The sequence below is a fragment of the Mesotoga sp. Brook.08.YT.4.2.5.2. genome (genome assembly GCF_003351125.1).
GTDB lineage: Bacteria > Thermotogota > Thermotogae > Petrotogales > Kosmotogaceae > Mesotoga.
On record NZ_JPGZ01000032.1, the window covers coordinates 1 to 95,749 of the forward strand.

The following is a 95,749-nucleotide window of genomic DNA, read 5'->3' on the forward strand; positions in this document are numbered from 1 at the left end:
TGCGGTCTTATGCGGTATTAGCTGTCCTTTCGGTCAGTTATCCCCCTGCGTAGGGTACGTTCCCACGTGTTACTCACCCGTTCGCCACTCTATGTGTTGCCACATACCGTTCGACTTGCATGTGTCAAGCACGCCGCCAGCGTTCACCCTGAGCCAGGATCAAACCCTCCATCCATGACTCATTTTTTTCGAAACTCGCTGGATTGCTATCCATTTTTCAATGACCCTTCTTCCTTCGCTCGCTCTTACCACTAACGCTAACTTCGCGTCAGCAATTCCTATATTACCAGTACCCCTACCCACTGTCAAGTTACAGGTTCGTTTCCTTAGTCACTTCTTTGCGTGAATACATTGGGAGGAGTGCTGAAGATCAGATATAGTCGGAAAGCTCCGCTTCAATTTCCGTCAGTGTCTTGTTTTCAAGTATTGAAATTCTCATCGCGATCGGAGGATGTGTGCTCCACAAGGATGCGAAGAAGGAGGTCTTATTGTTTATCCTCCTCTTCAAAGGATCTGATATGAATAGATGAGCGGTCGCCACATTTGCTGTCTGGAGTTTCGCAGAAGTCGTTGCAATCTTTCGGAGAGCTCTCGATAGTCCTGCGGGATTTCTAGTCAATTCGACGGCTCTCGCATCAGCAAAGTATTCTCTTGTTCTCGAGACAGCAAGCAACGAGAGTCTTCCAGTAAAGGAGAAGAGTGCGCCAAGCCCTGCAACTGCCGCAAGAAAAGCGATTATAGGCAGAGCAGAGTTGTCGTTCTTCTTTGAGGAGCGTTTTGACCTTGTAGCCGCTCCAATAGCGCCAAACCGCAGGTAAGTGATCAGTGCCCTAAAGGCAAGCAATTGAACAATCACAACCGCACCAAGAAGCGCAGAGATCAGCGTCATAAGGAGAACGTCCTTATTTAGTATGTGACTAAGTTCGTGGCCGATTACGCCGGAGGTCTCCTCACGATCGAGATTCTTCAAAAGTCCGCTAGTTACGCAAACGACGGAATCATCTTGTCTCCTTCCGGTAGCGAATGCATTGATAACCGAGTCATCATCAATCACAAATACATCCGGAGGTTTCCCCATTCCAGCTGCAATTGAGAGTTCATCTACGATGTTCTTGAGCTGTCGTTCCTCTGGATCGTTCGTTTTGAGAGGGCGCGCTTTTACTGATTTTAAGACGATCTCTTTTCCTGAGGAGAGAGAAATAAGAATCTGTATTAGGGCAACGGAGAGGAAAACAAGAGTGAATATAGGTAGAATACCGAAGATCAAGTCTATTATCATGCCGAATGCAACCATCATGGCAAGAAAGACCATCACGAGAATGATGGTCTTTCTGACATTCTTCCTGCCTTCTTCGTAGAAATCTACTGTAAAAGACATAGCTCTCAGAAGGAAAGATCTACTTTGGGAGCTTCTTTTTCGGCCTCTGTCACTTCAAAGAGAGGAAACAATTCAAATTTGCCCCCAAAGAAGCCAACAATGACGTTATTCGGGAAGATCTCGATCTTTGTATTGAACTTGGTAGCAGAATCATTGTAGAACTGTCTTGCGTAAGAGATCTTGTTCTCGGTAGTGGTCAATTCTTCCATCAGCTGTGATACATTTGTGTTTGCTTTCAGATCAGGGTAGTTTTCGACTACTGCAAGCAGTCTACCGAGCGCGCCGCCAAGTTCTTGTTCTGCCTTGATCTTGTCTCCCACACCTTGAGCTGAAACAGCTTTTGCTCTCGCTTGCATTACTTTTTCCAGAGTTTCCTGTTCAAATTTCATGTAACCTTTCACAGAGCTAACAAGGTTCGGGATTAGATCATGTCTTCTCTTGAGCTGAACATCGATCTGCGACCATGCATTTTCGACCCTCTTTTTTAGGGTGACTAAATTGTTATATACCCCGATGAGCCATAGAGCTAAGACAACAATAATTCCAATTACAACGAAAAGGATGACCATTCAATCACCTCCAACTTATGGTAATTATACAGTATTATCTTTGTCAATCATCGCTGCTAGTGATCCGGTGTTCTGCACAACTCTGTAACTATGTGTAACGGGTATCATATCTTCGGTCGTTTCTCCCGATAGAACAAGGTAGGTGTCAACTCCCGCTCTCAGTCCGCACTCAATATCTGTGTAGAGCCTATCTCCAACCATAACCGTCTCTTCAGGTGAGCAACCGAAGTCTTTCATGACCATATTGAGTATCGTTGGATCCGGCTTTCCGACTATTTGATCAGGTTTACGACCCGTAGATGTCTCGAAGAGGCTAATAAGACTTCCAACATCCGGTACAGGGCCTTCTTCGGTAGGGCAGTTAATATCAGGATGACTTGCAATGTATGGAACACCTCTTCTTATGAAGAGAGCGGCCTTCCTGATCTTTTCGTAAGTAATCTCTGTGTCGTATGTCAGAACGAGAACATCAGGATTACTTTCATCGAGGACTATCCCCTTATCTAAAAACATCTTCCGGACTGAATGCGTTGACAACAGATACACCTTCTTGCCAGGAAAGCAGTTCTTGAGGAGACTTACAGTAGCCTCCCCGGATGTGTAGACCTCGAATAGTCTCCTTTCGATGCCCATTTTCACCAGTTTTCTGATATATTCTTCAGGAGTACGTGATGAATTGTTGGTTAGAAACACGAGTCTTGAATTGTGTCTGTAGATGGCCCTGGCGAAATCCAGACTGCCTGGTAAAAGATGCTCGCCCAGGTAGAACGTTCCATCCATATCTGAAACGAAGAGTCTTTTGTGTTTGAGCATCTCTTCCTCCATTTTTCCAGCTGTTTTCATATGCAGAGTATAATACAAAGGGTGAGATGAAATGAAAAGGAAATTCGAAAGAAAGTACTTCTTTATCATATTCATGATAGTCAGCGGATTTTTTATGTTCATTGCCTTAGGAAATGGCTTCTGGAGGGAATCAGCTCCCTACAAGATCGATTCGGTTGAAATCAACGCCAGACTGAATGATCAGGGGGAGCTTCTCGTAGAAGAGCTTTCAGTTTATACGCTATCTCGCAACAACAGGACAGCGACTAAGAAACTCCATTTATCATATCCCTCGGTTCTCAACTCGTATTCTATTGAGGTTTCCCAGGGAACCGGTGTTGTCAGAGAGATATCGTCATCCCCCGGCGGCTTCGATGCGAGGATCTTTCTTGAACAAGAAGTCACCCAGTTTCTGATGACAACTGAATACAGTTTATCCGGTGTTGTCGAGATAGGAACGGATATCGCCGTGTTGAGCTATAGATTCTGGGAACCAAACTCAGATGCCATGACCAGAGACATCTCTCTTTCCATAGAGTTACCCGAGGCCATAATCTCTAGGATAACAAAGGACGATATCTCTGTCAGGCCCTATAAAGAAGCCAGGGTGGAGATAGAAGGAAACTCCGTGAAGCTTCGAATGAAATCTGTTCTTTCAAATGCATCGGGCGAAATCAAGATCTCGTTTCCAAAAAACATTGCCAGTACTATGCCAAACGCGGTGAGTACAACCGTAAGCAAAAGTTCGATTCGCAAGGAACACGAGATAGCCATGTTCCAGCAGGCTTTTCTTTCGGGTTTGATCGGGTTTCAGATAGCAGTGCCTTTTTTCGTCTTATTCTTCACGTTTATCCTTTTTGGAGTCGAGCCTCAGGTTAAGTCGGAAATTGGTTATAGAATCTACGATGTACCGGGCTATATTCTTAATGCAGTAATAAGGAATCCATTCCAGGAAGTGGATCACAACGGCTTCCTTGCAACGATTCTTGAGATGCACAACAGCGGAGAGATATTTATCGGTGAGAATTCTATATCCGTGAAGGCAACTCATAATGGAATCCCAACGCAGCAGCAATGGGCGCTTCAGGCCATCAAGTCTCTAAAGAGAAATGAAGACGGTTCAATAGAGATTCCTGATGCTGAAAACAACAGCGTTTCGCTCAACGAATTCAGGGAACATTACAGTCTTTGGCAGAAGAATGCGATGCGCAGCGTGAAGTCAGGAAGATTCTATGAGTACCTCGGTTCTACGGTCATGTCGGTTTTTTCGATCTTCTACTTAATCATCTGGTCCATGATACTGAAGTTTGTCTTTGGAAACTGGCAGATTTACCTCTCCTTTCCAGATGAATCTCTCGTGCTGTCAATAGTTCTCTATGCAGACTGGTGCCTGGGATGGCTTCTTCTAGTTGTCCCGAAGAGGATTTTCGCAAGATGGACGCCTTCAGGGAGACTGTTCTATATGGAATGGAAGAAGTCAGAGAAGGATCTTCTTTCAAAGCCCTCGCTTAACAACGATGATTTGTCAAAGCTTGTAGCTATGGGGCATCTGCAGAATCTGATTGCCAACAGACAGAAGGTTAACGAACAACAGCTTTCAGTACTCCGCCAACTGCAGAAACTCGAACTGCTTCTTGATAAAGCGAAATCCTGATAACTTCTCCCGAATGAATACATGTCTCCCTAAATCGAGCAGTTGACAATTGTAGCAGAAATATTCTATAATTTACTTACTAATACCCCTAGGGGGTAAATGGAGGTGTGAATTTCATGAGCGCAAAGGTAGTTGTATATTCTACTCCCACATGTCCCTGGTGCAAGAGAGCAAAGGACTATTTCAGGGCAAACGGAATTGCTTTTAAAGACTATGATGTAAGCAAGGATAAAGCCAAAGCGGAAGAAATGGTCAAGAAGAGTGGGCAGATGGGTGTTCCGGTGATAACAATAGGAAGCCAGGTTATTGTAGGATTTGACAAGGGAAAGATAGACGGCCTTCTGGGTATCCATTAACTGAAGAAGCGATTTCACGGCGGGCATTAGCCCGCTTTGTTTTTTTGTCAACGGGGTGCTATTCTCTCAATATAGAGCAAAAAGCATATATGTACATTGCTGGAGGTGTTGAGTTGAAGAGGTACTTTGTTGCGCCTGGTAGGATTAATATCATTGGAGAGCATACTGATTACAACGAAGGGTTCGTAATGCCAGCCGCGATTGACAAATATGTTCTTCTGTCAATTGAGAAGAATGGTAACGGTCGGATTCACCTGAGCTCCATGGGAAGAAAACCGGTGTCATTCGAAGAAAGTGTTATTGAAAAGACAGGTGACTGGAGCGATTATCTAAAAGGAATAATCTGGATCTTGAAGAATAAGCTTGACGCCAAGTTCGGGGGAATGGATATTGATATTCGCTCCAGCCTTCCTGAAGGAGCAGGTCTCTCGAGCTCTGCCGCTTTAGAGGTTGCCTTGATAGTAGCACTGAACTCGGTTTTTGATCTAAAGCTCAGCGAAACTCAGTTGTACAATTATGCTCAGGAAGCAGAGAACGATTTTGTCGGAGTCAAGTGTGGAATTATGGATCAATTCACGGCGGTAATGGGACGTAGGAACAAGGCGATATTCCTTGATACTCTCAAGATGCAATATGAGTATGTCCCCCTGGAACTGGGCGACTATACGCTTCTTGTGTTCGATTCAAAGGTACATCATTCTCTTTCAAGAGGCGCGTATAATTCAAGAAGAGAGGAAGCACGAAAGGCTCTTGAGATTCTTGGCAGGAGTAGCTATCGCGAAGTTTCAATGGTTGATCTGTTTCCGAACAGAGGAAAAATGGGTGATCTCTATTATAGACGAGCTTTGCATGTTGTTTCAGAGAACATGAGGGTTCTGGAGTCAATGAAGATTCTATCAAACTCGAATTTTGAAAACCTTGGCAGGCTTCTCATACAATCTCATGAATCTCTGGCTCTTGACTATGAGGTTACTTGTGAAGAAACTGACTTCATTGTTGATACGCTTAGAGAGATGAAGGGCGTATCGGGTGCAAGAATGATTGGAGCCGGGTTCGGTGGATCGGTACTCGCCCTTTGTGAGAAAACCGAGGAGAAGAAGATAGTTGAAGTGGTGAAAACGAGATATAAAGAGAAGTTTGCGATAGATATCGATTGTTACGAAGTAAGGCCCTCGGATGGTGCAAGGGAAGTTGAAGCCTCTTTCCCTTTGTGAGAAAGAAAGTCTGACTTAAATGGACTTATCCCAGTTCTGTTGCTTTGAACGGTTTTGCGAAGGAGGATGATATGAACATTAGACTAGGCGTTGTAGGAGCGGGAATCGCCTCAAGGGAACTTCATCTTCCCGCCTTAATGGAGCTGAAAGATCTATTCACAATTACTGCTGTAAACAGCAGAACAAGAAAGAAGGCTGAGGAGTTCGCCGATCTCGTTGGAGGTAAAATCAAAGTCTTCGATTCTTATGAAGAGATTCTTTATTCCGATGATGTCGATGCGATTGTCCTTGCAGTGCCAATTGCCCTCAATCCCGAAATGATCGTAGCTGCGAGAACGGCGGAGAAACCAGTTATTTGTGAGAAACCTATTGCTGCATCGGTGAAAGAAGGACTTTCTCTGTTGAATCTTCCGGGGAATTCACCTGTCTACATCGCAGAGAATTACAGACACATAGAAGTTTACACTAAGGCTTCCGAATTTGTGAGGGAAGGAAGGATCGGCAAACCAATCATATTCAGTTGGCTCAAATGGGTAGATTTCGGACTGGATAACAAGTATGTTCAGACTAAGTGGAGGCAAGCCCCGAAACATGTGGGGGGATTCATTTCTGACGGTGGCGTTCATGACATTGCGGCCTTGCGAAAAATCCTTGGGAATGTGAGAGAAGTTAGCGGATTTTCAGAGAAGAATCTCGATTATCTTGGTGCGGAGAACTCAGTGGTCTTCAATATGACACTGGGAGAAGGAGTGATTGGGAACTACTCGGTTGTATATGGAGCTCCGGCCACTCTTAACAGACTCGAGATCGTTGGAACAGAAGGCCTGTTGCGTGTTGACAAGGATGAAGCGACAATCGAAATCGAGGCTCACGGTCGAGAGAAATTCTACGCAAATAACAGTGATGGATTCGTTGAGGAATTTACTGATTTCTACAGAGTCATTAAAGGTCAGAAGAATTCTCTCGGCTCTATTCGGGAGGCAATCCTTGATCTGGCGACCGTTGAGGCCGGATTGATTTCTGCAAATGAGAAACGAGTAGTGATTGTGGACTCATTGATAGTGGAGAGTTGATGGGAAGATGAGTGGCTTCAATACTAGAGCTATTCATAGTGGCGAAGAGCAAAAAGTTTGCGACGCCGTAACAACTCCTATTTTCCAGACTTCGAACTTCCTGGCAAATGACGACAAGTATCTCAGCGAAACCTCAGAGACCTTATATACAAGGGTCGGAAATCCGTCGATAGGAGTTTTAGAAAGGAAGCTGTCCGATCTTTTCGGAGGAAAAGGCGGAGTGTTCTTTTCATCGGGAATGGGCGCTATCACTACGGTATTTCTCACTTTTCTCAAGTCAGGGATGAACTTGGTGATTTCGAAAAACGTTTACGGAGGGACTCAGAGTCTTATCGCGGAACTACCCGGCATGGGAGTAGAGGTCAGGAGATTTGACCAGTCAAAGTTAGAAGACCTTGAGAATCTTGTCGACCACAATACCGCTATCGTGTATGTTGAGTCAATGGCAAATCCGAACCTGGTCTTATCGGAAATCGAAAACATATCAAAGATAACAAAGAAGAGCGGAGCGCTTTTGATAGTCGACAATACATTTCTGTCTCCCTACAATTTTAGGCCGCTTGAACATGGTGCCGACGTAGATATCCAGAGTCTGTCTAAGTATGTGAATGGCCATTCCGATGTCATTGCGGGCTTTGCCGCCTTCAGCGAAGGCGATTCTGAGAAGCTTGTTAGACAGAAAATGATTAGGTTGGGCACGAATGGAGCTCCATTTGATGCTTTTCTGGTCAGTCGTGGAGTGAAGACTCTTGGTCCCAGAATGGAACTGCATAATAAGAACGGGGAAGAAGTAGCGGTTTTTCTCTCGAAAAGTCCAAAAGTGCGTAGAGTCTCTTATCCTTCTTTGATGAACACTAAACCTAGCTGCTTTGCAGATTGCAAAGGCTTTGGGGGAGTCGTGTATCTTGAGCTGGAGAATCTGGAAAAAGCGAAAAGATTCATAAGAAGCAGCAAGCTCTTTCTAGAAGCAACAAGTCTGGCCGGAGTCGAATCACTTGTCACGATACCTGTTCTCACCAGTCACTCTTCATTTACAGATGAACAGCTTAGTGAAGTGGGTCTATCCAAAGGAGGGGTAAGGCTTTCGGTGGGGATCGAGGATGTTGAAGATCTTCTGGAAGATCTAGGTGCAGCTCTTGAAGCAATCTAGGAGCAACCAAGAAAATGAATGGTTCTGCTTCTTTGTACCTGTTCCGAGAAAGAAAGGAACCCGGCGTCTGAAAGAGCAAGAAAAACCGACAACCAGAATTGGAGTCATAAACGTCTTTCCTCTCAGCATCAGTAGTGAAACCGCGATTCAACTTGTTTTCTTGTTGGCCTATAATAGACAACAAGGTTGTGAGGTGATTTGAAGTGTTGAAGACAAGAATCGCGGGAATAGAGGAGCTGTTCCTTAGCAGCGAGAGAGAGTTCAAGATAGAGAGAGAAAACCTTGTCCTTATCTATGGCTTTTCAAACCTTCCAGACTCATCGGGAGTTTTGCTCAGGGTCTCAATTCGCAACGAAGATCCCTCTCCTAAGAAAGTTGGCAAGATCGATCTAATCGAAATCCAGGATGTTAGTGAGCCCGTTTACTACAACAACTGGCAGTCATGGTTCCCATTCAAGGCTTACTGGGAGCGACCATTAGTGGATTCGTTTGTTCAGTACGCAGATTCTCAAGGAATAAGTCTCTTTGCCGCCTCCCCAATACCTGAGCTCCTTAGGAAAGGGCAAAGACCTAGCGATTACTTCATTGCCACCGACGAGCTCCTTGTAGGTTTTGTCTCGAATCAATTCACTCACCAGTATTTCCTATGAGACGATGAGACCTTGAGCATCATTGGTTCAGTGGATCTCTTCGGTACTGAACTTGCATCGGGCGAGTCAATAGAACTCGAAGAGATGGTTATTCTTGGTAATAAAAGCCTCTGGACTATGCTTGAAAAGTATGCTGATCTCATAAAGCAGAGTAATGAGGTTGAGTTTAATGAGTTTGAAGGGATAGGTTGGTGTAGTTGGTACCATTACTTCACCGACATAACTTTCGATGAGTTGTCGAAGAATGTGAAGCTTCTTGCCGAAATTCGAGATCGCGAGAGAATCGATTACAGACTGGTTCAGCTTGACGATGGTTACGAAAAGGAAATAGGCGACTGGCTGACGACCAACTCCAAATTTCCGGACTTGAAAGAAATCGCTTCTGAAATTAGGGGAAAAGGCTTCAAAGCAGGACTGTGGATAGCCCCGTTTTCTGCTTCCGAATCCTCAAGGCTGTTTAACGAGCACAAAGAATGGTTTGTAAAGAACAGTGATGGCAATCCCAGAGTAGCATACAGAAATTGGAATAAGCAGGTTTTCGCTCTTGACACGACTAATCCAGAAGTTCTACTTCACCTCGAAAGGCTTATAAAGACAATAAGGAGTTATGGCTTTGACTATTTGAAAATAGATTTTCTCTTCGCTGGTGCGATTCCTGGAGGGCGCTTCAACGAATTCTTAACACCGGTTGAGGCGTATAGAAGTGGAATGCAGACAATTAGAGCTGCTGCCGGAGATGATTGCTTCATTCTTGGCTGTGGAGCTCCTCTGCTTCCCTCAGTAGGTTATGTTGATGGTATGAGAATCGGGTCCGATACTGCGCCTGAGTGGAATGGGGAAACGATGGATATAGGAGTTCCGAGCGCAAGGTACAGCTTGAGAAATGCCTACACAAGGTCCTTCATGCACCGCAGGCTGTGGCTGAATGATCCCGATACGATTGTTTTGAGGAACTGCGGACTTACCGAAGAAGAGAAGCGAGTATTTGCATTATCTGTGGGTCTACTTGATGGAATGATGCTTACCAGTGATGACATGTCTCAGGTTGGCCGCGACGGGATTTCTTTGCTCATGGAAGCGATGCAGCTTAGGGGAGGAGAACCCAGGGTCTTCCTTGACGGCATGAACGGAGTCTTCGCAACCTGTACGAGAAATGCACCCGTCTATGACGTCACCTCTTTCGTGAATCTTAACGATACACCTCGGCACTCAATTAAGCTCAAGAAGATGTATCAGGATTGGTCAGGCGTAATTCCTTCCGTTATGGAAGTTGAACTACCTCCCCGAAGCATATGGATAGAAAAGCGAGAAGCACGAGAAGGTTTAGAATGAGCCGCCTGAATCAACTACCGACAATAAACTCGGTTATGGATGAATAGTTGACGGGACTTAGAACTCGATATCAAGAGTTGTCGGCAGAAGCCAGTTCACCGCTCTCGTTCCTAACAAGAATCCAAACTGTTATAGCAGGGATCTCTACTGTGTGCTGATCAATTACCAGTATTCTTCCGGAAAGATACTCAAAGAATTCGCCACTTGTCGAAGGACTGAAGGAGACGCTTTCTCTTGATGGATTAACTACCACAATTACTTCATCCTGATCGTTCCATCTTCTGTAAGAGAGAACGGGGCCACTGGTTGTCATGACTTCATATTCTCCGGTACGAAGAGATTCGTGAGATTCTCTAAGCACTGTTAGCTTCTTGTAGAATTCGTAGATTTCCCAGTTCCATCTCTCTTCGTCCCAGATCATGGGAGCTCTGTTCTCCGGATCCTTTCCCCCCTTCATTCCGATTTCGTCTCCGTAGTAAATTACAGGGCTGCCGATGAAAGTCATCTGAATTGCCACTGCTATCTTCAGAAGATCAACCTGATTGAAGGCAAGGGTAAGAATTCTCTCGGTGTCGTGGCTGTCCAGAATGTTCCAGAGAGAATGCAGAGTCTGAGGCGGATAAGCGTTGAGATACAGATTAGTCATAGCTGCGAACTTTGCAGCAGAGTTTCCCGCTCTGAAAACATACTCCACAACCGCATCCTTAAAGGGGTAGTTCATAACCGAATCAAAAGACTTGCCTCTAAGCAGTGCTCTGGCGTCTCCCCAAAATTCCGCGACAAGCAATTTTTCTTTGTCTAACCCCTTCACAAGTGGTCTGAAGAAATCACTCCAGAAAAGAGGGTCAACTTCCGTTGCAACATCGAGACGCCAGCCACCGATTCCTTCAAGATCGTACTTGCGTACAAGTTGTTCCACGTAAGCCTGCCAGCCTTCGTTGAGGCTGTTTATCTTAGGCATATATGCGTAGCCGTTCCATCCCACATATGTCATTGCCCTATCCTGGATCTTCCTTATTGGAAAGCGTTTGACAAAATACCAGTCCTTGTAGGGGGAAGTCTCCTCTCTTTCACGGAGATCTTTGAAGGCGAAGAAGTCGTAGCCGGTATGATTGAAGACTCCATCCAGAATCAATTTGATGCCAGAATCTTCTGCCAGTGAAATGAGCTCCTCGAAAACATAGTCGTCGCCGAAATTGTCATCTATCTTCAGGTAGTCTTCAGTATCGTACTTGTGACTCGAAGGGCTTTCAAAGATCGGGTTCAGGTATATCGCATTTACTCCCAGCTCAAGAATGTGATCGAAACGATCGATGATCCCTTTGAGGTCTCCTCCGAAAAAGCCATCGCCGCCGAGGTTGGCGAAAACAGGATCAGAATTCCACGGCTGAACTCCAACAGGATCGTTTCTGGGATCTCCATTTGCGAATCTCTCAGGAAAAATCTGATAATAAACGGCTCCCTTTGACCATTCCGGAAGATCAAAATACGTTATGGGAAGCCTATCTTTCTCGAAAATGAATGGAAGACGTAACTCCTGGCACAGTCCGAGAGAATCGAGGACCACTGAGTTGTCTCCATCCTCTATCTCGAAGTAATACTCCAAGTTTTCAACTTTTATCCTGTCTGTACGATAAAAGCTATCTTTGCCGAAGTCGCGTAGATACTCTAGATTGTAGCGAGTCCCATCGACAATGAGGCTGAGCTGATAAGTAGTTCCAATAGGAAGTGAAACGGCAAAGTAGAATTCATTTTCGTTTACCGGGTTGAAGTAATCTCTGTCGCCAACACTGTGTCTGGCAAAGTCTTGCAGGTCTCCAAGGTTTTCTACTCTTAACACTGATAGTTCTGCTCCATCTTTGTACGACTTGTCAGGATTCCTTTGGTCAAGAAAAGTCGCATCTTCTGTGGAATAGTAGTAATGATAGAGACCTGGCTCAATATTAACTTCTGCTGACCACCAATTGTTATCGAGTCGAGACATATTCAGTTCCAGTGAACTCTCAATGATCACTACTGAGGGTGTTGAATCTGCAGTAGTAAGAAAGGATACTCCTCTGGCAATTGTCATTGCCAAGATGAAAACCGTAGTAACGACGCTCTTCATTTTCATCATTTCGACCCCTCCTTGATTTTCCTCTTCGACAGAGCGTTGGCCCCCCATACTCCGAAGAGAATAAGAGCTACTCCAAACATCTGAATTGGTCCGAATCTTTCTCCCCTGAAAATCACGCCGGCGAGAAGAGATACAACTGTTGAAAGGTAGACAAAGACGGTTGAGCGCGATGCTTCAAGCTTGGAAAGCATGAAGTTGATCAGGAAGAATGCTCCGACCGACGATAATGTACCGAGGTAAAGCGCAGCAATGGCGACACCAGGCTGAGCAATTCCGCCGATATAGAACAAAAACTCTCCTCTTGACAAAGACAGTATAACTGCAATTACGGTGAAAGAGATGAAGCCCATCGTCATCATATGATATGTGATCTCCCATGAACTAAACCTGACAGAGGCTTTTCGCGAGAGAATGTTATAGAAGGCTGCCGAGATTGTGCTACCTATCAAAATGATCGGCCCCAGTGGACTGCTTCCTGAGGAAATCCCCTTTCCGGCGGTTATCAAAGTTATGCCAAATAGCGCAGTCACAACTGAGATTATCTGAGGAGCGGCAAGTCTCTCCTTAAGAAATATCCTGGCGAAAATCAGTACGAATATTGGAATTGTCGAAAGGAGTATTCCAGCTTCGGATGAAGTGGACAAAGAGACCCCAACATTTTCTAAGATGAAGTACATGACCGGTTGAACAAGGCTGAGAAGAAGAAGGTCTTTAAAAACTGCTCTGTAGGGTCTGATTCTGACGATACCAAACAATCTAAACAATGAAATAGTCAGAAAGGCAACAGAAAATCTGTACGAAAGAAAGTACATGGGATTTGTATATTCAAGTGCGTTCTTCGTAAATAGAAAGGAAAGACCAAAGATAACTGAAGAACCGATTCCTGCAAAATATGCCAAGAGCCTGTCTCTTTCTATCTCTGCCATAAAGCACCTCAACCAATAATAGCACTGCGACGAAGTAACCGGCAACCTTAGGGCCTTGTCGCCTTTGCATAGTCTATAATAGTAGTGATCTCCTTTTCAAGAAGGCGGTGTTGTTTTGTTCAGAAGATATATTCCGTTTTTTGTTCTGCTGATTTCGGTCATCGTAAGCGGATATTCATTCAGAGATCTGGACTGGTTGAAGCATGAATCAGAGCACTTTGTTTATATATACCATAACGAAGTGGCCGGTTCGGTTTCCCAAATTGAAGAGATTGCAGAAAATACCTTCCTTGGCTTGAGTGAATTATTCGGGAACCCTTTCAGAGACAAGATCTCCATATTGATTGGAGGCTATGAGGATCGGTCAAACGGTCTGGCAAATCCAGTCATGGAATCAATCTACATAATGACGATCGGTCTCGACTATCCCTACAGAAATGACGGCTTCTGGTTGGAAGAAGTGATCACTCACGAACTTAGTCATCTTTTTCAGATTACCGCAACAACTCAAGTTGGAAACTTTCTGAGAAACTATTTCTCAAGACTTTACCTTCCTAACGCCCTTCAGCCCATGTGGTTCACCGAAGGCTTTGCGCAGTTAGGGAGCGAACTTATTGGAGACCTTTATGAGTACGATTACAGACGCTTACCTTTTCTTTGGGATCAACTTGACAGAGAGGACCCCTTTCTCGAGGAGACCGTAGTATCCGGTCACAGCGGCATCGGGGGAGAGGCCTATTACAATTACGGCTATGCGTTCCTGACATTTCTATATGAGACCTATGGCTTTGAAAGCATTCAGGAATTGGTCAGGATAAAGTCGGGGATTCTTGGATTTGCAGGAATTGATTTTTCTTTTGAGAGAGTATATGGTAAAAGCTATCAGGAGCTAAAGGCGGAGTTTATCGATTTTGAATCGGAAAAGTGGAAAGGAGTAGAGACTCCATCGATCCATAGACTCTCTTCGGATATCGGGGAATTTGTCAGTCACTACAGATCAAAGACCTACGCGAATAGACTGTATTATATTGGGTTTGATAGAGAGCAAAGATACTACACGCTATATAGGGAAGACACCGAAATTCTCAGAACCAGCATGGAGATCATTGATTTCGCTGTTTTTGAGAATGAAATTGCATTGTTGCTTTTTGAGAAGGAAGTCTCCGAAACAAGGCTTTACTTCTTCAGGGAAGGAAGGCTTGAGCGAACGAAATACTCCCACCTTGTCGGAATCGATTTCGCCGGAAAAGATCGTCTAGCAATTCTGAGGAATAGTTTGGGGACTATGTCTGTGGAAATCCTCTCACTTCGAAATGAAAGGGTGACGACGATTTTCGCGGCAATAGACCCGGAAATGCAGATCACTAGCGTCAGAGCATCTCAAGATGGTGCGCTCGTAGCGTTCAGAGTCAATATGCGCGGAAACAAGTATATTGCATTCTACTCATCGGGTTTCGATGCCCCTTTAATGTACAAAATCGATAAGGACTTCTCACTTGGAAGCTGGACTTCAGGCGGATTTCTTATTTCGGTAGAGAACGGATTTGGCAGCAGTGTTTATCTTGTCACATCTGAAGGCGAGATGACAAGTCTTGCCACCTTTCCCAGGTACGTCAGAGATCCTGCCAGAACAAGAGAAGGAATTGTGGCTGTCGGTCAGGTCAAGGGAAACAAGTTGTTGTACTCAGTTGAATCAAAGACCACTGAGTTCAAGCTCAAAGAAACGACTGTTGAGATGCGAGTTCCTGAGCCATTAGAAGGCGAGAAATACGAAGGTTTCACAAGTTGGAGATTTGTGTCTCCCATTCCTTACAAGGGTCTGTCTTTGCTTTTTTCCGATCTTACATTTCACAACCATCTGATTGCCGGTGGATCTTTCGACTTTGGAACAATGCTTCCGAGCCTCCACCTCGAACTGTGTAGTATTGACTACACGCCCGTTGATTTCACCCTTTCGTTCGAGTTTTCGGATCTCAATGTCGAAGCTTCTTTGGAGGCTTATCGTCAGTATGTCATTAATCCCAAACTTGCTTTCGGCTGGAAGGCCGAGCTCAATTATCCCCTGCAAGTCTCGGGATCAATTAACGTTGTTCTTCAGGATTCATCTGTGCTTTACGGGGGTCAGGCATCACTGAAGACGAATATCGCCGTTAGGGATACGCAGACGGCAACTTCAAATCTTGTGGACGTGGGGATAAGAGTCGATTTTGACTGGAAGAAAAACGGATTTGCATTAGATTCAGCTATCTTTTCTAGGGTAACTTTCGGAGAAGATCCATCTCTAGTACCGGTTGAGCTATGGGATTTCAGGGACGATTCCAACATAGTCGTTGGCCTTTCAATCTCGTCTGACTACACTATTTCGAGGAGAGGGTTCAATCTTATTAATCTTGTTCACCTTTCTGAGGAAGGAATTGGAGCGAAGATCGATACGTTGATAGGAAGGAGCTTTTCCTGGAGACTGGCTATATATAAGTTTGAGACGGTCTACCTTTACGCAGCTTACCCAATTGAAATAAAAGCAGGAATCATGCTTGAAAGCATGAGACTCCTGCCCTACATAGATTTCGCACTACTTTACTAAAACTTCACAACCCTCAGGAGAATCCTGCACGCTCACAGCGTACAGCCTTTCTCCGTTGTGAACTTCGAATGTCAATGATCTCTCTCTGCATTTGAAGCTACCTGTTTTGGGTAGAACTTCAATTCTAATTCCATCTGTACAACTGCGCACAACTATTTTCTTCAAAGAATATTCGCCGGTTTCGTGAGCGTTGCTAATTCCGTCGTCTTCATACAGTTCAAACTCCGCATAATTCTTAACAAAACCTATGATTCGAAGATCTCCCCAGGATCCGCTCTCAACAAATTGAGAGCTGCAGGTGGTAACGACCATGGAGTCCTCCTTCAAGAAATAGGGAATGGTATCTAAAGGAGCCTCTGTCCAGACATGGCCTGAAGCGAATGCTCTCTTCGTGTTAAGATCTAGCCATTCTCCTTCTGGAAGATAAACGTGCCTACCCTTTGAATTCCTCTGGTAAATGGGAGCAACCATGATAGACGGACCTATCATGAACTGATCGTCGGCGTTATAAGTTTCCCTGTCTTTGGGCCAGACAATCGGGAGGGGTCTAATCATTGTCATTTTTCCGTCGGCTGACTGCTTATGAATTGTGTAGAAATAGGGAAGCAATGAGTAACGAAGCTCTATTGCCTTCTTAATAAGCCTCTCCACCTCGCTGTCGAAGGCCCAAGGTTCCTGTCTCCTCGTTCCAATGGCACTGTGATTCCTGAAGAAGGGAAGAAAGGCCCCCAGTTGAGTCCATCGTACAAGCAGCTCTCCGCTACAATCGCCGCCAAAGCCGCCCACATCGCAACCAACAAAGCTTACTCCTGCAAGCGAAATGGATTGGATTAGCCTGATTTCGCTTAGCAGCTGTTCCCAACTACTCTCGTTATCGCCCGTCCAAAGGATCGCGTATCTTTGAATGCCGGGATATGACGATCTAGTGATAATGAAGGGTCTTGAATCGGGCCTGCTTTTCCTTATTCCCTCGAATGCTGCTCGAGCCATATTGAACCCATAGATGTTTCGGACCTTTCTATGCAAGTGAGCGATCCCATTATCATCAGTCTGAACAAAATCCTTCCCGTAGTCGTAGTACTTCTTCTTTGAGGCAATCCTCGCAAAAAGGAATTCCGTTTCAATTCCATTGTCATCTATTTCGGTTGCAAGCTGTTGTAGCTCTTTGAGCAATTCAGGTGTGTAGAAAATCGAGGGCTCATTCATGTCGTTCCAGAAGCCAGAGACTCCGTCCTTCAAGAGCCTGTCATAATGTTCTCCCCACCAATTTCTCGTAGCAGAGTTCAGGAAGTCCGGGAGTCTGGATTCTCCAGGCCAGACTGCAGGTCTAAAGGGAGTACCATCTTCCTTCTTGCAGAAGAAGTCACCCTTGAGGCCATCCTCATAGATGTCGTAGTTTTCAACTGCCTTAACACCCGGATCTACTATTGAAATGATCTTAATGCCCATATTAGATAGTCGTTCTATCATTGACGACGGATTGGGGAAGCTATTCTCATCCCAAGTGAATACCTTATAACTGTCCATGTAGTCAATATCCAGATGTATTGCGTCGCATGGTATCTTTTTGTTCCTGAGATTTTCCGCGATTTCAATAACGGATTTCTCATCTCCATACGACCATCTTGACTGATGATAACCCAAAGCCCAGGCGGGTAAGAACAAAGGGTTCCCGGTTAGTCTGAATAAGTCTCTTATAGTCTCATGTGGGCTCTCAAAGAACATGAAAAGACTAAAACCATCACCTTCTATATCGATTTTCAGCCTGTCTCGCGTTTCGAAGCCTACGTCGAATCTGGAGTATCCCGGGTGATCTAGAAAGAAGCCGATCTGTCTCCTGGCTGAAGCTATATAGAATACTGGAAGCGTTGAGTAAAGCCTTTTCTTTGAGGGAGAATGATCAGGTTCATCGGTATTGTACATCTCATAAACTGCGCCCCTTTTGTTGAGAGGGCCGATCGATTGTCCGAGTCCAAGAACTGCCTGGTCGTCATGTAGTTCGATTTTAATACTGAATCCATCTGTCGTTTCTACAATCTCCATCTCGTTGAAGTCCTGCGATGAGGATCCTTCTAGCCCGTGCAGCCTCAACCCTTGGAAGAGATGATTTGCCACGTCGCTGTCCAGTTCTTCTGCAGGCGCCGTCAACACCGAATCAGTTTCGAACTTCGTCTTTCCCTCTCTTTCAACTTCCATTTTGATTACTGAATCGAAATAGCGAAAGAATCGTTTTCTCAAAGCAGCGCCTCCATTTATAGGAAATTTCGATCTCATTGTACAACAAAATGTTAGACTTTGTATGTAAAGCAGAAGCGAGGAGGTAGATTGATGACAGTCAGGAAAGCTATTGAGAAGATCAAGGGATTGGAAGCTGAGATGCTTTCGGAGATTACTGGAAAATTCTCGTTCTTTATCGAAGGAGGTGATCCACAGAGATTCACTGTCGAGATCTGCGATGGCAGGCTAGAGGTTTTTGAAGAAGAACGACCTTCGGATTGCTCAATACGCACAGATTTCGCGACCTTTGAAGGACTGATTGAAGGAGTTGTGAATCCTCTGACAGCTTTCATGACTGGAAGTTTAAGGGTATCGGGCGATCTGGCCTTTGCGATGAAGCTTAACAAACTGCTTGGAGGTGGATGAATGGCACATGAAGTACTGATATTGGCTTTTGAAGGGAAGAAATCTTGTTTTCTTCATGCTTTGCTGAATGCACTTGACATGTCGGAAAAGGGATTTGCCGTATCTGTCGTAATGGAGGGAGAATCTCCCCGTCTCATGAAAGAGATTACACATGAAAAGGATCCTGTTCATGAGATTTACATTGAAGCGAAGAAAAGGGGCCTTATAAAGGCCGTATGTTATGGTTGTTCGAAAATGATGGGCGTCCTTGACATAGTAGAGAAAGAGGGTCTCCCCCTGAATGGGGACATGAGGAACCACGTTCCGCTGGCACCATATGTGGAGCGTGGAGCCGAGATCATTACATTCTAGAGGAAATTCGAATTATTACTGCGGAGAGCTGACTAAAGGCAGATTTCTCTCAAAGAAAGGAGTTCGTGATGAGGAACAGTCTTAGACGATGGAAGAATGAAAAACTGGCGCAGAAACTCATAGAAGTCTTTGAAAGCAAATCCGTGAGGGTGATTTACCTCCCAGATATAGAAATGGTGGTCGAAGAAGTTCATAAGCTGATTCCCGATGGAGCTACCGTTAGTTCAGGCGGATCGGTGACACTTCAGGAGTCTGGAGTAATGGATTTGTTGAGGTCGGGGAAATATGAATTTCTTGACAGAGACTCGGTTTCCGAAGATAGAGAGAAAAGGGAGATCATGATCAAGGCATTTGAGTCCGACTATTATCTATGTAGCGCGAATGCCATAACAGAGAATGGAGAGATTCTACTGCTGGATGGGAGCGGCAACAGGGCCGCTGCAGTAACGTTCGGCCCCGAGAAGGTGATTTTTGTCGCCGGAATTAATAAAGTCGTGAACGATCTGGATGCAGGCATCAAGAGGATCAAGTCGATAGCACCGATGAATGCAAAGAGGCTGAACTTGCATACTCCCTGCGTGACAACCGGATTTTGCTCCGACTGCAGCAGCGAAGAAAGAATATGTGAAACGTACTCGATAATAATCGATTCGAGAAGAAGACCATGGCGCTACACGATCGTTCTTGTAGGTGAAGAGCTTGGCCTGTAAGAAAACTCTCAGGATAAGAGTCTTTGGGCGTGTGCAGGGCGTTGGTTTCAGGTACTTTGCCCTTCACACCGCCACGTCTCTTGGGGTGACGGGTTTTGTGAGGAACGAGCCCGATGGAAGTGTGGAGATCGTTTGTTCCGGATGTGATGAGGAAATCGATGCTTTCGTTGAAAGAATAGATAGGGGTCCATCCTATGCCAGCATTACAAAGACAGAAATTGAAGAGCTCCCATTCAAGCCGTTCAATAACTTCGAAATTAGGTACTGAGGTTTAGATTTGTCCCCATTCTGCTAGGAACCTCTTCACAAACTCCACAACGAAACTGTAGCGGTCCTCAGCCATTTTTCTTGCAGTTCCCGTCCAGAAAGTTTCCGGTCTTATCTTAAGTATCTTCTCGTGAAAATGATTGATAGAACTACGCGAATTGCCGCTATAAGAGTTGCACGGACCGAATTGGAGAGAGTGAAGAGGAGTTCCGACCTTTCCGGAATAGGCAAAGACCCTTGCTATGGCCACTGCACCTATAGCGTCTAGTCTGTCCGCATCCTGGAGGATCTTTCCCGTCACACTGGTAGGTGTTAAACCGCCGGAGTATCTGTGCGATCTAATCGCCTGCGAGACTTCCGAGATAAACGAAAAGTTGAATTCCATGGTCGGTAGAAGTCCTAAAGCATATTCCGCGCCGGATTCTGCATGATCGATGCCGGTTAGAGCTTCTTGAGGCCGCTTAATGTCATGAAGGAGTGCGGCGATGACTGCCTTTTGAAGGTCACACCTCTCCCGAGAAGCAATTTCGCTCGCATTCTCCGTTACCCTGAAAGTGTGGGAAATATCATGAGCAGGGTCATCGTAGTCTTCAAAGGCTTCCCTAACGATGTGGAGGATTTCTCGCAAGTGTGGAATGCAGTCCATCAGCTCTGTAAGATTCATATTTCTCTCCTTGAGTAAAAAAGAAAAGTCTAGATGCATAATGTAAAATAAGTATACAAGATGATTTGTATGAATAGGTGAAAGGAGGCACGAATATTGAATATCCTCGTTACAAACGATGATGGAATCATGTCGCCCGGGATTATTTTGCTTGCCGAAACGCTTTCTGAAGAGCATGAAGTCCTTGTAGTTGCACCCGATGTCGAAAGAAGCGCGACTGGACACGCAATAACAATCAGAACTCCGCTGTGGGCCAAGGAAGTCAAAGTCGGTAATAAGAACATCGGCTATGCAATTAATGGTACTCCGGCTGATTGCGTTAAGCTCGGATTACTTGCGATTTCGGATAGGAAGATAGATCTTGTGATAAGCGGGGTGAACAAAGGGCAGAATATGGGAATAGATGTTCTTTATTCTGGAACAGTCTCAGGTGCTCTAGAGGGCGCAGTGACTGATACCCCATCGATTGCGGTCTCAAGCAGTGACTGGAGTAATCCCGAGTATGAAACCGCAGCCAGATTCATGGTCAATTTTCTCAAAATCTACGATGTCAGTAAGATGCCGGACTTCACGGCTCTAAATATAAATGTTCCTTCAGTCAAGTACGAGGAACTGAAGGGTTGGAAAGTGACCAGACAGAGCAGAAGAAGATACAAGGATTATTTCGAAAAGAGAAAGGATCCTTATGGGAACAACTACTACTGGATATTCGGAGAGGTAGTCGAAGATGAATGTTCTACTGATTGTGATTTCAACGCAGTTAAATCCAACTTCGTATCGATAACCCCTCTCCATGCCATTATGACCGATAAAGAGTATTTTGAGGAACTGAAGGAGATTTCGGAAGGGTGGTCGGAATGAAAGTGATTTATATAGGAAACCCCATACTTCGAAATGTTTCCGAGAGTGTCGAAGTTTTCGACGATGATCTCAAAGCGTTCGTGAAAGAGTTGAGCAAGACGATGTACGTTGAGGACGGCGTGGGCCTCGCAGCACCGCAAGTGGCTGTGTCCCGGAGGATTTTTGTTTACGACCCCGGAGACGGGTTGAGGGTAGTAATTAATCCAGAGATTATTTCCAAGAGTGATGAGACAGTAAGGATGGAAGAGGGTTGCCTCAGCATACCCGGAATTTACGCCGATATCATCAGGCCGTCTGCAGTTCGAATACATTATCAGGATGAATATGGCCGGCACCACGAAGAGGATTTGACGGACTATCCTGCGAGAATAGTGCAGCACGAGAGCGATCATCTTGAAGGAGTGCTATTCGTCGATTATCTTTCCTCATCAAAAAGAGCGGTGCTGAAACCAAAATTGAATCAGATAATTAAGGAAAGCATAAGATAAAATGAAGATCGTATTCATGGGAACTCCCGAATTTGCGGCTGCTCATCTCAAGGCGATTGTAGAATCGGGGAACAACGTGGCAGGAGTCTTTTCACAGCCTGACAGGCCTAAGGGGAGAGGGCGGAGAGTAGAACCCACCCCGGTGAAGACAGTCGCCACTAGCTACGGAATACCAGTTTTTCAGCCTGAAAAGATCAATTCTGATGAAGGGTTCGAAAAACTTTTGGAGCTATCTCCAGATATTATCGTTGTTGTGGCATTTGGAAAACTTCTTAAGTCGGGTGTTATAAACCTTCCAACCATCGGTTGTTTCAACGTTCATGCTTCTCTTCTGCCCAAATATAGAGGTGCAGCCCCGATTCAGCGAGCAATAGAAAGTGGAGAGACAAAGACGGGAATAACGATATTCAAGATTGATGAAGGAATGGATACTGGTGAGATTGCTCTCAAAAGAGAAATCGAAATAGAATCGTCGGACACTTTAGGAACGCTTTACACGAAGCTTGAAAAGCTTGGTACAGAAACATTGCTGGACTTTTTGAGAATCGTAAACGAGGGAAAGCTGAAGCTTTCTCCACAGCAAGGAGAGTTTTCGAACGCACCTAAAATCCAATCTTCGGATCTCGTCATCACAGATTTCTCTGATCCTGTGAGGGTAGTGAATAAGATAAGAGCTTACGACCCCCGTCCGGGAGCAAGAGCAGAGCTTGAAGGTAAACCGATAAAGTTGTATGGGGCTTCAGTAATTGACTTCTATGGGAAAGGCCGTAGAATCGGCGAAATTGTGGAAATTGATGACCGCGGAATGGTTATTAGCTGTGGCACTGGAAATGTTATTATATCGTTAGTGCAGTTACCCGGGAAGAAACCGATGAGACCCAAGGATGCTGTAAGTGGTCGGTTAATTCACGAAGGGATGATTTTGGGGGGATAAAAATGCCCAGGGTAATGAGGTTATTTCAGATCAGAAACGAGATCACTGAAGATGGTGCTGCTAGAATAGTTGCGAGACTAAGGTCGCTCGACGGCATAGTTAAGGCTCAGGCAGATGTTGCCAGCGGAGTGGTAGAAGTTGAATACGAGAATGCAATCGTTGACAGATATATAATTCAGGAAGAACTGTCCAAACTCGGTTTTGATATGCTTATATAAACCATTCTCGCACTTTGCTTCTTGACAAAGGAATCCGGTCAAGTTATAATTTCTGACGTGTGACGTTGCCGAGGTGGTGGAATTGGCAGACACGCATGGTTGAGGTCCATGTGGGCAGTTTAGCCTATGCGGGTTCAAGTCCCGCCCTCGGCACCACTGAACCGGGTTCATAGCCCGGTTTTTTCTTTTGAGGTGCTTCTTGGGAGAGATTCTGCTAGGTAATATTTTCAAACGGAACGCAAAAACAAGAATTAGCTTGAGACGGATTTCTCAGAACTCTCCATTCGTCTCAATGAATATCGAAGATCTTCCTTCGTTCTTTTCGGAGAGAGGTGAAGACTGTCTTTTTGTGGATGGGTCGTTGGACAGTGAGTATCTCCAGAAGATAGCTATCGATGAAGGATATCTGAGAAGCTTTCTTTTTCAGTCGGAGTCTAAGGATCTCGGGACTCGGATTCTTCAGTACAGAAAGACTCTTGAGAAAATGCCAGCAGGGCTCTCATCGATAGTTGAGAAGACCGTAGAGAACGGTGGGCTGAGGAACTTCCTTCTTCTTGCACTTAGGGAAAGCGAGTTTCTAGATCCGTGGGAGGATTATGTGCTTTCCGCTCTCAAGAGGAATGAAAGAAGAGAAAGGGGCAATCCCAGGATCAATCTTCAGAAGACCGTAAAACTGGTTTTCAGTGAGGGTGGGCTCCTACAGGATTCAATGAAGGGATACGAATTCAGACAAGAGCAGTTCATGACGGCTCTTGAAATCGCAGAGTCAATTGAAAGAGACGGCAATCTTATGATCGAGGTCGGTACTGGAACCGGAAAGAGTATAGCATACCTGGCACCGATTGCATACGCCTGTATCTCGACTATGAATCAGGCAGTTGTCTCTACAAGAACAAGAATCCTTCAAGATCAGCTCTTTAAGAAAGATGTGGAGGTGCTGAGGACCTTTCCTAACCTTGATGATCTGCGTGTTTCGGTAATGAAGGGGAGAGAAAGATATCTTTGTGTCAGAAAGCTTTTTGAGGTCGTGACCCTCGCTCTCAACAAGATGTTGGATGAAGAGATGTCAAAGGAACTTTCAGGAATACTCATCTGGTCTATGATAACTTGCGAGGGAGATCTCGACACGCTTCCGTTGAAAGAAGAGATGAGAAGAATGATTTCTGGAAACAGATTCGACTGCACGAGACGACTCTGCCCTTTCTTCGAGATCTGTCCTTATTACGTCCAGAGAGAAAACGCGAAATGCTCCGACATAGTTATCACGAATCACTCCTTCCTCTTTAGCGAAGCAAACATAAGACTTTCCGACGGAGACGCCGAAGAGCGAGAAGATATCGGAACTCTTCTCCCGGGATTCAAATATCTCGTTGTGGATGAGGCACATGAGCTCGAGGCTTCATTGACACAGGCCATGAGCTACCGCTTTCAGCCGTACGAGCTGGCCGGTACTGTGAGAAGACTCATAAAGGCAGTTAGGAATTCCTTTGGATTTCTGAAGAGGCACTTTGACGAGGATTTTTTGAGAAGACTGTGGACAAAGCTCAAAGAGGCAACCGCTAGTCTGGACAAACAGATCACAGAGCTTGTCAAGGTTACAGGCAGTTCTGAATCCGAAAACCGAACTACATTCACAGGAAGAGAACTCGAAGCGATAATATCTATGCTCGCAGCAATTTCCGATACTCTTCAGACACACGTATATATTGGTACCCAGACGATGCAGATGCTGGATGATGTAGAGGAAAGAAATGAAAAGATAGATGGTTTAGAAGCTGAAGTAAGCAGGATTCTCACTGAAACAAGGGAATGGATGAAACAGATAGCGGGAATCACTTCTTCTCAGGAGTCGAGGGTTGTTTATGTAAGCCGATTTGAAAGGCGCCTCGATAGCCTCAGCATAATTTCCTCACCTGTGGAAAACGATACCTTGATGGCATCGATCTTCCCCGATGTAAGCGTCAAGATTTTCATCTCTGCGACTCTGTGGGTTTACAGCAGGGGTAGCGATGGCTTCAATTACGCCAGGAGAATACTTGGAACAAGCAGTAACAATGAAGCGGTTAGGCTCGGAACTTCATTTGATTATACGCAGCAGCTGAAGTTCTTCGTCCCGGCCGATCTGCCCGACTATCTTCCGAATTCGCTAATCTATCTCGAAAGTGCGGCGGATATAACGCTCAAAGCCTTGAAGATAGTAGGTGGTGGTTCAATGGTGCTTTTCACTTCTTACGAAGACATGAAAGGGACTCTTTCCAGAATCTCCGGCGGACTTGGAGATATGGTGATTCACATTCAAGATAGGGAGGACAGTCCGACAACCATTCTTGCAGACCACGTAAATTCAGAGAAGTCCGTGATATTCGGAGCCAGAGCATTCTGGGAGGGTGTAGATCTTCCTGGTGAACAGCTCAAACTCCTGATTGTATACAAGCTCCCCTTTGAAAGACCGGATGAACCGCTAATTGAGGCTAGAATAAAACATTACGGGAAGAGGAGTTTCGTAGAAGGTATGAACAAGTATTATTATCCAAAGATGATAACGGCCTTCCGACAGGGACTCGGCAGACTTATAAGAACCAGGGGTGACCATGGGGTTGTGATTGTGCTGGACAAAAGGATAATCGATTCTAGAAGAGCTTACTCTAGGAAATTGCAGGCTTCTCTTCCTCCCGGAGTAGACATTCAGGCTGAAAGCAGCAGCAAGATCTTAAGAGAACTAAGAAAGCTTAAGAGGGAGAGATGGATCTAATGATCAGGTCTATCATCTCTCACTTCTTTCCCAACTCTTGTCTCGCCTGCGAGAAGGAAATAGATCCAGGTCATTACCTTTGCTTCGAGTGCTTAAACTCGATGGATGGTCCGATTATGGCCCCACTTGAACTTCCATACATTGATTCAGCCTTCTCTTACTGGAAGTACGAAAGCCCGATGAGGGAGCTGATTCACGCTTACAAGTTCGAAGACAGACCGGGTATAGCCCATCTCTTTTCAAATATGACCTTCGAGATGATGAATACGTTTCTCCCGGCAACGAACGTTGTTGTTCCGGTACCAACATCGCTTCAAGCTTTCGTAAAGAGAGGTTATGACACAAACTTGGGAATACTGCGATTTCTCTCCCGAAAGGTGGAAATAAGGATTGAGAACATACTCTCAATATCGGGAAAGACTGTACCTCAATCTACTCTCAAAATGAAGGATAGAATTGATAATGTGAAGGACAAGTTCCGTCTCAAGAAGAAGCCGTCATGCGATTCGGTGATTCTTTTCGATGACGTTGTTACTTCTGGCGCAACTGCCAGCCAATGTGCTAGAGTTCTTAGAGAAGGGGGAGTAAAAGATATTGTTTTCTTTGCAGTTGCCAGTGCAAAAAAATAGGGCCTCACGGCCCCTGGCTGGGAGAGGAGGACTCGAACCTCCATCGGCGGATCCAGAGTCCGCTGTCCTACCAATTGGACGATCTCCCAAGACAGTAAAGATTATAAAGCAGAAGGCAACTGGTGTCAAGACGTTTGGAGGCATATGATGAACATAGCGATGTTCAGTGATACTTATTCTCCTCAGGTTAACGGAGTGGTAACCATGATCAGAATGCTTGAGGAAAATCTTCAGAAAAGAGGACACAATGTCTACATTTTCACAGTGGATCACCCCGAGGCCGGCATTCAGGAGAACGTTTACCGTGTCCCTTCACTGAGATTTCCATGGGAGAAGCAACATAGAATTGGCCTTCCAACTAACTTCAAAGAACTCATTCAGATTGTGAAGAGCCTCGACATAGACATCGTCCACTCTCATACGTCTCTCATAGTAGGATATCTGTCTGGTATGGTGATTTCCAATCTTCACATTCCTGCTGTCACGACCTATCACACGATGATGGAAGAGTATGTCCACTATATCCCTTTTATGGAGCCTATTCTGAGAGTATATATAAGAGGTCAGGATAGAAGGTTTTGCGACAAGAACAGAGCCGTCATCGCACCTTCGATCAAGATAAAGAAGCTGCTGCTCTCTTACGGCGTTTCGTCTCATATAGAGGTAATTCCAAATGGCGTTGACCTGGCTCCTTTCATGAAAGAAGTCGATATTGATGAAATCAGATCGTTTAGGAACAAGTACAAGATCGGCGAGAACGAGAAGGTTCTGATCTTCGTCGGCAGACTGGGAGAAGAAAAGAGTATAGACAAACTCATCGAGAACTTCACCAGGATCAACACAGCTCTGCCGGATTCCCATCTACTGCTAGTTGGAGACGGACCTCTAAAGGGCAAACTGAAGGAACTTGCAGGAAACTTGGGTGTTGGCAAGAGGGTTCACTTCACAGGTTTCTTGAAGTGGCCGGATGAGATTACGTTAGCCTACAAGAGCAGTGATGCGTTCATGATTGCCTCTCACACGGAGACCTTTGGCTTGGTTACGCTTGAAGCAATGGCATCCGGCCTGCCGGTAGTGGCCTTCAAGGATGACAGCATTGCAAATATGGTTCTAGATGGAGAGAACGGGTTTATGTGCCCCTCAAAAGAAGAGTTGTCTACTGCGGCGATTGAGCTGCTTACAGATAGAGACCTCATGGAGAGAATGTCGAAGCGCTCTGTTGAGATTTCTAAAGACTTCTCAGCGGAAGCGAATGTCGAGAGAACGCTGAATCTTTACCAGAGAGTGATTAGAAACGAGATTTAGATTTGAACCCAATTTCGTGTGCCGAAAGCATTCCACCGAAAATGATGTTGGCGTAGTAGCTGAAGAATCTCCAAATAAGCAGTGCGGCTCCTATCCCATCGCCAAAGAAGGATTTGAAGAAGAGAACATAACCGCCTTCAGAAACACCGCTTGCTCCCGGGGTAGGAATAAGCGAGACAACAAGAAAGAGTATCAGTTGGACGGAAGTGATCTCAAGGTAGTTGACGGGAGTACCGATCGAAAGTGAAACAAAAAACGGAATTGATATCATGCAGATCAGCTGAGCCAGCGTACTCAATGATGCCATGACAAGTGTAACAGGTCTTTCTATAAGACACTTCATTGAAGAGTGGAAGAAACGCAGTTCTCTAAGAGCCTTCTCTATCATCGAATCTCTATCCTTTATGATCCTTATTCTGCTCAGCAAGTTGATCATCAAGCGAATTAGCTTTTCCGTGAACCCTGGGTTTAAGGAGAATAGAATCAAGAATGCAAAAACAAAGCTGTTGAGTACGAAACCGAAAATCGACAGAACGGCCAAGTTGGAAATCCTTCCCACAACTATGGGATAAGCCTTAATGATTGCAGCAGCTCCAAGAACAGTAATTACTGACTGGTAAATCAGAAACCTTGAGACCAACATTGCTGTTGACTCGCCAACAGATATTCCCTTTCTTTGCATAAAAACTATCTGTGCGGGCTGTCCTCCCGAGGAGAAGGGCGTGATCCCATTGAAGAAGGTTCCAATAACCGTGATCTTGAAAAGATAAGTCAAAGGGATTGTCAGGCTCCTCATCAAAGCAAAAGTCTTAAGGGTTACTGCTTCAAAGAACCAAGTGCCAACTGTCAGACAAAAAGTAAGAAAGAGCCATCCGGGATTGGCACTTGCAAGATAAGAGATCGATTTGTTGAAGTCGGTAGCAAGTAGGACAATTACTATAATCAGAACGCTCAACGAGATAGCGATCAAAAAGTTCCTTGTGGTTCTCTTCATGGTCTCTTGTCAAGTACCTCAAGATAGATACTCTTCAGTTTCTGGCCGATAATCGAAAGATCCCTCTCAAGAGCGGTCTCCTTCCCACAAGATGTAATCTTCTTCCTAACACTATTGCTCTCAAGCAATATATCGATCTGCCGCATGAATTCTTCATTGCTCTTGGCTTTCAGACAGTTCTCACTGTGCTTCATCCAGTCGCTGTAGACCGGGATGTCTCTAAGTACTATCGGTGCTTCAGTTGAGAGCGCTTCGAGGACTACGATGCCTTCAGTTTCCTCGTAGCTTGGAAATAGAAACACGTCACAGGCCGAGTAAGGGCCAATAATCATCTCTTGAGGAACAAAACCAGGGAACTTCACATTGTCCGGGGGATTTCTCAGAAGCCGTCTTATCTTTGCGGGTAATAGACTGCTGATCTTAGCTCCAAACCAGAAGAAGGTAAGGTCTTTCCTTGCCTCCGCGATCTGACAGAAATCTATGACGCCCTTTCTCTCGAAGGGAAGGCCCACCGACACAACCAATGGTTTTCGAATTTCATTGTCTGACAGGAATTTCTCGGCCAAAGCCTTGTTTCTGCTGAACTTCTTGTTGTCAACACCGTTGGACACGGCTTTAATCGGCAGATTTATGCCGTAGTTCATTATGAGTTTCTTAGCATACTCAGTTGGGGAAATAAGAAAATCCGCCGATGAGTAAAGCTTTATCAACCTCTTTTTAAGCCAGGGAGCAATGACATTTGAAAGAGTGAACGAGTTTCTGAAATCCTCATAAGTCGTGTGAGTATGATAAATGACGGGAATATGAGCTTTCTTTGCTTTCTTGAGAACTCTCTCTGCTCCCGGTCCGATCGTGTTGATGTGAACGACATCAAAACGGTCTTCCTCATTCGTTGTGTACTCAACGCCAACCTTGTCAAGAGCAGACATCTGGTGTTTGAGAGCCATTCCCACGCCCGACTTGCTGAATAGCTTTTTGCCTTCGGAATAAAGCAGAACCTTCATCTCTACCTCCAGGAGAACTCCATGTTGATCGTTAGTGTAGCTTCGCCAAAGATGCTCATCTGCTAGAAGTGATTCTGTTACAGAAAGTAGTTTCGAAACCTGAATCGAAGAGATTTCTTTCCTATTCTCAGCCACTAAGAACCGCACATTGAGAAACTACTTCCAGAACGGCGAGACGCTCTTCAACGACTATTTTACCCCATCTTGATGCATTTAGCATATCCTTTGCATTCAGTACGGATAGGGTTTCCCTAACAGAACTGGCGTGTCTCCTCATTCGTCTTAACTATCCATATTTGTTTCTCGATTGAAGAAGCGAACCACACTTCACAAATAAGACACAGAAGATCTTCTGAAGCTTATTAGGCATGGAGTTTATGAACCTAGTCATTAAGGTATACTAATGCGTGTTGGAGACAGAGTATTATGGAGGCATAAGTTGTAGCAGTTGATGCCTTCGTAAGTCTTCGTTGATAATGTTGGGGGAATTCCTATGAAGTTTTTCATAACAGGAGAGAGAAATTCAGGAAAGAGTTATCTTGTAGAAAGAGTTAAGGCCTTGGCCAAGTTCACAGGGTTTGAGACACGCTTTGACGAGGATCTTGTTGACCTTTCCATTAGTTTTTTCAATGGCAATTCATTTCTCATAGGTTCTCGAGATAACGGGCGATTAAAGATGGTGGACGAAGGGTTCTCATCTGCTGTAAAACTTCTTGGAGCTATTGAGATTCCATCCGATCATCTCCTGATAATGGATGAGATAGGTTTTCTTGAGGAAGACTCCCCCGAGTTTCAGCAAGCGGTTGTCTCTGCCCTCAGAAGAGCGAGGCATTGCTTGTGTGTTCTTAGAAAGGGCGACTTCTCATTTATCGGTCACCTTAAGTCATCTATGGGAATAAGAAGTATAGAGCTAACTCCTGAGAATAGAGAGCAAGTATTCGGGAGAATCGCTAGAGAAATAGAAAGAGAGAGGGCGTTGCTGCCCTCTCCTGGAGGCGACGAAGGGATTTGAACCCTTGAGTAGAGATTTTGCAGACCTCCGCCTTTGACCCCTTGGCTACGTCGCCCAACGAGAATTATTCTAGCATGTAAATAGGATCATTTCAACAAAAGGGCCGCTATCGGCGGCCCTCGGGGTGGAAAATTCTTCAGGAGGGAGGTTGGCTCCCTGTTACTCGGGTCTGGAACCAACTTGCAACAGGACGCGGGGACATCCTTTGCAAATCAATGATATATCGTTGCTTACCCAAAACCAAATGCGAATTCATCCGACCTGAAACGAGCAAAGTGATTTAGCACTCTTTATCTACACTATGAACACCAATTTGAAAGTATGCTCTTTGCTCTTGCATCCGTAACATCCAAAAAAACTAGTAAGGGAGACAGAGTTCTTTCGAACATTCTCTGCTGAATGAACAGGCATGAATCACTTGCCGAAAACGAATTCTCTGAACCAAACGTAACTGGAAATACCGAAAGTGGGAATTCTGAACACCGGATATATGGGAATCGAACCATCGCCCGCCTGAAGGACATAATCGTCAAGATACTCGATCGTACCGTCCTTCGAGATCAGGTACATGCCGTTCGACAACGGGGTGCTGTAAAGCTCCACCGCCGATTTATCGGCTATCAGGTGCAACCAGGAGTATTCGTCAGGAGAGTCTGCAGAAGTGATTTCGTCGCCGGAATAAAGCCATATGAGCTCAACTTCCGGTTTTGCGGAGTATTCGTTCCATGCGACAAGTTCACTCAAAAGGCTTCTAAGTCTCTTCTCTTCTCTGCCGGTATCTTCGCAATCACCTGTAGCGCATGGAAATCCGCCGGTGAAGACTTCAAGCGGTGTCTTCGAAGTCACGACTACAATGATGGGATTTCCGAGATAATCGCTCATAGAGAAGGTCTCTCCAAATACGTCTCTGGCTTCGAACAGAGGTGCGATCGAACCCTTTTTCAACAGAGGCCTGTTCTGGGCATCTTCATCGACCTGCTCGAATGTGACTTTTCTGCCATCCCTGCTGATCTCGCTTACTCTGTAGTTCTTGTCGTTGATTCTTATGACGCTGGTCGCTTCGAAAAGCTCGTGATTCTTATGAACCATGTCTATGGTTCCATCTCTGTTCAGATCTATTCCGATGAAGACTTCGTCTATCTTATCGGCCAGGCCATCGGGCGCGGTAGGAAACAGGGCGATTTCGATCAGCTCTCCGTCGACTTCCAGCAAACCTTCTCTTCTACTCATGAGCAAGTAGTCGACTTCGACGCCTTCCTTTTTTGGAAGGATCGCGTGAATTTCAAGATCCTGGGTCATGTAAGATGAATTCCCGTTGGAAAGATATTCTACCCTTAACTGTTGACTGAATTTATAGGCGCGGCTTTCATTTATAACGGTCCCTCTATATTGTCCCTTTATAGGAATGTTGTTTAGGAAACAGCCGTCGTAATCGCTGTCGATCCAGAGGATCGGAGGCTCGACGTTCATGATTGCTATGTTGACAGTTGAATCCCCGATTCTGATCTGTCCATAGAAAATACGCTCATCTGCGAGTGCGCTGACTCCTTCCGGTGGATAAATACTCATTTCGACATCGCTTCCGCTCGCGATGTATGTCCAGCCCATCCGTTCCGTGAGGTAACCGGACAGAGTCCCGGCAAGAAGCATCGCCGACGAAATCAACGAAACGACAAGCAATATCGCTACCTTTTTAGCCATACGAATCACCTCCTCAATTCATATGTCAAAGATCGGAGCAAAAACAACTTTCACTCACAGCTTCGGCTTCAAAGTCATCTTCGATTTGGAAGAAATAGAACATTATTGTGCATTTGTTGCAGCTGGCTACGCCAAATCCTTCGCAGTCAACATCCACGTACTCCCAGCTCCACGGACTTGCGTCAATCGAGTATCTCATTCTCCGTAAGCGCTTGCATATACACTCAAAGGGTTGTTGTTTGCGTCGTAATGACGTGCTTCTGTAGAAATACAGCAATATACTGCGTAGGGTACAAGTCTCGTATTAATTATCAACTCTTTGCTGTAGGAAAACTCTGAATACCAGAAACAATCGCATTCATACAAATAGCAACCTGGGTCCTCTACTCCTGTAATCGCACGCCAGTTAGTCCAAATGTCAAAACCGACAGGAATACGAAAGAAGAATCAAAAAACACCACTTCAACATCGGAGTTCCCTACTTTCTATGTAGTTACGATACTGAAATAATATCATTATATATGTCATATAGAAAAATAGTAATTAAGTAAATTAGATATGATAAGCACTAAGTATTCGCGAATAGCCCTCCTGTGTTACCTAAATCGCAGATTGTCACAGTAATATGCAAAATTATTACGATAATTACGCGATAGAATGTATCTTACGTGGTATGTGTACGAATGGAGTCATAAAAAACATATTAAACGATTCGTAGTCTTTCCAGGATTTGGTGAACAATTCCCGACGATAATTTTCTCTTCCATATCCCGATTTGCTTGCGGGTGTTTCATATCGAATCGCTTCATTTCCCCGTAGTTATTGCTTGGCCTTCTCAATTAACAGCAATATCATCACGGCATATCGGGCTATTGACAGAAAGATGCGAGTAATGTAAAATCTTATCTGTTCGGGGACGTGGTGAAGTTTGGTTATCATGCCGGTCTGTCACACCGGTGGCCGCGAGTTCAAGTCTCGTCGTCCCCGCCAGTGAGAGTCCTTAGGGGCTCTCTTCTTTTTTAGGGTGTATCTCTCAAGATGCATGTTTCATAATAGTCCAGCAACCCGCAAGATCTTCCAATCAATATCTGCTTAACTTCTTTCAGGCTGCGTGCGGTTAGAATATATTCAGGGCAGTAACTTCAAGACTATCACCGGATTTTTGGTCAAACTGATCTTAGCACGCGATGCCGGTTTCGCATTTGAAATTTCGGGAAGCCGATGAGAGAATGAACTTGCGATTCTAATCTGAGGGGACTTGTACTCAATTCTGTTTTTCTATAATGATGGTTTGATTTTTTTGGAGGTGCTGGTAATTGCCGGCTTGTGTGAGGGTTCTGGGAATTGATCCGGGTTTTGGTACTGTTGGATACGGTATTGTCGAGATGAGATCTTCAAGGATCGAGCTTGTATCTTATGGGGCGATCAGGACCGAGCCTAATGAACCTATCCCTGACAGACTACTGAAGATCCACGATCAACTGGAAGTCCTGCTTCAGGAATACGGACCCGATGAATCTGCAGTCGAGGAGCTATTCTTCTTCAGGAATGTCACGACTGCAATACAGGTTAGTGAAGCGAGAGGCGTTATTCTCCTCGCTATGAGAAGACATGAAGTTCCCATATTCGAATACACTCCTCACCAGGTGAAACTTGCTGTCACAGGTTATGGCAGAGCGGAAAAGGGACAGGTACAAAGAACTCTGAAGGCCTTTTTGCGGATGAAGGAAAACCCAAAGCCCGACGACGCCGCTGACGCCTTAGCTGTTGCATGGTGCCACCTTGCGGCGAGGAAGTTTCCCGGAGGTGTTCGAAAGGCATGAAACTTTGTATGAAGAATCTTAAGCTCCCTATTTCGAGACTTCTTTCAAGAGTGTTGAAGTCCGATCCAGCCTTTGACTGTGGGGGTATTGAAATATCTGGAATAACTATTGACTGTGCATCAAGAGAGGTCTCGATCGATTTCTCTTGCGAGGTAAACGAAGACGTGAGACATTATCTAGAATCTACCTTTCGTGAAGAAGCGATGCGACTTCTCGGTTCTTCTGTTAGGCTTTCATTTGAACCTGGAGATTTTGAGACCGCAGGTGCAGAGAAAGAAGTTTCGAGGATAACTGAAGAGCAGTTCAGAGAGATACTCAAACTCACCAACGGCGCATCTTCATACCTTGCTTCTTCCGAAATGGTGTTCGAGAAGAATAGAATTCTGATCACTGTTCACGATCAGTTTTCATTTCAGAGAATCAGTTCAAAAAAGCACGATTTAAGAAAAGCGATCGAAAAGGTATGCGAGAGAACCATACCATTTGATATAGTTCTAGATATCCGTGAGGACGAGGAGCTGACCGTTGACGAAGATTCCTCATATCCCGAAGTTGAAAGAGAGAGCAAGGTCTCTTCCGGTGAGGCTGATTTGGTTCTGATAGGAAGAGAAATAAGAGCTGTCTCAAAGAAAATGAAAGAGGTTCTTGGAAACGAGACCGATGTAGTGGTCAGTGGTAAGACCTTTGGACTGGAGTCGAGAAACGGAAAGCTCTTCATTCTTACGTTCAACATAACTGATTACACGGATTCTCTTACTGTAAAACTTATCGGTGAAAATGCTCGTTCCCTCTCCGAAAAGCTCCGCGAAGGCGATGAGCTTACCATAAGAGGGAAGATGGAAACCGATACGTGGATTAAAGACGAGGTTCTGATTCCCAGAGATATCAACAGAACGACTCTTTCAAGGCGTGTTGACAATGCTCCCGAAAAGCGTGTGGAATTGCATCTGCATACCAAGATGAGTGCTTTGGACTCAGTTGTTGACGTCAAAGAGCTAGTGAACACTTTCAGAGAGTGGGGACATGACGCGGCTGCCGTGACTGATCATGGGGTAGTTCAGTCAGTGCCGGAGTTCTACTTTGCAGCTAAGAAGAATGGAATCAAGCCTATTTTCGGTATGGAAGGTTACATGATAAACGATTCAGAGCAAATAACGATGAACATAGACGAAGACACCTCATCTCTAGATGAAGCTTTGTTCGTTGTCTTTGATCTCGAGACGACGGGTCTCAACCCAAAGGAAGATGAGATAATTGAGATCGGTGCGGTAAAGATGAGAGGCGGCGAAGTCATTGAGACATACTCATCTTTTATTAAGCCTGAAAGAGAACTCTCGTCTCTGATCTCTAGTTTGACGGGAATAACTGAAGACATGCTTTCCGATGCTCGTTCGATCAAAGAAGTGCTCCCCGAATTTGTAAAGTTCACTGAGGGAAGCATACTTGTTGCTCACAACTCCTCCTTTGACTACGGCTTCGTCCGCAACTCTGTTAAGAAACATTTCGGAGGAGATTGGGAGATGCCATGCGTCGATACGCTTGCCCTTGCAAAAAGCTTATTCAAATCCAAGAGCTATTCACTAGATAACGTTGTGAAGCGCCTCAAACTTGGACATTTTGATCATCACAGGGCTTACGAGGACGCAAAGGTTACCGCCGAAGTCCTGAAGAAGTTCATTCAGCTGGCGGAAAAGAGAGGGATTCAGAGCGTTGGCGAGCTTGAAAAACTGAGAAAGAACCAAAATCTCGACTCTCTTAAGCCGGTTCATGTAAGTATGTTGGCCAAGAACAAGAAGGGTCTCGAAAATCTATACAGGTTGGTAACAGCCTCTCACACGAAGTACTTCTATATGAAGCCGAGGATTCCCAAGAGCCTATTAACTGATTTCAGAGATGGGCTTCTGATAGGTAGCGCTTGTGTCTCGGGTGAACTATCCAAAGCATTTATCGGTGGCGCTAGTACCGAAGAGCTGGAGGAAATTGCGAAATTCTACGACTATATTGAGGTTATGCCACTAGACAATATTGACACTAGCGAGGGCGAGACCAATATGTCGAGAGACACATTGACCAAGATGTACCGTGAGTTCTACAGAGTTGGCAAGAGACTGAACATTCCTGTAGTTATGACTGGGGATGTGCACTTTATAAATCCACATGATGACATTTATAGAGCCGCAATAAATGCTGCTCAGGATTACGATAACTTTCAGAACCAACCATCGTTGTATCTCCATACAACGGAGGAGATGATGAACAAAGCAGTCGATATTTTCGAAGACAAGGCTATTGCAAAGGAAGTGGTTATCGATAATTCAAGGTATATTTCCTCAATGATCGAGGAGGTGACTCCGATTGAGGGGAAGCTACACCCTCCAGTAATAGAAGGCGCAGAAGAAGAAGTAAGGAGAATGGCTCTTGAGAATGCCGAACGGTTGTATGGAAATCCTCTGCCGGAAATCGTCGAAAAGAGGCTCAGTCGTGAGCTTGACGCAATAATCGGTCATGGCTACGCGGTCTTGTATCTCATCGCTCAGAAAATGGTCGCAAAGTCCAATGAGGAAGGTTACGTGGTCGGTTCAAGGGGTTCAGTAGGAAGCTCCCTGGTGGCCAATGTAATCGGAATAACTGAGGTAAATCCGCTTCCACCACATTATCTCTGTTCCGAATGTGGCAAGTCGATCTTTCCTGAAACCGATCTCGAATCCGGTTATGATCTTCCTAGAATGGAATGCCCGGGTTGCGGGAATGAGATGGCAAAGAATGGCCAGAGCATTCCTTTTGAGACCTTCCTGGGATTTGAGGGGGACAAAGTGCCAGATATAGACCTGAACTTCTCTGGAGAGTACCAGGAACGGGCCCACGCCTTTATAGAAGAACTGTTTGGCAGAGACCATGTATTCAGAGCAGGAACGATCTCTACTCTAGCTGAAAGAACGGCCTTTGGGTTCGTAAGGGCCTATTCTGAAAAGAGCGGTAGAACGCTTAGAAGGGCTGAACAGGAGCGAATTGCGCGTGGCATCGTAGGAGTAAAAAGAACAACTGGTCAGCATCCCGGTGGTCTTATGATCGTGCCGAAAGACATGGACGTTCATACTTTCACACCGGTTCAGCACCCCGCAAACGATACAAAGAGTTCAACGCTGACAACTCACTTCGCATATGAGGTAATTCATGATGATCTGGTTAAGATAGACGCTCTAGGCCATGACGATCCTACGTTTATCAGGATGCTGAAGGACATAACTGGAGTTGATCCAGAAAGCATTCCAATGGATGATACTGAGACTCTGGCGATCTTCTCTTCACTAAAACCTCTGGGAGTGAAATACCACGAGCTTGGAACCGACATGGGCACCCTGGGAATCCCCGAGTTCGGCACGACTTTTGTTCGGAGCATGCTTGCAGATACAAGACCCTCAAGTTTCGGCGAACTGGTAAGAATATCGGGTCTTTCCCATGGAACTGATGTGTGGTTGAATAACGCTAAGGACATCATTACTTCGAAACAAGCCTCACTTTCTCATGTTATAGCCTGTCGCGACGATATAATGAACTACCTGATTGCTAAGGGAATGGATCCAAAGGAGGCCTTCAAGATCATGGAAAAGGTCAGAAAGGGAAAGGGTCTCAACAGGGACGATGAAGATAAAGTGAGATCAAGTGGCGCTCCCGAATGGTTCATCAACTCATGCAAGAAGATCAAGTATCTCTTTCCAAGAGCCCATGCCGCTGCATATGTTAGCATGGGATACAGAGTGGCGTATTTCAAAGTACACTATCCCCTCGCCTTCTACAGCACCTATTTTTCAATTAAGGGTGGAGAGTTCGACATAGATATTTGTACATCGGACGTCAATACGATCAAGAAAGAGATTATCAGACTTAGAGGTGATCAAGAAAGGAACGTCAAAGACAGGGCAAAAGAGACTCTCCTGGAGGTAGTGATGGAAATGTTACTCAGGGGATTTGGCTTCTTGAACGTCGACTTGATGAAATCGCATCCAACGAGATTCTTGATTGAAGGGAGATCGCTCAGAATACCTTTCAATAGGCTCCAAAACATGGGAGACAAGGCGGCGAGGTCTATTGAGCAGGAGAGAGAAAAAAGAGTATTCTCTTCAGTGGAGGATCTGATAAGAAGAACTGCTCTGAACAAGACCAGCGTTGAAATGCTCAGAAAGCACGGCGCTCTGAAGGGTCTTGCCGAGAAAGAACAGATCAGGCTGTTCTGAGGGAAGAAATGAATTTCCAGTTGGCTTCTTCCGATTTTGCAAAGTTGATCGATCTCTTTGGAAGAGTTTCGGGGTCCGTTGAGCCTTCTTTCCGCTATTTCCAGATCTATTACAGGAGGGGATTGAAGTTCTTCGCGACCGATGGTTGTATGAAGCTTGAGTTTTCTTCCGGGCTTCCAATCACGCCTTTCACCGGAGTATTCTCGATACCGATTGACTACGCCAGGGTTCTCAAGAGCTCTGACGAGGAGTCAAACATAATCTTCTCCTCAGACGGAGACAACATTGAAATCAGAACAGATTCAGAAGTGCTCACATTGCAGAAGGCTCGAGGCGAGAACATTCCTTCGATGGAGAGGAAGTTCGAGTACTCCTCTCGCTTTCTTTTGAAGGAATTCAACGAATCTCTGGATTTCATATCTGCAGCTTCACAGGAAGGAGATACTATCGAGATTTTTTCCAAAGGAAGTGAAACTGTACTCGCTGCTTCTGCAGGTAGAGCAATCCTTCTCTCAATGCTTAGAAACGAACCAAGAACAGACTTTCATTTTTCTTTACAGTACGTGACCACAAGGCATCTTGTTAAGTCTTTGGAGTTGTTGTCGACGAAAGAGCTCGATGCGGGTACAGGTATTTCCGAGCTCGGATTAAAGGCGGGACCTCTGCTTTTCTCCATATGCACCGACGAGACTGGTTTTCCCGTACCGCCTGCGTTTCTTTTCAAAGAAGTCGAAGGAGGAGTCGGGGTACAGAAGAGGGCTCTTCTGTCGGCTTTGAGAAAGATTGTCAGACTTTCCAAACAAGGCTTCTCCATTCTGATGATCTCAGATAAGAAAAGGATCAGATTCTTTCTGAAAGCAGGAAGTCTTCGATATGAGTGTGAGATCGGGAAATTTGACGGTGAGGAGTTTGCCGTTCAAGTCGACCCCAGGAAGCTCCAGTCTGTTCTTTCGAGAATGAGTAACTCTACGATTTACCTTTTGATAAGAGACGATTACCTTCTAATGGTTGACAAGAAGAGCAGGATGCATCTGTTTGTTCCCGTCATAAAGTGATGAGCAGAGTTCTCATCTGGTAGTATATAACTGTGCAATAATCTTCGAGGGTCTTGGAAGAAGTGGGCGGAGAAGATTTCTAGTTGGAGCTGAAGTCCTATGAGAGTTATCGAGGCGAGAGGGATAGAAAAGTCATACGGAGGAAAGAAAGTTCTTAAAGCCGTCGATTTAGATCTAGATAGTGGTCAGCTTACAGTTTTAGGCGGACTGAACGGTTCTGGGAAGTCGACGATCATTAAGATTCTTAGTGGTGACATAAGCCCGGATAATGGTGAGATTGTTTTCGATGGGAAGCGGGTTGAGCTGCGGTCTATAGTCGATGCCAGACACATCGGTATTAGTGCAGTATATCAGGAATACATGCTTGTTCCAGACCTCACGATTGCAGAGAACATCTTCCTCGGAAGTGGAAAGTTTTCAATCAGCAGAAAGAAAATGAATCAAGAGAGTTCTAGACTACTTAAGGAAGTCGGCCTGGAGTATGAACCTTCTGCAAAAGTCTCATCACTTTCAGCAGATGACCAATCCTTGCTTGAGTTTGCGATTGCAGCTTTCTCAGAACCAAGGGTCTTATTGATTGACGATCTCTTCTCCGTGCTGAACAGCCCGTACAAGGAAAGACTGCTCAAAATGATAAACGATGTCAAGAATAGGGGAGCATCGGTCCTTGTTGCAACCCCAGATCCCGAAATAATGCAGAAGGCGGATAGACTGTTTTTCATAGAGAATTCGACAGTTGTAGATCTCCCGGTTCCGCTCGACAGAGGGGAGATACTTCGGAGAATCGGGGCTTCAAACGATCGCTCGATTCCTCCTTTTGAAGGAGAACCCCTGATCGAAATCGGGAATGTCGCTGGTACTGGTAAGGATCTGGAAATCAGTAGGGGCGAGCTCATCCATGTTTTTTGTGGTAGCTCTGAGATTATTAGGGAACTCACCCGGGCAATTACGCGGCAGGATCCGTTTTCTGAAAATGCGGTTCCGATATTCAGGGAGGCCAAGAGCTTCTTTGAAAGATTTGGTTCCAGAGGACCTTCTTCAGATGCAGAGAAGTATTTCTCAGCAACCTTGAAGAACAGCGGACTCGTTTCTCAAGTAATGCTGAAGAAAGCACGCAGCTTCATATCGACCAAAAAGCTTAGAAGAAGCTACATTCTAAACAAAGAGAGTGTAGTGTCCGTGAAGAGCTTTCTTGCAGGTCTTGAAGAGATAGACGGCTTTGCCGGAATCGTAAGTGATGAGGACGTTAAGCTCTCCCATTTGAGGTTTGAGGCCTGTGATCTCTACGTATTTGTCAGACCTCTGCTTGGCCTGGATCCGGTTTCAATTGATGCTCTTGTCAGAGTTCTGCGGGACATTTCCGTGAATTCTAAAGCGGCGCTTGTGCTAACCGATGAGATGGAAAGCCTGAGTTTCTGTACTAGGGGTATGATAGTATGCAGATGAACCCCGATTTCTCATACGAGAAGAAGAAGATAGAGTTTTCCAGTGGTTATATATTCAAAGGCAAACACTATCGTTGTTCTATCATAAAGTATCCTTCTCTGTACAAGAACTGCACGAAGGGAACCGAAAACGTCGAGGTATATCATTTTTCCCCAAGAGAACGTGCCGTTGGCTCGATACTGATACTTCACGGCTTGGGCACTGTCAATATCCCATTCCTCTTCTGGATGGGAAGCCATTTGGCAAGTGCCGGTCTGCAAGCCTCCGTGATGATACTTCCGGGAAATTATACGAGAACGGCAAGTGGTTCTACCAGCGGAAAGGACTTCTTTTCGCCAGATCTAAGAAGGTTGACGCTATTCTGGGAACAGGCCGTCGTGGATACTATGACAACCATCGACTTGCTCCAGCAAGAAAATATCTGGTGGGACAACAACTGTCTATTTGGATATTGTCTTGGAGGTATGGTCTCCACAATAGTAAGTGCAATTGACAAAAGAATTAACAACTTGATTCTAATGACTGTCGGCGGCAACATCGCCAGGATTATGTGGCAGTCCCCCGTGCTGAAATCTGTTCGCCGGTCGCTGAGAAGCGGTTCGGGTGAAGAAGGGTATTTGAACGATGAGAAGAGACTGAACGCGAGATTCGAAGAAGACTCTCTGGCAGTCAAGAAAATGAAGAGTGCCTCCGAGCTGCTAGAATCCGACCTCCACCCCCTGTTCAAGATAGATCCTATTGCATATGCTCGGTTCAACGACAGCAATAAGGTGACCATGATCGAGGCGCTTTTTGACAAGACTCTTCCGATACAGACGAGAAAACAGTTGTGGGAGGCCTTCGACCGACCGAAAAGATATATAGTGCCTACTGGGCATGTTTCCTGGTTCCCTCTTGAGTACGCTTTGGGTAAGTACATTCTTAAGAAACTGGGGATAAAAGAGGCAAGAAGAAAGCTGAGACTTCTGGAGAGCACAAAACCTACTGAATGATCGCGAGCCGCAGAAAGTGCTTTCAACTGTTTTATAGCCGATCCATATACAGAGTAGAAAGCCGACGTAGTGGTTAGGGCGGAGGAGACAAGAAGATCCTTTAGCGCTGGGCCCGCTTCAGATGAAAGCTCTTGGTTGTTCAGAAAATTGAATGATCTGTCACCTTGTCTAGGAACGAAGAAAAGATTCTCGCTCCAAAACGAAGAATCTCTTTTCTTACTGCACACCCGTACCCGCGACCTCGAGCCTACGAGGCTTATCGAGAACTAACCTCGCTCAAATGAACGACGTTATACGTTCAAGAAACTGACGAAGGAATCAACCAGCCCTGGATCGAACTGCTTCCCAGCACATCTGCGCAGCTCTTCTATTGCCTCTTCAGAGGATACCGGGTGCTTGTACGGCCTTCCGCTTGTCATAACGTCGTAAGCGTCTATTATTGACATCATTCTTGCCAGAAGCGGAATTGATTCGCCAACCAGTCCTCGGGGATACCCTGAGCCGTCCCACCATTCATGATGACTTAAGATCTCATCCGCGATTCCCACCAGCTCTGGCGAAGAGAGGGCTATTCTAAATCCGGCTTCGGGATGGGACTTGATTTTCTTCCATTCTTCAGAGGTCAGACTGCCCGCTTTAGTTAGTATCTCCTCAGGAACTGCTATCTTTCCAATATCGTGCAGAGCACCAAGGAGCAGAAGATTATCGAGTTCGGCTTCAGACAATCCGATGAACTTCCCGAAATCCCTGCTGAGAGTCTTGACCCTTTCCGTATGTTCTTCCGTCTCATAACTCTTGTTAAGCAAACTCTTCTCTAGCACCTGGACCGTTCTGCTTCTCATGGATATGTTGTTCAGGAGTTTGTCTCTATACATTCTTTCTTCAGCGGAGATAAGAGCTTCGCGAAAATCCTGATCAGCATCGAATTTCGTTCCGATTCCAAAGGAGACGCTTATAGGAAGACTGAAGCCCGTTATCCGATTCAAGGCTTTCCTGATTCTGCCAACAAGAGATTCTGCAGACTGCGTATCTGTTTGAGGAAGCAGCATTATAAACTCATCTCCTCCCCATCTGGCGATTATGTCGTCGGATCTCATGGAGGATTTCAGGCAGTCTGCAACAGTCTTCAGTAGTCTATCACCTTCTAGATGACCGAAGGCATCGTTTACGATTTTCAGTCCGTTCACATCTCCCATCACGATGCTTATAGGCATTTGCCGTTGTACATTGAGTCTCTCGACCTCCTCTTCGAAGAATGATCTGTTGTATAAGGAGGTAAGTGGGTCATGGAAGGTGACATAGTGAATCTCCTTATCTGAACGAATTCTATAGATCGCTTCAACTGCATGAGCCATAAGAATCTCGACTAGCTTTACCTCTTCCTGTTTCATTGGAGAGTCATGGTACGAGACGAGAACTCCTATACTCTTCATCGGGACCGCCAAGATCGATTGCTCGCAGTCGGTTATGACTTTGCAGAGTGAACTGTTACTTATAAAGGTAGTATTCCCGTTTTCTATAGAGTCTCTCAAAATGCCGCTCCTGAATAGGTAGCCCTGCATCGATGCCACCTCGCCCTTCGTCTCAAGGGTGACGATTTCCTGATTGTAGAGGAGATAGAGACCGAACATTTCCATCCCGAGGATATTGGCCGACGCATCAATGATCGAGTGGAAGATCGTGTCCTCTTCGTTTGATTTCTCCATCTTCAAAGCGATATCGTGAAGCTTAGAGACCTTCTCCTTTGTTCTTTCCAGCTCGTCTTTCACAAGTTTTTCATCGGTGATATCTCTTACCGCTCCTCGGATGCCTCTTACTCTGGAGGAATCTTTCGAGTAACTTGGCTTCGAGTACTCGCTCACCCATCTAAGCGCGCCGTCTTTCCTTACAATACGATATTCAATTCTCTCTTCATTTCCAGATCTCACGCTTTCAAAATGCCCTTTGTAGCAATCAAGGTCCTCAGGATGAATAACTGATTCCCAGTCCAGTTCTTGAAGGTCGGGTGAATCAAGACTGTGCCCGCTTATCCTTTCAAAGGCTTCGCTTCTCCAGACTTCGTGGTCTTCCCCGTCATTTGAGAAGTCAATTTCGTAGTAGTAATCTGAGATAGTCTCTGACATTGATTTATATCTCTGTACAGATAGGGAGAGCTGAGTCTCAACTGATTTTTCTTCCGCGAGTTTCGCGCTCAAAAATGCCGTCTTCTCTCTTACCTCTTTCCTCAAAGTCCTGTTCCACAGATACTTTCCGCCCAACACCAAGAGCATGATCAGAGCAGCGGGAAGGGCGAATAAAAGGAAACTCTGCCACGGACTGTTACTTGCATTTGCATCAATGGCTCCAAACCATTTGTTGTAAATCTGTCGGTATTCTCCTGTCGAAGAAATTATCGCCAAACCTTCGTTAAGTAAAGACAATAACTCTACATCTCCTTCTTTCACTGCGAAGCAGTATTCTAGCCTTACAAAAGGATCCTCTGACACCAAGATATTCTTTAGAGAAAGTTCCTTAATCAAATACAAACCCTGTATCTTACCGAGTAGTACTGCATCGACCTGTCCCTCATTGAGCATCCGGAGTGCAATTTCGGGATACTCGACTCTCACGATCTCACTTCCAGCTACCTCACTAGAGACAAGCTCGTCCATTAAGTCGCCCTTCTGAACGGCAACTCTCAGTTCTCTAAGATCATTGAGAGAAGAATATCTGCCAGTCTTCCTATTAGAGAAAATAGAGCCATGAAGTATTATGTGCGGATTAGAGAAATCGACAAGTATATCTCTCTCTTCCGAGTAGCACATTCCAAGCAGACCGTCAATTTTGCCGTCCTCCAGAGCGGCTCTTGCGCTCGTCCAGACTCTTAGCTCTATCTCAACGTCAAAATCGAGAGCACTAGATATTGCCCTAAGGACATCGATGTTGAATCCCACCGGAGCTCCGCGGTCATTAGCATATTCAAAAGGTGGATAATCGGTGTCTCCACCAAATTTGTACCTTACTTCAGCAAAGAGGGTAAGAAACAAAAGAATGAAAAAGACGGTTGACAATGATCTTCTCATAGTACTCCCCCGGAAGAAAATAGCCTTCCTCAAGACCAACTATAACATTGCAAAACTGAAAACAAACTCAGATTACAGATAGTTTCTTGAAGGTAGTCGATCATTCGAGCGCACGATATTCCGATCAATTTTGTATATAATTGGGTAGAGGTGATATCATGAGTAGAACTCGTGGAACCATAGATATAGCGCTGATTATTGGAGCAATCGCTATTACTGCAATCGGAATTCTCGCTTATTTATTTCCTACAACCAAAGTACCCGACCCTGGTGGAAAGTACGAAGTCGGACTTAAGATAATTGAGTTGAGCGATGAAACAAGACTCGATCCATTCTCGGATGCAAAAATGTCCAGAAGATTGATAATAGACATCTGGTATCCCTCCGACGATACCTCGGGAAGCAGAAGAAGCCCGTGGTTCAGGAATCACTCGGTTTTTGTGAACAGCCTTGCTGAAAATTACGATCTTCCTCCCATATTGTTTCAACACTTGCGTGCCGTTAAGACCAATTCCTTCTTAGATGCCGTACCTTCTGCTGATGCCAGGAATCTACCAGCGGTGATTCTCTCGCCGGGAACTCCGGCTATCGTACCGCTGTATTTTGCTTTTGCTGAGTATTTGGCGAGCAGAGGTATAGTCGTGATTGGGATTGAGCATCCATACGGAGCATCCGTTGTTGAATTTTCCGATGGTACCCAGTTCCATTTCAATAGAGACAGAGTCATGGAACTCCCCGGAGCCGAGACATTTGAGGAGGGAGTAAGACTTTCGATGAAACTTATGGCAGAGGACTTATCGTTTGTTATCGATAAGCTCGTCGAACTGAACAAAAGCAACCATGTTCTGGCCGGCGTCTTTGATACCGAAAGAGTGATTGCTTTTGGTCATTCAGGTGGGGGAGGAGTTGTTCATTTTGCTTCTCTTTACGATGAAAGAATAAAAGCTCTGTTGACTTTTGATCCCGCACTTTTTGTTATGAACGAGCGGGAGATAAGCAAAGGTATAAAAATACCAGCGTTGATCATGGAGACCGATAAGTGGAAGGAACGCGAGGAATCAGGAAGAATAGCCGATTTGATTAACTCAAGCAGCGTTCCGCCTTATCATATAATAATCCCTGATGCTAAGCATCCCGATTTTGCGATGCTTGATCAAATCTCACCCCTTGCTAACTTCTTGGATTTTACGGGTGTCTTCATGAAGGATGGCGGAGAGTACTATCTATACAGTGTGATACATGGCTTCATTGATTATGTGTTTGGAAATAGAAGTAAAGAGGAGTTCTATTCTGATCTTCTGCAAAGGGAAGATGTTGAATTGTTCGAGGGTGTAGATGAAATCCTCAAGCGCTAGACTTGTCTTAGGCATTTAGAAATCGACGTATGAAATCATACAGAGTCGGTGAGCACTAACGGCGACGGTAATTTGCTCAAGCCCAAAAATAACTGACGGGTGCTAAGACTTCTTCTGACAGGATTTGGTTAGGCGACGATAATTCTGCAATAAATGAACTGTCGCATTATATGTCTAGCAGTAGTCCGTCGTGTGCTACTACAACCTTATAGCGGTTGTAGAACTCTTCAAGTTCCTTCTTGGGCGGGTTTGGATAGTGTGAAAAGTGATGGGCGACTACCAGAGTGTTGTCATCTATAATTCTAAACTCCCTCATTCTGTTCTTTGTGGAGATTACTTGCTCAGCAGTATGGTGATATGGAAAGAGCACTTCTTTCATGAATCCCAAAGTCGAATCAACAACTGCAATATCTATCGGACTATCAATTAGGTCTTTAAGACGGCCGAATGAAGAGTCTTCGATTGGGCCGGTATCGGTCGCATAAAGGAATGATTTCCCACCTTTCTTGAGCAGAAATATAAACGGTTGCTCGTCTTCTTTAACTTTGTGTACTGCAGGCACAGGGATTACGGTACAATCGTTAACCTCGATTTCTTCATAAGGTTCCGCCTGGAGAAGGACGGTTTTCTCCGGGTCAAAGTAGACTGAATTGGAAATGAGAGAGAGGACGGTAGAATTGGCGAGAACGCTCATTCGAGGAAGTCTGTCATAAGAGGCATTGTATCTGTTCATTCTATAGCCGAAGTTTGGAAGGTACAGATGATCTGAGTGGGAGTGGGTTATTAAGAGAGTTTTTACATCAAAAAGAGAAACCTCTGCCTTCTGAGCCCCAGACATGATATTCGGCCCGAAATCGATGAGCAGATCGTCGTCAACATATACGGAAGCCGTAAGCCTGAAGCTTTCATTTCCTGCCAGCCTCGCCTTTCTGCAGTTTTCACAGTCGCAGAAGACATTTGGATGGCCCTCGTAAGCTGCGGTGCCAAGAAACAGGACTCTCATTTCTCCTCCTCTACAGCGGTACTTTGTGTCCTAAGATGGGATTGCTTTACTACGACAGATAATGAAGCTCAATCTATTCACTTTCTTCCCGAGTCTGTTGAGGATTATCCCCCAATTCTTCATTAATATGGATGCAGATAACTAGTTTTCCTTTGCCAGTGAGTATTGGATAGCTCTGTCAGTGTATTCTATTCTCTTATCGAGCTCATCCACGTAGATGCGGTCGCTTCACTGTTTCCAATCACATCGTTAGCATCGTCAGGATAGGCCCAGTTCCGTGTAGAGGTTCATCGCCTTCAAAGAGCATTCCATAGAAACTCTGTACTCTCTAAGAATCCCATCGACCGATCTTTCGTCTTTCATTGTGCATCTCCCGGATGCAAGCCTTACTGATATTGGATTTTGTTCTTGCCCATTCTCTTTGCCTCGTACATCAATCTGTCTGTCTTCAGCAATAACTCACGAGAGCGTTCCTGGTTCCACTCGGCAACACCGGCACTAAAGGTTATCTTCAATTCTTCTGATGTGTTCACTGACTCAAGTATTCTGGTTGCCGTAGATAAGGCCCCTTCGAGACCGGTTGAAGGCAGCAAGATGACAAATTCCTCTCCGCCGTATCTGAAAACATAGTCGACACTCCTTGTTTTGGAAGCGATAAGTGAAGAAAAGGCCTCAAGTATCTCGTCTCCCTTCTGATGCCCGAAAGTGTCATTGAATTGCTTGAAATCGTCAATGTCAATCATTATTACGGAGAGACTCCCGCCGTACATTTTTGCTCTATTGATTTCGTATTCAAGTACTTCAAACATCTTCTTCTGGTTCATAAGACCGGTCAACGGATCTGTCTCGGTTCTCTCCTTCAAAAGTCGATTTGCCAATTCCGGTTGGTTTTGCACCTCTACTAGTTCTTTGTTCTTCGCAATCATTAACCTGTTAGCTTCGTCAATTTCATGGTTCTTCTCCGTCATCTCCTCTATTTCCTTGAGCTTCTGTACGGTAGCAAAGGTCGCTCCCAGCTTTGCAATCACTCTGGCTTCTTCTTCCCTGAATACCTCGGAATTTAGTCTTGCTATCTCCCTGTATTTTTCCAAAGCTCCATCAACATCTCCCTTTGCCTCCTGGATTTTGGAGATGGCCTTTAGCCTGTGAAGGATGTCCGATTTGTTTCCCTTCGATCTGTGATATTCGAGTGAATGTTCAAGGGCTTCCAGAGCAGAGTCTAGATCTCCCGTCGCCTCGTAATACTCTGCTTCGTAGCGGCATATATCTGCAAGAGAGTAATCATCGCAGTTTTCACTTGCTATCTTACGGGCCTTCCTTAGGAGATCAATTGCTTCGCTCTTTCTTCCGGTATAAAGGAAGATGTCGGCAAGATTCATATAGCTGGAGGGGAGATCTCCCTTAAGAGAGTTCTTCTCCTTGATTTCAATTGCCTTTTGGATAAACGGCACACCTGAACCGTCCTCCGTGATGTTTTCAATAGCAATTCCCTTGTTATTTAGATACTTGGCAAGTGATAGCTCGTCGTTATTCTTTTTGGCAAGGCAAACCGCCTTCTCAGAATATTCTACTGATGTCTCGAAATCTCCCATTTTCAAGTAGACACCGGAGATGTTGTTGTAGACCATCGACAGTAACTTTTCTTCTCCCAATTCATTGAAGATAGCAATTGCATCGGAAGCATATTCAAGAGCCTTTGAAAACTCACCTGATTGACAACTGATTCTAATCATACCATTGTATGCAAGACCCATCTCGCGACTGGTTACTCCTCTAAATTTCTCCAGTTCCCTGCTTACGGTCTCAAAGGCGATGAGAGTCTCTCCCGAGCTTGTCAAAGCTTGCTGGAACTTCCTGAGAAGCGCCAGTCTTTCCTCAACGGCTAACTCATTTCTCGAAAGATACTCCTCGTAATAATCAGTGTAGCTCTTCTCGTGATCTTTCTGACTCATTTCATCCACCTTTCTCAAATAGCTGCTTCACTTATCTCAAGCCTGTCTTTTCCTTTTGCTTTTGCCTCATAGAGCAATTTGTCCACAATGGAAATGAATTCGTCCGAGGACTCCCCTTTCCACTGCCTTGCACCCGCACTGAAATAGACCTCAATATCAAGCTTCTCCTGAAGGGATCTCTTCATTCTCGAGTAGAATTCCGATGCCTTTTCCACATCTGCGCAAGGTAGGAGGATTAGGAACTCTTCGCCTCCGTATCTGAAGGCAAAGTCGTTCTTTCTGATAGATGACCTTATAGATTCTCCGATGTCGGCAAGAAGTTCATCGCCTTTCAAATGGCCGAAAGAATCATTAACGGACTTGAAATCATCTAGATCAAGCATTATCATAGTCAGGGGAGTTTCGTATCTCTCTGCTCTCGAAATCTCACTGTCCAGCACTGATTTCATCTTCCTGTGATTCAACAGCCCGGTCAATGGGTCGGTTTCCGCCTGCTTTTCCAGAAGCTTATTAATTTCCTCCAGCTTGGCTTTCATTTCCTGGAGTTCGTTGTTTTTCTCCGATATCTCTTCATTGACCGTTCTAAGTCTCTTGTTTTGCTCTGCCAGGTCGTTGATTTCCCTGAGTTTTTCCCTCGCCTCGAATGATGATTCCAGCTGGGCTATCGACCTTGCCTGTTCTTCCTTGAAAATACTCCGGCTCAATTCCGTTATCTGTTTGAACATGTTCAAGGCCTCTTTTGAGTTTCCCATCAACTCATACACTGAAGAGATATCGTTCAATACTCCAAGCAATTCAGTCTTGTTTCCATTTTCTTGATGGTATTCCCTGACTTCCTCAAGCAGGCTCATTGCCGAGGTGAAATCTCCCTCGCCTTTCAAGAAACGGGCTTCGTATTTCATCGTCTCTGCAATAACGTGTTGGTCTTCGTTTTCTTCACCCAATGATTTCGCTCTGGACAAAAGCTCTCTGGCATCGGTCTTTCTCCCCGATTCGTAGTACAGCTCGGCAAGATTGAGATAACTATTCAGTAGCTCAGTCTTCATATTGAGCCTTTCCTTTATCTCTATTGCCTCTTCAAAGTTTGGAATCCCCGATTCTTCATACTCTCCATTTTCCGTGATAAATGCGATATTGTCTAAACAGCATGCAACGTTAATCTCGTCCCCATTCTCTCTTGCTATCTCCAAAGCTCTGTTCACATTGGCCAGAGCTTTGCCAAAATCATTCATCTTCAAGTAAAGTCCGGACGTGTTTATGAGAACTCTCGCATACAATTCCTTTTCGCCTTTTTCAGCACAGATAGCCTGTGCTCTACGCGAATATTCAACTGCCTGTGAAAATTTACCGACAAGCGCGCTCAGTTTCACCATTGTGTTCAGCAAACCTGCCATTTCCAGAGAATCGAAGTGATCGAACTTCTTGATTTCTCTATCGATTATTTCGTGGGCAGCAAGGGTCTTCCCCTGATCACTGAGGATCGAAACTGCTTCCTTCAAGAAGACCAGCCTCTTGGGGACTTCCTCCTCGGGCAAAGACATGTATTCTCTTAACAATTCAACAACTCTATCTTTCTTTTCTTCCATCTTATCCCCGCTTTCTGAGAGGGTCTTAGGCTATAAGATATCTTCATAAGAAACCTGAACATATGGCTCGGTTAATGAATCACGAATCTCTTTGTCAATCATCTAGTAGCGATTCCTCACGCTCGCCACTATTCCAATATACCGTGACAACTTCGAAGTTAGCGAGTCTCTTTTCGAGTATCACGGTGATTTCGTCGTCCGTTACTTTCAGTCTGTTGTAATTGGCAATTTCCACCCTGCGACCCTCTTCGAGAATGCGCTTTATTCTCTCCGGTTCAATTCCTCTTTCATCCATTCTTGAAACGGCATGCTGACTAAATGATATCTCGGTGCTCTCTTGTATGTCCTCTCCATTATCTTCATCTTCCTGACTCATCGACCTTATTAGAGAAGCAGCGACTATCACGGCCAGAATCACAATCAGCAAAAAAAGCATAATCTCCTCCCGAAGCTGTATCTAGGCCTCTCTCTATCCTCCTATTCTATCCTTATAAGGATGTCATCCATAATATAAGGGTCTTCTTTGCTTCCGCCTCCAAAATGGTAGCTCTTTGGTTCAGGATAGATGTCTCGATATACCGCTTCGATTCCATCGAAGTCCCAAGTAGTTACGTAGATGTTGAACCCTTCAAAACTCTCTGGTCTTCCGACCGTCTCGCCGGGAATCCTGAGAATTACTTCGTTATTCATTCTATTCGTTTGTACCAGTGGAGTGAGGGATATGGGAGTTCCAAACGACTTCGGGCCACTACCTTCAGAAGAATACGCAACTATTGACCAGCCATTTGCGAAGATAAAGTAATCCCAGTCCAGTCCGTCAGGCATAGTCGCGTTTAGGAACGGCAGGTCGGTTGATCCCTTTCTGTTGGGATCATCTACGAATATTTGGAAGGTAACATGGTCAAATCCGTTCTGTGGTCCCCATGAGTCGGTTAGATCTTTGATTCTAATCCCCAGAACCATCGAAGCTCCTATCTGCTTGACTTCAACCTCTAGCAGGTCCATCTGGTTCTTGAAAGTGATGTCTGTAGGATATTTGTACCTGCATTCCGGACCGCAGTCATCTCCTTCGGGATCTGGAATCGAAGCTAGAAGCAATTCCGGAATATCGAGAATCACTCGGTAATCTTCGCTGTAGATCGATTCTCTTCTTGTATCACCGTAGACTTTGAATAGAATTGAATGGATTCCCGGGTCAAACTTCGAAATGTCCCATTCGTAAGACCACTCTCCGCTGACTATTTCGATGTCTTCTGCCTCTTCAATTCTCATGTCGAATATTATCCGCGCGGAGGAGGCTCCCGAAGCTGTTCCTGTCACAGTATAAGTTGAGTCGATCCTCTGAAAATCCTCGAGGTTCGCGTTAAACTTGATTTCAGGTGTCTCAACTTCACGAGTTTCTTCGGAAGCGATTCCCACGTAGACGGAGCGTGGGTTCATGGTCATCACGAGTTTCCCGCCTTGTTCGACAGGATAGCTTTTGGAGAGCGAATTGAAAGTGTAAATCGGCTTGATTAACTGACCCACTCCAAGGCCGGTATCCAAATTAGCTAGAATCCTACGTTCTCCCGAAGTATTCATTAAAACAAAGATCTTCTCTTCGTTATGTTCAATGCTGTAGACAAAGATCCCAGGCCCATTGGGGTCGGTTTTTAGCACTTTGACCTCCCCATACCTCAGCGCAGGGTATTCCTGTCGCAGCATTGCGAGTTCGCTTATATATCTGTAGAGCTCAGATTGAGAATCGAAGTGGTCGATTTCACCAGACTCAAAACCTCCGGCGAACATCGCTGCCCTAGTTTCTACAAAGCCTTGCTCAGTGCCGTAATAGATCACCGGGATGCCGGGAATCGTGAAAATGAAGGCCAGAGCCTGTTTAAGATTTGCCAATCCTGACCCTTTCAAGAATCGTTCCATGTCGTGATTATCGATGAAAGTCAGTAGCCTGGTTTGATCGAAGTGGCTCTGCCGCGCCTCAAGTCTGTATCCGATATTCGCTGTTGGTTTCCCTTCTTTGAATACACTTCTCAATTCAATGTTCAGCGGAAAATCCAGCATGGAATTCATTCCTGCTTCGAAAAACTCTTTTATAACCATTTCCCCAGCATCGTCGAAGGGGTCGCTTCTAACCCAGGCCTCGCCAAATGCTATGAATTCAGGTTTGCCGTTCTTCGCGGCAGCTTCATAGATACCTTCTTCACCATTCAGAAACTCGTCCCAGAATTCTAGAGGAACGTAGATTACTGTATCGATCCTCAATCCATCAATATCGGCCTCTTCGATCCAGAAAGTGAAAGAATCCTTGAGTGCTGAGATTACCACAGGATTTTCCGTGTTGAGATCGTCCAGACCGGACATCTGGTAGTTCAGCTTCTGATAAGGGTCATTGAAGTCATAGATATCGGGAGTCCAGTGATAAATGCTCTCATCCTTATGATTATTGAAATCGTTTAGTGAGAAGGGGTGCTGTTCGGGAGAAGAGGTCGGGACGCTTTCGGAGTTGAGTTCGAACTGTCCATCTACGAAACGAAAATAGTCACCCACATGATTGGGAACGATATCCTGTATTACCAGCAAGCCCTTATCGTGGGCGGCTTCAACGAGTCTCTTGTAGAGTGCAACGTCACCGAAATGCTCATCAATCATCCTGAAATCTCTGGCCCAGTATCCATGATAACCACCGTAATTCACCCATGGATTCCACCATTGATTGGCCACCGGTGGGGTTATCCAAATTGCCGTTGCGCCCAATCCCTTTATGTAGTCTAGCCTCTCGATTATCCCGGCGAGATCTCCGCCGTTGTATCGCGAGTTGTCGGTACCGGCTTCTCCATATCCCATGTCGTCATTGGATAGATCTCCGTTTGAAAAACGGTCGATCATGATGAAGTAAATGACTTGATCTTCCCATGTTGTTGCTGTAAAGAGGCTTCCAGTTAAGAAGACTGAAAGAAGAAGAGCAAGAAGTATCTTTTTCAAACCTCTCACCTCCGGTTTTCTACTAGACCAAAACACTGTCCAGAAACTCTCCCAGGTTCTTCACCCTGAGTCTGTGATCGATGTGTCTGTTGTAAGGCCAATCCATTATGTATGTATTGATTCCGTGATCGAGCAGATTCTCTACGTGATGAGGTGCATCGTCTACTGCATAATCGATGCCAAGAACCTTGCAAAGCTCGCCCTTTCGGGAGCTGACGATAACCGATACCGGTTCGCCGATTTTCTTCTGAATCCATCTCTGAGACTGCAGCTGAACACTTCTTCCTTTTGTAGGAAAACGCGAAGTTATGAAGTAGAATTCGTGGCAGCCCTGGGCGACAAGACTACCCAGCCGCTTCAGTTCCTTGGGACTTGCATATGGAGGAAGAAACTCGTAGAAGTTCGGAGTATTTCTAATTCTCTCCCACACCCTTTCTTCCATATCGAGAGTGAGATTGGGCACGCTTTTCCAAAAGTCCCATACCTTGACCTCAACATCCATTGGCACTTCTTCAAACATTTCATTCGCGATCTTCAGGAATGCAAGATTGAAGTTCGATAGGATGTCATCAATATCTATCATTATCTTCACGGTTCACCTCCGTATAGAAGAGTATATATCATATTTATTATCTCTTTTTTGTCGAGGAGGTATCTCGGTTTTCGGGTGAACGATTATCCAATCAGGAAGACTCAGAAATCTTTTCGCTCTAGTGAAAAGATCAATCCGCCTTGTCTTTGTCACTAGACATGGTTTATGGGATAATCTCAGTAGGTTTTTTGAGGGAGGAAGTAGAATGTTCGAATTGAAAGAAGTCGCATTGATATATGAGACGAAGAAGCAGGCTCTGGCGGCGCTCAAATCGACTGACCTCAAGATAGAGAAGGGAGAAGAAGTTGGGATATTCGGCCCTTCGGGTTCTGGGAAGTCATCGCTTCTCTTCATTATGAGCACACTAAAGGAGCCAAGTCGCGGAGAAGTCAAATACGAAGGCAAGGAGCTTACGGCTCTTACTCCTTCCGCAAAAGCCGAACTTCGGCGCAAAGAGTTCGGCTTTGTGTTTCAAGAACACTTCTTGATAAACCATCTGACTGTCAGGGAGAATATTCTGCTCCCCCTGAAAGAAAAGCGAGGAGCAAAAAAGAGGCTCGAAGAAATCACTACTGCGCTTGGATTGAACCAACTTCTCAAGCGATTCCCGTATGAGCTCTCGCTTGGGCAGAGTCAGAGGGTAGCAGTGGCAAGAGCATTGATAGCCGGTCCGAAGGTTGTTTTCGCCGATGAACCGACCGCTTCCCTGGATAACGAAAATGGTAGCAGGGTAATAGAGCTCTTGAAGTCTTATTGCTCGAAGTCTGGTGCGACTCTGATACTTGTTTCTCATTCGTCTGAGATTATAGGTGATTTCAGAAGAAAACTCAAAGTGGAGAATGGCCAGGTCTATGAGGTTGGTGTGAATGCTTAAGTACATGTGGCTATATCTCAGAAGAAGACCGGGCAGAATACTGGTCTTCATATTCGTTGTCGCTCTTGGTTTATCAATGAGCCTTGTGATTAGCTCAATCTTTCTTTCCTTCGGAGAGACGAGAAGCAGGATAGCAAAGATCAATGAGAGCTGGATTACGGTACAGTATCTCTCTGAAAGTGGAAGAGATGAATCGATTGACAATAGTCTTACCGAGATTTTCGAAGACGTATTTGGTCTTTCAGATGTTATCCCGGTAGATATCGCCTATCTCGGCTACAACCTTTTCGGAAGTGCAAGAGCCAATTTCCCTGTTTATGGAATCAAGCAGACGGAGATATCTCGAATGTTGCGGGAGAGCAATGCCTACATCTCAGAAGGGACGGTATTTTCCCCAGGGACAAATGAGATTATTGTCTCCGATTCATTTCTAAGAGCCTCAGGAGTAGATCTGAAAAATGTCTATGAGGAGATCTCCGAAATGTCGAGCGTAGGTCTATATACAGTGGTCGCATCTCTGGAAGGACCATCGGTGTTTGGACTGGGGCCGTCGGGGATTTCGAGGGGCAAGGGATCATTTGGCTTCCTGGTATTCGCTGAGGATGGTTTCCTAATGGCAGTTGAAAACGAGCTGAGATCAAGGATCATCGGAGAAGAGCTTTCAGTTTCGATCAGAGGACCTGTTTCTTCCCGGGAGGCCCTTGAAAGGCAGTACGCAAGCTACTATTTGGGAGTCTTCTTGACAAATCTCTTTGTCTCTCTGGTCTTCATAATAGCTCTTACAATGCTTAATTCGGTAAGCATTCGTGAAAGAAGGAAGGAGTATGCTATCCTTACTGCCATAGGTCATTCTCCCGCGAGTTTGAAGGTAAGACTCTTTCTGGAGTCGCTTTATCAGGGAATCGCTGGTTGGATCCTTGGCCTCCTTGCAGGTGGAGCCGTTCTTTCACTATTCGAAGATCGCTTTTTCACGCCCAATGGACTTTATATAGGCGACAGCGCCGTCTCATCTATTTGCACGTTATTTATACCGTTCACTACGATTGTTCTATCTCAGATACTGATAGGAAGACATCTGAGAAGAGATCTCGTCGGTCTTCTGAAGAGTTCTGAAGAAAGAGTCGGTCTGCTCAAGAACAGATTCAGGAATGTCGGTTTGCCCTGGCTCCAATTTCCTCTGAGAAGCGATGGTTACAGATCTCTTTTTGTTAACATCACCGCGCTTGCCGTGCTAGTGACCGTTTTTGGTTTGCTTCTATCTTCATTGACGGATACTGTTCGAGACAGCGGCTGGTTGTTCGATCAATGTTCTTATATTCAGACCTCGGCATTGGAGGAGATCCGGCTTCCTGAAGAAATCTCATCGAAATCGACGGCTGTTCTTCCTGCCGATCTTCTCGAGCTGGATGTAAAGCTTATGTTCGGCACCTCGAAACTCTTCATTCCTGTTGTATCTACTGAGCATTCGAGACTTCTCTCAATATTCGACGAAGATCCGTCGGCCGGTACGCTGTATGTTAGCAGGAGTCTTTTCGACTTAATTGTCAATGGTTCTGTCAGGGGGTTGGATTACTCTTCGATGGAGGTTCTACCGAATCTAGAAAGTCTCGCTGGTGTCTTAGTGCAAGACAGAATAGAATCTGCCGGTCTCCTGGTATTATACGATGACCGTGATCTTGCAGGTGAAATGAGAAGTTTCGCCTCCGAGGCCGGTCAGGTGGAATTGGTCGACAAGAAGACTTTCGAGTTGAAGATCCGTGCCGAGACGCAGTTCATGGGGTTGATTTCCTCGATTATCATCTATCTTCAGTACATCGTCGTCATAATAATCGGTCTGGTTACTGTTACAAGGGTGACCTTGGCGAGACGGAGCGAGATATCAATCAGGAACATTTTGGGACAGAGTAGAGATGAGATTGGTCTTCTCTTTTTCGGAGAACTGTCATTAGTGCTTTTCCTAGGCGCAGCAATTGGATATCTTCTGACTACGATCTGCTGGCAGATTTTTAGATCGGTCTTTCTTCGGGGACTTTACATTTCCTCGATCGTAGTTCCTGAGACGCTTTTCAGAATCTCTGTAATGACCGTTATTGTTATGTTGGCCGGAGTAATCACGGCAAGATTCTTGATTTCGAAACAAGATCCAATATCAATTATCGAAAGATAGGTGAAGAGATGAGATATAGAGAGCTCGCTTACCCGGGAGACGGTTACGAAACGGGGCCTTTGAACAAGATCACCGATCTTGAGGGAATACGAGTCGGGCATTACACTTTGACTGAGGATTCACCGAGATATCTTCGAACGGGAATAAGCGTCATAAGGATTCCTTACGTATATGAAAGGCCCGTCCCGGCAGCTTCCAGCGTCTTCAACGGTTATGGAAAGTCGATGGGTCTTATTCAGATAGAAGAACTCGGGACGATCGAAAGCGATATCTTTCTGACCAACACACTTTCAATTGGAGCCGTACATCAAGGTGCGGTAAGGCTCGCCCTCCAGAGTAATCCTGAATTGTCGTCGCTTAACGTAGTCGTCATGGAGTGCAACGATGGCTTTCTAAATGAAATTCGAGCTCTGGCGATAAAAGAAGAGATGGTTACCGATGCGGTCGGGGACGCGAAAAAGGATTTCCAGCTCGGCAGCTGTGGCGCGGGGACCGGGATGGTTTGCTTTGGTTATAAGGGCGGGATCGGTTCGTCTTCAAGAATCGTCGAGTTCGGAGGCAGGAAATACACCTTAGGGGTTTTCGTTCTTTCGAATTTCGGCAGATCGTCCGACCTTAGAATTCCGTCTCTCGAATTGCGTCCCAAACTACAGGATTCCGATCGGGAGAAAGGATCGCTCATCATGATCCTGGGAACAGACCTGCCTTTGATGCCCCATCAGTTGAAGAGAGTAACGCGGCACATGAATCTTGCTATTGGGCTGCTGGGAGCTCCAGGGTACCATGGAAGTGGAGACATTTCACTTGCTTTCACTACATCCATAGAGTACAGACAGTCCGAGCAAAGCTTAATGAACGAAGGGAACACGCAGAGTGAAATATTCAGGGCAGCCGTCTGGGCGTGCGCAGAAGCCATAGTCGATTCGATGCTCTGCTCGGGTGCTATGACCGGATTCAAAGGGTCTGTAGACTCTTTAAGAAGCGCAATACAATCAGACCTCTGATCGAATAGAGTTCTGTCGGTGATTTTGTAGACACTCTAAGAACCATATGATCGGAGCATCTACTAATTTGGAGATGAAAATGAGAGATTCGAATTCTAGACAGGATTTAGAGGAAGACTCCCGGTCATGTCTTGACCGCAGTTCCGGTATCGATGCTGCCAGCTACCGTGATCTCTTTTCTCTGGCAAGAAACGGCATTCTGCTCTGCGGTGTATCGAAAGGAGGGAGCTGCACCATCCTCAATGCGAATCCTGCCGCGCTAAGAATAGAGCGTCTTTCAAGAGATGAGCTCGTCGGAGAGGAGTTCGAGCGGGCTATTCTTGGTGCCGCTGATTTCGGAATCATGGATTTGATAAGGGAAGTCAATAGTTCCGGTGTTCCCCTTCACATTAGTCCGAAGCGCCACTCGGATTCGAGAACAGATATCTTGAGAGACATGTCGGTTCACAGACTTAACGAAGGTGTCGTTGCAATCGTTTATGATGACGTCAGCGATTCAGTCGATGCTTGCACGAAGCTGGGAGAGAGCAAACCCGAGCTTGACAGATTGGTTTCCAATCTTCCCGGCATCGCTTTCAGATGTAAGAACGACAGAGAGTGGACCATGGAAGTAGTCAGTAGAGGGATCATAGAGCTCACCGGCTACCGGCCAGAGGAGATTATTGGAAACAAGGAACTATCTTACTCGGATCTGATATACGCCGAGGATAGGGAGATGGTGTGGGGCCTAATCCAGGAGTCCTTTGCAGTAGGCGATCGCTACGAGATAGAGTACAGAATAGTGACCAGGTCGGGTCAGGTGAAGTACGTTCTTGAAAGGGGAAAGGTAGTTGCCGGCGAAAGTGGGGGCGAAGTGTTTGTCGAAGGCTTCATCTCAGACGTTACAGATCTTAGGGTAGCGAGAAGAGAGGCCGAGGTGAATAAGGAAAAACTCGAGGCTACCTTAACAAGCACAATTAATGCGCTTTCCAGAATTGTGGAGATAAGAGATCCCTACACTTCGGGGCATCAGAGAAAAGTGGGGCTTCTGGCAGTCTCGATTTCCAGGAGAATGGGACTTGAAGATAGACTTTCCGAGAACATAAGGATAAGTGGCCTTCTTCACGATATTGGGAAACTCTGGATCCCGTCCGAGATTCTAAGCAAGCCTGGGAGACTCAATTACATAGAGTTTGAGATGATTAAGGAGCACTCTAAGCTTGGCTATGAAGTTCTAAAGGAAATCAAGTTTGATTTTCCGATCGCCGACTACGTGATTCAGCACCATGAGAGGCTAAACGGTTCTGGATACCCTAACGGGCTAAAGGGAGAGGAGATACTTCTGCCGGCAAGAATAATCGCTGTGGCAGATGTTGTCGAAGCTATATCATCGCACAGACCCTACAGACCGGCGCTTGGAATAGAAGTGGCAATAGAAGAGATCACTTCCGGAGCAGGTACCCTTTACGATCGTTCGGTTACGAGGGCTTGTGTCGATTTGCTGGAAGATGGATTCACTTTCGAGTAGATCATGGAGAGGGTATCGCCTCGATGATATTTCTCTTCATGCCAAGAATGGGTATTCTTCTTCCAGTTACAAGCGCCTGATAGGTTCTTCCGACTTCAAGCATCTTGAAGACCTTTGAAGCACCATAGAATCCCTGGCTTTCGGCGTTTTGGATCACGAATTCCTCTCCGGTATCTGCCGTCACTCTATAATCGGATTTTCCGGCTTCGGAATTGTCGACTTTCTCGACCACGGTTATTTCGATCATCGTCACGGCCCTGTCGCCCCAGGTAAAGACGAGGTAGAAAGCCAGTGCAACGATAACCGTTCCCAGTAGGACGAATATCTCTCCCGAAAGATTCTTGAGTCTTTTTTTCAAACTAGCCACTCTCCCCGAGTCTGAATTCTAAGTCCTTTCAATTTTCCAGGCCGCCTTCCTCAGCCTGTTCATGATTGCAAGTCCCACACCTGTTTCAGGGAAGGGCTCGGCAATGATCTGAGAGTATTCCATGTTCTCTTTATTTCTCAGTTCTTTGAAGAGGTTCGAGGCAACCTCAATGAGGTTGTCTCTCGAACCGAGAACGACCTTCTTGACCTGAACGGGATAATAGTCCTTCATTTCTTCAGAACAAAGAACGAGAGACTTCTTTCTTCCAGCCACTATTCCCACCTTTGCGACAACCATTTCGGTCTCTCCTTCGACGAGTATTAATGGAATGTCTGGAGAATAATGTCTGTATTTCAAACCCGGTGACATTGGATCACCAAGATACTCTTTTCTGCCCGAAACAAAATCCGGGACAAGAAGATCTGGAAGGACTCCCTTCAGTTGATCCGGGTCGATAGGGCCCGGTCTCAATAGGGAGGGTCTTCCTCTTGAGAGATCAATAATCGTAGATTCCAGTCCGAAAACCGTCGAACCCGAAAGGATTGTGCAGCTTGCTCTTTCGTCCATGTCTTCGATCACGTGTTCTTCCATTGTGGGACTTGGTCTGCCTGAGAGGTTTGCACTGGGCGCTGCGATAGGAACACCCGAGAGTCGTATCAGTTCTTGGGCCACCCGGTGGGAAGGAAATCTGACGGCCACACTCTTCAGCCCCGCAGTAACGGAGTCAGGTATTTCCTTGCTTTTTTCGAAGATCAACGACACTGGCCCTGGCCAGACAAGATCCATTAGAGCCGAAAAACTTTCGACATCTTGTGATACGATTTGTTTCAACATTTCCATGGTAGAAATGTGAACTATCAGTGGATTGTCCTGGGGCCTGCCTTTTGCCTCAAAAATCTTCATGATGGCCGTCTCATCAAAGGTATTCGCGCCCAATCCATAAACAGTCTCCGTAGGAAAAACGACAACTTCGCCTTTCCTGATTAGTTCAGCAGCCTTCTTCAGAATTGCTTCATCGGGGTTCTCGGAATTCACCCGTAAATATACAGTACCCATTCTTCCTCCGTCGGTTAAAGAAACCTTCTAATTACTCTCCAGAGCCAAAGGGCTCCCGTAATTATAACACTCACTATTAGCCCAGAAGTGATCGGGAGCCACAATTCGAAATTGCTTCTGCTTATGTGAATATCTCCCGGAAGTCTTCCAAAATTCAGACCGACTTTTCGCAGCAGAAATAGAACAAGCGCGACCGTTATACAGACAAGCCCAATTCTGATCAACAGTTTCTCAAGATACTCCAGAAGAATCACCTCTTTGCCTTCCAGATAAATTATAGACCCTTTTCCGGCTCGGCAAATTGAGCGTCCGTGAAGTTGATACCATCCCATAACACGAAAGATGTTGTAGGGTTTTCAAAAAGCCAGACAGTGAAAATACTCCGCAGGCCATCCCGGCAGACCGCACATGAGCGCTCTGCGGTGGGAAGATGAGCGTAAGCTCTAGAAAACCAAATGAGATCCAGAGTTATTGAAAGCCTAAGCGATTCGACTCTAGAGCAGCAACCTGTTTGCACAGTTCATTCCGATTCGTTCAATCTGAACATGAAGTCGGCCGCATCGGTTCTTTCTTGCCAATTCGGCTTTGAGTAGAATCCTCGACGATAGGACTCTTTTGACCTTATGTTTATCAGCCTTATCCTGCAGCAGCCTCTCTTCTTGGATTCATTTACCGCCCTTCTCAGCAGCTCTCCTCCGATGCCCTTTCCCCGCCAGGGTGTTTTCACAAACAACTCTCCAACATAACCTTCGGCGCCTCCCATGAATAGATAAGGCATGAAATGCACGCTGGCGTATCCTGTCAACTCGTCTCCCTCTTCTGCAACGAGAATGAGGTGATCGTCCTTCTCCACACTCCACTGAACCATCTTTTCAATGCTCTTCAAGTATGTTTCCTCTTCAAAACCCTTGTTCTTGAACCATCCGATATCGACGACTATATCCTTGAGTCCAGCAGCATCTCTTAGTTCAACTTCTCTTATCCTCAGTCCGTTCACACTCCTTCGTCATTTTTAGCTCAAGGCGATTATTGCATTGAACATTGATCAATAGCAATCACTTTACTCCAAATTACGAATTCCACTTAAGTCAAGGTACAGAAAGCAGCCCTCCTTAATGATAACCGGTCGCTGCGAATAGAGACATCACAGACTCATCAGGCGAAAAAGCTCATTGGATAAAACTCCTGCTATGATTGTGCCTTTACATTGAAAGATGCGATTACATATTCGCCAGCTTTTTTCTGAACCGAAGCTGGCCCGATCCCTTCAAGCAAATGATCCTCGGGCGGAAAAAGAGAACCGCTCATTTCAGTAATTCAAACTCAAAGAAATGAGATAGGAGAGTTGGGAAACGCTTAACCAGTGTCCTTTGAAGAGGTTTTCAAGACTTGCGTTGCATTGACACCACAACCTCACCGTGATAGAATGAACTCTGTAGGGTGGAGAGATGGCCGAGAGGCCGAAGGCGCGTGCCTGCTAAGCACGTGAGGGTTTATACCCTCCGAGGGTTCGAATCCCTCTCTCTCCGCCATTATATTGTTTATGGGTGCCCGTAGCTCAGCTGGATAGAGCGCTAGACTGCGGATCTGGAGGCCGGGCGTTCAAATCGCCCCGGGCACGCCATTAATCTTTCTTTATAAAACCATTTTCTTTAATTTTTCCATCACATCTTTCGGTTTCGATATGCCATATATGCAGTTTGCTGGGTTTGCAACAAACTCTTTCTCAGTGCTGACGCTTCCCACAAAGGCTCCCCCACGAAGGCTCTGAGTTCCTGCATCGGTCGTAAAGCCTCCCATTACCCCTCTATCTCCCGAACCCATTCCAGAAGAGGTTACAGGAATCACGTGACCAACTCCCATTATGAGTTCGAAGAAGTTTCTCTTTAGCATGACGTTTGTAATGTGTCTGGCGACAATCATATGAGAGTTTGAGCTGAACATTCCGTGGGTAATCTCCACTCCGGCATCGCTGAACTCGTACTTGAAAGATTTCCTGTAAATCTCCACGAAGATGACACCGAGCAGCCCCGCTACGGTGAAAAGAAGTACCGGCCCATTGTCGAACAACGGTTTGAGATCATTGTAGGTCTTCTCGGGGAAAACGTACCTTATCAACCAGCCGGCAGCATTCAAGAGCGCCGGCCAGAAGAACCAGCCGAATCTCCTTCGGGAGAACGCCAGTAGAATTCCTGGAACTACTGTCAAGGCTATCCAGACTGCTATAAGAAAAAGGCGATTGTTTCCGTCTATGCCCGACAGGTCAAAGTTCAGATAGAATATGATTCCTAGAAAGAAATAGTAAGGATAGATGAAGTACCTGATCATAAAAGAGCGACGTGTTGGTTTAAGGTTCATTCGTATCGCCTCCAGCTCTTGAGATCATTTGAAGGAGTTCCGCCTCGAAGCTCACTTGATCTTCAAGTACAATCTTCTCTGCCTTTCCGTCTTTAAGAAAGAGCAGTGTAGCTTCAACGGGGGACAAGAGATCTCTGAGAATGTAGAGGTAGAACCGCATCTGGAATCGGTACTTGTCGATGAATCCGGGACTCCAGTTCGCGTATTTGAAATCTACAATCCTCCACTTTCCGTCCTTCAAGTATAGTTTATCAACAATTCCGATCAAAACATACTTCCCGAACCCATGTTGAAAGTGGAATTCGCTTAACACTCTTTCAGAATCTTCAACTTCCTTGATGATTTGATGTTGGACTAGTCCGGAGAGAACTTTCTTCACTTCAATCAGATCATCGTCGCTGAAGCTAACCCTGTCAACAGAGACCGGTCTTCCTCCATCGATGATCGATTTCAGAGTTAGGGGAAGTCCTTGAACACTTTTCATTCCCAGCGGTTCCAAGATGCTGTGGGCCAGCAACCCGATATTTGCCTTTCGCTTCACGAGGTCAGGGCTTCCCGCATCTGATGCAGTCTCAAACTCTGCTTCGTAGTCAGAAGTTATGAAGGTCGGCGAGAGATATTTGACGTAAGAAGAGTCGGCAACCGGCATTACCGAAGTGATTTCCGGCAAAGAGAATTCAGTCCAGGAGGATCTGTCCTCAAGGGAGGGAAATTCCCCCGGAGAGAACGGTTCGGCTATTTCCTTCAAGAAACTGTTTATCTCGCCGCTTTCCGGCTCTAGCAGAGATCCTGAAAGCAAGATTGACCATGGGCGTGAAGAGTCTCCTTTTCCGTTTAAACTAAGAATAAGCATTTCTCGTGCCCTCGATAAGGCAACATAAAGTGTCCGCTTCTCTTCTTCCAGTTCCTTTTCCTCTTCCTGTCTCGCCAGTCGTCCAATTAGGCCCTCTTCATCTCTGTAGGGCTTATCCTTCGTTATGAGAAATCCCTTCTCATCAAAGAAGAGCCGCTTGCTGGAGTTTCTTTTTTTCCAGTACATGTCGCCAATTACGACAATAGGAAACTCCAATCCCTTCGACTTGTGAACAGTAAGTATCTTGACGCTATCCGACTCTTCTGTCTCGAGAGTGGCTTCAGATTCATCACTTGAATCAACAAACGCCCTTATGTTTGATGAAAGCTCGCGGAGGGAACTACCCATTCTATCAAGGTCCTGGGCCAGCTCAATCAGCTTCTTCACGTTGGCAATCATTCTCTCGCCGGACTTAAGTGTGGCCAGCTTCGCCAGATACTCAGTTTCTTCAACAAATCTCTGGAGAATATCGCTCGGGGAGAGCATATGTTTGAGCTTCCCAAATTTATCTAGCAGCTCCTTCAACTGACCGAATCTTTCATCGTTGCTTTCCTGCAGAACGAAATACAGCGGAACACGACTCATGCCTTGTCTAACCCTCAGAGAGAGCATTTCATCAAGTGTAGCTCCAAAGGCCGGTGATAGCAAGAATGACGCGAGATTGTTGTCATTCAAGGGATCGACGAGGAGATCAAGCCAGGATAGGGGACCGGTTACCTCCGGCCGTTCGTAGAAATTCCTGCTGCCGACGGTGTAGAACGGAATATTCATCTCTTCGAGAGCTGCTTCGTAACTCGAGACTCTGGAAAATGTTCTCAAGAGGATAGCAATGTCTCCGGGAGTTATTCGACGCTTCACGCATTCACCAGACTTGTTTCTGAAAACAATTTCCTCTTCGAGAAGCGCCCTTATAGTCTTTGCCACTCCTATTGAGTCGTCAGAAGTGTCGCTGCTAATTATTCTCACTCTTGAGGAGCTGCTGTCAATTTCGTAAGGGATCGATTCGACGTCTTCCCCATAAACTGAACGAAAGAATTGGCCTTCAGGGTTCTCTCGCATCACTCTCTTGAAAAATCTGTTCTGGAATGAGACAAGGTCAGGATGTGAGCGTCTATTGATCCGGAGATTTTTGACAGCTGCTCCGCTTCTTTTGAAGGTATCCATTGTCTTGTTGAAGACCGAGACGTCTGCTCCTCTGAAACGGTATATGGATTGCTTGGCGTCACCTACGAAGAAGACATTGTTTTTGCCATCGGCCTTGAGTAGTCTGATTATTTCGTTTTGAAGCTCATCTGTATCCTGAAATTCGTCAACAAAGATGTATCTAAACCGATTGCTGTACTTCTGCTGCACATCAGGCATTTTCAGCAGAAGATCTCTCGTTCTGGTCAGGAGTTGATCGAAGTCCAGGAGGCCGGAACCCGTAGTTCTCATTTCGTAATCAGACAGAACTGCCCTGTAAGATTCCGCGAATGCCTTCGAACCGTCGATGATTATTTCGGCATCCGAGCCCAGATCTCTGCCTGAACACTCAACGGGAGAGGGGTTAAGATAGAATGAGTGCCTCTCCCTCGACAATGCATCTTTCATCAATCTGAACGCCTTATCGAGTCCCATCAGCCGAATGAGCGGCTCAATAGATTCCAGGTTCTCTTCGAAGTAAGTCCTGACAACCTTTTCCTCAAGTGAAGATCTCCTCATTCCGTTGATAATCTGAAATCCCGGATCTATGCCCGCGAAGAGGGCGCACTCCCTCAGTATCCTTTCGCAGAAAGAGTGAATGGTGGAGATCCAGGCGTATGAGAGCTTGCTTCTCAAGAACTTCCACTTCCCCGGTTCACCGTGAGAGATCCTGAGATCAAATTCGCTTATTACACGGTCCTTCATTTCTCTTGCAGCCTTATTCGTGAAGGTAATAGCAACCACGTTGTGGACATCAAGCTGCTCGCCAAGCCTGAATGCTCTTTCAAATACCCCGACATACTCCTTAACCAGTGTATATGTCTTTCCTGTACCGGCAGAAGCCGTGACAAACATGTCGCTATTCACTATCTGATCCACCTTCCCTCCAGGTGATCGCTCTCTTGACAGCAGCGAATTTGCAGTTGTAGCACTGGTTTGAAGAACGGATTAACGAGGGTGGAAATCTCCCCGAATAGATTCCTTCGGTTATCTTCCGGAGCCATTCAAAAAGCTCAGACTCCCTAACGATTCTTTCTGTTTTTCTCTTGTTCGCAAACTCCCAGGACTTCTCTTCGTCTGAAGAAATCGTTCTAAAGGCAGATTTGTTAACTACTCTTCCTATCAGTGTCTTGAAAACCCCCCCTGCAACATAGTATCCTTTCTCTTTAAAGAGTTTGTCTGCAACGATAGAATACAGGAGAAGCTGCTTTTCGTCACCGCTGTCGCCTCTTTTGTAGTCTATGAGATACATTGCGCGGCTCGATTCATCGAGATCAAGTCGATCGATTTTGCCTCTCAAGAAGAAATCAGACTGCAGTTCTACCGGTTTCGTATCTCCAATCCCGAAGGCTTTCTCGAAAGCGAAAGGAACGAAATCCCCCTGCATGAAGTTCGGTTTCTTGGATTCTCTTTCAGTAATGTAGTCCCTGAGAATCTCTTTAAGCCTTTCGAATTCAAACCTAAAGACTACCTCGCTATCGTGCATCAGGTGTCTGGAGATATTCTCGGAAAGAGAGCTCTGCCAGTCCTTGGTCTTTCCGGAAAAGAAATCTCTAAGAACGGAATGGAAAATGTTTCCCTCATCGAGGGCTGTTAGCTCAAAAATCCTTTCCAAAGAGACATCGAGACCTACAACGTAGGAAAGAAAGAATGAAAACGGGCAATCGTCGTAGGACTTCAGACGCGAGAATGAGAAGACTTTGCCGACGATCCTGCCTAGGTCTCCTGTATCTTCGACAGACCAGCTCAACTCCCTTCCAAACTGGGTAAGGACTGAATCGAGCGGTTTCAGTGGCCCGAATTCCTTAAGCTCGTTCCATGCTTCGCTTCTGAACAGTCTTGCTGCCGCAATCTTCAGCTCTGATTCACTCATCGATGATCCCAGTTCCGGGATATATCCGAATCTTCTGCCGGCCCTTCTCCCTTCCCGGAGGATTTCACACCCCGAACTCTCCAAAACGCTCTTCAGGTAAGGAGATGGAAGAATTGGTTCACCGTCAACCGTTGACTCGGGCAGAGTAAACCTTACAGACTCAAGTGCCGAACTTACTGATATGTGGAGATTCAGTCTCTGGTGCATCTCCTCATCCAGAAGAAGATCCCTGGGCTTGATCTCCCCAAATTGGGTGAAACTGTACAATGGATTCAAACTGACATGAGGATATGCGCCGTCCACGAAGCCGGCAAACAGCTTGATCTTCTTCTTCGAAAAGCGCGAATTTATCAGCGATTGCACTTCGACTCTGTTTGCTTTGCTCCTCGAAAGAGGGAATTTGTCATGCCTGAGCACAACCATTAGATACCGGTAGTACTCTTGCGGAGAGATCAGCTCCTTGCCCATGAACTTGAGGAGTTTCTCCAGATCTGTAAGAGTGTTATCGAAGAGCCTTCTAACTGCCGCGAATTCCTGCTCCTGCAAATCAATCTGATACTCATCAAAAGTATCTGTCAGTGAGAGTTCCTTCTCCCAGCCAATCAACATTTCACGATAACTTCCCACCGACCTCTTTCTCAAGCTTCTGAAAGGTTCAAGAACGCTGAAAATCTTCTCAATTGCGGGCAGAAGATCGCCTTCAATACGTTCAACGATTCCGGCAAGCTCTTCTGCAGCGCTCAGTTCAAGCTCATCCTCGGCCAATGAGATTATGGCCTCGCGCCTCGCTTCAATGTGATGAACAAGCCTTCCAAGGTGTTCTTGCCACGAGAGTCTTCTCTTTTGGAGCGACAGCCTGAGACCTGCCCTCTCGTATATTATTCTAGACATTGAAGATACATACTCAAGAAATTTCGAATCTATTTCTCCTCCATAACCTGAGTCGCCCATCGCGATGATCTTCTCAGGCGGGAAACCCAGAACAGCAGTCTCTAGAGGAAGAATCAACCTTCTGATCGAGAGAGAGGAGTAAAGCTGCTCATCACCTTCAATTCTGCAGGGAACCCCATACTCGCGGAGCTTTCCCGAGAGCAGTTTTCTGTAAGCGAAGAAGTCCGAAGCGACAACTGAAATGTCGCCCGGTTCGTACCCCGATATAAGCAAGGACTTCACAAACCTCGATATGCCCTCAATCTCCGCAAAGATATCGGGGTAAACGACTATATCGACCGATGCGCAGGCTTGCTTTCCGCATGCGGATGAGAAAAGAGAGTCTTTGAAACTCTCGAATCCACTGGAAGGAGGAGTCTTCTCGAAAAAAATCCTTCTGATCTCAAGTTCGGGAAGATTCTCGCCTATTTCATCTACCGTTTCCAGAATCGAATCGATATTCGAGAACAGGAACTCCTTTCCGGGCTCTTGGGGAACGGTGATGAAGACCTCGTCATAAGCTGGAATTACGGCCTTGAAGAAATGCTTAAGGGCGTGACTGAAGTCGTGGAACCCGTCGAGGAATAAGTACCTGCCGAACTCCCCGCATCTGAGATCCCTTTCGCAGTCATCGATTTGAGTGTAAGCATCGAAAGTGTCAAAAATTCCCTTCTTTGATAATCTGTTCTGAAGCTCGACATAGATTGACTCGAGAATCGCCGACACCTCATCGTCTTCAGAGAACATCTCTCCAAAACCACCGTTTTCCTTTACGTCGTGCACCATTTCAAGCAGATAATCGACGAATACCGGCGAATCGGCGAGTTCTTCTCTTCCGATTTGATCGAGAATATCCCCAATTTCCATTCTTATCAGATGGTTTCCCACATGGATCGATGCCGGATTAAGTGCGCTGAAAAGCTCGACGGCAAACTGATCCATCGCAAGAAATCTGGAAGCGGGAATCGTTCCAACTCTTGAAATAAAGCTTTCTCTGACATATCTGACATGATCTCCGGAAGGACCGACAAAAAAATAGGAAAACGGGTCTTCCCTGTGCGCTGCCTCTAGCTCTTGAAGCATTCTTTCCGTTTTTCCGGAGGCCGAAGGACCGATGAAAAGCGTGATTCTCATATATATCCTCCCACTAGTAAGATTCTATCACCCGCGAAGGAGTGCCGATAAAGAGAGACTGAATTCCGAAATTATTTTCGCAAAGAGATGCTCAGTTCAATCTTGAAGAAAATCAAATCGAGATTCCTTGAGGCAGATTAACTTCTTATTCGATCTGCCTGTTTATGCAGCTCTTGACTCCAGTAACGTGGAAAGTCTTAATGAGGAGTTTCTGGACCTTTGATGCAAGCAGCTCGTTTCAATAGTATTCGATTATCCTCTCAATTGCTGACAAGAGCCTGAACTCATTGCTTTTCTCTTTATACAGCCGTTCTTCAATCCAGTTTCCTCGTGAATCGAAAGCGTATTCGATCCTGAGGTGGAGTTCTCCCGCAATGTATTCTCTGGAGGTAATCAAGCCGGTTGAATCATAACTGTATTCAGCAATCACCACTGTTTCTTCTCCGCAGAAGGCCTCAAGAAGAACAACCTCTCCCTCAGCATTTCTTGAAATGGTTGTCTTGAGGGAGCCCGAGTATTCTAGAGAGACATAGAAGGGCTCCACAGGGAGTGATACCCAGACGGTCCCTTCCACCTCTTCTTCCATTTCACGCTTTTCGACAATTTCAAAGTACCCGTCCGATACTCTTCTTAGACTCTGAACGACTGATCCGCCTGAGAAAGTGTTGATTTTTCTATCGAAAATGAAATCCACATCGCTGATTATCGTTTCTTCGTTCAGAGGAAGCAGGTTGTTTATTGAAAAGATCTTCGAAAGACGAGAGTCGTCATATTCGTAAATTGTCCTCGAAGTAAGCTTGTTTTTTCCATCAAAAACGGATTCTTCCAGAACTCTACCGTCTTCGTCAAGAATGCGGTTGGTCTTTGAAAGAACCGCGCCGAGTTGATTTGTCCTCACTCTGTGTATCTCCCGACCTTCTCGTTCATAAGTGATCTCGACTCTCTCGACCAGTCTGTCTGGTCCCAGAAGCGGAGGCCAGTATTCATAGGTCTTCTCTTCAATGACCCTGCCAGAAGAATCATAGCTGAACTGTGTTTTGGAAGTGAAGTTTGCACTTGCGTTCCTGTAATATCGTCTCTCCAGAAGCAAACCGCTGGCATCGTATGTGTATTCAACTCTGCTGTATTCTTTGCCGTTCATGTGGAGAGCGGTAATCACCGGTCTACCTTCCGGAGAGAACACCTCTATCCTCTTTGTCTCTCTCTTCACTTCTGTCCATTCACCGTTCTTTTCGCCGTAAGAAACCTGAGTGACAATAATCCTCTCAATATCTCCCGCGACCCTCTCGGTCTCTGATGTGAAAACCATTGTGGTTACCAAAAGGAAGAATAAAATCATTGATATGAAGACCTTTCTCAAGACTAATCACCCCCAATAGACTTACTAACGGTTAAGCTTTTTCGCTTTCAACATCTTTGACGTTTTTGGGAGGGTTAAGTTTAACGAAAGCGAAGAGACAGAGCATAGCTGCTCCGGCTATCGTAATTGCCAACCCCACTCCCAGTTTGTCAGCCATGAAGCCAATCAAGGGAGCGAATATCGCCATCAGCAGAGTCTTCAACTGTGATTCTACCGAGAGACCGGAAGCCATCGTTTTATGATCTATGTTATCGCTGATATAGCTAATGTTGATGGGGCGTCTGAAGTTCTCAAGGATGAACAAGAAGAAGAAGATGAGAACGGCCAAGACTTGCAAAGCGAAGATCTGAAAAATACCGCTAAATATGATTAGAACTGCACCGAAAATGTAGGTGTAATTTAGCGCTCTCGCTTCATTTCCAAACTTGCCGCTTAGTTTTCCAGCGTTTTTGGATGCATAGCTAGTGGCAATGTAGATAACGAAGTAAACTACGCCTACGATTACGGACGTCCTCTGTTCTGCGCTGAATGCTATCATTATTGGTAATCCGAGAGCCAGGGCCTTGAGGATCGGCTGAAGATATTCCTTTACGACTTTAAAAAACGCATCGTAAAGAGAGGAATTCAGCACCCCTTTGAGAGCGTCTCCATTCCTAAAAATACCCAGGAAGGCTTTTATCGTTTCTCTTTTTTCTCCGGTTCCCAACTCGCCGTCAAGTTCCTTGGGATAGAGCATCAGGTTGACGAGATTGGCGGCATAAGGAAGGACAGAAGCGAGGAATACTATCTTGTAGCTGCCCGAGTAGAATACCAGAAAGGCGGCTATTAAAGCATTGATCGCCGATCCCAACTGTGATGCCGCTCGAGTCGCTCCGTAATAATGAACCTTCATGTCGGTCATCCCATTGATTCTCAAGTATTCCAGTATCATTGCTTTGTGAGTTCCGGTTCGGAAAGCCTCCCCGAATGCGAAAGCTATCATGGCTATCATATAGACATAAAAACTGGGAAAGAAGTAAAAGACAATGAAGGACGAAAGATAGGACACCATCGACAGCACCATAGATAACCTTCTTCCGTACAAGTCGGCGATAATTCCAGTTGGGAGCTCAAGGAAATTCGTGGCCACCTCTCTCACGGAAATGAGAGTTCCTATCTGGAGAAAGGAAAGTCCCATCTCCCTGAAGAACAGTATCAAGAATGGATCAAAGAAACGAAGGTTCTTCAGAAAACCGTACGCAGCGAATCTGTAGAATTGACTGTCTCGTTTAATCTGCAACTACTACTCCTCCCGAAGAGTTTAGCTAGAGAAATTATACTCTGGAAAAACTCTCCGGGTAAGGAAGCCCTACTTAATAAGAAAGATTCTTAAGATTAGCGGGATGAGTATCATGGCGCTCATGACCCACTCCCATTTCTTGGCTGTCTTGTAAGCCGAATATATTAAAACAGAAGCAAGATACACTGCAATTGCAATATATATAAATGTCACGACACTGGCATCTCCTTTCTCTTATCTACTAGAAGAAGCGCAATCGCAACGATTACAAAACCAGCTATTAAAACTGGATAGAAGTACCAGCTGTTTGCGAATCTTCCTACCGCGTTTGAGTAGATTATAGTAATGGTAGCGAATATCATCGTAATGAAAAAGGCCGGCATCGAGCTCAGCCAGATCTTGAAATAGTTCTTCTCTCCGACCACATGAGCGGCGAATATGCCGGCAAGGGCAGTTGGCGGCACCATATCTCCAAGGCCGGCGAGCAGAGAGAGAGCCGAACAGACGACGATATCATTGTTGCCAAGAAAGGCAAGCAAGAAGGGAACTCCAAGCACTGAGGCAGAGCCATAAGAAGAAACAGCACCAAATGCCGGAATGCCAAGAGCGATTCCTGCCAACAGAGCTCCTTGCGGAAGGCCATTCAGGAAGCCCACAATGAGACCGCGGACGCCGTTCAGCGTCATGATCTGAATAAACATTCCCACACCGATTAGTATCGAAAGAATACCAAGAGAGTTCTGTATGGCCGATATCGAAATCTTAAGGAGATTGCCCTTTGCTCCCGTTATGGTCGCTACTATCGCGGAGAGCATGAAAATCAGGGGTAGACCGAGAGAGAATCCCCAACTAACGTTTTCCAGAACCATAAGTATTACCATAAGAATCAGCGGCAAGTAGACTGCAAAGCCCTTGATTGGTTCCCTCTCTCTAGTTTTCCTGAATTCCTCGAGATCGACCGGCTTTACCTGGCGGGCTCCAATAATGAGCGAGGTGACAATTGCCAGTGGGAAGGTCATCAGAAGAAGAGGGGTGGTGAATCCAATATAAGGCATGTCGACGCCCTGACCGATGATCATTGCGGGCAAGTTTATCGGAGGTGCAATCATGCCATAGATTCCGCTCATTGCGATTATTGAACCAGCTCTTCGCTTGCTCAATCCGAGACTCTTCAGCACCGGGAAGGCAATCGCACCGGTAGTAAGAACTGTAGCTGTTGACGACCCGGTTATCATACCGGCAATCATTATGAAAAAAGTGAGCAATACGAGAAGAAAGGTTGGTTTCTTGTGAAGGGCGATCGTCATGTTTCCTGCAATTGTATTTAGAAGGCCCGACACTTTGATTGACTCCATAAAAATCATAGCAGAACCAATAACAAGTATGGTGTCAATGTAACCAAAACCACCTTCGACGAGATGCCTGAGAGGGAAGAACTCCCCAAAGGCGATCGAGCCCGCCAGCGCGGAGAACATCAATGAAACGGAAATAGGGATCTTAATAACAGCCAGACCCACAAACGTTATCAGCATTACTAAAAAATACCAGACTTCAGGCGTATAGATGACATTCACCCCCGGAAATTCAGTTCAAGTAAGAGAATATCCCGTTTTGCATGACTTCTTCATAAGACGGAAGATTTTCGACTTCAATCGTTTCACCTATCATCATTTCGTAAGCACCAAAAAGAGATCTTATTATCTGAAGCTGTAAACCTGCCCTGTGGCTCAAAGGATAGTCGGGATCGTTGATAACGTCGTATCTATCTCTCCATGAATCCTGTCCGGGATTTGGTGTCTCCGAAAGGAATGAAAGCGAACCAGTTGCGTCACGGATTTCAAGGTGACTTAAGCCTCTGAAGGCCCTGTTTGATTCTTCGAGCTTCATTGAAACACCATAGAAGGCTTCTATTTCCATAATCGCTACTGCTCCGATTTCAAGAGCATCGGGATGACAAACCAGTGTGTAAGCCAGACTGCTGCCGGACCGCTCATTTCCTTTGCTGTCGATATAGCTGTCAGGCGTTCCACTCTCATGCATGTCAAGATTGAAATCGACGTTCTCGGTTTTCACGAGCTGGATTATTGCGTAGGCAAGCTGCTGAGTAGGATTTCCGTCTGCAACTCCCGGATACTGCCTGTTCAAATTCCTGGATTCCGCCCCATCGTCGAGAGTGAAATCAGACTGAGCATGTTTGAAGATCTCAGGATCAGGAATGCCCTGATCAACCGGATCGGTTCTTCTGTCGCCATACACCAAGAACCTTTTGCCGGACCTGCTTTCAATAGGTATAAAATGAGGTGCCTTTCCCGTCTCGTCAGGTATTGAAGCCGCGCTGATATTTGAAAAGGGAAGTACGATTACCCTGCCTTTCGTAACTGTAACATTCTCTATGAAGACTATCGCTGCGGTTGTGCCCGAAATCTCTCTAGCATGGGTTCCTCCCATTAGAAGAAAGGTCGGTCCTTCGATGCCGCTGTCCATGAAATACACGGGAGTATCCATATTCGTGTTTCGCAGCGGAGAGAAATAGTCAGATAACCAACCGATGTCGGTGACACCGTATCCGGGACGCACATCCGGTCTGAAAAAACTTCCGAAGAGTGCAGAAGTTAGAAATAGAGCCACAATCAAAATTGCTTTTATTCTCATTAGTTTTCCTCCAAAGAAATAAGGGGCGCAAGAACGCGCCCCTTCTATTCATATTGCTATTTGCCGAAGTATTCGGCCAGTACGTCTTTCAGGTCAATTGTCTTCTCAAAAGTTGCCAGGGGAACTCCGGCCTCTTCGCTGAACGATGTGAAGAAACCGTCTAGATCGGCGTCTGATTTTACAAAGTATGCATCTGCAAAAGGTGCGAGTTCGGTGACTATTCTGTCGGAAGACGGACCCCTTCTCGATTCGCCTTCCAGATTGCAGATAACTACTTTCACACCTCTTTCTTCAGCCGCTTCGGCGAGTGACTTCACTCTCCGGATCTCTGCCTCGATATCTATGTTGGCAGCCCCAAGGCCTTTTCCGCTGGCTCCAACGACCAGCACGAGGGTCTTGAACTGAGAAATGTCCACGGTCTCTACGCTAAGAAGCTTTTCAAAAGTGTATTCCAGCTTGATCATCTTTGCAACCACTGTGAACTGAAGCGCGCCAGGAGATTGCCCGGCCGAAGTAACTGCAACTGGTTCTTCAAGAATTAACTGCTCTTCGGTTCCCTCTGCAGCAAACCCTAAGAGTGCAAAAAAGACAATCAGTAGTGCCGTAATCAATAGCCTTTTCAAATCACATCATCCTTTCTATTTCTCAAAATTCCGGTGCGGAAGCAGATCCTAATCTTCTTATGGAGCCGGCTCCTATCATCAAACCGTTTTCTTCAACAGAAACAAGATTCGGCCCGCCAAAGAAGAGATCGGGGTATGAATATACATTCAGTTGATGTCCAAGAACCTTTTCGAGGAAGTCAAGTGTAGTCTGTGGATAGCCTTCTTCAATTCTAAGATCCTTGTAAGTTGTGTAACCAACGAACTTGGGCGTTCTTATTGCCTGATCCACAGGCATGTTGAAGTCTATAAGGTCAACTGCCAGCTGAACCATGGTGGATATTATTCTACCGCCTCCAGGTGTACCGATTACCCAGCGAACCTTTCCATCCTTCTGAATTATTGTCGGACAGATTGTCGTTCTCGGTCTCATTCCCCCGGTAAGGTTGATGACGTCTCCTTCTCTGTATGAGGAGGCAAAGTTGGCCATCTCATTGTTGAAAAAGAATCCTTTGAAATAAACGCTTGTACCGAAGAAGCTCGAGATCGTCTGGGTCCAGGCAACGGCGTTTCCGTCTTTGTCAACAATAGAGAAATGGGTTGTCGATGGCGATTCTTCCACTCCGCTTTCATTAGCGGCTACCGACTCGAGAGCTTCGAGTAGGACCTCTTCATAAGTTGATCCATCTGCAAATGGGTAGGCGTCTCCCTGATAGTCATAGTAGGAAGCTGGATCGAAGGCCTGTGACAGATCGATCGCCATGAATCTTGTTTTGGCATATTCTTTGCTCATGAAGGCTTCATAAGGAAGATCGTAGAACTCCGGATCGCTTATGTAAGCTCTTCTGTCGACGTCTCCAAGAACCAGCGCCTGCTGAATAATATGAACTGCCAGAGGATCGTCCCAGCTCATTGCGGGAAGATTGTAGTTCTCAAGAGTATTGAGAACGGCAATAAGCTGAGGGCCGGAAACCGGCGGGTGCGGAACATAAAAATCGTATCCCCTGTAAGTCCCGTGAAGCGGCTCTCTAACGATAGCCCTGTACATCTCGAGATCCGATTTTCTCATAAAACCGCCGACTTCAATCATGAACTCTTCTATCTCATCTGCGAGGCTTCCAGTGTAGAATGTATCGATGCCTTCCTCTTTTATCCTTTCAAGAGTCTCTGCCAGCTGGGGATTTGTGAATACTGACCCGGCTTCCCAGACAAAACCCTCGTTCAAGAAATCGAAGCCGTTTTCGAGAACAAGTTCGTACTTGTCGGAAGTAGTCTGGGCGAACGTTTGGTCGACTATGAATCCATCTCTTGCAAGGTCTATCGCGGGCTGAATGAGATCTGCCAGAGGAAGTGTTGCTCCCAACAGCCAGGCTTCCTTTATTCCGGCAAGGACTCCGGGAACACAGGCTCCCTTTGGAGTGTAATTGGCTTTGCTTATCGTAAGTCCGAGCTCGGAAAGAGCTTCGTAAGAAGCTGCCATCGGAGCTGCACTCCTGAAGTCGATAGCGAATTTGCTTCCGTCGGCCATTGTGATCACTGCATAGCCTTCTCCGCCCAAGCCGGATGCGTAGGGTTCGACAACGCCAAGAGCAAAACTCACGGCAATGGCAGCGTCAACAGCGTTGCCTCCCATCTCGAGAATCTTTGCGCCTACTTCGGCTGCGTAATTGTTGACTGCAGCCACCATTCCATTGCTTGAGGCAACAGTCGGAGCAGTCACGGTAGCAAAAGAGGCCGTGAACGTGAAGGCGATAAGTGTAACGAGCAATACTACTTTTTTCATTCTTTCCCCTCCAATCTAGAAATGTGTGTTTCTCATGAAACTGGATTAAGATAAGTCCCCAGACCATCAACCAGCCCCTCATAGGGCGGAATGTCCGAAAGAAGGATCATCCTCTCGGGAAACATCATGTTCCAGGAATCGACTAGAACTCTTATTGTTGCAACATGTCTCGCTACTCTGAGATCAAGAGGATAACCTGTTTCGTCATATGGAGCGAACAATTTCCCATCTTTGGAAGCCTGCAAGTAGAACTTGTCGATCCCTTTTGTCACGAGATCTTCCGTTGTCTTTCCCCGCAGTCTTCCCTGTGAAGGATTTGATACTTCTAGAAGAACAACCTGAGCATCTGAATTATCCCCGATCTCTCTGTGAGTAAGCCCTCTGAGATTGATTGGAGACTCTTCAAGTCTGATGTCGATGCCTTCCATCTCAAGCATCATCTGAGTCATAATTGCCAGTTCTGCGGAATCCTGGTGAAAGACGATTGCATTGTTTACAGGGTACTCTGGCGAAGACTCATGTAGATCGCAAACCAGATCTATTTCCTCTTCGAGCACTAGATTCATAATAGCGGCTGCCACCTTTTCGGTAGAATAACCGTCTTCTCGTCCGGGGAAAGTCCTGTTCAAGTTCGATACTTCTCCTCCTCCAAGCGTAGCGCCTGTCGGGTGCAGGTAAATAGTAGGATCAGGCCATTGAGAGATAGGATTAGTCCTTCGAGAGCCAAATCTGAATACTCTCTCAGTACCGTCCGGCAATTCTATAGAAAAGAACTGAGGAGCTCCCTCCATCGCATCGTTGTGGGTGAAGGCGCTATGGTTGGAACGTGGTATTACGTATATAGTGCCCGAGATCGCAGACACATTCTCGACGAAGACTACGGCCGCGAGAGTTCCCCCCGGTTCGTTCGGATGTGTTCCGCCCAAAAGGAGGAACTTGCCGCCCTCTTCAGAACCCTTGATAATGTACACTTCCGTGTCCAGCATGGTTCCTCCAATCGATGGCAACCACTCGCTCAGCATTTTTATCTCGGTTACACCATTTCCGGGAACGATAGGTGGGTCCTCCCACATTGCCGTGAATGAAAAGGCCGAGAGAATCACGACAACCACAACAGAAGAAATGAATATCAAGAATTTGAAGTGTCTTTCCAAGTATACCAGTCCCTTCTGCCTCGAAGAAACCCAACTCCGTTTGCATTTCGCATATCTACAAGAACTCAGCAAAAAGCTCCAGTTAGAGGGTCGCTGAATTCAATCGGGTATCTAGGAGGCTTGTAAATGATGGTACGATATAATCATTATACTACTGAATTCTGTGCAAGGAGGACTTTGAAAAAATGTCAACCTGTTAATAATTTCAAAGCAATAAAAGTCTATACATCCAAACAAACGCATGTAGTCTAATTTGCTCTCGTTATTATGATCGAATAACCATCGGATTTCTCATTGAAGATCAAAGACTTGTGTTTGATGATCCTTTGAAACTTAACTTGCCGTTGGGGAGTTGATTTCGCTTAAGAACAGTGGTTCTGGGAGTTCTTGCGAATTATTCGGAGCTTGAGATGAGATGGCTAGGTTTTTCATCACTTGTATTTATGACCCTTCTTCTGTTTGTTCAAACAGCAGTTTCATCGCTGGATTTCGAGATTATCATGGTGCCTTTTCTTTCGATAATCGTTGTCGGATTCGTATGGGAGGCTTTCAGAGAGTTTCCCTCCAAACCTTCATCTGACGTAAGCCTTATGGGATATGTGACCTCGCTGGTTTGGGTTAGCGCAGGCACACTGACGGCGTATTTTGTAAGCATTTATCTTGGGCTTGGAGCGATAGTGGCCGCAGCGCTCGTTGGTCTTGTTGGTGCTGCGCTAGTTAAGGACCACGCTGTTGAAATCTATTGCGGGGCTTTCGTTGGAATGGTCTCTCCCGATGTTCTTCACGACTTAGGACACATAGTTTTGGCAGGGGTGATCGCAGGAACAATATACTTCATCGCCAGGGACGTCTTTGAGGGTTATGGGGGAAAGCTTGGGGCAATAGCGTTCAGCAGCTGGATAATAGTTTCTACAAGCTCTAGATGTGAACTGATTGACGTACTGCTCGAATTTCGTCACTTCGGGATAAGTATAATGCTCTTCAGCCTGGCTTCAGCAGTACTGACGTATGTGTTGTCCATAAGACTGAAAAACGGTCCCGTCGTTGCATCCAGCCTGGTGAGTCTACTTGGAGGGTTGCTACTGCCTGCATTTGGAGCCGAAAACGCGGCAGAACTGGCGGCCGTTGTGATGGCTGCCTCCTTTGTCGGTATGTCTTCCAGAGAGAAGTTAAGGAGCGAAAAGGCAGTTCTTTTCAGTGCGCTGATTATGGGAATAATGTTCATATATAGCGCCAATCATTTTGGAGGAGCCGGAGGAAAGCTTGGAACGCTCGCTTTTGGAAGCGCGGTCTCATCGAGGGGACTGGTATCCCTCGGAAAGATGATTATCCGAAAGAGAGCTGTTAACTAGACTAGTGTTCAATTATTAAGGGAGATTCGATTACATGGATTACTCCGTCTCTGCACAGAATATCTCTTTCGATTATCGGGATTCCGTTTACGGTGGACTGATCACTTATCCTTATGTTCAAGGGCTTTCCATTAGCTGCAAATAGGGTCTGAGCAATCCTCAGTTCAGAGTGTAGATATTCGTTTGGAATGATGTGATAGGCTAGCAGTTTCCCCAGGGATTCTCGGTCGCTGTAACCCAGCTTAAGATCCTCTTTAAGATTGATGAGTGCCTCATTTGGTACAGCAAAGACGGTGATACGATTTTCCTCGTTTGATTGATCATCGAGATCCAGATTTTCGAGAAGTGTCGTCATGAGATCGAATCCCTTTTCTTCAAGACCCTCCTTGATTGATGGCAGGGTTCTCCGAGAATTCCGTGGGAACATCACATGATCGATTATGTGTATGATTCCGTTTCTTGCTTCTATATCGCCCACGATTATCAGGGTGTCTTGAATGCCCAACCCGGATTCAGTTACTTTCACCTCAATTATCTCCCCTTGTAGCGATCTCACTTCGTTTTCAAGGATCAAATCACCAGTTGTGAAGAGACCTTTTGATATGTGATAAAGAAGCACCTCACTTAGCCATTCCGGGTCACTCATTAGAGCTTCCATTGTTTCACATGGTATTCTGGCGAAGGCAACATCGCTCGGCACGAAGATGGTTATCGGACCCTCACCTTTCAAAGCATCCACAACGGCCGTCTCTTCAAAAGCAGACACTGCCACGTCCAGTATTCCTGTATTCCTCATTACCTGGGCGATGTCGGGCTCTTCACGGGGAAATATCACAGAATCTATCACATGAATTATGCCATTCGATGCCTGGATGTCCCTGACCACTATTGTTGAACCGTCGACTCTTATTCCACCTCTTGCGTCGATTCCAAGGGTTTGACCGAGAAGCGTGTCGATCTCGGGTTTCTGAACGATAACTTGAGATGTCATTTTGCCGCTAACAATATGATATAGAAGAACTCTCTGTGAGTAAGAGGCATCAGCTGAAAGCTTCTCGCCAGTTGCAGGGGGAAGCTTAGCAAAAGCTCCGTTAATGGGTGCAAACAGAGTGAATGGCCCTGGGCCTGATAGGAGAACGTCAAGCCCTGAGGACTCGACTTTTCTTGACAAATCACTAAGCTCTTCAGTTTCACGCAGCATCGAAAGAATGTCGTTTTGCCCAAAAACAATTAGCGATGAAATCACTATAAGAACAAGAAGCAAATTCCTTACCATCACTTCACCTCCTCGGCCGAAAACCGAAGATTGTACCCATAGGAATTGTACAACGAAAGCCGAATTTCGATTAACGATTTTCGGTGTAGTAAAAAAACGGGAGACGGGCAACATCGACCCGGCTCCCGAAGAATTAAGCGAGGCTACTTCTTTGGTGTCTCTTTCTTGCCTTCTTTTTTTGCTTGCTTCTTGACTTCTTTCTTCTTGTCCGCCATACTGGACATCGTTTCTTGTTGCGGCTCATGGCCGCACCAATTGAGTTTTAACAATGTTTTTTGCAAGTTGCTTCTAATATTTGCCCTGCTATGAAAAGTATTGGAATGAAAACTCATTGCTCCAACTGGGAGCGAACAAACAGAGACATCGTCGACTCACAGAGAAGCCGAATCCGTTTGAAACAGACCGCCCGAAGATTCGATTTGCCGGCCTAACGCTTGAATTGTATGATCTTCAATGAAACGAAAGGAAATTAATCGATCTGCAAGTATAATATACTAACGGCAAATTTAGGAGGCTAAGAGAGATGAGGAGCATTTTGATCAATGGGGAAGTTGCTTATAACGCTTCTTCGCAGATACTCAACAGCGATACTTTTAGAGAGATACTTGCAGAACTCATAAGAGATTCCGAAGAAAAGAAGAACTCGCTTCTTTCGTTGTTCGAGCCGTTTCTGAAGAATACAGATACAGTAGATACCTCCATAAAGTACGATATCGAGGGGATTATAGAGCTTCTTCTTGCACTTACGATCGATCCGATTGAGAAGATTGATGGTTCACCGTATTATTCCTTCCCAAAGATGAGCAACAAGAAAGAACTTCTTGTAAGGTTTGTCGAGAGCTTGTTTTCTCTGTGGAGAAACAAGCACAGATTCATAGTAAAGAGAGATGAGTACACCCCGAATCGCTTCGATAGAATTTTCAAGCAGATGGTTCTTGTAAGAACCAACACAGACCTCAAAGGTTTGGTACTCAGCCTTTACAGGCAGATACTGATAAATGTTTCCGATGTCAGACTAAAGATTTTGAGACAGGAACCAGGTGGTGCTCAGGTGGGATTCATTGTTGATCGCCCTGAAGTAGATGAGAGAGTTAGGGTGGACGGAGCCGACTTTCTGTACGACATGGCATGCGTCTGGAGTATAGTCTTCGAGCCACCGGTAATCTTCTATACCAGGTCAAACAAAAGACAGGGATTGTTTAAGGTCTATGACAAGCCCGTTCTGAGAAGACTGGATATCTCTTCAGGAAGAGACTGGTTTTTGTTTCCCATTCACGTAGGCTCCAAACTTGTCTTCGTGGTGGTAAACAAAGAGTACCTGGCTCTGGCTGCCGGTCTGGGGAATCTGTTCGAGCTCGCGAGTTTCGATATCGTCAAGTACAAGAAGCCCGATGGCATATACGTTTTGGGATTAGACAACTCTCTCTTTGAAGAGAGCGGGGACTTCAACGGAGTTATTTACAGAGAAGACGATGGCACTTATGTGGGAGTAGTCGGGGATGATCCCAAGATCGACTATTTCGGCTACATGAAAAAAATGATACTCACAATTCACAACTTGCTTGTGATCGATGAAGGCAGGCTTCCGATTCATGGAGCTCTGGCTCACATAAAACTGAGAAACGGAAAAAAGGCCAATGTAATGCTGATTGGCGACAGCGGAGCCGGTAAGTCCGAAACCCTCGACGCTTTGAACAGGCTTTCTTCGGAAGTATCCGAGGTAAACATCTTGATCGATGACATGGGATCTCTCGACATAACTTCATCCGGTTCCGTGGTCGCATACGGTACTGAAACGGGAGCCTTTGTACGTCTTGATGATCTTCAGCCTGGGTATGCCTATTCAACGATGGATCGAAGCATATTCATGAACCCTAACGAGATTAATGCCAGGGTGATTGTCCCCTATTCCAACTATACGGAGATCATTAAGCCGACAAAGATTGATTATTTCCTCTATGCAAACAACTTCGACGAGAACACTGAGGACGACCTTCGCATTTTCAGTGACCCTTCCGAAGCGGCGGAGGTCTTTTCGAGCGGCGCGAGGATGGCCAAAGGAACTACGTCCGAGAAGGGTCTGACTTACAGTTACTTCGCGAATCCTTTTGGAGCAATTCAAAGGCGGGATAAACACGAGGTAATAGCCGATCGCTATCTAAAGGCCATGATAGATGCGGGGGTAACGGTTGGCGAGGTCAGGACGAGGTTAGGAATACCGGGATTCGAGATGGACGGGCCCCTGAGGGCCGCTAAGGCTATGTTAAAGGCTATAGACGAGCAGGACTGAGATAGAGCTGACGCCTGCTACAGCTGGTAGAATCTATAGTATTGGAAAAGACTGACGTATCGATTGGGTGGTGAAAGCTGTGTCGAAAAATGTAATTGAAGTGAAGAATCTCCGGAAATATTATGGCGACACAAAGGCTGTTGACGGAATAGAATTCGATCTCAGAGAGGGAGAAGTACTGGCCATTTTGGGTCCCAACGGCGCCGGCAAGACCACAACTGTGGAGATGCTTGAAGGACTGAGAAGGCCCGACGCAGGTACAATAGAGTATTTCGAGGAAAGACTTCTTCCTTCCGGCGAAAGGGTGAAGGAGGAGATCGGTGTTCAGCTCCAATCGTCGAGTTTTTTTGAATATCTCACTGTCAAAGAGACTCTTGACCTTTTCAGAGGTCTTTACCGGAAGAGTATTCCATCAAGAGATCTGATCAAAGAGGTCTCGCTGGAAGATAAAGCGAAAACCTACACAAAGAATCTCTCGGGAGGTCAGCTCCAGAGGTTGGCAGTTGCAGTGGCTCTTGTAAATGATCCAAGAGTAGTGTTTCTGGATGAGCCCACCACCGGACTGGACCCTCAGGCAAGGAGAATGTTGTGGGAGACGATATTGGCCCTTAAGAAGAAGGAAAAGACGGTAATCCTTACGACTCATTACATGGAAGAGGCAGAACGACTGGCCGATAGAATAATCATAATGGATTACGGAAAGATAATCGCTAGAGGGACTTTGGATGAGCTCATTGACTCTATAGATGCGGAAAATATCGTCACTTTTAGTGTTCAGGGAGAGGATCCCGTACCTAGGGAATTTCTGGATATGGAAGGTCTTCAACATGTTGAGAATCGCGAGTATTCGGTGACAACGAGGGATGTAGAGAGAATTCTAGGTCGGCTTTTCGAGAGATCGAAGAGATTTGGCCTTCTCCTGGACGACGTTACGATTCGAAAGCCCAATCTGGAGGACGTCTTTATCACCCTTACCGGCAGAAAACTGAGGGACTGAGGTGGATTTCATGAGCAGATTGTGGAATTTCACGTCAGGGCTTTTCAAGAGCGAAATCAGAGAGTTCCAGGTGATGTTCTGGAGTTTCATCTTTCCCCTGATTCTATACTTCATACTGACGTCGGTTTTCGGGCCCTTTTACGGGGGCGATACGCAGGGAGTGAGTTTCAGAGTGGGGATTGTGAGGGAGGAGAATCTTGCGGGATTTGGAAAGATTATCGACGAAGTCATTGAAGGGATCTCCTCGGAGAGCGGTCCGTTTGTTAAGAAGGAGTACGGGTCAATCGATGATGCTCTAGATGATCTTAGAGAGGGAAGGCAGGATATCGTGCTCGTTATTCCCGCCGGAACCAACGCCAAGATGACAAGCGCGCTGGCACTAAAGATGGGCGAGGTACCCCTTCGAGTTCACTATATCAGCGGCAAAGAATCGTCCTCGATCGCTTCGGGCATTATGGAGGAAGTAATAAACGAAGTGAATCTCGAGATCGAACGGCGGAGCGGAGGAGATTTCCTAGACATTGTGACGGAGACAAGGGTTATCTCCGCAATTGAAAAAGAGCCCTTTGACTACAAAGAGTACATCTTCCCGGGGGTTGCTTTGATGATGATTCTTTCGGTAGCACTTTTGAACAGCCCCTTGGGTCTAATTCAGTACAGAGAGTCCGGGGTGAATAAGAAACTCTACACAACGCCTTTGAGATCTCTTGAATACTTTGCTGGCCACTTAGTCAAATTGATAATAACTATGCTTATCTCGCTGGTGCTTCTGTACCTTGTGGCCACTTTTGTCTACAGGGTGGGCGGTTCAATCTTCGATATCAGGTTTATCCTGACTCTGCTCTTTTCAATGATTGTTACGGTATCTTTTGGTCTAATGATAGCTTCCTTCTCGAAAAAGCTCTCAACAGTTTCCGTTCTTGGGCAGACTCTGTACCAGATAATGATGTTTCTCGGGGGCCTTTACTTCCCCGTATTTGATCTCCCATGGGGGATCCGTTGGTTGGTCTACGCATTACCGACCACCTATCTTGTCGAGCTCAGTAGAAGGGTAATGGGTTACCAATTCGCGCCGCTTTCGGTGGGCTGGCTGATAGTGGTACCTCTAATCTGGACTGCATTCTCACTGCTCGTTTTTGCCGTGAATTTCAAGAAGGTGATGGGCTATGAGTAGAAACAAGTTGAAAGCTGTCTTCATCGCCTTTGCAAAGGAAGCGTTCAGAAACAAGCTCGAAGTCTTTTTCACGTTGTTCTTCCCGATGATATTCCTGCTGCTCTTCGGTTTCTTTTTCGGCGGCTCAAGTGATTATCAAAAAACCTCCGTAGGCCTTTATCAGACCGGAACTTACGATATTTCTCCGGTAATTGAGGAGACGGGGGCATGGAGTCTAAGCCTCTTTGACGATGAGACGAGCCTGGAAGAAAAGATAAAAAGCGGAGATATCTTGCTGGGAGTTACATTCGATGGTGAGAAAATCTCCTATCTGTACCGTGAGGGTGATGTTGGTCAGCTGAGTACAATAGAAATGGCCAGGGCAAGTATCTCGGCGGCCGTTGAGAAGGAGATTAACAATGTGAAGTCGGTGATTGTTGTTGAGAACATCCCTGAGACAGCCGGAAGAGTTCGCGCAACCGATGCCGATTACACAATGTCTGGCGTCGTAGCGATCTCTCTCCTTTCGGCCGGGATGTTTTCAGTGATAAGCGTCTTCGGAAGGTACAGAAAGAGGGGAGTTCTTGATAGATTCAAGATCACTCCGCTCAAACCCTTGACTTTCATTTTTGGAAGCACTCTGACTAGATTCCTGGTTAGCATTGTATCGATACTCCTAATCATGATTGTGAGCAGGTTGCTGTTCAGGACTACCTTCCAGACAGATTGGTTGCTATTCCTTATCTCAATAATCTCCTCCACTTTGGGGATGATGGCACTTGGACTCTTTCTGACGCTTATTTTCAGAAATCCAGAGACGGCAGAAACTGCTGCAAGTATTCTGATGGTTTTAATGGTCTTTCTGGCTGGCATATATTTCCCTCTCTCCTTTTTGCCCGATTATCTGAGAATAGTGTCCGCGTTTCTTCCCGTAAAGTATGTGGCAGAACTTATGAGGCATTCCCTTGGAATAGAGTTGGTCTCTACAGCGTACTTTGTCATAACTAATGTCGTGCTATCCTTCAGTGGAGTATTGCTTCTTTACTTCACCGGAAAGCGTTATTTGAGAGCTTCTTGAGAAAGGGCGTATAATCTGTTTTTCGAGAAGACATGATAAAACCGTGTTGCTATAATGAATCTGAAGGGAGGCTTTTTGAGTGAGTGATACTGTAAGAATTGCTGAAGGGATACACTGGATAGGAGTGAATGACTTTGAGACTCATCTTTTCGAGGCGCTATGGCCGCTTCCAAGAGGAGTGTCCTACAACTCATATATCTTGATAGATGATAAGGTCGTCCTTATAGATACAGTGAAGGGTGCATTCTTCTCTGCTTTTCTCGATAAGATCAAGTCTCTGCTACCTGAGGGGAAGAAAGTTGATTATCTTGTCGTCAATCATATGGAGCCAGATCACTCCGGTTCGATTAAGGTTTTGAGAGAGGCCTTTCCTGACCTAAAGGTGATCGGAAATGAAAAGACGATAGAAATGCTCCATGCATTCTATGATGTCACAGATAATTTGATCGCAGTCAAGGATGGTGAGGAGCTCGAAATTGGTTCAAAAACTCTGCGGTTCTACATGACACCAATGGTTCACTGGCCAGAAACCATGATGACATATGAAGAATCCTCTGGAGCCCTCTTCTCCGGAGATGCCTTTGGAGGTTTCGGTGCACTTAACGGAGGGATTTTCGACGACGAAGTTGATGTAGATTTCTTTGAGGATGAAGTTCTCAGATATTTCTCAAACATTGTCGGCAGATACAGCTCTATGGTTCAAAAGGCGTTTGAGAGACTATCGGGTGTAGATATAAAGATCATCTGCGCCACTCATGGGCCAGTTTGGAGAAGGAACCCTTCCAGGATTATTGATCTTTATGATCGCTGGAGCAAGCAGGAAACGGAACAGGGAGTCGTTTTGGTTTATGGTTCAATGTACGGTAATACGCAGAAAATGATGGAAGCTGTCTCTTCAGGTCTTGTTAAGGGTGGTGTTGACAAGATCAGGGTTCACAACATATCGACGACGCACATATCTTTCATTATCAGAGATATCTGGAGGTTCAGAGGGCTGGTAATGGGAAGTTGCACTTACAACATGGAGCTGTTCCCTCCGATGAAGCAGCTGATTAGCGCGATAGAGAACAGGATGATGAGGAACCGCAAGATAGGTGTTTTCGGTTCCTATACCTGGAGTGGCGGAGCCCTGAAAGAGCTTCAGCAGTTCGCTTCGAGATCAAAGTGCGATCAAGTGGGACCCGTGATAGAAGCAAAAAGCTGTCCAACGCAAGAGGATCTCGACAAGTGTGTTGAACTGGGTCTGAACATGGCAGCGGCGATAAGGTCATAAACTAGTGCCTGTCTCTTCTGCAAAATCGATTGGTAAGCATTTTGCGAGAATTGTGATTGGCACAGATAATTGAGAGATCTAATTCAACTGAATAGCTCATTTATGAAGATTTCAGAAGGAACGACAAGGAGCCTCTCAAGTGGTAGAGGCTCATTCCTTTCTTCTTAGTTGCTCCTGCCATTTGCCGCACCGGTCGCCCCAAACTGCTATTATTTCTCCGTCGGCTTTCACGTTGATTCGCAGCTGTTCGAACAACCGTTGCAGATGAAACTTGAAGGGCGGAAGTCGAGATTCAAGTAGTCGAAACCCTTGAAGGACGTCTCTTCGGACTTTCTCTCGATCTCCTGGCGCGCAAGAATCGCGCCGCCAATGGCTCCCATGACTTCGTAGTTCTCAGGAACTACTACTTTTCGTGGCCGACTGCCTCTTCAAATGCCTTCTTTATTCCCTTGTTAGCTGCCACTCCGCCCTGAAAAACAAAAGGCGGCTCAAGTTTCTTACCTCGTCCGAGATTGTTTATGTAGTTCCTGACAAGTGCTTTGCACAAACCCCATATAATGTCGGACTTAGAGAAACCGTACTGTTGTTTCGCTATCATATCTGACTCCGCAAAAACTGTGCATCGCCCTGCTATCCTAACTTCTGTCGTAGCCTGAAGGGCGAGATCGCCAAACCTCTCTATGGGGACTCAGAGCCTTTCTGACTGATGATCAAGGAAGGAACCGGTTCCTGCCGCACATACAGTGTTCATGGCAAAGTCGGTTACCATACCTTCTCTTATCGGTATTATTTTCGAATCCTGGCCTCCTATCTCAAAGATCGTCCTCACATTTCCGATTTCCCTAGAGGCAGCGACGCCGTGAGCAGTTATCTCGTTCTTTACGATATCGGCACCTAGAAGGACTCCTGCGAGCTGTCTGCCACTTCCGGTAGTTCCTACTCCCATGACAAGCGGCTCATTCAGTTCCTCCCTAAGCTTCGCGAAACCCAGCTTAACGGCGTCCATAGGTTGGCCGTTGGTTCTGACGTAATACTTGAAAACTATATCGCCGCTTTCGGAAAGCGCCACTATGTTGGTACTCACCGAACCGACATCTACTCCAGCAAGAATCTCCACAGAAATCGCTTCACTTGTTAGCGGCAATGCGTTTGAGCTTAGAGTTTCTAATAAGATCGACAAAAGCCTCTATTCTCGTCACTTCTGGAGACCCCAAGTTTACCGGCAATGGGATAAATCAACTTTGGTGAAGTGATGTCTTCAGTACTGCTTTGAATGTCCAGTGTGAGCAACTTCGACCTGACTGACGGGATTCCATGTTCTATCATGTCGAGTAGTCCCATGAACTTGGGGCAGAAGAACTTGCCCTCTCAACTGAAACCATTCTGGGCACAAATACATAATCAACGCCCTGATCGACCAATCTGAGGACGTGACTGTTGTATATCTTGATCGGAACGCAGATCTCTGGAACGGAGACTCCGATCCCTCTGTCAATCGTCTTCTTGTCGGTCTTCTGCGTTGTAATTACCTCTATTCCCAGTTCTTCAAAGAGATGGACCCAGTACGGCCCGTAATAAATAATATAAGAGTGCTCCAGCTATTCCTATCCTCAACTTATCTCTTCCCCACCGACCCGTACCGACAGGGTGTGGCATTTGACCAATATCAAATATAGCCATCCGTTGTCGACTGGAACAACGCTGGCAATGTAAAAGCTTCTGATCAGGACCAGTCTCGGACAGCTCCTGTGTGCGATGGTTTAATCTCTCTTTAATTACATAGGGGATAAGCTTGGTTCATAACCAAACGAAGAAGGGAGGTTAAAGAAAATGAGAAAGCTACTATTCTTGATTGTCTTGCTCTCCGCGTTTTTCTTCTCTGGGTGCGTGGATCTTACTTTGCCAGAGGCTGACAGGGGAACGGTGAGAGTTGTTCTTACCGATGCGGTAATCCCTATCGAAGAGATTGACTCTCTTATCGTAAGGATTGAAAGCATAAAGCTCTATGGATCCGAGGAGGTTCCTCCAGATGAATACGAGCCTTTTGTGATTGTCGACGAGCCATTTGAAGTAGACATTCTTACTCTTGTGGGAGCGACTTTCGAACTGCCCGACACTACAGGAGTCGTCGGTGTATATAACCAGTTGCGGATAGAAGTGTCTGCGGCAACTATGACGGCCAATGAGATAGTCTATCCAGTAACCGTCAACTCTGGATCATTGAAGATCAACAATCTGGGTCTCGAGATTGACGAGGGTTCTGTGACTAATGTTGTTCTGGACTTTGACTTGTCGAAATCCCTGAAAATCAACGGCCGGTGGGAGGACATCGTCAGTGAGGCCGAGATCTCAGGCGAGAAGAAAAGCCACGAAGACAAGGTCCACATGACGCCTGTAATCCATGTGCGCCACGGAAGCCTTTTCGATGTAACGGGAGTTGCCTCTGCGGATCAGTTGCCTCTCCTTGCAGCGCTGTTTCCAGAAGTTGATGGCGAGGCGCTTATGACGTTTACCCATATAGACAATCCGATTTGGGAGGAAGGCGAGTTCAGATTCTGCAAGGTTGGTCCTGGAGAATATAGGCTGGAGTTCTTCGACAATTACATGGAGGAAGGTTTCTCGGTCGATGAAAGCGAATCCAGATATCAGTCCCTTTCAGTTACCGTTGTAGATAAAGACGTCGATCTTGGTACAATTGTCTTGGTTGAGAAATAGGTGCAGCATATAGTTAAGTCTCGGTCTGCCCTCAATGAGTTTGGGTTGATTAACTGGAAAGCACGAGGGGATTCATCCGTTCAACACTGTCGATGGTTTGCGGAAGTGAAGGTGGAACTCATATGAAGAGAATCATTTGTCTCGCCTACGCTATTGCTTTGGTGTTTTCAGCCGCACTTTCGGTTGGTACTGTGCTTGAAAGCGAGCAGTCTTTGCTTGGTTACCTGGTTGGGGGTGGGGACTTTGAGCTATCAGTCAGCATCACCTTAATTCAGAAGGTGCAGCGGATAGCTGCTGGTGAGATTCTCGCTATCTTTGTTCTTCCCGAAGGGTTGGTAAGGGTTGTGACCGACTCCAGAGTATTCACGCTCTCTTCAGACGGTGAGATTTCCGAAATAACGGAAGCTAGCGAGGCCGGCATTTTATCAGAAGTAAAGATAATTGACGCCTTCTCTCTTGTTTCTCTGCAGTCAAGGGAGGAGGTTCGCGGTATCTTTCTGGTACAGGAAGAGAACGGTCACTTCTGGCATGTAATAACTGAGACGATGTCCTACAGGTTAGCAAGCAGTTTTGCTTCAACGTTAAGCGTAACGGCAAATGAGAAGGCGCTTGAAGAGGCAAGCGAGAGACTGCAGAAGTCCCTGGTTGAGAAAGAGGATTTGACTCCTTCGGAAAAGCCTGGCAAGCCCGACGAACCGGGCAAACCCGATGATCCTGGCAGGCCCGATGATCCAGGTAAGCCCGACGATCCGGGCAAACCCGATGATCCCGGTCAGCCAGACACTCCTCCCGGCAAAGAAAACGGAAAGAATTGATGCTCGATGAAACTCTTGATAGTTGAAGATGAGAAAAGACTGCTCGATAATGTCGTCTCTTTTTTTGAGCGTTCCGGATTTCTTGTGGATGCCTCCCAGAATGCAGAAGAAGGACTGGATCTTGCCCTTGAGCGCAGCTATGATTGTATTGTCCTCGATGTTCTCCTGCCCGGCATGAACGGTTATGAATTCTGCCGCTTTCTGAGAGAAGAGATGAAGTCCGATGTCCCCATAATAATAATCACCGCACTGGGCGAAGTCGACAGCAGAATTGAAGGCCTTGAGATTGGAGCCGATGATTACGTTCCCAAACCGTTCGATCTGCGTGAGCTGGAAGCCAGAGTAAGGGCTCTTGTAAGACGAAATCAGCTGAAGATAGAATCGATAGTTCAGTACGGTCCTCTTCGTTACGATTCGAGAAAGGAAGTCTTCACCTGCTCCGAGGGAAGACTGGACTTGACCTCGAGAGAGGTTTCAATCTTCGCACTGCTCTTCCGAAACCCGGGAGCTGTCTTCTCCAGAGAAGAGATAACCGACAAGATCTGGGAAACAGGCTTTGAACCGCGCAGCAATATTGTTGATGTTTATATTAACTACATTAGAAGGAAACTTGAGTCGGCTGGGATGTATGACGTGATCGAAACGGTTCCGGGAAAGGGTTACAGATTCAGGGGTTTTGCAGATGACGGTTAGGGGAAAGATCTCACTCCTTTACCTCGCAACTTACGGCACCGTGGTGATTTCGCTAGGCCTTACGGTCTTTTTTGTCCTGAGGAATCTCGAATTTCGCAGGATAGATAATCTGCTCCTGTCATTTCATAACGATATAGTCAACACCTACAAATTCGCAGATCAAGAAAACAGACTTCTGAACCTTGCGGGAAATGAGGACTTTGGATTCGCCATATACATAGAAGATGAACCGGTAGCGAGTTTTCGGGCTGAACCGGAACTGTTCAAAAAAGCTGAAGGAATCGGCACAAAAGGAGACCATCGATATAGAGCGACTGTCGAGCTGATCGAAGGAACCGAAGAGAGATTCGTGACTTTTTACAATCTCGGAAAGTCCGAGGAGTATCTGAAGTTTGTTCTGGCAGCAGTGGTCTTTTCCTCGTTATCCATCTTGTTAGCCGTAAGCCTCATTGGAACAATATTCACGAGAAAACTGATAAGACCTTTTGAACAGGCCGGCAATCAAATGGAGCTGATCAGCAGAACGGGGCTGAAGGATGCCAGAATTTCGCTCAGAAAGAGTGGAGACGAAGTTTCAAAGCTTGAAAGTGAAATCAATAAGGCGCTGAGCAGAATCGAGCAGTTGATAAACGATGCGAAGCAGTTCTCTTCAAGAATCGCTCACGAATTGAGAACGCCCCTAGCAGTAATGAAATCGCATCTTCAGCTCTCTTTGACCGGCAGTTCCTCAAAAGAGAGTATGCGCGAAGCCTTGAGAGAAACTCTTGAGGAAGTGGAAAAGCTTATAAGACTCTCTGAAGAGTATCTGCTTCTGTCTCGCACAGAGATCACCGTACCAATTGAGCAGAGAGAGATAGATCTCTCCCGACTTGTACTGGAGACTACAGAGAAGATCATGATCCTTCATCCCGACAAGGAGATTGAAATACAGATCCTCCCCGATATAGTGATCAGTGCCTCCGGATACATGATCGAGCACGTAGTAATGAATCTTCTTGACAATGCCTGCAAGTATTCTACGGACGATTCTATAAAGATCAAACTGACCCGTGAAGAGGAATTCTCTCTGTTATCTGTTTCCAACAAGGGCAAAGCCGTCGATTTCATGAGCCTTGATGAATCCGTTAAGGGAGTGCAGGCTCAGGGATATGGTCTCGGCCTGAGAGTGGTCTTGTCAATTTTGCGTGCGCACAATCTTAGGCTCGATTACGAACATGAAGAGGGCATCAACAGATTCATGATCGAATTTCCCAGTGAGGCCTATTCCAGATAGCATGAGACACGGCCTGGAAGCCTGACGATTCGTTGTCTGCGTCCAGTCACAGGCTCGAGTTTGAAAGTAGTCTGGTAAGATCGAGTATCACTGACAGCGGAGGAAGAAAATGAAGCTAAATGATTTCAAACTGGAAGTTTACTTTGAGAAGCACGAGTTCGACGCACCCTACCTTCTTGCCCAGTCTGACTGTGAAGCCATGACGATCGGCGAGTTGCTGAAAATGAACGGGGAACCCCCCTCGAAGTTCATGGATACGTGGCTTGGCTACACAGAAGTTCCCGGCAATCGCGATTTGAGGACGCAAATTGCAGGGCTTTACTCGACCGTCGAAATGGAAGAGGTTATAGTTCACTCAGGCGCGGAAGAGGCGATCTTCAACTTCATGAATGTTTTTCTTCAGAAAGGCGACCATGTGATCTGCCAGTTTCCGGTTTATCAGTCACTTTACGAAGTTGCCAACGCAATCGGATGTGAAGTGACCCGCTGGGAACTGAGAAGAAGCGGGGAAGAATGGAGCTTTGATGTGGATGAACTGAATGATCTTGTTCGCCCAGAGACTAAATTACTAGTGATAAACAATCCTAATAACCCAACCGGGTACCTTGTTTCTAACAGAGACCTGATGAAGATCGCTTTCTTTACCGAAGAAAGGGGAATTTTCGTTTTTTCCGATGAGGTCTACAGAGGGCTTGAGCTTGATCAATCTATAGAAAAGCAGAAGTCCTTTGCAGATATTTCCGACAACTCTCTGGCGCTGGGTGTGATGTCGAAATCATACGGGTTGGCCGGCTTGAGGATCGGCTGGGTTGTATCTCACAACAAAAGCGTCCTGAAATCAATGACTAGATTCAAACACTACACCACGATCTGCAACAGCGCTCCCTCGGAGTATCTTGCCTGGAAGGCGCTGTGTGTAGGAGATAAGATCCTAAAAAGGAACAGAGCGATAGTTGTTGAGAACTGGGATCGAGCTGCCCTCTTCTTCGAGAAGCACTCATCGGTATTCAGAGTTTCGAGACCGAAAGCAGGACCCATAGCTTTTATACAGTTCGTTGGAGGAGACGTTGATCGCTTCTGCTCCGAGCTCCTTGATAATTCCGGAGTTCTGCTTCTTCCCGGATCGATGTATGATTACGAAGGCGGCTACTTCAGAATGGGATTCGGGCGAAAGAGCTTCGCTGAAGGGTTGAACCGGCTGGATGAGTTTCTGGATTCATCCGATAGATGACTACTCATTGAAGTGATTCCTGCTGTCTATACGTGAATAATAGATTCCAATCGACAAAACCAAAGGGATTGCAGATTCCCTGGCGAGATTTCTTAACCTTTCGTCAACAGCAAGACGGGTTGACTTTAACAATTTCTCGTGGTAGAATTATAATTGAAGACGCTTTCAGAGCGTCTTTTTTCTTTCCTCTATGATTCTAAACGAAACTCTGATCGCCGAACGGAGCGAGAGGCTCTTAGTGTCGTCCAGCCATTCTTGCGCTTGGAACCGATGTCCCTATGCTCCTCTCGGAGAACGGTGAACCGAGAACTGACTACCCGTTCTTCCAACTTTGCAACTTGGATCTTGGAACTGACAACTGTTCTTATCAAAGAACGGCGAACCGCTTTCTTTGCTCTGTCCGACCCGCAACCCCTAGCCTCGTTTTTCCCTTTCCTTACAACTTGGATCTTGGAACTGACAACTTTTCTACCAGGAGCTTAAGGAAGAGAAGACAGCAATCACCCGGCGGAAGAATATCAACTTGTTTGAACCAACTCAATTTGCCATCCTGATGTGCTCTTGATCAGGATCTGGTCTTTGATCTTATCGTTGAACGGGTCCATAATCTGGGACAGTCAACGGTAACCGCTTCTCACAGCACACTGCGGCTCTCAATACCGAGATGCTGAAACAAGTTCAGCATGACGGGCTGTATATTTTTGCTTTCGGGTCGTTAACCTACAACTTGGAACTCACAACTTGCAACTGATATCTTGCTCTTACCAACCCGCAACCGGTGAGTAGCCCAGGGGGATTTCACCCCCAGGCTCTCTCAGAACCGGACTTGAACCTCTCGATTCATCCGGCTCCCATTATCCAGCCATATAGAATATCCCCATTGTCCAGTGTACAAATAGATGAGGCTCTCTGTGAGCAAGAGCTTCTAGCCATTTACCCGCTTTTGTAAGACCTCTCCTTTTCTTGTACTTGTTTCTTACCCATTGAACTAAGGCTTTGTTTAGCCGAATCAGTACTGTATACATTTCAAA

The 95,749-nt window shown here is 45.8% G+C and carries 75 protein-coding genes, 6 tRNA genes, 1 rRNA gene and 2 pseudogenes; 45 read left to right on the forward strand and 39 right to left on the reverse strand.

The window, feature by feature from the left end; genetic code table 11:
* The 4 genes from Q502_RS08215 to Q502_RS08230 all read right to left on the reverse strand — a co-directional run.
* A 16S ribosomal RNA gene (locus tag Q502_RS08215) occupies positions 1-175 on the reverse strand; the annotation flags it as partial.
* Positions 176-370: 195 nt separating this feature from the next.
* Positions 371-1,378: a M48 family metallopeptidase gene (locus Q502_RS08220; RefSeq protein WP_099830907.1), complete on the reverse strand. Its 1,008-nt coding sequence runs from the start codon at positions 1,376-1,378 to the stop codon at positions 371-373.
* 5 nt (positions 1,379-1,383) lie between these two features.
* Positions 1,384-1,947 (reverse strand): LemA family protein, encoded by a 564-nt coding sequence (locus tag Q502_RS08225; RefSeq protein ID WP_180977912.1) that lies wholly within the window; start codon positions 1,945-1,947, stop codon positions 1,384-1,386.
* 24 nt (positions 1,948-1,971) lie between these two features.
* Entirely contained in the window at positions 1,972-2,760 is a 789-nt protein-coding gene (locus Q502_RS08230) for an HAD-IIA family hydrolase (RefSeq protein ID WP_099830908.1), read from the reverse strand.
* A gap of 61 nt (positions 2,761-2,821) precedes the next feature.
* On the opposite strand from Q502_RS08230, the gene Q502_RS08235 reads away from it, so the two are divergent.
* The 7 genes from Q502_RS08235 to Q502_RS08265 all read left to right on the forward strand — a co-directional run bounded on the left by Q502_RS08235 (position 2,822) and on the right by Q502_RS08265 (position 10,198).
* Entirely contained in the window at positions 2,822-4,423 is a 1,602-nt protein-coding gene (locus Q502_RS08235; protein ID WP_099830909.1) for a DUF2207 family protein, read from the forward strand.
* A 116-nt stretch (positions 4,424-4,539) separates the two neighbouring features.
* A complete protein-coding gene (locus Q502_RS08240; protein WP_099830910.1) occupies positions 4,540-4,779 on the forward strand; it encodes a glutaredoxin family protein in 240 nt (79 codons plus the stop codon).
* 113 nt (positions 4,780-4,892) lie between these two features.
* Positions 4,893-5,993, forward strand: coding sequence for a galactokinase (galK, locus tag Q502_RS08245; protein ID WP_099830911.1), 1,101 nt, complete (start codon positions 4,893-4,895; stop codon positions 5,991-5,993).
* Between the two features lie 71 nt (positions 5,994-6,064).
* Positions 6,065-7,066, forward strand: a complete 1,002-nt coding sequence (locus Q502_RS08250) for a Gfo/Idh/MocA family protein (protein ID WP_099830912.1) — start codon at positions 6,065-6,067, stop codon at positions 7,064-7,066.
* 7 nt (positions 7,067-7,073) lie between these two features.
* Positions 7,074-8,216, forward strand: a complete 1,143-nt coding sequence (locus Q502_RS08255; protein WP_099830913.1) for a PLP-dependent aspartate aminotransferase family protein — start codon at positions 7,074-7,076, stop codon at positions 8,214-8,216.
* Positions 8,217-8,419: 203 nt separating this feature from the next.
* Positions 8,420-8,866, forward strand: a complete 447-nt coding sequence (locus Q502_RS14690) for a hypothetical protein (protein ID WP_243392443.1) — start codon at positions 8,420-8,422, stop codon at positions 8,864-8,866.
* 12 nt (positions 8,867-8,878) lie between these two features.
* On the forward strand, positions 8,879-10,198 hold the full coding sequence (locus tag Q502_RS08265; protein ID WP_243392444.1) for a glycoside hydrolase family 36 protein: 1,320 nt from the start codon (positions 8,879-8,881) through the stop codon (positions 10,196-10,198).
* 70 nt (positions 10,199-10,268) lie between these two features.
* Here the strand turns inward: Q502_RS08265 and Q502_RS08270 are convergent, their stop codons facing one another.
* Both Q502_RS08270 and Q502_RS08275 read right to left on the reverse strand, forming a co-directional pair.
* A complete protein-coding gene (locus Q502_RS08270) occupies positions 10,269-12,314 on the reverse strand; it encodes a glycoside hydrolase family 13 protein (RefSeq protein ID WP_099830915.1) in 2,046 nt (681 codons plus the stop codon).
* Positions 12,311-13,240: a DMT family transporter gene (locus Q502_RS08275; protein ID WP_099830916.1), complete on the reverse strand. Its 930-nt coding sequence runs from the start codon at positions 13,238-13,240 to the stop codon at positions 12,311-12,313. Before Q502_RS08275 ends, Q502_RS08270 begins: the two co-directional genes overlap by 4 nt.
* 115 nt (positions 13,241-13,355) lie before the next feature.
* Between Q502_RS08275 and Q502_RS08280 the strand changes: the two genes are divergently transcribed.
* Positions 13,356-15,824, forward strand: coding sequence for a hypothetical protein (locus Q502_RS08280; RefSeq protein ID WP_099830917.1), 2,469 nt, complete (start codon positions 13,356-13,358; stop codon positions 15,822-15,824).
* Here the strand turns inward: Q502_RS08280 and Q502_RS08285 are convergent.
* Entirely contained in the window at positions 15,813-18,062 is a 2,250-nt protein-coding gene (locus Q502_RS08285; protein ID WP_099830918.1) for a TIM-barrel domain-containing protein, read from the reverse strand. The genes Q502_RS08280 and Q502_RS08285 overlap by 12 nt on opposite strands.
* Before the next feature lie 90 nt (positions 18,063-18,152).
* On the opposite strand from Q502_RS08285, the gene Q502_RS08290 reads away from it, so the two are divergent.
* From Q502_RS08290 to Q502_RS08305, 4 genes are all read left to right on the forward strand, one after another.
* A complete protein-coding gene (locus Q502_RS08290; RefSeq protein WP_099830919.1) occupies positions 18,153-18,467 on the forward strand; it encodes an SCP2 sterol-binding domain-containing protein in 315 nt (104 codons plus the stop codon).
* The gene (locus Q502_RS08295) at positions 18,468-18,818 is read left to right on the forward strand and encodes a hypothetical protein (RefSeq protein WP_099830920.1); all 351 of its coding nucleotides are present in this window, start codon (positions 18,468-18,470) and stop codon (positions 18,816-18,818) included. It begins immediately after the preceding gene.
* A gap of 68 nt (positions 18,819-18,886) precedes the next feature.
* Positions 18,887-19,528 carry a lactate utilization protein gene (locus tag Q502_RS08300; protein ID WP_099830921.1) on the forward strand — a complete coding sequence of 214 codons (642 nt, stop codon included), beginning with the start codon at positions 18,887-18,889 and terminating at the stop codon, positions 19,526-19,528.
* Positions 19,518-19,796, forward strand: coding sequence for an acylphosphatase (locus Q502_RS08305; RefSeq protein WP_099830922.1), 279 nt, complete (start codon positions 19,518-19,520; stop codon positions 19,794-19,796). Before Q502_RS08300 ends, Q502_RS08305 begins: the two co-directional genes overlap by 11 nt.
* 3 nt (positions 19,797-19,799) lie before the next feature.
* Here the strand turns inward: Q502_RS08305 and Q502_RS08310 are convergent, their stop codons facing one another.
* Positions 19,800-20,459, reverse strand: a complete 660-nt coding sequence (locus tag Q502_RS08310) for an HD domain-containing protein (RefSeq protein WP_099830923.1) — start codon at positions 20,457-20,459, stop codon at positions 19,800-19,802.
* Between the two features lie 96 nt (positions 20,460-20,555).
* On the opposite strand from Q502_RS08310, the gene surE reads away from it, so the two are divergent.
* The 7 genes from surE (at position 20,556) to Q502_RS08345 (ending at position 26,341) form a co-directional block, all read left to right on the forward strand.
* A complete protein-coding gene (gene surE, locus Q502_RS08315; RefSeq protein WP_099830924.1) occupies positions 20,556-21,320 on the forward strand; it encodes a 5'/3'-nucleotidase SurE in 765 nt (254 codons plus the stop codon).
* The gene (gene def / locus Q502_RS08320; RefSeq protein WP_099830925.1) at positions 21,317-21,808 is read left to right on the forward strand and encodes a peptide deformylase; all 492 of its coding nucleotides are present in this window, start codon (positions 21,317-21,319) and stop codon (positions 21,806-21,808) included. Before surE ends, def begins: the two co-directional genes overlap by 4 nt.
* 1 nt (position 21,809) lies before the next feature.
* Positions 21,810-22,742 carry a methionyl-tRNA formyltransferase gene (fmt, locus tag Q502_RS08325; protein ID WP_099830926.1) on the forward strand — a complete coding sequence of 311 codons (933 nt, stop codon included), beginning with the start codon at positions 21,810-21,812 and terminating at the stop codon, positions 22,740-22,742.
* A 2-nt stretch (positions 22,743-22,744) separates the two neighbouring features.
* Positions 22,745-22,960: a heavy-metal-associated domain-containing protein gene (locus Q502_RS08330; RefSeq protein WP_099830927.1), complete on the forward strand. Its 216-nt coding sequence runs from the start codon at positions 22,745-22,747 to the stop codon at positions 22,958-22,960.
* Between the two features lie 67 nt (positions 22,961-23,027).
* Positions 23,028-23,116: transfer RNA gene (locus Q502_RS08335), tRNA-Leu, on the forward strand.
* Positions 23,117-23,159: 43 nt separating this feature from the next.
* The gene (locus tag Q502_RS08340; protein ID WP_099830928.1) at positions 23,160-25,712 is read left to right on the forward strand and encodes an ATP-dependent DNA helicase; all 2,553 of its coding nucleotides are present in this window, start codon (positions 23,160-23,162) and stop codon (positions 25,710-25,712) included.
* 116 nt (positions 25,713-25,828) lie between these two features.
* On the forward strand, positions 25,829-26,341 hold the full coding sequence (locus Q502_RS08345) for a ComF family protein (protein ID WP_243392445.1): 513 nt from the start codon (positions 25,829-25,831) through the stop codon (positions 26,339-26,341).
* Positions 26,342-26,355: 14 nt separating this feature from the next.
* Here the strand turns inward: Q502_RS08345 and Q502_RS08350 are convergent.
* Positions 26,356-26,430 (reverse strand) — tRNA-Gln (locus Q502_RS08350).
* 58 nt (positions 26,431-26,488) lie between these two features.
* Between Q502_RS08350 and Q502_RS08355 the strand changes: the two genes are divergently transcribed.
* A complete protein-coding gene (locus Q502_RS08355) occupies positions 26,489-27,646 on the forward strand; it encodes a glycosyltransferase family 4 protein (RefSeq protein WP_099830929.1) in 1,158 nt (385 codons plus the stop codon).
* Here Q502_RS08355 and Q502_RS08360 read toward each other — a convergent pair.
* Both Q502_RS08360 and Q502_RS08365 read right to left on the reverse strand, forming a co-directional pair.
* On the reverse strand, positions 27,630-28,640 hold the full coding sequence (locus Q502_RS08360; protein WP_099830930.1) for a lysylphosphatidylglycerol synthase transmembrane domain-containing protein: 1,011 nt from the start codon (positions 28,638-28,640) through the stop codon (positions 27,630-27,632). The two genes, Q502_RS08355 and Q502_RS08360, sit on opposite strands and share 17 nt — an antisense overlap.
* Positions 28,637-29,644 (reverse strand): glycosyltransferase, encoded by a 1,008-nt coding sequence (locus tag Q502_RS08365; protein ID WP_099830974.1) that lies wholly within the window; start codon positions 29,642-29,644, stop codon positions 28,637-28,639. Before Q502_RS08365 ends, Q502_RS08360 begins: the two co-directional genes overlap by 4 nt.
* A 493-nt stretch (positions 29,645-30,137) precedes the next feature.
* Between Q502_RS08365 and Q502_RS08370 the strand changes: the two genes are divergently transcribed.
* The gene (locus tag Q502_RS08370) at positions 30,138-30,656 is read left to right on the forward strand and encodes a nucleoside-triphosphatase (protein ID WP_099830931.1); all 519 of its coding nucleotides are present in this window, start codon (positions 30,138-30,140) and stop codon (positions 30,654-30,656) included.
* Here Q502_RS08370 and Q502_RS08375 read toward each other — a convergent pair.
* From Q502_RS08375 to Q502_RS14695, 3 genes are all read right to left on the reverse strand, one after another.
* Positions 30,635-30,711: transfer RNA gene (locus Q502_RS08375), tRNA-Cys, on the reverse strand. The genes Q502_RS08370 and Q502_RS08375 overlap by 22 nt on opposite strands.
* 359 nt (positions 30,712-31,070) lie before the next feature.
* Positions 31,071-32,357 carry a peroxiredoxin gene (locus Q502_RS08380; protein WP_099830932.1) on the reverse strand — a complete coding sequence of 429 codons (1,287 nt, stop codon included), beginning with the start codon at positions 32,355-32,357 and terminating at the stop codon, positions 31,071-31,073.
* Between the two features lie 25 nt (positions 32,358-32,382).
* Positions 32,383-32,556: a hypothetical protein gene (locus Q502_RS14695; RefSeq protein WP_258001752.1), complete on the reverse strand. Its 174-nt coding sequence runs from the start codon at positions 32,554-32,556 to the stop codon at positions 32,383-32,385.
* A gap of 713 nt (positions 32,557-33,269) precedes the next feature.
* On the opposite strand from Q502_RS14695, the gene Q502_RS08390 reads away from it, so the two are divergent.
* The 6 genes from Q502_RS08390 to Q502_RS08415 all read left to right on the forward strand — a co-directional run bounded on the left by Q502_RS08390 (position 33,270) and on the right by Q502_RS08415 (position 41,908).
* Positions 33,270-33,347: transfer RNA gene (locus tag Q502_RS08390), tRNA-Asp, on the forward strand.
* 338 nt (positions 33,348-33,685) lie between these two features.
* Positions 33,686-34,180, forward strand: coding sequence for a crossover junction endodeoxyribonuclease RuvC (gene ruvC, locus Q502_RS08395; protein WP_180977914.1), 495 nt, complete (start codon positions 33,686-33,688; stop codon positions 34,178-34,180).
* Positions 34,177-38,415 carry a PolC-type DNA polymerase III gene (locus Q502_RS08400; protein WP_099830934.1) on the forward strand — a complete coding sequence of 1,413 codons (4,239 nt, stop codon included), beginning with the start codon at positions 34,177-34,179 and terminating at the stop codon, positions 38,413-38,415. Before ruvC ends, Q502_RS08400 begins: the two co-directional genes overlap by 4 nt.
* An 8-nt stretch (positions 38,416-38,423) precedes the next feature.
* Positions 38,424-39,470 (forward strand): hypothetical protein, encoded by a 1,047-nt coding sequence (locus tag Q502_RS08405; RefSeq protein ID WP_099830935.1) that lies wholly within the window; start codon positions 38,424-38,426, stop codon positions 39,468-39,470.
* 99 nt (positions 39,471-39,569) lie between these two features.
* The gene (locus Q502_RS08410) at positions 39,570-40,916 is read left to right on the forward strand and encodes an ATP-binding cassette domain-containing protein (RefSeq protein WP_099830936.1); all 1,347 of its coding nucleotides are present in this window, start codon (positions 39,570-39,572) and stop codon (positions 40,914-40,916) included.
* Positions 40,907-41,908: an alpha/beta hydrolase gene (locus Q502_RS08415; RefSeq protein WP_099830937.1), complete on the forward strand. Its 1,002-nt coding sequence runs from the start codon at positions 40,907-40,909 to the stop codon at positions 41,906-41,908. Before Q502_RS08410 ends, Q502_RS08415 begins: the two co-directional genes overlap by 10 nt.
* Before the next feature lie 290 nt (positions 41,909-42,198).
* On the opposite strand, the gene Q502_RS08420 is transcribed toward Q502_RS08415, so the two are convergent.
* Positions 42,199-44,970: an HD domain-containing phosphohydrolase gene (locus tag Q502_RS08420; protein WP_099830938.1), complete on the reverse strand. Its 2,772-nt coding sequence runs from the start codon at positions 44,968-44,970 to the stop codon at positions 42,199-42,201.
* A 158-nt stretch (positions 44,971-45,128) separates the two neighbouring features.
* Here Q502_RS08420 and Q502_RS08425 point away from each other — a divergent pair, with 158 nt between their 5' ends.
* Positions 45,129-46,325: a hypothetical protein gene (locus tag Q502_RS08425; RefSeq protein WP_099830939.1), complete on the forward strand. Its 1,197-nt coding sequence runs from the start codon at positions 45,129-45,131 to the stop codon at positions 46,323-46,325.
* A 166-nt stretch (positions 46,326-46,491) separates the two neighbouring features.
* On the opposite strand, the gene Q502_RS08430 is transcribed toward Q502_RS08425, so the two are convergent.
* The 6 genes from Q502_RS08430 to Q502_RS08455 all read right to left on the reverse strand — a co-directional run bounded on the left by Q502_RS08430 (position 46,492) and on the right by Q502_RS08455 (position 54,428).
* On the reverse strand, positions 46,492-47,328 hold the full coding sequence (locus Q502_RS08430; RefSeq protein ID WP_099830940.1) for an MBL fold metallo-hydrolase: 837 nt from the start codon (positions 47,326-47,328) through the stop codon (positions 46,492-46,494).
* A gap of 386 nt (positions 47,329-47,714) precedes the next feature.
* Positions 47,715-49,280, reverse strand: a complete 1,566-nt coding sequence (locus tag Q502_RS08435) for a GGDEF domain-containing protein (RefSeq protein WP_099830975.1) — start codon at positions 49,278-49,280, stop codon at positions 47,715-47,717.
* Positions 49,281-49,294: 14 nt separating this feature from the next.
* Positions 49,295-50,866: a tetratricopeptide repeat-containing diguanylate cyclase gene (locus Q502_RS08440; RefSeq protein ID WP_099830941.1), complete on the reverse strand. Its 1,572-nt coding sequence runs from the start codon at positions 50,864-50,866 to the stop codon at positions 49,295-49,297.
* A 94-nt stretch (positions 50,867-50,960) separates the two neighbouring features.
* On the reverse strand, positions 50,961-51,302 hold the full coding sequence (locus Q502_RS08445; RefSeq protein WP_099830942.1) for a DUF4258 domain-containing protein: 342 nt from the start codon (positions 51,300-51,302) through the stop codon (positions 50,961-50,963).
* Positions 51,303-51,343: 41 nt separating this feature from the next.
* Positions 51,344-53,845, reverse strand: a complete 2,502-nt coding sequence (locus tag Q502_RS08450) for an alpha-amylase family glycosyl hydrolase (protein WP_099830943.1) — start codon at positions 53,843-53,845, stop codon at positions 51,344-51,346.
* A gap of 22 nt (positions 53,846-53,867) precedes the next feature.
* Positions 53,868-54,428 carry a 5' nucleotidase, NT5C type gene (locus Q502_RS08455; RefSeq protein WP_243392450.1) on the reverse strand — a complete coding sequence of 187 codons (561 nt, stop codon included), beginning with the start codon at positions 54,426-54,428 and terminating at the stop codon, positions 53,868-53,870.
* 214 nt (positions 54,429-54,642) lie between these two features.
* Here Q502_RS08455 and Q502_RS08460 point away from each other — a divergent pair, with 214 nt between their 5' ends.
* From Q502_RS08460 to Q502_RS08475, 4 genes are all read left to right on the forward strand, one after another.
* Positions 54,643-55,311, forward strand: a complete 669-nt coding sequence (locus tag Q502_RS08460; RefSeq protein ID WP_099830945.1) for an ABC transporter ATP-binding protein — start codon at positions 54,643-54,645, stop codon at positions 55,309-55,311.
* Positions 55,304-57,478: an ABC transporter permease gene (locus Q502_RS08465; protein WP_099830946.1), complete on the forward strand. Its 2,175-nt coding sequence runs from the start codon at positions 55,304-55,306 to the stop codon at positions 57,476-57,478. Before Q502_RS08460 ends, Q502_RS08465 begins: the two co-directional genes overlap by 8 nt.
* Before the next feature lie 8 nt (positions 57,479-57,486).
* On the forward strand, positions 57,487-58,482 hold the full coding sequence (locus Q502_RS08470; RefSeq protein ID WP_099830947.1) for a P1 family peptidase: 996 nt from the start codon (positions 57,487-57,489) through the stop codon (positions 58,480-58,482).
* A gap of 79 nt (positions 58,483-58,561) precedes the next feature.
* The gene (locus tag Q502_RS08475) at positions 58,562-59,989 is read left to right on the forward strand and encodes an HD domain-containing phosphohydrolase (protein ID WP_243392446.1); all 1,428 of its coding nucleotides are present in this window, start codon (positions 58,562-58,564) and stop codon (positions 59,987-59,989) included.
* 1 nt (position 59,990) lies between these two features.
* On the opposite strand, the gene Q502_RS08480 is transcribed toward Q502_RS08475, so the two are convergent.
* The 4 genes from Q502_RS08480 to Q502_RS08495 all read right to left on the reverse strand — a co-directional run bounded on the left by Q502_RS08480 (position 59,991) and on the right by Q502_RS08495 (position 62,409).
* Positions 59,991-60,347 (reverse strand): hypothetical protein, encoded by a 357-nt coding sequence (locus Q502_RS08480; RefSeq protein WP_099830948.1) that lies wholly within the window; start codon positions 60,345-60,347, stop codon positions 59,991-59,993.
* A 27-nt stretch (positions 60,348-60,374) separates the two neighbouring features.
* A complete protein-coding gene (locus tag Q502_RS08485) occupies positions 60,375-61,412 on the reverse strand; it encodes an L-threonylcarbamoyladenylate synthase (protein WP_099830949.1) in 1,038 nt (345 codons plus the stop codon).
* A 14-nt stretch (positions 61,413-61,426) separates the two neighbouring features.
* Positions 61,427-61,666 carry a DUF2905 domain-containing protein gene (locus Q502_RS08490; protein WP_243392447.1) on the reverse strand — a complete coding sequence of 80 codons (240 nt, stop codon included), beginning with the start codon at positions 61,664-61,666 and terminating at the stop codon, positions 61,427-61,429.
* A 266-nt stretch (positions 61,667-61,932) separates the two neighbouring features.
* On the reverse strand, positions 61,933-62,409 hold the full coding sequence (locus tag Q502_RS08495) for a GNAT family N-acetyltransferase (RefSeq protein WP_243392448.1): 477 nt from the start codon (positions 62,407-62,409) through the stop codon (positions 61,933-61,935).
* Positions 62,410-62,854: 445 nt separating this feature from the next.
* On the opposite strand from Q502_RS08495, the gene Q502_RS08500 reads away from it, so the two are divergent.
* Positions 62,855-62,944: transfer RNA gene (locus Q502_RS08500), tRNA-Ser, on the forward strand.
* A 15-nt stretch (positions 62,945-62,959) separates the two neighbouring features.
* A tRNA-Arg gene (locus Q502_RS08505) sits at positions 62,960-63,036 on the forward strand.
* A gap of 11 nt (positions 63,037-63,047) precedes the next feature.
* Here Q502_RS08505 and Q502_RS08510 read toward each other — a convergent pair.
* The 10 genes from Q502_RS08510 to Q502_RS08555 form a co-directional block, all read right to left on the reverse strand.
* The gene (locus Q502_RS08510) at positions 63,048-63,770 is read right to left on the reverse strand and encodes a PH domain-containing protein (protein WP_099830951.1); all 723 of its coding nucleotides are present in this window, start codon (positions 63,768-63,770) and stop codon (positions 63,048-63,050) included.
* Positions 63,760-66,684, reverse strand: a complete 2,925-nt coding sequence (locus tag Q502_RS08515) for an exodeoxyribonuclease V subunit beta (protein WP_243392449.1) — start codon at positions 66,682-66,684, stop codon at positions 63,760-63,762. Before Q502_RS08515 ends, Q502_RS08510 begins: the two co-directional genes overlap by 11 nt.
* Positions 66,665-69,742, reverse strand: a complete 3,078-nt coding sequence (locus Q502_RS08520) for a PD-(D/E)XK nuclease family protein (RefSeq protein WP_099830952.1) — start codon at positions 69,740-69,742, stop codon at positions 66,665-66,667. The genes Q502_RS08515 and Q502_RS08520 overlap by 20 nt, the downstream gene beginning before the upstream one ends.
* Positions 69,743-69,980: 238 nt before the next feature.
* On the reverse strand, positions 69,981-71,102 hold the full coding sequence (locus Q502_RS08525; RefSeq protein ID WP_099830953.1) for a hypothetical protein: 1,122 nt from the start codon (positions 71,100-71,102) through the stop codon (positions 69,981-69,983).
* A gap of 31 nt (positions 71,103-71,133) precedes the next feature.
* Entirely contained in the window at positions 71,134-72,381 is a 1,248-nt protein-coding gene (locus tag Q502_RS08530) for an MFS transporter (RefSeq protein ID WP_099830954.1), read from the reverse strand.
* Between the two features lie 209 nt (positions 72,382-72,590).
* Complete coding sequence (locus Q502_RS08535) at positions 72,591-73,955, reverse strand: TRAP transporter large permease subunit (RefSeq protein WP_099830955.1); 1,365 nt, start codon at positions 73,953-73,955, stop codon at positions 72,591-72,593.
* Between the two features lie 10 nt (positions 73,956-73,965).
* A complete protein-coding gene (locus Q502_RS08540; protein ID WP_099830956.1) occupies positions 73,966-75,033 on the reverse strand; it encodes a succinylglutamate desuccinylase/aspartoacylase family protein in 1,068 nt (355 codons plus the stop codon).
* 56 nt (positions 75,034-75,089) lie between these two features.
* Positions 75,090-75,656, reverse strand: a complete 567-nt coding sequence (locus Q502_RS08545; RefSeq protein ID WP_099830957.1) for a DUF6305 family protein — start codon at positions 75,654-75,656, stop codon at positions 75,090-75,092.
* 22 nt (positions 75,657-75,678) lie between these two features.
* Entirely contained in the window at positions 75,679-77,418 is a 1,740-nt protein-coding gene (gene ggt, locus Q502_RS08550) for a gamma-glutamyltransferase (RefSeq protein WP_099830958.1), read from the reverse strand.
* 32 nt (positions 77,419-77,450) lie between these two features.
* Positions 77,451-78,572, reverse strand: coding sequence for a succinylglutamate desuccinylase/aspartoacylase family protein (locus Q502_RS08555; protein ID WP_207759770.1), 1,122 nt, complete (start codon positions 78,570-78,572; stop codon positions 77,451-77,453).
* A 410-nt stretch (positions 78,573-78,982) separates the two neighbouring features.
* On the opposite strand from Q502_RS08555, the gene Q502_RS08560 reads away from it, so the two are divergent.
* Positions 78,983-79,924, forward strand: a complete 942-nt coding sequence (locus Q502_RS08560; protein ID WP_133117347.1) for a hypothetical protein — start codon at positions 78,983-78,985, stop codon at positions 79,922-79,924.
* 1 nt (position 79,925) lies between these two features.
* On the opposite strand, the gene Q502_RS08565 is transcribed toward Q502_RS08560, so the two are convergent.
* Positions 79,926-81,200 carry a fasciclin domain-containing protein gene (locus tag Q502_RS08565; RefSeq protein WP_099830960.1) on the reverse strand — a complete coding sequence of 425 codons (1,275 nt, stop codon included), beginning with the start codon at positions 81,198-81,200 and terminating at the stop codon, positions 79,926-79,928.
* A 523-nt stretch (positions 81,201-81,723) separates the two neighbouring features.
* Between Q502_RS08565 and Q502_RS08575 the strand changes: the two genes are divergently transcribed.
* From Q502_RS08575 to Q502_RS08595, 5 genes are all read left to right on the forward strand, one after another.
* Positions 81,724-83,490 (forward strand): ATPase, encoded by a 1,767-nt coding sequence (locus Q502_RS08575; RefSeq protein WP_099830962.1) that lies wholly within the window; start codon positions 81,724-81,726, stop codon positions 83,488-83,490.
* Between the two features lie 79 nt (positions 83,491-83,569).
* The gene (locus Q502_RS08580) at positions 83,570-84,487 is read left to right on the forward strand and encodes an ABC transporter ATP-binding protein (RefSeq protein WP_099830963.1); all 918 of its coding nucleotides are present in this window, start codon (positions 83,570-83,572) and stop codon (positions 84,485-84,487) included.
* A gap of 10 nt (positions 84,488-84,497) precedes the next feature.
* Entirely contained in the window at positions 84,498-85,661 is a 1,164-nt protein-coding gene (locus tag Q502_RS08585) for an ABC transporter permease (RefSeq protein WP_099830980.1), read from the forward strand.
* On the forward strand, positions 85,654-86,718 hold the full coding sequence (locus tag Q502_RS08590; RefSeq protein WP_099830964.1) for an ABC transporter permease: 1,065 nt from the start codon (positions 85,654-85,656) through the stop codon (positions 86,716-86,718). Before Q502_RS08585 ends, Q502_RS08590 begins: the two co-directional genes overlap by 8 nt.
* Before the next feature lie 79 nt (positions 86,719-86,797).
* On the forward strand, positions 86,798-87,991 hold the full coding sequence (locus Q502_RS08595) for an FprA family A-type flavoprotein (protein WP_099830965.1): 1,194 nt from the start codon (positions 86,798-86,800) through the stop codon (positions 87,989-87,991).
* 150 nt (positions 87,992-88,141) lie between these two features.
* Here the strand turns inward: Q502_RS08595 and Q502_RS14700 are convergent.
* Positions 88,142-89,108: pseudogene (locus Q502_RS14700) on the reverse strand (acyl-CoA dehydratase activase).
* A gap of 205 nt (positions 89,109-89,313) precedes the next feature.
* Positions 89,314-89,589, reverse strand: a complete 276-nt coding sequence (locus tag Q502_RS15070) for an acyl-CoA dehydratase activase-related protein (RefSeq protein WP_099830966.1) — start codon at positions 89,587-89,589, stop codon at positions 89,314-89,316.
* 232 nt (positions 89,590-89,821) lie between these two features.
* Between Q502_RS15070 and Q502_RS08610 the strand changes: the two genes are divergently transcribed.
* From Q502_RS08610 to Q502_RS08630, 5 genes are all read left to right on the forward strand, one after another.
* Positions 89,822-90,706, forward strand: coding sequence for a DUF4382 domain-containing protein (locus Q502_RS08610; RefSeq protein WP_099830967.1), 885 nt, complete (start codon positions 89,822-89,824; stop codon positions 90,704-90,706).
* Positions 90,707-90,828: 122 nt separating this feature from the next.
* The gene (locus Q502_RS08615) at positions 90,829-91,521 is read left to right on the forward strand and encodes a hypothetical protein (protein ID WP_099830968.1); all 693 of its coding nucleotides are present in this window, start codon (positions 90,829-90,831) and stop codon (positions 91,519-91,521) included.
* 6 nt (positions 91,522-91,527) lie between these two features.
* A complete protein-coding gene (locus Q502_RS08620; protein WP_099830969.1) occupies positions 91,528-92,214 on the forward strand; it encodes a response regulator transcription factor in 687 nt (228 codons plus the stop codon).
* A complete protein-coding gene (locus Q502_RS08625; RefSeq protein ID WP_099830970.1) occupies positions 92,204-93,487 on the forward strand; it encodes a histidine kinase dimerization/phospho-acceptor domain-containing protein in 1,284 nt (427 codons plus the stop codon). Before Q502_RS08620 ends, Q502_RS08625 begins: the two co-directional genes overlap by 11 nt.
* 109 nt (positions 93,488-93,596) lie before the next feature.
* A complete protein-coding gene (locus Q502_RS08630) occupies positions 93,597-94,718 on the forward strand; it encodes an aminotransferase class I/II-fold pyridoxal phosphate-dependent enzyme (protein ID WP_099830971.1) in 1,122 nt (373 codons plus the stop codon).
* A gap of 854 nt (positions 94,719-95,572) precedes the next feature.
* On the opposite strand, the pseudogene Q502_RS14960 reads toward Q502_RS08630, so the two are convergent.
* A pseudogene (locus Q502_RS14960) lies at positions 95,573-95,749 on the reverse strand (group II intron reverse transcriptase/maturase); the annotation flags it as partial.

Coding starts and splice junctions, on each gene's coding strand:
- Q502_RS08220 (WP_099830907.1), bottom strand. CDS start 1,378: ATGTCTTTTACAGTAGATTTCTACGAAGAAGGCAGGAAGAATGTCAGA.
- Q502_RS08225 (WP_180977912.1), bottom strand. CDS start 1,947: ATGGTCATCCTTTTCGTTGTAATTGGAATTATTGTTGTCTTAGCTCTA.
- Q502_RS08230 (WP_099830908.1), bottom strand. CDS start 2,760: ATGCTCAAACACAAAAGACTCTTCGTTTCAGATATGGATGGAACGTTC.
- Q502_RS08235 (WP_099830909.1), top strand. CDS start 2,822: ATGAAAAGGAAATTCGAAAGAAAGTACTTCTTTATCATATTCATGATA.
- Q502_RS08240 (WP_099830910.1), top strand. CDS start 4,540: ATGAGCGCAAAGGTAGTTGTATATTCTACTCCCACATGTCCCTGGTGC.
- Q502_RS08250 (WP_099830912.1), top strand. CDS start 6,065: ATGAACATTAGACTAGGCGTTGTAGGAGCGGGAATCGCCTCAAGGGAA.
- Q502_RS08255 (WP_099830913.1), top strand. CDS start 7,074: ATGAGTGGCTTCAATACTAGAGCTATTCATAGTGGCGAAGAGCAAAAA.
- Q502_RS08270 (WP_099830915.1), bottom strand. CDS start 12,314: ATGATGAAAATGAAGAGCGTCGTTACTACGGTTTTCATCTTGGCAATG.
- Q502_RS08275 (WP_099830916.1), bottom strand. CDS start 13,240: ATGGCAGAGATAGAAAGAGACAGGCTCTTGGCATATTTTGCAGGAATC.
- Q502_RS08290 (WP_099830919.1), top strand. CDS start 18,153: ATGACAGTCAGGAAAGCTATTGAGAAGATCAAGGGATTGGAAGCTGAG.
- Q502_RS08295 (WP_099830920.1), top strand. CDS start 18,468: ATGGCACATGAAGTACTGATATTGGCTTTTGAAGGGAAGAAATCTTGT.
- Q502_RS08300 (WP_099830921.1), top strand. CDS start 18,887: ATGAGGAACAGTCTTAGACGATGGAAGAATGAAAAACTGGCGCAGAAA.
- Q502_RS08310 (WP_099830923.1), bottom strand. CDS start 20,459: ATGAATCTTACAGAGCTGATGGACTGCATTCCACACTTGCGAGAAATC.
- def (WP_099830925.1), top strand. CDS start 21,317: ATGAAAGTGATTTATATAGGAAACCCCATACTTCGAAATGTTTCCGAG.
- fmt (WP_099830926.1), top strand. CDS start 21,810: ATGAAGATCGTATTCATGGGAACTCCCGAATTTGCGGCTGCTCATCTC.
- Q502_RS08330 (WP_099830927.1), top strand. CDS start 22,745: ATGCCCAGGGTAATGAGGTTATTTCAGATCAGAAACGAGATCACTGAA.
- Q502_RS08345 (WP_243392445.1), top strand. CDS start 25,829: ATGGCCCCACTTGAACTTCCATACATTGATTCAGCCTTCTCTTACTGG.
- Q502_RS08355 (WP_099830929.1), top strand. CDS start 26,489: ATGAACATAGCGATGTTCAGTGATACTTATTCTCCTCAGGTTAACGGA.
- Q502_RS08360 (WP_099830930.1), bottom strand. CDS start 28,640: ATGAAGAGAACCACAAGGAACTTTTTGATCGCTATCTCGTTGAGCGTT.
- Q502_RS08365 (WP_099830974.1), bottom strand. CDS start 29,644: ATGAAGGTTCTGCTTTATTCCGAAGGCAAAAAGCTATTCAGCAAGTCG.
- Q502_RS08370 (WP_099830931.1), top strand. CDS start 30,138: ATGAAGTTTTTCATAACAGGAGAGAGAAATTCAGGAAAGAGTTATCTT.
- Q502_RS08380 (WP_099830932.1), bottom strand. CDS start 32,357: ATGGCTAAAAAGGTAGCGATATTGCTTGTCGTTTCGTTGATTTCGTCG.
- Q502_RS14695 (WP_258001752.1), bottom strand. CDS start 32,556: ATGAGATACTCGATTGACGCAAGTCCGTGGAGCTGGGAGTACGTGGAT.
- Q502_RS08400 (WP_099830934.1), top strand. CDS start 34,177: ATGAAACTTTGTATGAAGAATCTTAAGCTCCCTATTTCGAGACTTCTT.
- Q502_RS08405 (WP_099830935.1), top strand. CDS start 38,424: ATGAATTTCCAGTTGGCTTCTTCCGATTTTGCAAAGTTGATCGATCTC.
- Q502_RS08410 (WP_099830936.1), top strand. CDS start 39,570: ATGAGAGTTATCGAGGCGAGAGGGATAGAAAAGTCATACGGAGGAAAG.
- Q502_RS08415 (WP_099830937.1), top strand. CDS start 40,907: ATGCAGATGAACCCCGATTTCTCATACGAGAAGAAGAAGATAGAGTTT.
- Q502_RS08420 (WP_099830938.1), bottom strand. CDS start 44,970: ATGAGAAGATCATTGTCAACCGTCTTTTTCATTCTTTTGTTTCTTACC.
- Q502_RS08425 (WP_099830939.1), top strand. CDS start 45,129: ATGAGTAGAACTCGTGGAACCATAGATATAGCGCTGATTATTGGAGCA.
- Q502_RS08430 (WP_099830940.1), bottom strand. CDS start 47,328: ATGAGAGTCCTGTTTCTTGGCACCGCAGCTTACGAGGGCCATCCAAAT.
- Q502_RS08435 (WP_099830975.1), bottom strand. CDS start 49,280: ATGAGTCAGAAAGATCACGAGAAGAGCTACACTGATTATTACGAGGAG.
- Q502_RS08440 (WP_099830941.1), bottom strand. CDS start 50,866: ATGGAAGAAAAGAAAGATAGAGTTGTTGAATTGTTAAGAGAATACATG.
- Q502_RS08445 (WP_099830942.1), bottom strand. CDS start 51,302: ATGCTTTTTTTGCTGATTGTGATTCTGGCCGTGATAGTCGCTGCTTCT.
- Q502_RS08455 (WP_243392450.1), bottom strand. CDS start 54,428: ATGATAGATATTGATGACATCCTATCGAACTTCAATCTTGCATTCCTG.
- Q502_RS08460 (WP_099830945.1), top strand. CDS start 54,643: ATGTTCGAATTGAAAGAAGTCGCATTGATATATGAGACGAAGAAGCAG.
- Q502_RS08465 (WP_099830946.1), top strand. CDS start 55,304: ATGCTTAAGTACATGTGGCTATATCTCAGAAGAAGACCGGGCAGAATA.
- Q502_RS08470 (WP_099830947.1), top strand. CDS start 57,487: ATGAGATATAGAGAGCTCGCTTACCCGGGAGACGGTTACGAAACGGGG.
- Q502_RS08475 (WP_243392446.1), top strand. CDS start 58,562: ATGAGAGATTCGAATTCTAGACAGGATTTAGAGGAAGACTCCCGGTCA.
- Q502_RS08485 (WP_099830949.1), bottom strand. CDS start 61,412: ATGGGTACTGTATATTTACGGGTGAATTCCGAGAACCCCGATGAAGCA.
- Q502_RS08510 (WP_099830951.1), bottom strand. CDS start 63,770: ATGAACCTTAAACCAACACGTCGCTCTTTTATGATCAGGTACTTCATC.
- Q502_RS08520 (WP_099830952.1), bottom strand. CDS start 69,742: ATGAGAATCACGCTTTTCATCGGTCCTTCGGCCTCCGGAAAAACGGAA.
- Q502_RS08540 (WP_099830956.1), bottom strand. CDS start 75,033: ATGAGAATAAAAGCAATTTTGATTGTGGCTCTATTTCTAACTTCTGCA.
- ggt (WP_099830958.1), bottom strand. CDS start 77,418: ATGAAAAAAGTAGTATTGCTCGTTACACTTATCGCCTTCACGTTCACG.
- Q502_RS08560 (WP_133117347.1), top strand. CDS start 78,983: ATGAGATGGCTAGGTTTTTCATCACTTGTATTTATGACCCTTCTTCTG.
- Q502_RS08565 (WP_099830960.1), bottom strand. CDS start 81,200: ATGGTAAGGAATTTGCTTCTTGTTCTTATAGTGATTTCATCGCTAATT.
- Q502_RS08575 (WP_099830962.1), top strand. CDS start 81,724: ATGAGGAGCATTTTGATCAATGGGGAAGTTGCTTATAACGCTTCTTCG.
- Q502_RS08585 (WP_099830980.1), top strand. CDS start 84,498: ATGAGCAGATTGTGGAATTTCACGTCAGGGCTTTTCAAGAGCGAAATC.
- Q502_RS08590 (WP_099830964.1), top strand. CDS start 85,654: ATGAGTAGAAACAAGTTGAAAGCTGTCTTCATCGCCTTTGCAAAGGAA.
- Q502_RS08610 (WP_099830967.1), top strand. CDS start 89,822: ATGAGAAAGCTACTATTCTTGATTGTCTTGCTCTCCGCGTTTTTCTTC.
- Q502_RS08615 (WP_099830968.1), top strand. CDS start 90,829: ATGAAGAGAATCATTTGTCTCGCCTACGCTATTGCTTTGGTGTTTTCA.
- Q502_RS08620 (WP_099830969.1), top strand. CDS start 91,528: ATGAAACTCTTGATAGTTGAAGATGAGAAAAGACTGCTCGATAATGTC.
- Q502_RS08625 (WP_099830970.1), top strand. CDS start 92,204: ATGACGGTTAGGGGAAAGATCTCACTCCTTTACCTCGCAACTTACGGC.
- Q502_RS08630 (WP_099830971.1), top strand. CDS start 93,597: ATGAAGCTAAATGATTTCAAACTGGAAGTTTACTTTGAGAAGCACGAG.